Genomic DNA, 113,790 nt, shown 5'->3' on the forward strand with positions numbered 1-113,790 from the left:
CCCTTCCCTCGGCTCAGCTGAGGGAAGGGGGCCTTCACGCGCGATCAAAGACCGAGCCCGCCCGCCAGCACCGGCCAGGAGTTCCGCAGCGCCCGTTGCCAGTAGGGCCAGCTGTGCGTGCCGTCGCCGTAGTAGTCGACGGTCGCCGGAATCCCCTTGGCCTTCAACCGATCCGTGAAGCTCACCGAGGAAGCCAGCGCCTGCGGTTCGAAGATGTCGGACTGTCCCGGCGGGTCGAGCGGACCGGTCTTCCCGTTCCCGCAGGAGATGTAGAGCGCCGTGCCACGCAGGCCGTCGACGTTGTCGTATGGGTTGTTCGCCGTCCAGAGCGGCCGCATCCCCCAGGAGTCGCCCCAGAGTTCGAGGTAGTTGAAGATCCCCGCGCGGGCCAGGATCCCCTGGATGAACAGCGGAGCTCCCTGGTTGAGGGTGTTCGGCACCCCGCTGTAGGACGCGGCCGCGGCGAACATGCCCTTGTGCTTGTACGAGTACGCGAGCGCGCCATACCCGCCGATCGACAGTCCGGCGACGACCCGGCGCGTACCCGCCCGGTAGCCGCGTTCGACGATCTGCCGCACCTCCAGGGTGTGGAAGGTGTCCCAGTCGGGAGTGCTCTTGAGCCCGAAGTTCCACCATTTCGTGTACATCCCGGCGGGCCCGCCGGTCGGCATGACGACGAGGGCGTCCTTGTCCGCGGTGAACGCCTTGACGTCGGTGAACTGGTCCCACGAGCGGTAGTCGACCGGTTCGCAGCAGCCGTGCAGCAGGAACAGCGTCGGCCAGGTCCGTGTCGGTTGCGCGGCCCAGCCCGCCGGGACCAGCAGGCGGACCATGCCGGTGGTGCCGAGCGCGGGCGAACTGATCTTGAGGTCGACGGTGCGCGCGTCCAGCCAGGTCTCCTCGACGACCTTCGCGCCGTTGTCGGCGGTGACCGGCGCGGGCGCCGCGCTCGCGGGGACCGGGCTTCCGAGCAGGGCGACCATGGCCAGCGCCAGCAGACCCCACCGCCGGGTTCGCTTCATCGTTTCTCCTTGCTCACAACGGGATGTTTCCGTGCTTCTTGGCCGGGAGGATCTGCCGTTTGGTCCGCAGCGCGTGCAACGCCCTCGCCACCTGAAGGCGGGTCTGCGACGGCGCGATGACCTGATCGACGTAACCGCGTTCGGCCGCCGGGTAAGGGTTCGAATGCCGTTCGCGGTACGCCTCGGTGAGCCGTCGCTGTTCGGCGGACCGCTGTTCCGGGGGCAGCGCGGCCAGGTCGTGCCGGTGCAGCACCCGCACCGCGCCCTCGGCGCCCATCACCGCGATCTCCGCGGTGGGCCAGGCCAGGTTGATGTCCGCGCCGAGATGTTTCGACCCCATCACCGCGTAGCCGCCGCCGTAAGCCTTGCGGATCACCACGGTCACCTTCGGCACGGTCGCCTCGGCGTAGGCGTAGATCAGCTTGGCGCCGCGCCGGATGATCCCGTGCCGTTCCTGCGCCTCGCCGGGCAGGTAACCGGGCACGTCGGCCAGGGTGAGGATCGGGATGGAGAAGGCGTCGCAGAACCGGACGAACCGCGCGGCCTTCTCCGAGGCATCGATGTCGATCACGCCCGCACGATGGCGAGGCTGGTTCGCCACGACACCGACCGTGCGGCCCCGGATCCGGCCGAACGCGCAGATCATGTTCGGCGCGAAGCCGCTGTGCACCTCCATGAAGTCGCCGTCGTCGACGAGACGGACGATCACCTCGGCCATGTCGTACGCCTGGTTCAGCGAATCGGGCACCAGCCGGTCGAGTTCGAGGTCTGCGGCGGTGAGTTCGGGCGCGGTCTCATCGGCGTACTCCGGGACGGTGTCGAGGTTGTTGGACGGCAGATACCCGAGCAGGGTCCGTACCCAGTCGATGGCGTCGTGTTCGTCGGTGGCCCGGTGGTGGGCGTTCCCGGACACCTCGCTGTTCACCGCGGCGCCGCCGAGCCGCTGGGCGGTGACCCGTTCTCCGCTGACGGCGTGCACGACGTCCGGCCCGGTGACGAACATGTGCGCGGTCTCGTCGACCATCACGGTGAAGTCGGTGATCGCCGGCGAGTAGACCGCCCCGCCCGCGCAGGGTCCCATGATCAGCGAGATCTGCGGGATGACGCCGGACGCCAGCGTGTTGCGCCTGCCGAGTTCGGCGTAGTAGGCGAGCGAGACGACGCCTTCCTGGATCCGGGCGCCGCCGGAGTCGTTGATCCCGACCACGGGACAGCCCAGCGTCATCGCCAGGTCCATCACCTTGAGGACCTTCTCACCGAAGACCTCGCCCATGCTGCCGCCGAACACGGTGAAGTCCTGGGAGAACACGCAGATCCGCCTGCCGTCGACGGTGCCGTGCCCGGTCACCACTCCGTCGCCGTAGGGCCGGTTGGCGTCCATCCCGAACTCGGTGCACCGATGCCGGGCGAACTGGTCGAGTTCGACTAAGGAACCCGGGTCCAGCAACTCCTCGACGCGTTCGCGCGCGGTCAGCTTCCCCTTGGCGTGCTGCCGGTCGACGGCCCGCTTCTCGGCGGTCCGGAGCTCTTCCCGGCGGGCGGCGAGATCGGCGATCCGGAACTCCGTCGTGTCGGTCATGATCTCGCCGTCCTCGGAGCCCCGAGCCGGGCCGAGAGTGCCGAGGCGACCACCTCGACGTGCGGCGGGTCGATCATCGACAGGTGATCGCCCGGCACCCGCACGACCTCCAGATCCGGGCAGAAGGCGTCCCAGCCCAGGGTGTCGTCGGTGCGCAGGTACCGCGGATCGAGGGTGGTGGTCAGCGGATGCGGCTCCTGCGCGCGCAGCAACAGCACCGGCCCGGCATAGGGTTCCGGCTCGTACCGTTCGGCGACCCGTGCGTCCACATAGGACTCGTACTGGTGCCGCAGCACGCCGTGCCCCAGCTCGGGCACCTGTGCGGCCAACCTGCCGATCACCAGCCGGATCTGTTCGTCGTCGCCGAGCCGGGCGAGGTCTTCACGCGGGATGTCCAGCGGGACACCATAGGTCCGCTCGATGTGCTCCGCGAACCGGTCGAACCGGTCCAGCAGGATCTCCCCGGCCGGTTTCCCCGGCGCGGGCAGCGGCAGGATGCTGTCGATCATGAACACGAGATCGACCCGCTCCCCGGCCGCGGTCAGGCGCCGTGCGGTCTCGTAGGCGAGGCAGCCGCCGAACGACCACCCGCCCAGCCGGTACGGGCCCCGCGGCTGGATCTCCCGGATCAGCTCGACATAGCACTCGGCCTTGTCCTCGACGGTGTCTTCGTCGTCGATCCGTTCGAGCCCGTAGACGGATCTGCCCTCGGGCAGCAGGCGGACGAGCCCCTCGTAGACGCTCGTCGGACCGCCCGCCGGATGGAACAGGAACACCGGATCCGTGCCGCCTTCGCGCAGCGGCCGGACAGGGCAGCCTCCGCGCCCCTCGATCTCGTCGCGCAGCAGGTCGGCCATCGCGGCGATCGTCGGTGTGGCGAAGAGCCGTTCGGGAACGGCTCCCAGCTGCCCGGTGAACACGGCTCGCAGCCGCTCGGCCGCTTCGGCGTCGCCACCGGCGGCGAAGAAGTCCTCGTGGACGCCGGGCTCCGCGCCGCCGAGTTCCGCCTGCCAGTGCCGGGCGATCCAGCGTTCGGCCGGATCGCGTGGTCCGACGGCCGTGACCTGCCCGGCGGGCCGGGCTCCTCCCTCGCCGAATCCCGCCTGATCGGCGAGATGGCCGGCGACTTCGGTGAGGCCCGCGCCGCGCAACAGCAGCGGAATCGGCAGCGTCAAGCCGAAGTCGCGTTCCACGACTCCCCTGGCGCGCAAGGCGGAGAGCGAGTCCAGGCCGAGCCGGGTGAGCGGCGTCCGGCGGTCGATCTCGTCCGCGGCGAGGCCGAGCATCCCGGCGACGAGCCCGGCCAGGTAGTCGGCCAGCATCTCGCGGGCGGCCTCCGGGAGGACCGCCCGCAGCGTGTCCAGTCCGTCCCAAGTGGACGGTTCGGTGGCCTGCTCCTCCCCCGGTACCAGGATCTCGAAGAACGGCCGTCCGGCCAGCCGGGGGAACAGGGAGAGCACGGTCCCGGCGTCGATCCTGGCGATCCCGGTCAACGCACGGTCACGGCGCAGCACGGCCTCCATCGCCGCCAACGCCTCCTCCGTGCCGAGCGATTCGAGGACGGGATTCCGGCTGCCGACGGCCGCTCCCGCTTCACCCCAGGCTCCCCAGCCGATGGTCGCCGCCGGCAGTCCCGCGGCGCGGCGCCACGCGACGAGGGCGTCCACCCACGCGTTCGCGGTGGCGTAGGCGGTCTGCCCCGGTGATCCGAACAACGCCGCCGCCGACGAATACGTCAGCCACCAGTCGAGTTCGTGTCCGGTCGTCGCCTCGTGCACTCGCCATGCCCCCAGCGCTTTCGCGCGCCAGACAGCCTCGACGGCGTCGTGGTCGAGGGTGACGGCGGCGCCGTCGGACAGCACACCGGCCGCGTGCAGCACCCCACGCAACGGCAGGCCGCCTTCGGTCGCGGCCGCGACCAGCGCTTCGGCCGTCCCCGGCTCGGCGATGTCACCCGTCACCACGCGGACGTCGACGCCCTGCTCGCGCAGGTCTGCCAGAAGCGGCTCGGCCGCAGGGCTCGCGCCACGCCGGCCGGAAAGGACGAGCCTGGTCGCGCCGCGTGCCGCAAGCCAATCCGCGGCGACCAGGCCGAGGCCGCCGAGACCTCCGGTGATCACGTAAGCGCCGTCGCGGACCACGGTTTCGTGGCCGGGTTCGCCGAGCTTCGGGCGGGCGAGCAGCCGCGTGTACCGGACGCCCTCTCGCCAGGCGATCTCGTCGTCCGGCGCGTCCGCGCGGATCTCCGCCACCAGCCTGCCGACCCACAGCCGGGCCGGGTCCGGCTCGGCGTCGAAGTCGACCTGGCTCGCCCGCAGTTCGGGGTGCTCGAAGGCGAGGACCCGGACCAGTCCGCGCAGCCAGGCCTGGCCGGGGTCGCCGCGTTCGCCGGGTTCGATGGCCGAGGCACCCGCGCTGACGAGCCACAACCGCGGCGCTTCTTCGACCAGTTCGGCGAGGACGCCGGAGAACTCGGCGACCCTCCGCGCCGCGTTCATCGGATCGGGCCCGTCCGAAGTCCCGGCGCACGCGAGGACTCCCGCCACCTCGCGGGACCTCAGGACTTCCGCGAACGCCTTCCGGTCCCCGGGCCGAACCGTCACCAGCTCGTCCCCGGCTTCGGTGAGCCGGTCACGCAACGCCGCCAGCCACGGCGCGTCTTCGTGCAGGACGACCCAGCGGCGCGAGCCCGGCGCGGCCGACGGCAGGTCGGCCTGCCGCCAGACCGTCTCGAACAGCAGATCCGCCATCGGCACCGGCAGCGCCGAACGCTGGAACCGGCGGCAGTAGACCTCGCGGAACTCGACCAGGACGACGCCGTGCGCGTCGACCAGCTGGACACCGCCGACCAAGCCGTCACCCGCCGGATCGAGCGAGTCGAGCACGGCGTCGACCCGGACACCGCGGCGTGGGTCACCGGCGAGGACGATCTCGCCCAAGGTCAGCGGCAGGAACACGCCGTCGGCTTCGCGGAGCGCGTCCCCGGCCGCGGCGGCCAGCGCGTGCAGGCAGGCATCGGCGATCACCGGATGCAGGACGTACGCCGGATCGTCGGCGGGCAGGGTGATCGACGCCGAAGCCCGGCCCGGCGCGGCCAGGACGTCACGCAGCCCACGGAAAGCGGGACCATAGCTCTGCCCCACGCCGGCCAGCACCCGATACAGGTCGATCGGCCGGGCGTCGTCGCCGACCGCGCCGAACGGCACCACCGCGGTGTTCCCGTCGCGGACACGGGCGGTCGCGTGCCGCACCCAGCCGCCGTCCGCGGACCGCGCGTAGACGTCCACGCTTCCGGAGCTCAGGCTGGTCGTCACCTCGGTGTGCGCGGCGAGCGGGAGCACCCGGTGCAGTTCGAGACCGCCGATGCGCAACCTCCCGCCGGGCCGCATGACCGTTTTCGCCGCCGCGAGCGCGAGTTCCAGGAATCCGGCGGCGGGGAACAGCGGGACACCCATCGCCGCGTGGTCGGCCAGCCACGGCAGCGCCTCGGTCCCGATGTCCGCGTGCCACAGGTGCCCGCCACCGGTCGGTTGTTCGATGTGGACACCCAGCAACGGATGCGCGCCCCCGGCTCGGTTCGCCTTACGCCGCGGCCAGAACCGCCGGTGCCGCCAGCGCGGACCCGGCAATTCGACCGGAAGCGGACGGGGGCCACCGTCGTCGAGCAGGACGGGCAGTCCGAGGGTGTGGAGCCGGGCGAGCGTGGTCAGGAACGCCACCCGCTCGTCGACCTTGCGGCTCGCCGACGGCACCGCGAGCGCGCCGGTGCTCTGCTCGATCGCGGCCAGTGCGACCGGATGCGGCGAAATCTCGACGAACACGCCGTACCCGTCGGCGGTCGCCGCCACCAGCGCCTGGCTGAACCGCACCGGACGGCGCAGATTCGCCGCCCAGTAGTCGACGTCGAACACCGGCGACCACTGTGGATCGTCGAGAACGCTGCTGTAGCAGGGAATCTCCACCGGTCGCGGGCAAAGATCGCCGAGTTCGGCGCGGAACCGGCCGAGAACGGCGTCGACGGCTTCCGAATGGCCCGCACCCCCGACCGGCAGCCGCTTCGCCAGCCTGCCGAAGCTCTCGACGTGCGAAACCAGCGCCTCGACCTGTTCGGCGCCGCCGCCGACAGTGCACTGGACCGGCGAGGCGTAGACCGCGACGGTGATCCCGGGGAAGTCCGCTTCCAGATCGGCGAGTTCGGCCGGGGACAGTTCGACCACCGCCATCGCGCCGTCGCCGGACGCGTCGACCTCGGCCAGCAGCCGGGCGCGGGTGGCCATCACGCGCAGGCCGTCGGCGACGTCCAGCGCCCCCGCGACGACGGCGGCCGCGACCTCGCCCATCGAATGCCCGAGCACCGCGGACGGGACGACGCCGTGTGCGCGCCAGAGCCCCGCGAGGGCCAGCTGCATGCCGAACAACGCGAGTTGCGTCTCCGCGAGGTCCGGCAGGTCCCGCGCGCCGGAGAACACCTCGCTCAGAGTGAACCCCGCTTCGGCCAGGAACACCGGATCGAGTGCCTCCACCTCGGCCCGGAACGCGGGCTCGGTGCGCAGCAGGACGCGGCCCATCCCGGGCCACTGGGAGCCGTAGCCGGAGAAGACGAACACGACGCCTGGCGCGGGTCCGGCCTCGCCGAGGACGACGTCGCCGCTCTCGCGTCCGGCGGCCATTTCCCGCCATGCGGCGGCCACCCGGTCGCGTCCCTCCGCGATGACCGCGCCGCGGATGGGCAAGTGGTCGCGGCTCCGGGCCAGTGTCGCGGCGACCGTGTCCAGCGGGACCGACCGGTGGGCGGGGTCTTCGAGCCAGTCCGCCAGATCGGCGGCCCGCGCCCGGAGCACCTCGGCCGACCGCGCGGACAGCACGAAGATCCGCGGGCGCCCGGTCTCCGTCCCGCGAGCGGCGAACGACGCGGCAGGCCATTCTTCGAGGACGACGTGGGCGTTGGTGCCACCGAAGCCGAACGCCGAGACCCCGGCGCGCGCGACGTCGGAGTAGCGCGGCCACCCGGTCCCGGTGTCCACCACCCGGAGGCCGAGACCGGTGAAGTCGACATGCGGGCTGGGTTCGTGATGATGCGGCGTCGGCGGCAGCCGCCGGTGGACCATCGCGAGGACGACCTTGATCAGCCCGGCCATCCCCGCCGCGCCCTCCAGATGGCCCACGTTCCCCTTTACCGAGCCGATCAGGAGCGGGCGGCCGGGTTCGCGTCCGGCTCCGAGCACCTCTCCGAGCGCGCCCGCTTCGATCGGGTCGCCCACCTCGGTCCCGGTCCCGTGCGCCTCCACGTAGTCCACAGTGGACGGCTCGACGCCCGCCGCCGCGTACGCGTCCCGCAGCAAGTCCGCCTGCGCGCCGGGACTGGGCGCGACGAGACCGTTGGACCGCCCGTCGGAGTTGACCGCGCTGCCGCGGATCACCGCGAGCACCCGATCACCCGCGCGGCGAGCGGCCTTCAGCGGTCTGAGCACGATCACGCCACAACCCTCGCCGCGGGCGATGCCGTCGGCGGCGGCGTCGAACGGTTTGCAGTACCCGTCCGGGGCCAGCACCCCGGCCCGCTGGAAGGACGCCGTGACCGCCGGTGAGAGCAGCAGGTTCACCCCGGCGGCGAGCGCCGTCCCGCATTCGCCGCGGCGCAGGCTCTGCACCGCTTGGTGCACCGCGACCAGCGAGGACGAGCACGCGGTGTCGACGGTGAGACTGGGCCCGCGCAGGTCGAACAGGTACGACAGCCGGTTGGCGGCGATGCTCGTCGCGGCACCGGTGGCGGACCAGACGTCGACGGTGGCTGGATCGGCCATCGTCAGGTGGCCGTACTCGCCCGCCGAGAGCCCGACGAACACCCCGGTCCGGCTTCCCCGGAGCGTGGACGGCGGGATCCCGGCGTGCTCCAGTGCCGCCCACGTCACTTCGAGCAGTATTCGCTGCTGGGGATCCATCGTTTCGGCCTCGCCCGGAGTGATGCCGAAGAACTCGGCGTCGAAACCGGCGATGTCACCGAGGAACCCGCCACGCGCGGGGATATCCCAGCGATCCTCCGGAACCTCGCGGATGCCGTCGCGTCCGGCGTCCAGTAGCCGCCAGTAGCGCTCAGGAGAGTCCGCGCCGCCCGGCAGGCGACAGCCGACACCGACGATCGCGATCGGTTCCTCCTCGCGGCCTTCACCACCCACGGCCGCGAAGTCCTCCACTGTGGACAGACGGTCGGCGAGGGCGGTGATCGTCGGATACTGCCACACCAGGGTCGGCGGCAGCGGGCGGCCGAGGTACCGGCCCAGCTCCGCCGCCAGTTCCATCGACTCCCGCGAGGAAAGCCCGCTCTCGTGCAGAGGACGGTCCGGATCGACGTGGTCCGCCGGCGACCCGGTCCGCTCCGCAACCCGCGCGACGAGCCAGGCGCGGATCTCCGCGGTCACCCGAGCCGCCGCGCGGTCAGCGAACCGTCCAGATAGGACTGTCGGCACCGGGCACGGCTGATCTTGCCGCTGGAGGTGCGCGGTACCTCGCACGGGGCGAGGAAGACGACGTCGTGCGGCCGCAGACCGTGCGCGGCCGAGACGGCCCTCTTGATCTCCGTGGTCGCCACGGCGAGGTCGGCCCCGGTCTCCTTGGCACGCTCCACCAGCACGACCGCCGCTTCGCCGTCTTCGTGCTCGATCGCGAAAGCCGCCGCGGAATGCGGCCGGACCGCGGGATGTGTCTCCACGGTCTGTTCGATGTCCTGCGGGTAGTGGTTGCGGCCGTCGACGATGACGAGGTCCTTGAGCCTGCCGGTCATGAACAGCTCACCCTCGTACCGCACGCCGAGGTCCCCGGTCGCGAGCCAGCCCGCGCCGGAGTCCGGATCGATCGGGGGCAGGCCGAAGACACCGCTGGAAGCGGCGGGCCGTCCCCAGTAACCCACTCCGACGTTCGGGCCGTTGACCTGGATCTCCCCCACCCTGCCCGGTTCGACCAGCGCGCCGGTGACCGGATCGGCGATGCGGACCCGTTGCCCCACCGGGAATCCGCACGAGACGAGGGTGGTGGACGCCGCGCCGGGGAGCGCCGGCGCGGCGAGCCCGGTGGCGAGCCGCTCGCGGTCGAAGGCCACCTGCCGTGGCACCTTGCCCGCCTCGGTGACGGAGACGAGCACCGTGGCCTCGGCCAGCCCGTAGGAGGACCGGTGCACCTCCGGGCGCAGCCCGCATTCCTCGAAGGCGCCGTGAAACTTCGCGATGGTCGACGGAAGAACCGGCTCGCTGCCGTTGATCAGCGAGACGACCCGGCTCAGTTCGAGGTAGCTCTTCTCGTCCTCGGTGACCCGGGAAGCGGCGTAGGCGTAGGCGAAATTCGGTGCCGCGCTGATCGCGCCGGGGCTGGCCGAGAGCGCGCGCAGCCACCGTGCCGGACGTTCCAGGAAGGCGTGCGGGTCCATCAGGACAGACGCCGCCCCCGCCGCCAGCGGCGCGCCGATCCCGAGGATCAGGCCCATGTCGTGGAAGAGCGGCAGCCAGCTGACGGTGGAGGTCGTCCCGGTTTCGATCGCGTAGGCGTCGCAAGCCTGACGGGCGTTGGTGAGCGCGTTGCGGTGGGTCAGCATCACGCCGGCCGGCGTCCGCGTGGAACCGGACGTGTACTGCAGATACGCCACTCCGTCCGGTTCCGGTCGCGGCCAGGAGCGATCACCGGCCGCGACCGGAGCTGTGGTGTCGACGGCGAGCACGGCGGGCCGCTCGAAATCCGTCGAGGCGAGGAAACCGGCGGCGTCGTCGAGTCCGTCGGTGGTGGTGAGCACGACCCTCGGTGCGCAGTCGGCGAGCACGGCGGCCAGCCTGCCCGCGTGCCCGGGGAGGTCCGGGGAGAACAGCGGGACCGCCACCAGCCCGGCGCGGATCGCGCCGAGGAAGGCGACGACGTAGTCGACGGACTGCCGGGCCAGGATCGCGGCCCGGTCCCCCGGGCCGGTGAACCCGGTCAGGCGGGTGGCGAGGGCGTCGACCCGGTCGTCGAGCTCGCGCCAGGACAGGGTGATCGCCCGGCCGTCCGCCCCGGCACGATGGTCGAGGTAGGTCACCGCGACGTCGTCGCCGAGCCGCCACGCCCAGTACCTCAGCAGCGTCGCGAACGACTCCCCGCCGCGTGCGTCGTCCGGCCCGTGGGCGGCGACGACCGATTCCGAAATGGTTTCCATGGCCCCTCGTTGTGACGACTCGTACAGGAGCGGGTGAATTCGGAACGGCGCCGTTGCCGAAAGCGGATTCCATTCCGGAGACCGTTCTTTATCTGCCCGGAACTGTATGGACGTCCCGGGAAGAGTGTCAATGAAAGGATGATGGAACGCCGCCGAAAACGCGGACGTGCTCACGGGAATGTGAGAAAGGGGGCACTCCGCTTGTCACTTGGGGACGAAATGTCCGCGTGCTCAGGGGATTCGGCCGCCCGGGGCGCGCCGCAGCCTCGGTACCGGCGCCCTTAGCCCACGCGAGTACGTGAAGGCCTCCTTCCCTACCCTCAGAGTAGGTAAGGAGGCCTTCACGGACCGACCCGCGATCAACCCGTAGCCAGACGCCACGAACCCCTTGGCCCTGACCGGCCTTGACACTCACGAGAAGCTCAGAGCCAGCCCTGTCGTGACGCCTGCGCTCCCAGCTGGAACCGGGTCCGCGCGCCGAGCAGTTGCTGCAGCCGGCTGATCCGCCGCAGCACCGTGCGCTCACTGACCCCGAGCTCGCGCGCGATCGCCTCGTCGGTCAGGCCTCCGCTCAGCAACGCGAGCAGGCGGCGCGTGGCGACGGTCGGTTCCTGCGCCGCTTCCGCGTCGTCCGGACCGCCCGCCCGCACGGGCACGGCCATCCGCCAGAACGAGCCGAACAACTCGATCAGCGCGCTCAGCAGCATCGACGGATGGATCAGCAGGGCGAGGACGTCACCGGCGTCGGAATTCGGGACCGCGATCAGCGCCCGGTTGCCGTCGGCGATCACCAGCTTCAGCGGCAGCCCGGGGAACACCCTCGCCTGCTCCCCGAGGGCGATACTCGACTGCACCTGGGCGAATCCGTCGTCGTGCTGCAACACGGACGAGTCGTAGACGACGCGGTACGCGATGCCGCGCGCCATCGAACCGGGCTGCACCGTGCTCACTTCGGCCTTCGGGCTCATGTAAGACCCCGGGTCCAGCGCGACGATGTCGACGGCCGCCTGGGTCTGCATGGCTTCGAAGGTGGCGATCACCTCGTCCCGGCTGCGCAGTACCTCGACGAAGTCCGCGTCCCGGCCCGTCCGCAGCGAGTAAGCGGCGCCGAGCACCTCGGCCGCTTCCCGCGCGCGGATCGCCGCTGCCTCGTGCTGCGCCGCGAACGCCGACAGCGCCGCACGCGGCGGGCACACCTCGACCCCGGACGCGCCTGCCCGGACCAGGCCGAACCGCTCCAGCTCCGCCAGCTCGGCGCCGGGCGTGATCGGGCGTCCGTCCAGCAGGGCCCGGTATAGCTGCTCGGCCTCCATCGACAGGCCTCGCGACTCGGCGAGCATGACGCTTCTCCTCCCCCACCCCCGGGATCGATCGGCGTGACATCGATGTCACGCCTGGCGGACCGGCTGTTTCCGCTCACAGGTCTTGAGGGGGAAAGGCGCATGATCGTGCGCCTGAACCGATAACGAAAGCGTCACAGATCATGCCGAAGAGGCTCCCGCGAACCGGACCGGCCCGCGGGAGCCTCTCGTCAACGCCGTCCGATACTAGGCGTTGGCGGGCATGCCCTTCTCGTCCGCTTCCGGCGTCGCGGTGCCTTCCAGCAGCTCACGGACGATCTCGTTCGCCTTGCGCACCTGGGGCGTGATCATCTTGATCTTGATCTTCCCGTCGTGCCCGAGGTGGCCGCCGACCTCGACCGTCTTGTCCTCGCCCGGCAGCGGCAGGCCCTGGCAGCCGGTGAACTTCTTCTTCGGCGTGAGCCCGGTCTGGAAGTAGGCGACGATCGGGTCGTCGACGCAGTCGGTGTTGTACGGGAAGATCCCGTGGCTGCCCTCGTTGTCGACGCTGATCATCTTGGCGCCCGGCAGTCCGTTCGCGGTGGCGAGCGCGCCCTCGTACGGAGTGGCCGCGTCGAGTTCGGTCTGCGCGATCAGCAGCTTCGGGAACGTCTTGGCGTCCGGCGCCGGCTTGGCGTTGGTGGTCGGCCAGAACGCGCACAGCGGCGCGCCCGAGAGGGCCATGATCGGCGCGATGAACGGCGCGTTCACGGTCAGGTCGGCCTGCCAGTAGTTCCAGTAGTGCAGGTTCTGGTTCCACTGGCCGTCCTGGCAGCGGATCGCCTCGAACGCGGCGTCCCACGTCTCGACCTCGGCGCCGCCCTGGTAGGAGGCCTTGCGCTCGACCGAGTCCTTCTTCGCGATGGCCTCCAGCGCGTTGCCCTTGGCCTTGTTCAGGAACGCCTTGTTCGCGTCGGTCAGCCCAGGAGTGGCGAGCGCCTTCGCGACGACCTGCTCCAGCTTCTCCGCGTCGGTCCCGGCAGGCGCCGGTCCCTTCGCCAGCGCGGCCACCATCGAGGCCGCCGACGGGTACTGAGAGGTGTCGTACATCGCCGGGATGATGAACCACGCGGCGTAGAGCATGCCCGCGAATTCCCGGGTGCCGCCCGCCTTCTCCCAGTTGCGGCGGATCTCGAGCGGGTCGGTGCCCGCCTTGTACTTGGCGTCGTTGCGCGCGACGTAGGGCAGCAGCGCCTCCTGGAACTGGCGGTCACGGCTGCGCGGCTGGAGGTCCCAGGTCTTCTCCAGCGTCGAGCGGCTGGCGTCGGTCGACGAGTCGAGCAGGAACCGGTGCGCCTTCGACGGGAACGTGGTGGCGTACCAGGTGCCGAGCCACGTGCCGTACGAGTAGCCGATGTAGCTGGTCTTCTTCTCCCCGAGCAGCACCCGGATGAAGTCCATGTCGTACGCGGTCTGCTCGGTGGTGATGAACTTCGTCAGCGGGTTCTTCAGGCAGCCCTCGACCTTCGCCCGGCTGATCACGTTCTGATCCGTGCTGTCCGGGACGGTGTAGCTACAGGTCAGCGGGGTGCTCTGGCCGACACCGCGGGGGTCGAAGCCGACGAAGTCGTACTGCGAGGCCAGCACGGGGCTGCGCATCGCCATCGCGGCACCCCACGGGAGGCCTTCGCCGCCGGGTCCGCCGGGGTTGACCAGTGCGATGCCCTGCCTGCCGGTGCCGGGATAGGCGGTCGCCGTCTTGGAGACGCGGACGCCGATGGTGTTGCCGTCCTGCGGGTTGTGCCAGTCGCGCGGCACCTGGACGGTGGCGCAGGCGAGGCCCTTGACCTTCTTCAGCTCCGCTTCCGTCGCCGGCGCGACCGAGGGGAACGAGCACTCGCCCCAGGTCACGGCCTGGTCGGCCAGCGCGCCGGCGAGCGCCGCGGTGTCCGGCTCGGCCTTGGCGGCGGGTGCCGCACCCGCCGCCGGAGCCAGCACCAGGCCGGAGGCCAGGAACGCACCGGCGACCACGGCCACCGTGCCCCTCCGCGTCTTTCTCGTACTACTGATCACCATGATCCCTTTCGACAGGAGCCCCCGACGTCCGTACGTGAAGTAAAGACGGGTGATCAGCTTTCCCACACGGCCGGAAGATGGCGGATACCCGACATGGCAGGATCTCGACACCGCGCGGCTCCGGGGCGGTCTCGCGTGATCAGAGCCGTAACTCGCGAGATCGCCGTTCAATCACGCGAGTCACGTGTCTGATCACGCGAGTTACGGCTTCTCTTCACGAACATGACGTCACCCTTCGCGCAGGTGATCCCGCAGCGCCCGCGCCACGCGGGCCATCAGCACCTCGGCCTCCGGCTGGACCGCGGCGGGCACCCTGGACCCGGTCAGCGCCGCGATCGCGTACAGTCCGCCGTCGGCGTGTTCGACCACCCCGACCTCGTGCCGCAGGTTCAGCACGGTGCCGGTCTTCGACGACCATTTCGTGGCGTCGGAGACGAAATCGGGGCTCAGCCGCTGACGCAGCAGGTTCAGTCCCAAGAGTTCACGCACCCGCGCCGCCACCTCTTCGTCTACTTTGGATGGTTTCCACAGCGCTTCGAGCAGGTTCACGAACGCGCGAGCCGAACCGGAACTCGCGCGGGTGACGTCGAGCTGCGGAACAGGATGACCTTGCCCGGCGGTGCCCGCGTTGATCGCGAGCGCGTGCGCGAGGTGGACGTCTGCCGGGGCGAAACGTTCGGCGGGCGTGTCACTGAGGTCCGCGGCCGGATGCCGCGCGGTGATCCCGGGAACGCCCCATTCGCGCGTCATCCTGGTGACCTCGGCGGGAGGCGTCAGCGCGAAGAGCGCGTCCGCGGCGGTCTCGTCGCTGATGGCCATCGTCAGGTAGAGCAGGTCGTCGATCGCCATCCTGGCCGGATGCCGGAACCGCGTCAGCCCGGTCGGCCCGGGGGCGGTGGCCCGGCCCGGCTCGACGTCGATCGGCGTGGAGCCGTCCAGCTCGCCCCGGCGGATCCGCTCCAGGGTCGCGGCGACGAGCGGGATCTTCACCAGCGAGGCGCTCGGGAACTCCAGGTCCGGGTCGATGCCGATCTCGTATCCGGTCCGCAGATCGCGCACGAGGAACGAACCGCGCAAGCCGCCGTCGTCGAGTTCGGCGCGCAGTCCGAGGAGCAGGGTCTCGGTGTTCATGTCGTCTCCTCCGCGCCGAGACACCGGGCGATGTCCGGCCACAATCGTGCCCGGAGCCGCTGCGCGTCCTCGCCGGGCCCCGCCGTGATCTCGAACCCACGTGCGAGCCGGAGCTCGCCGATCGGCCGCCAGTTCAGGCCGAGTTCGGTCGCCTGGACCGTTGAGCACAGCAGCAGATCGTCCGAACCGAACACCGCCGCGGCGGCAGCGCTGAGCGCATCGGCGACGGATACCTGCGCGGGCCGCAAGCCCACCGAGTCACGGATCCGGAAGAGCCGATCCCGGATATGCGGCACGTCGTCCTCGGGCTGGATCCAGATCCGGCGAGGCGGCCTGCCGGACCGGCCGACCCGCAGCGTTTCCAGGTGGAGGGCGCCCGCCCGCGGACTTCCCCCGGCCGCCAGCCCGAGCGGCACCATCCAGGTGCCCTCTTCGGCGGGAACGGCCGTGACCGCCGCGCGGACCTCCTGTGTGCGCACGAGTTCCGCCCGCTCCCCCGGCGGCGCCTGCCGGAACTCCAGGAAGACGTCCAGCGCTCGCGCCGCCGCGTCGAGTTCGGCGAGCTCGCGGACGGTGCAGGTGTCCGGCATCGCCAGCCGCATCGGCCGCAGTTTGGCGCGCTGCGCGTCGTGCTCCATGGCGTCGGCCAGCTTCACCAGCCGTTTCGCCGACGGCAGCATGTCCCGGCCGAACGGCGTGAGCACGGCGCGGCGGGTGGAGCGATCGAACAGCCGCTCGCCGAAATGCCGCTCCAGTGCGGCGATCCGGCGGCTCGCCACCGGCTGGGGGATGCGCGCGATCGCGGCTCCCGCGGTGAAGGTCCCGGCCTCGCTCACGCTCACGAACGCCCGGCAGCTCCCGATCAGGTCCACGACCACATACTATGCGGATTACGCATGAAAGAGGTCGTTTGTGTCTTGGACAGCATGACCGGCGCTGGACAGACTGCGGACATCGAACGATCTTGAAAGGAACCACCGTGTCCGTCACTTCTCGCCGCTGGGCCGCCCTGCTGGCGCTCTCGGTCGCGTCACTCGCCGCCTGTTCCGCACCCGCTCCCGCACAGCCGCCGGCCGCCACCTCGCCGGTCGCGGCGACCGGACGAGCCGACTTCGAACAGCTCGAACGCACCTACCGTGCCAGGCTCGGGGTGTACGCGGTGGACACCGCGACCGGCCGCGAAGTCGCCTTCCGCGCCGACGAACGCTTCGCCTACGCCTCGACGCACAAGGTGTTCAGCGCCGGTGGTGTCCTGCAGCGGACGCCGGTCGCCGACCTGGACCGCACGGTGACTTACGAACGCAAGGACCTGGTCGTGAACTCGCCGGTCACGGAGAAACACGTGGCGACGGGGATGCCGCTGCGCGCCGTCATGGACGCGACCCTCCGGTACAGCGACAACACCGGCGGGAACCTGCTTTTCCGCGAACTCGGCGGCCCCGAGGGACTCAACGCGGTCCTGCGCGGGATCGGCGACACCACGAGCCACGCCGACCGGATCGAACCGGAACTCAACGACACCTTCCCCGGCGACACCCGGGACACCAGCACACCGCGCGCGCTCGCCGTGAGCCTGCGCGCCTTCGCCCTCGGCGACGCACTACCCGAGGACAAACGCAAGATCCTGGTCGACATGATGCGGGCCAGCACCACCGGCGACCAGAACATCCGCGCCGGGGTGCCCGGCTGGCCGGTCGCCGACAAGACCGGAACGGCGGCCTACGGCACGCGCAACGACATCGGGGTGGTGTGGCCGCCGAATCGGGCGCCGATCGTCATCTCGGTGCTGACCGACCGGTCGGAGAAGGACGCCGAGATCGACAACAAGCTCCTGGCCGACGCCACCGCGGCCGCGGTGAAAGCCCTCCCCTGAGCAAACCGCCGGGACGGACGAGGGTCCGTCCCGGCGGGGTTCAGCGGCTCAGCGACGGCAGGGGTTGCCCGCCGGATGCGCCGAGGTTCCGTGCACGTCGGCCTGGGATTCCGCGAGCACGATCTTCGCGAGCGCCGTGTCCAGTGCGACGGCCTGCTGCTTCACCACGCCGTTCGCCACGGTCTGGCCGTTGAGCTTCAACGAACCGATGGCCAGCGGGATGGTCATCGGCGCCGAGCCCACGGTGATCGACTCACCGTTGATCTTCAGCGAGGCGACGTTCGAACTGCCGGCCAGCACCGGGACTAGCCCGCCCGGCGACGGCTGACAGGTCGCGGTCGCCTGCGACTGGATCACGCCGAGTTCGACGGTCAGTCCGAGCGTGCTGATCACCGTCCTGTCGATCTTGGCCGACGCCAGCGCGCGATCGCCCGCGGCCGGAGCCGCCGACTGGTCGTCCGGCGTGAGATCGGTCGACGCGGTCAGCACCTTGGTGTCGACCTTGATCAGGCCGGCGTTGAGCGTCGCGGCGGCGACGGTACTGCTGTCGTCGGCGCAAGGCAGGTTCGCCGGGTTGGCCCGTGCCGCGGTCACCCCGAGGACGTTCGCCGCGGTGCCGGTGCAGGAGAAGACGCCGTCACGGTCGTCGTCGACGATCGTGCCGACACCGGTCGCGTCGATGAGGCCGGCACCCGACGGGGCCGAAAGAGTCACCGTGAACGTCTCGTCCGGCTCGTCGACGGTGTCCGGGTTGACCAAGACGGTCACCGGTCTGGCCGTCTGCCCAGGGGCGAACGTGACCGTCCCGCTCGCCGCCGTGTAGTCGGCGGGCGCGGACGCGGTGCCGTTGGCGGTCGCGTACTGGACCGTCACCGGATTCGGGCTGGGGCCGCCGAGCAGCGACACGGTGAACGTCGCCGGTACCTGCGCGCCACCGGAACCCTCGCCGACGGTCACGTCGTTGATGCTCAGGCCGAGTACACGCACGGTCGTGGTCTCGATGTATCCCCGCGAAGCCCCGTCGACCTGGTAATCGACGACGCACTGATAGGTGCCCGGAGCGGCATCGGCGGCGGCCTTGATCGTCTCGGTGAACGTGGCGACCCCGCCACTGGTCACCTTGACGCTGCCCGGGTCGTTGGTGACGGTGAGCTGCGGATCGCAGCTGGTCACCTTCGGGGTCACCGTGACCTCGATGGACTTGATGCCGTCCAAGATGGCCTGGGAGACCTGACCGGCCGGGACGTTGTTCAGCAGCACGCCGCCCGTGGCCGAGGTGATGGCGGAAGCCTGCCCTGTGGCGTCGAGCGCGCCGACGTTGACGGCGACCACGCGGATCTTCGCCGCCTGCAACGCCGCGATGGTCTGGGCCAGGGTGTGCCCGCCGCTCGGGTCGTGCGACGGCGCGTCGCCGAACCACGCGATGATGCGGGTGCCGTCCGGCCGGAACGCGACCGCGCCGGTGGCGAGCCGGTAGAGCGCGTTCAGGTTGGCCTCCGGCGTGTCCCCGCCACCCGAGGCCGCCCACTGGTCGATCCCCGCCTGGACGGCGGTCGTGTCCCCGGTGATGCCCTGATTGACCTTGAACGGCACCGAGTCGGTGAAGTCCTTGTACTCGGCGACACCGAACTGCGCGGTCGGCTGCGCGGCGAGGACGTCACCGGTGATGGCGCCGGCGTTCGTCCGCACGTTGCCGATCGGCCCGCCCATGCTGCCCGTGGTGTCCGCGAGCAGGACGAGGTCGGGATTCGGCGGCACGGCCGAGGTCGTCACGTTCTTGGTCACGGTCGTGCTCTGCCCCGCGTTCAGGGTGAGGTCGACCGTGGCCGGGTCCACTCCCGGTGGAGCCGCGGCGGCGACCGCGGTGGACGCGAGCATCGCCGAGACGGCGGTCAGGACGACGAGCAGTGGTCTTCGTGGCATGGACTTCCCTTTCGAGACCCGGCCGGGGCCGGAATTCCTGTGGGCTCGGTGGAGAAGACGGAATATTTCGCTTTTCGTTAGCGCGAGAGCCGGGCTTCACCCAGAGCGCCCTGTGTCAAGGCACCAACGGGCTGTTACCGCGAATCCGGGCTACGCGGACCAGGTCCGCATTGCGCCGTCCAGCCGAAGGACCCCCGGCATCTCTCACTCTTCAGCGTGAGCGATGCCGAAGGTTTCGGCTTTTTCCGTGATCACGCCACCGGACGGAAACCCGAATTCATCCGTGGACGTCTGCGAATATTCACCGAATGTCGCAACGTCTCCCGCCGGCCGATACCTCGGCGAGACCGCGGACTCGGTCAATAGACGCACTGGATGATCGCGTCGTCCAAGCGGATGTACTTCGCCGGTCCGCCGTTGTTGCCGTAGATCGGCTGGAGATAGACGGTACCCACGCCGTTCAGAGTGAGATCGGGCAGGGTGATGAGCTGATAGCCTGCCCCGTCGTCGACCCACTTCACCGTGTGGGAGATTTTCCGCCAGCCGTTGGGGTCCCAGATCTCGAGGCCGATGTTCGCTCCACCGCCGACCGGGTCGGCGTAAATCGCGGCGGCGCAATTCGATCGATTCGACGGGAAACTTCCGAGCGACTTCGCGGTCCTCATCGCCGACCAGCCGTTGTCGGCGAAGAGCCAGCCGTTGTTGTTGCCGGTCCGCGCCACTCCCATGCCGATGTCGAACCAGGAATGCCCGTCACCGCCCTGAATCCCGCGCTCCCATACGCCATGGGGATTCGATTCGTAACCGTCGGACCATTGCACGATCCCGGCGTGCGCGGTTCCCGCGACACCCACGAGTGCCGACGAGAACACCGACAGGACGGCGAATATTTTCTTGAACACGAGATCTCCCCCTCTTCGCGTGATGAACCCAGTCAGAGGACCAGAGTCCGGAACGCGAGCACAAGGTACCTTCGCGCGCACATCCGACTGCCTTGAAGTACCTAAGCGAGGTCGGCGGGCCGCGTCCGCAGCTTGGCGGCGATCCGGGCCAGCGCCTGCTGATCCTCCGCGGTCAAGGGGTCGAGGACGAGCTCCCGCACCGAACGGACGTGCGTGGGGGCGGCCGCGACGACCATGTCGTAGCCGTCGTCGGTGAGCACGGCGAGCGTGTACCGGCCGTCGCCCGGGTCCGGCGTCCGCTCCACCCAGCCCCGCCGTTCGAAGCGTTTGACCACATTGGACAGACGCGAGAGCGAGCCGTTGGCGAGGTAGGCCAGCTCGCTCATCCGCAGCCGCCGGTCCGGGGCCTCCGAAATATGACAGAGGGTCAGGTACTCGAACAGCGTCAGCCCGGCGTCGTGCCGCAGCGGCGACTCGAGTCGCCCCGGCAGGAGGAGGACCAGGGAGACCAGGCCGGTCCAGGCCTCTTTTTCGGCAGAGGTCAGCCACAGCGCTTCGTCGGGGTCCGGGGCGGCCATGGCGGAACCTTACCCAGAACCCGATGACTTCACACGTGAAGTTAAATCGTGCTACGTTGACTTCAAGCATGAAGTCAACGAGAGGATCCACCATGACCCAGCCGGAGTTCTTCGCCACGCCCGGATACGGCGACCGGCAACTGGCCGAGATGCGCTACAGCCAGGCGGTGCGCGTCGGCGATCGCGTCGAGATCTCCGGGCAGGGAGGCTGGGACGACGACTTGAACTTCCCCGAGTCGCTCGAGGAGGAGATCGTCAAGGCCTTCGAGAACGTCGAGCGGACCCTCGCCACGGCGGGCGCCACCTGGCGCGACGTCATCGCCGTGGACTCGTACCACGTCCCGGAGGCCCCCGGATTCATCGGCGAGGTCCACAACCGCGTGATGGTGGCGCAGTTCCGCGAGCACATGGGCGACCGGGCGCCGATCTGGACCGAGATCGGTGTCCCGGCCCTCGGCGCGCCGAGGATGCGGGTCGAGATCAGGGTCACCGCGATCGCCGGGAACGCCCACGTGTGAACCCCGCACTCCTTGGGTACTCCATGCCTGCGCCCATGCTCTTGGCCCAGCTGGGAAACCCGCTAAGGAGAACGCGTGGGTATCACGAGAACACGACAGGCTTACGAATTCCCCACCGGTATCGCCCCACCACTGGGAGAGGTCCGGGCCTGGCTGAGAGAGCAGCTGAGCGAGGTCGGACGCACCACCATCGCGGACACCGAGCTGCTGACCACGGAACTGGTCACCAACGCGCACGAACACGCGGACGGCGTCGCCGAGCTCAGGGTTTCCGTCCCCTCGGGCCGGGACGTCGTCCGCGTCGAAGTCGACGACCACCGTCCGCGCCTGTGGCCCCACCGCGGGATCAAGGACGACCCGACGAGTCCTCACGGTCGAGGGCTGGCGCTGGTCGAGGCGATCAGCACCGAATGGGGCGTGGACACCGGCGCCGGGTTCAAGACGGTGTGGGCGGAGATCCCGGTGCTCTGACACGATCATCGCGTGACCGCCCCGCACAGCACCCTGGTCGCGCCGATGCCACGGCCGGGTGACCACGTTCGCCTCATCTCCCCCGCCAGCTTTCCAAGCCGTGAGCTGGTCGCCGAGACCAAGGCGGTACTGGAAAGCTGGGGACTGGTGGTCGAAATCGGGGCGCACGCGTTCGACCAGCGAGGCTTCATGGCCGGCCGGGACGAAGACCGGCTGGCCGATCTCGACGACGCGTTCCGTGACCCGGCCGTCCGCGCCGTGATCGCCACTCGCGGCGGAGCGGGCGCGTACCGCATCGCCGATGATCTCGACTTCGACGCCGTCCGGGCAGATCCCAAGCCGTTGATCGGCTTCAGCGACATCACCGCCCTCCACCTCGCGCTCTGGCGGCACTGCGGGCTGGCGGGGATCCACGGTTCCCTGGCCGGTTCCCGCTCCGCTGCCGCGACTCGGCGGCTCCTGATGGGCGGCGAACCCGCCATCCTCCACCGCGACCCGAGGGCCATGACCGTCGAGGCCGAAGTGCCCGGCACCGCCACCGGCGCCCTCGTCGGCGGCAATCTCGGCACCGTCGCCCACGCGGTCGGCGTCGGCCTGCCTCCGCTGGCGGGCACTATCCTGTTCTTCGAAGCCGAGCGGACGATCGGCCTCGGGCAGGTCGACCGCCAGCTGACCCAGCTGATCCGGTCCGGCGCGCTCCACGGTGTACGGGGGATCGCGCTCGGCCGGTTCCCCGGCTTCGAGGACTACACCGATCGCGGCTGGACCCTCGTCGACGTCTTCAAGGACCGGCTGGGCGCGCTGGGCGTTCCGGTACTCGGCGGAATCGACGCCGGACACGGCGCGGACTCGCTTTCCCTTCCGCTCGGACCGCTTGCCGTACTGGACACGGCCGCGGGCACGCTCACCGTCGAACCGGCGGTCGGCTCAGGAGACGCGGATCCACGGCTCCCCCGAGCCAAGCGCGAAGGACTCCGTTGAACAGCTCGGGATCCTCCACATTCCAGATATGGTGCATCCCCGGCACGAGCCGGGACCGCGTCTGGGGGGCGGCCCGCGCGATTTCCGCGAGGGATCGGCGCACAGCCGGGGAATCCTTCTCCCCCGCCGTCGCGAGCAGCGGCCCGGTATAGCGGCGTACTTCCGCGGGCACACCGCCCGCGCACACCTCGGCGGCCATCGCGGACGCGGTTTCGCGGCGCACCGAGAGACCGTGCTCGACATAACGGGCGCGTGCCTCTCCGGGAAGCCCGAAGGCAGCGGCTTGGGCACGCCAGTACCAGCGGGCCCGCGAGAACGCCGACTGCAGCCCGCAGTACAAGCGCATCCCGGCGCCGGCGGGCATGAGCGGCGCGCTGGTCAGGAACGCCGAACTCACCCGGTCCGGGTGCCGCGCCAGCACACGCAACGCCGTGAGCGCGCCGAGGGACAGCCCGACGAGATCGAACCGGCCGTCGACGCCGTGCCCCGTCACTCTCGCGACGACGTCATCCGCCACCGCGTCCAGACCCGGCCAGCGCTCGCGGACCCGTTCGCCGAAGCCCGGCAGATCCGGCGTGAGCACCGTCCGATCGCCGAACGCGGACAGCTGCGGCTCCCACATCCAGTTCGCGACGTTGCCGCCGTGCAGCAACACCACCGGCCGCTCCACGGTGGCCGTCCCGGCGGAATGCACCTCGGGGAACGCGTTCACGCGAACTCCTCCTCGATCGCGTCGAGCCAGTCCAGTTCGACGCGCAGGTGCGCGATCCCGTTGTCCAGTGTGGACAGTCGCAGCCGGGCCGCCCGATCAGGCGCACCGGACTCCGCCCGCGTCCGCTCGAACCGCTCCAGCCGCGCCTGGGTCGCCTCTCGACGTACCGCCAGGAGGGCACGGAAGGCGTCATCGTCGAGATCCGCACCGAAGAACACCCGCGCCAGGAACGGATCGCGTTCGACGTGACGCTCGGGCTCACTCACCAGCCACTCGGCGAGCGCCGTCCGCCCCGCGGCGGTGATGCGGTGTTCCTGCCGGTCCGGCGCCCCGGAACCCGCCACTTTCTCGACCTCGGCGAGTCCGTCCGTGACGAGCCGGGCGAGGGTGCGATAGATCTGCGCCTTGTCTGCCGCCCAGAAGTGCCCGACGGTCGACTCGAAATGGCGCTTGAGGTCGTAGCCGGTCATGGGCGCGAGGGCGAGCAACCCCAGGATGAGGCGGGAGAGAACCATGCCACTAGTAGACAAGTCATCTATGGGACTTGTCTACTAGGGGGCTACTTCGATTCGACCCGCCCGAGCGGATCGGGCTCGACGGCCAGCGCGTCGGCGGCCTCCTGCCAAGCAGGGTCGCCCGGGTAGAGCTCGCTGCGAAGATAGGCCGCCGTCAGCCGCTGCACCGCGACCACTCGCGCCGGATTCTCGTCCGTCGTCTCGGCGACGTCGTAGCCGGAAATCCCGCCGAGACCGTGTTCCGCGCCGTACAGGGTGAGCAAGGTCTTGCGCCCCGGCGAAAGGAAGTACGGATCGGTGTGCCATTCCGGGCCCCGGACCGTCAGATGCGCCGAGGAGTCCTTGTCACCGGCGACCACGAGCGCGGGCGTCGTCATCGCGGAGAAATCGGTACTGACGAAGAAGGGATAGTTCTCCGCCACGAATTCCGTGACAGCGTCGCCGCCGCGACCGGGCGCGGCGAGCAGCACCCCGGCGGAGACACGGGACTCAGCCAGGTTCACCACCGTGCCGTCACCCGGCTCGGTGTACCGCGCGCCCAGCAGCAGGCTCGCAGTATGCCCGCCCATCGAGTGCCCGGCCACGGCGACCTTGCCCCGGTCCACTCGTCCGCGCAGACCCGGCACCGCGGCCTCGATCTCGTCGAGCCGGTCGAGAATGCCGATCATATCTTCGGCCCGGGACCGTTGATACAGCGGCGCTTCGGGGTGATCGGACCCCAGATCCAAAGTCCTGGAACTGAGATGGGTGGGCTGGAGAACGACGAATCCGTGCGCCGCCCAGTAGTTCACGAGCGGGGCATAGCCGTTCAGCGACGAGAGGTGATTCGAAGGACCCTGACCGTGCGACAGCAGGATGATCGGCAACCCGCCACCGGTCATCGGGGCGGAGACCCGAACCCGCAGATCCACGGCACGACCCGGGGTCGGCAATGTCACCGGGGCGATCGAGATTACTGGCGTACTCATGGCGATTCTTCCCTTGCGAGACGGCACCGCACTAAGCGGAGCACTGTTCCACAAACATACGGAGCGCTGTTCCGCTTTGTCAAACTCCCTTCGCCCGGTCCGCGAGAGCCCGCGCGAGCAAGGCCACCTCGGCCGAAAGTCCGGTCCAGTCATCGGAAGCCGCACCGAGGTAGCCCGCTCGCGCACGCTGGAGCAGCGCGCGGCCATCGCCATCAAGCGTCGGCGCGATGGCCGCCGCCGCGGCGTCCTTCGAGACGATCCCGCCCGTCTCGACGGTCACGACGATCCGCGCGAGCGTAAGCAGGACGTTGCGTTCGTCGCCTTCGATCTCGGACAACAGACCGGGGATGACGCCGAGCGCCGCGTCACGGAGCAGCTCCCGCGGCACCGGATCGAGGAGGTCGGCGAGCGCGGGGCCGCGCAGAACGCGATGCGCCGCATGGGCGGTGGCCACGAGGATCACGACGTCGGGATCCTCGACAGGCCAGGGAAGACGACCTCGCACGAGGTCTTCCCGAAGCCATTCCCCGTACTGGAAATCACGGTGCGACGGCTTGCCCCCGACCACGATCCCGGTCAGTTCGATCGGCCGACGGTCCGCCGCGTCGGGGAATCGGTCGGCGTGGCCACGCCATCCCGAAAGCCGCGACAGCAGGGACACCAGCGCGGCGCGTTCCGATTCGCCGAGCGAGCGGCGGGTGAGCAGCAGCAGATCGACGTCACTGTCCGGTTTGAGCCCACCCGCCGCGGCGGAACCGTAGAGGTACAACCCGAGGACGCCGCCGGGATCTTCCCGGTCGAGATGGTCCAGCAGAGGCTCGACGCGCATGCCTCAACGATCATGTACTACGCAAGGTATTTCCGCGCCCAGTCGGCGAATCCGGTCAGTGGGAGGCCGAGTTCACGCGCGTATTCCGGACGTCCGGGCTGGCCGACCACGTTCAGCCACTCGTGCGAGGCGCCCATCGGCGGCATCCCGGCTGCGACCGCCTGCTCGACGGTCATATCCGGTGCCGCCAGCCGCCTGCCCAGTACTCCGGACAGGACCTCGGCGATCTCCGTCATGGTCAGGAAGTCGCTCGCCAGCTCCAGTTCGACCCCGGTGAACCGCTCCGGTTCGGCGATGACCGCGGCGGCCGCGGCGCCGATGTCGTCGACGGCGGCCAGCGAAAGCGACGTCGACGGCTTGATGACGCTCACCAGACCGCCGTCCACTCCTCGCGGGAAGAGGAACTTCATGTCGGGCAGGAAGTTCTCCATGAAGAAGCCCGGCTTGAGCAGTGTCCACTGGGGAAATCCGGCTTCACGGAGACGGTCTTGGATCGCGGCCTTGGCACCCAGCGTGGGCTCCATCGACGTCCAGCGCCCTTCGGCCCATCCGTCCGCCTCGACGTGCTGGCCGGCACCCGAAACGGAGGTGTGCACGAACTGCGGCACCCCGGCCGCCTTCGCGCCCTCGATGAGGTTGACGCCTTGGGTCACCTCGCCGGCGAAGTCGAATCCGTCGGCGTTCATCCCCGGCATCTGTACCGAGAAGACGGCACGGGCGCCCTTGGCCGCCCGGATGACGGAATCGACGTCGTGGAGGTCACCGACGACGAGTTCGACGCCGAGCGCTTCGACGGCTTGCGCCCTGGCCGGGTCTCGCACCAGAGCTCGGACGGGAACACCGGCCGCGAGCAGGGCACGGGCGGTCGCACCGCCCTGCCTGCCGGTGGCGCCGGTGACCAAAACGGGTGCTGAGGACATGGTTACTCCTTCGGTCGACTAAGTGGCGGGGCCCGCCACTTATCGTCCGCTACAATATGGCGGGGCCCGCCACTTACGCAAACTCCGAGGTGAAGACATGTCCGACGGCCTGCGTGCCGACGCACGGCGCAACTACGCGCGCATCCTCGCGGTCGCCGAGGAGGAGGTCGCGGCCCACGGCTCCGGCGCCTCCCTGGAGCAGATCGCGCGGACCGCCAACGTCGGCTCGGCGACCGTCCGGCGCCACTTCCCCACCCGCCGGGCCCTGCTGGAGGCGGTCTCCGCGAAGCGGATCGCGGCGTTGTGCGCCCGCGCCGTCGAACTGACCGGCGAGGACGACAGCCGGAAGGCGCTCCTGACCTGGCTCGACGAGGTCGTCACCTACTGCGTCTCCGCCCGGGGTTTGGCGGCCGCGCTCGCCTACGACGGTCCCCCGGAGCACGAGAATTCCTGTTCCGCCGCCATCGAGGAAGCAGGGGATCCGCTCGTGCGGCAGGCCGCGCGGGATGGCGTGGTGTCTCCGGACGTCACCGTCGCCGACTTGATCACCCTGATCGTCGGCATCGTCCTGGCCACCGAGCGCTACCCGGATCCCGCCGCACAGGCGGACCGCCTGTTCCGGTTGGCCGTCGCGGGTCTGAGCCCCCGGACATGAAAGGGGCGGGCGGCCCGCCAGAAGGAAGAACACCGTGCCGTACAACGCCGCGGACAGCATGCCGTTGGCCATGNCTCTTCCGATCTGGGACTTCTGGCGACCTCGGCCTGTTTCGCGGCGCTGATCCCCGCGACCGAAGGAGCGGTCTCCCGCTCCGGCCCCGAAAACACCTCCGGTCTACCGCGAGCCGCGGCGGCTCGGCGAGACCACCACCGGCACCGGCCAGCCGTTGATCACGAACTGCGACCCCGGCTCACGGACGACGTCGCCGTTCGCGGAGTTCGTGATCGTCACGTTCGTCAAGGTCGCGCTGCCACGGGCGCCGCTCATAGCGAGGATGCCCGCGCCGTTGTTGGACTTGTCGATCTTGACGTCGGTGAGGGCCGCGGTCACGACGCCGCCGCCCGTCTTGAACTGGACACCGTCGTAGGTCGAATCGTGGATCTCCGTGTCCCGCAGGACGACCCCGGGAATGTCCTTGCCCTGCGCGAAGAACGTGATCGCGCCGAACTCCTGCTGCTCGCCCCAGAACACGCCGCCGCAGCGGTACAGGGCGTTGTTCGCGATGAGCGTCTCCCCGGAGAACGGCAGCGGATCGTGATCCGTCGCCAGCATGATGCCCGGATAGTTCATCGTGTCGTGGACGATGTTGTTCTCGATCTTGTTGCCGTAGCCGCCGTAGATCGCGATCCCGTTGGCACGCCACGGAAGCTGGATCGTGTTGTTGGCGAACACGTTGTCGTGCGCGATGTCCTGTGACGGATCCTTCACGTACTGGTTCGCCCACACCGCGAGCGAATCGTCGCCGGTGGTACGGAACGACGAGTTGAACACCTTCGAGTTGCGGGTGCCGTTGGTGAAGTTGATGCCGTCGGCGTAGGTGTTCCGGATCCGCATGCCGCTGAACTCGAGACCGTCGCCGGGGCCCCAGAGCGCCGGCAGGTTGCTGTAGTCCCGGCCGACCCACACGCCGACGTTGGCGTGCTCGATCCACACGTTGGAGATCTTCGTGCCGGTGCCGAAGCGACCGTTGAGGCCGACGCCGCCTTCCGCGCCGCCGTCGCCGCCGCGGATCCGGCCGGAACCGAAGATGGCGATGTCGGAGATCTGCGTGTTCTTGTCGATGTCGAACCCGAAATTGCCCTCGTGCGGATGGTTGATGCCGCCCGCGTTCTGCGGCTCGATCTGCGAATACAGCTGCGCATGCCACATGCCCGCGCCGCGGATCGTCACGTTGGAGATGCCGATCTGGTTGTACTGGCCACCGCCGTTGGGCACGTTCGGGTCGTCGGTCAGGATCTTCTTCTCCTGCCGCCACTGCCCCGCCGGGATCCAGACACAGCCGATCACGCCGTTCTGGTCGTCGGTCACCGCGCGCTGGATCGCCGCCGAGTCGTCGTTCCCGTCGTTCGGCACGGCGCCGTACTCCGTGATCGACACGCAGTTCGCGGGCTTCTCCGACGCGGGGGCGACCTGCTCCAGATCGATGAGGTCGACGATGTAGAACGCCGCGTTGTCACCGCTGTCCCGCTGCAGCTTGAACTTCGTGCCCGGCGGATACGACCGCGACAGCAGCGCGTGCGACTCGTCGAACAGCCGTCGCGCGTTGGCCTGCGGGGTATTGGTCAGGCCTTCGGGATCGTCGGTGCTGCCGTAGAGCCAGCTGTGCTTCGACGACAACGTCAGCTTCTGCGCGAAAGTCCCGTTGACGTAAAGGCTGAGCGTCGCGTCCTGCCCGCCACCACCGGGGCCGTCGGGAATGGAATTGCGCACGACGATCGAGTTCGCCTGGTTCGCCGACGTGAACTCCACGTACTGCCCCGGATTCGCCAGCCGCACGGACTTGCGGCCCGACGATTCCGTCGCGAAGTTCGTGTGGCCGAACGTGCGGAGCGGGTCGGCTTCCAGCAGTTGCCCTTGGTACTGCGCGGCTTCCGCCTCGTATTCGACGTACGGGACCGCCGCGCCGCGGCCCACGACGATCGCCCGCGAGAGGTTGTTGTTCGACTCGTTGGTCTCCGTGACCGTGCCGTTCGCGTCGGCCGTCGCGGTGAGGGTCGCGCCACCGTCGGCGGCGGTCCACGTGCCCGAGATCGCGACGTTCGCGGTGGCGCCCGCCTCGATCGCACCGGTGGCGCCGGTCAGTGTGGTGCCGCCGACGGCCAGCCGCGTCACCGAAGCGCCCGCGCCGCTCGTGCCGCGGTTGCGCACCGCGACGGTGAAGGACACCGCCGAACCGGCCGCCGGATTGGGCGGGTTCGAGGTGATGCCGGTGACCTCGAGGTCGGGCCCCGGCGATTGGGCGACGACCAGCGGCGTCGGCGAGGTGTAGGTGTTGTTCGTTTCGTCCTGCTCGGCCATCTTGCCCGCCGGATCGGCGGTGGCGGCCACGGTGTAGGTCCCTTGTGGACGCGTGCCCGCGTCGACGGTGACCGTGGCGGACTCACCGGCGGCGAGTGCGCCGACCGCCGCGTCACCGGCGACGGTGCCGCCGAGGCTGACGTTCACGGTGGTGGCGGCCGCGTTCGCGGTGCCGGTGTTCTTCACGGTCGCCGACACGGCGAGCCTGCTGGTCTCCGTCGGGTGCTCCGGCGTCCAGGTCGTGCCGGTGACGACGAGGTCCGGGTTCGGCGCGGGAGTGCCGAACACCTGGAATTCCGCGACCTGACCGCCGGGTGCACCGGAGTTGGCGAAGAACTGAAGACGTACCTCCGCGGCGCGTCCGCTGACCGGGATGACCACCGAATTCTGGTTGGTGGCCGGGTCGAAGCGGTGGTCGGCTCGCGCCGACAGGGTGGTGAACGCGGTGGAACCCTGCGGACGACCAAGGACCTCGAAATTCTGTGTCCGCGCACCCCAGATCGCGTCCGGGTTGAGTTTCACCACGACCGAGTCGACATCCGCGTCGACCCCGAGCTTCACCGTCAGCGCGTTCGGGTACCCCGCGGCGGATTCCCAGTACGTGGCGGTGTTGTTGTCGTTGGCGTTGGCCGCGACGAACGAATGGACCGTCGACGTGGCCTCGATCGGTTTGCCCGCCGCCAGGTTCGCGCCCGCGCTCGTCCCGGAGCGCACGACGTGGTCACTGTCGCCGGATTCGTTGCCCGCCGCGTCCTTGGCGCGCACGAAGTACTCGACCCGGGTCCCCGTGGGCCTGGATTCGGTGAACGTGGTGCCGGTGATCGTGGTGACCGGCGTCCCGTCGCGATAGACGGTGTAGCCGTCGACACCGACGTTGTCGGCCGAGGGCGACCAGGTCAGCCGGATCTGGCCGGCGACGGGCTCGGTCAGCGCGAGATTCGCCGGCGCGCTCGGCGCCTGCGTGTCGCCGGTGTCCGGCCCGTACAGCTCGAATTCCGCGAGCTGCGCGGCGGGCCATCGCGAGTTCGCGGTGACCTGCAACCGCACGTAGCGGGCCGACGCGGTCATCGGGATGGTGACGGTGTTGGTGCCGGGAGCGAACGCGTAGCCGGCCGGCGCGGCGAGGTCGGTGAACGCCGCGCCGTCGGTGCTTCCGCGCACGGCCAGTGTCTGGGTGCGGGATTCCCAGCCCGCGGGCAGTTTCAGCACGATCCGCGAAAGGGACTTCGCCGTGCCGAGGTCGGCCTGGATCCACTGCGGGAACGCGTTGTTGGCGGATTCCCAGTAGCTCTCCTGGTTCCCGTCGACGGCGTTCGCGACGGGATAACCGGGCAGCGCGCTGCTCGCCGACACTGTGCGGGTCAGCGGCACTTCGGCGAGCGCGGCCGGAACGGGTGTGGCGACGGGGTCGGGAGGTGGCCCGCTCGCGGCGGACGCGAGGGAGAGTCCGGCGACGGAAAGCCCCGAGACCAGGAGACCGGCGATGAGCCGGGACAGGCGCATACGTGTCATGGCGTCTTCTCTTCTTTGAGACGGCGGGGAGGGAGCCAGAGCCGTACGAGCATGCAACAACCCGGAGACAAGATGCAAGAAGTCGACATGTTTCAGAAATTTTTCGACTACTACCTGCGAGGACTACCCAAGTTGTCCGCTGCGCTTACGCGCGTTCTCTCGGTTTTGCCGCTTTCTTTGCCTGCAGCGGACTTTGAGATCAAGTATTCCGCCAATACGGAGTACAGCTGTACACTCAAATCCAGGGCTAGCCGCGTGGAGGTCGATCCTGATGGACGTGACGAAAACCTTGAGGTCCGCACTCACCGGGACGACGAACGAGTCGAGGTCCGCCGTCCGGGAGCTGCGGCGGGAGACCGAAGACCTCGTGGCGCGCCGTGCGGGCCGGACGGCGAACCGGCTGACCGAACTGGGCGAGCGGCTCGCCGATCTGGTCCTGGTCTCCGGAAGCAGGCTCGCGGGCCTCGCCGAGCGGCACAACATGCCCGCGGGCGAGGGCGTCCGCCGGGAGGCGGGCCGGATCGGCGAGTCGGTCGAGCGGTTGTCCGCCACGCTGTCGGAACGGACAATCCTGCTCGCCGAGGAACTGCTCGACGCCAGGCCGCCCGGGAAACGCCGTCGTCGATGATTACGGAGTAACTCGCGTGTCCGTGAAGGCCTCCTTGCCCACCCTGAAGGTCAGGGGCTCGGCAAAGTCGCATAGACGCTGGTCAGCGTCGCTGTTGGCGATTCGGACGGGGCGGGCGACAGGGGGCATGAACGGACGGTGTCCACAAAGGACGCCAGTTCACGACCAACCCGACCCACGACCAGGGCCGAAGGCGCCCTTCGTCACATCAGACGCAGCGAAGGGAGCCTTCGCCCCACCTGTCAACCTCGCCCAAGATCAACTTAAGCTACGTGACCTTGGGTTCTAATCCTCTTTGCCGCTCACGACCCCGCACAAACGCCCGGATCGAGCACAGTCGCCCCGAAAGTGGCCCCCGTGGACAGCCGAGAAGGCGCCCGGCCACTGTAACGAGCCCCAATCCGGCACCCACTTGACCAGCGGATAGCCGACTTTGCCGGGACCCTGACCCTGAAGGTAGTGAAGGAGGCCTTCACGGACCCCCGACGCCACGTCAGCCCCAGACGCACCAGCAATCACAGCGATCGCGCGCGAAGACTCCTCCCTCGGCTCAGCCAAGGAAACTCGACCTTCGCACCTTCCGAAGTACTTGAAGGCCCCTTCATGTACTTCAAGAGAGGCGGCGCGGTGAGCGCAGCCGCCCGTGTCGCGAAAGTGGCTTTCGCGACACGCCTGACGTCACCTCACGACTCCCCGCTGACACATCGGTGCCACCGGCACTCTCGTGCCGAAAGCCCAGGTCCAGCGCCGCCCGGTGCGGCCTTCTCCCGTCTTTAGTCGCTATCTACCGCCGTATCCGCCTGCCTAGCATGGGAAACCGATTTCGGATCCGGCCGGGCGATCCCTGGCGATCCGTCGCGGCCGCAAAACGGGTGACCCGTCGATTCCTTTCCCCGATTCCCCTGCATTGGAAGGCACCCATGCGCATCCGAGGTCTCATCACCGCCCTGCTGTGCGCGGCCGGGCTCACGACGGTCGCGCCCGCCGCCGTCGCGGCCCCCATCATCGACGGCGAATACGCCCAGTCCGGCCCGTGGGCCGCCATGATCGAACAGAACGGCAGCCAGTGGTGCTCCGGTTCGATCATCAGCGCCCGTTGGGTGCTCACGGCCCACCACTGCGTCGACGAACCCGGCGCCGACTACTCCGTCCGGGTGGGCGACGTCGATCATCGGGCCGGAACGTACGCCGTGGTGGCCGACATCCACACCCCCGCCGGCGGCGCCGACATCGCGCTGCTGAGGCTCGACCGCTCGGTGAGCACGACGTACGCGTCCCTCGGTACTTCCGTCGCCGTCGGTGACACCGAATACGTTTATGGCTGGGGCTACAACGAAGACGGTGACCTGCAGCGCTACCTCAAGGTCGCCAGGATGACGGTGACCAGTGTCGGGAGTGGACTGATCAAGGCCCGCCGGGGCAACGGGCTGACCAACGGCGGCGACTCCGGCGGTCCGGTCTTCGTCGGTGGCAAGCAGGTCGGCGTGCATATCGCCGGCAACAAGGTGGACACCTCGACGCACACCAGCATCTCGGCGAACCGCACCTGGATCCGCGACACCTCGGGCGTCTAGGTTCGGCGAACCGGTCCGGGAGCGGTGGCGCCACCACTCCCGGACCGCTGAGAGGCAGGTGGAAAGTGGCATCGACGACTCCCGCGGACGGTCTCGGCACGCAGCTGGCCAGGCTGGGACTCGGTGAGACCGCCTCCCGGGTCTACCGGCGGATGCTCGACAGCGCGCCCGTCACCGCCGAGGAGCTGGCCTGGCGGGAGGACGACGCGGAGACCGTCCAGCTCGCACTGAAAGAACTGGCCGACGCGGGCCTCGCGGTGTCGTCCGGAGTGGACGGGTCCGAATACGTCCCCGCGAACCCCAGCGAAGCGCTCACCGCACTGACCACGCGACGGCAGGCCGAACTGCACGACGCGCGGCTCGCGGTCCAGACCGCGTACCGCGCCTTCCGGCGGGCGCATTCGGGGATGCCGAACGCGCAGGACCTGCTCGAAGTGGTCACGGGCGACGCCATCATCCCCCGGCTTCAGCATCTCGCGACCACGGTGCGGCATCAGGTGCGCCGCCTCGACTCCCCGCCCTATTTCACCGGCGGCCGCCGGAATCTACTGGAGGAGGAGCAACTGCGGCGCGGGATCACCTACCGTTGTGTCTACAGTGGAGCGTCACTCGGCGATCCCGGCTATCTCGTCGCGAACATCCTGCCGTGCCTGCGGGCAGGCGAACAGGCCCGCCTGCTGCCCGAGCTGCCGGTGAAACTGACACTGTTCGACGACCGTGCGGCGACCATCGCGCTGACCATCCGCGAGGCCGATCGCAACCAGTCCATCGTCATCGTGCGGCCTTGCAGCCTTTTCTCCGCGCTGGAAGGCTTGTTCGAAACCTCCTGGGCGGCCGCGCTTCCACTCGACCGGCATGGACGGACGTCCGAACAGCCGATCCGGCCGGTCGAACGGGAACTGCTGCTCCTGCTCGCCGCCGGGCGCAAGGACGACGAGATCGCCGCCGAACTCGGCGTCAGCAGGCGCACCCTGTTCCGCTATCTCGAGAACCTGATGGACCGCGCGGGCGTGTCCAGCCGGTTCCAGCTGGGGATCTTCGCCGCGCACAACGACTGGCTCTGAGGCCCCCGCATTCAGTCCTCTGAATACGGGGGCCTCACCCGGACGGGGTCACCCGGGTGGCGGCGAGGGCGCCGGGAGCGGATGGTGATCTTGGAAGGAGGGCGGAATCATGGGGAATCACCGGCACCACACCGGCACCGCGTCGCTCCGGATCGCCACCGCGGGCCTGCGGGTGATCGCGGTCGTCGTCGCGGTCGCGGCCTGCGCCTGGCTCGCGCTCTGGCTCGCGTTCACCCTCTGAGTCCCGCCGGTCCCGGCTGGGCTTCCGGCGGGCTCTCGGGTTCCGGAATCGGGCGGTCCGGCCCCGGATCGGGGACCCGTTCGGGCACCCCGGGATCCGGGACCGGCTCCGGCCTGCCCGGGTCCGGCACCGGTTCGGGAATCCCGGGGTCGGGGACGCCGGGGTCCGGCGGCATGGGGTTCGGCGGCGCCGGAGGCGCGGTCATTCGAGCAGTCGTCATCGCACTACCTCCTGCTCACGCCACTACCCGGTCCGCCGCCGGACGAAACGGCCCGTTAGCCCGTCTGGGTGGCGATCCAGTCCGCGATGACGTCCGCGCGGGAGGTCGTCTCGATCCCGGCGTGCGGGCAGTCCGGCCCGGTGGCCTCCAGCGAGACCAAGGTGCCGCCCTTGCCTTCCGGGACGAAGTACGGCGCGCCCGAGTCGTACGTGCAGGCACTGGTCGTGATCGAGGGTGCCGCGCCGCGGACACCGATCGTCGTCGGGGCCACCGTCGCCACCTGGACCGTGCCTTGCTGCATCCGGGTGGCCGGAGCGGGGTTCTTGGCGGTCAGGCTGCCCCAGCCCGCCAGCGTCAGCTGCTGGCCGATCTTCGGGAGCACCCGGTTCACCGTCAGCGGAGTCACCGTCGTCACCGGGGTGTCCAGTTTGATGAGAGCGACGTCGTTTTCCTTCGCCTGCAGCACTTCGGTCGCCTTGCGGGCCACGCCTGATTCGATCGCCTCGTCGACGAGGCCCAACGTCACCGTCGTCGGATACGGCACCTTGCCCGCGACGCGCTTGCGGTGCGCGTCGTGGAAGCAGTGCCCCGTGGTGGCGACCCAGCCGGGCGCGACCAGCGCACCCGTGCAGTAACTGCTGTAGGTCGAGCCGTCCGGGCGGGGGATCTTCGTCATCGCGATCTTCGCGACGAACCCGAACTGCCCTGGTGGGACATCGGTGCCGTGGGCGACGTCCGGCGCGGCGAACGCGGCCGGAGCGGTGGTGATGGTCAGGACAGCAGCGGCCAGCAGGGCGCGCAGACGCAATTTCTTACCCTTCGTCGATGAGGTGATCCGAGGCTAAGACCCCTGCGCGACAAGGGGAATTCCCTGACCAGGTGTCACCCGATGGCACGCCGCCCGCCGGCCGGTTCACCGCGGCGGGCGAGCCAGTGGCGATAGGGATGGCTGCTTTCGGTGTCGGACCGGTAGGCCGCCTCGGCCGCGACGATCAAGACGTCGCTGTCCGCGCCGAAGGCACCTTCCGCACTCCAGGCGATCAGATACCGCATCCACAACGGATCCCCCGCCAGGGGCCGGATCGCGATCCCGGGTGAGGCGGGAAAGGTGACCTGGCAGGGGGAAATCGCCCGGCCGGCGGCGATCAGGCGTTGCAGAGGCCGCAGCTCGGTGCTCCGGTGCGCCACCTGCGGCCGGAATCCCGCCCGGGCACAGGCTTCCTCGAAGCACTCCGGCCAGCCGGCACCGTCGGAGGGCCCGAGCACCCACCGCTCCGCGGCCAGGTCGGCGAGGTCGATCTCGGCGCGGCAGGCGGCCGGATGGTCCGCGGCGATCGCCACGAACACCGGTTGCGTGGCCAAGGGCCGCGACGCCACCCCAGGGGCCGGCGGCAGGCTGTGCCCGGGATAGTCGGCGACCACGGCGGCGTCGAGTTGCCCGCCTGCCACGAGATCCAGCAACCGCAACGGCGAGAACTCGGTGGTCACCGAAACCGCTTGCCCCCGGCCGGAATCGCCGAGCCGGTCCGCCAGCTCGACGACCATCGAACCGCCGATCCCACCCAGCGCGACAGGGCGCTTCTCGCCTTCCGCCAGGAAACGCGCCGCGTCCCGGTGCATCGTGTCCGCCGCGGCGAGGACGGCGCGGGCCCGGACGAGCACGCATTCACCGAACGCCGTCGGGAATACCCCGTCCCGCCCTCGGACGAACAAGATTCCCCCGAACGCGCGCTCGATCCGCTGAACGGCGGCGGTCAACGCGGGCTGGGTGCTCCCGATCCCGATCGCCGCGCGCGTGATGCTGCCCGCGTCGGCGACGGCGCACACCACTCGCAGGTGACGTAACTCGACGTCCATCACGCGGACCTTATGGCCACTTGGGATGTGCCGGAAGCCGTCGAAAGTCGGGATCGTTTTTCGTACTCCCCCTCGTCCCCGCAAGGAGTACGCATGCGACGCGCCTGCCTGATGGTCGCGCTGACCGCCACCCTCGTCGCCGGGCTCGTTCCCGCGACGGCGTCGGCGGCGCCCGGATTCACGACGTCGATGGAAGCCTTCGAACCAGGAGGGACCATCACCCGGGTGGACGTCACCCGGCCCGCTTCGGACCGAACCGCCGCGCCTCAGCAGATCACGAGCGCCGCCGCGGTGACCCCGATCGAAACCAACGGCCCGAGTGAGACCACCTTCGACCTGGTCTTCGTCGGTGACGGCTACACCTCGACCCAGCTGGGCACGTACTCGCAGCACGTCCGCTCCAGCATCGCGGCGCTGTTCGCCATCGAGCCGTACAAGAGCTACCGCAAGCAGTTCAACCTCTGGCAGGTCGACGTGGTGTCACCGCAGTCCGGTATCACCAACGACCCGACCCAGGGCATACGGCGCAACACCGCGCTGGGCTCGTACTTCTGGTGCGGTGGGATCGAACGGCTGTTGTGTGTCAACGAAACCAAGGCGAACCAGTACGCCGCGGCCGCGCCGGACGTCGATCAGGTCATCATGCTGGCGAACACGACGAAGTACGGCGGCGCCGGTGGCGGGGTCGCGACCTCTTCGGGCGGCAACATCCAGGCCAGCCAGATCGTCGCCCACGAACTCGGGCACTCCATCGGCGAGCTCGCCGACGAATACGACTACGGCACCTGCGACGCCCGCGAACCCCGGGAGCCCAACGCTTCCGCGCTCACGGCCCAGCAGATGAAGGACCGCCGGGCCAAGTGGTACACCTGGCTCGGCAAGCCCTCCCCCGACGGCGGCACGGTCGGTGTCTTCGAGGGATCCCGCTACTGCAAGACCGGGATGTACCGCCCCAGCGTGAACTCACTCATGCGCACCCTCGGGCAGCCCTTCAACCCGCCGAGCACCGAAGCGATGATCGCGGGCTTCCACCGCGAAGCCGCTCATCGGCACTGATTCCTCGTCATGGCCTCTTGGCCGGGCCGCCGGCGTGATCGGCGAGCCCGGTCGCCATGTCGCGCATGAAGCGGCGAAGGTACCAACGGAAGATCCACGCGTTGCCCTTGCCGACGCGATACGTTCCGTGCCAGCGGATCCGGGTTCCGCCGCCGGGTGTTTCGCACAGATCGACCGAGGCCTGGTAATCGACCATCACCGGGACGTCCACGCCCTCGTAGGCGAACCGCCGTTCGGGGTCGAGGGCGGTGATCCGCTCCCTGGTGACCGTCTTGCCGGTGCGGAAGGCACGCACCGCGCCGACGCCGTCGCGTCCGTCGGCGGAAAGTCCTTGCGACGCGGCGACTTCCAGGGAACCCACCCGTGACCAGACCGGCCAGCTGCGGGCGTCCAGCAACAGTGCCCATACCGCGGCGGGTGGCGCCGGCGATTCGGCGGTGACGTCGTACGACTGCATTCCAGAACTACTCACACGCCTCACCCTAGGAACGGGCGGACGGGGTCACCATGCGCCGGATTGCGCGGCGACGATCAGGAATTGCGGTACTCCGACGGACGCGATCCGGTGTGCTTCAGGAAAGCGGCCGACAAGGCGCCAGGAGTGGCGAACCCGCATCTGCCGGCGATAGCGGCGATCGGGAGATCGGTGTCGCGCAGCAGCCTTCGCGCTTCCTCCATCCGCAGCCCGCCGAGAAAACGGTGCGGGGTCTGGCCGGTCTTTTCCTTGAAGACCCGGATGAAGTGGTAGACGCTCAAATGTACTTCCCCGGCGATTTCGGCGACGGTGAGCGGTTCGGCCAGCCGGCCGCGCATCATCGCCACCGCGGCGCGGACCCGGTCGTCCTCCCGTCCCGCGTTCGGCGGCTCCGGCTTCCGCGCGTGGCGGGTGAGCAGATGCACGGTGAGGAAGGCGGCCGCGGATTCGGCGTAGAGATCGTCCTGCTCCCTGGCGTTTCCGACCGCGCGGACCAGCTCGTCGAGCAGCGGATCTCCCCCGGCCACGGAGGCCGCCATCGCCTCGTGGTCCACCGCGCGGCCACCCAGCCTCGCGGCCACCGACTCCACCGTGGTGCCCGGGATGTGCACCTGCAGGCTTCGCATTGTTTCGTCACCGCGGTAGCGACGCTGCAGCGGCATGCCGGGAACGGCGAGTTCGAGCCGTCCCGGCCCCCACTGGTGCCGGTTCCACCGGCCTTCGCCGCGGGTCTCCATCACCGCCCGCCCCGAAAGCGGCAGGACCAGATGCAGATCCGCGACGCCGGGCAGCCGCATTTCCTCGGCGACGGGAACGTGGTCGAATCTCTGGACGAGCAGCGATTCCCAGCCGGAATCCTCCCAGCTGCAATACGTCCGCCGGACATAGCGGGACATGTCGAAACCGGTGTACGGCTGAAGGTCGAATCGCTCGGAATCGAACACCACGCCTTCGAGGCTAGCTGAGCAACTCCTTCACGCGCGGGACGACCTGCTCGCCGTAAAGCCGGATCGAGTTCAGGCGCTGCTGGTGCGGAAGCGCGCCGACGCTGTATTTGAGCTGGAATCGCGACAGGCCGAGGGTCCGCACCGCCCAGGCGATCTTCTGCGCGACGGTCTCGGGAGAGCCGACGAACAGCGCGCCGCGCGGTCCGGCCATGGCGTCGTAGTCGGCCCTGGACATCGGGCCCCAGCCTCGTTCGGCGCCGATCTTGGCGAAAGCGGCCTGGTGATGCGAGAAGTGCTGGGCGACGGCGAGTTCGTCGGTCTCGGCGACGTGGCCAGGACTGTGCATCGAGATCGGCAGCTCCTGGTGGCCCGCCTCCTTCACCGCGCGCCGGTACAGGTCCGCGAGCGGGGCGAACCGCTCCGGCGACCCGCCGATCACGGCCATCACCAGCGGCAGGCCGTACGCGGCCGCGCGGACCACCGACTGCGGGGTGCCGCCGACCCCGACCCACGCGGGCAGACTGCCCGATTCGGTGACCGGGAAGGCCTGCGCGCCTTCCAAGGCCGGGCGGACGGTCCCGGACCAGTCGACCGGCTTCTCCCCTTGCAGATGCGTGAACAGGTCGAGCTTCTCGGCGAAGAGCGCTTCGTAGTCCTCCAGTGAGTAGCCGAACAGCGGGAACGACTCGGTGAACGAACCCCGGCCGAGCGTGACCTCGGCGCGCCCCCGGGAAACGGCGTCCAACGTGGCGAACCGCTCGTACACGCGCACCGGGTCGTCCGAACTGAGCACCGTGACGGCCGTGCCCAGCCGGATCCGTTCGGTCTGCCCCGCGATCGCGGCCAGCACGACGTCCGGTGAGGACACCGCCATCTCGGCGCGGTGATGCTCGCCGACGCCGAAGTAGTCCACGCCCACCTGGTCGGCGAGGACGCCCTCGGCCACGACCTGGCGGATGGCTTCGGCCTGGCTCACCGGCTGGCCGTCGGCGCCGTTCTCGACGTCGCCGAACGTGTCCAGGCCGAAGGTCGGCGCTTGCGGGATGCCCAGGATCTCGTAACCCATGTCCAACTCCTCAAGTAGTTGAACGCTCAAACGTCGGGCCCGGTGATCGTATTCCGCGCTGGCCCGGGGACTGCCGCGGGCTCTTGAGCCACCGGTGCGCGAGTGGCGATTTCGCGTGTCTGGAGGGACGACACACGTGATTGGAGGGACGACACGCGTGATCAGGCGGCCAACTCGCGGCGACACCCGGGCCGCGCGCGTGTCGTCCCTCCAGTCACGCGAAACCGGCCGTTCGGTCCGACCACCCGCACCGCCAGGCTCAGGCGCCGGCGATGTCCCGCGCCAGCTGACGGGCATCGGACATGGTGAACTTGCCGGTGATCTGGGTTTCCCCGCCGGTGATGGCGGACTGGATCATCGGCGCGGTCAGCACCCGGCTCTTCAGCACCATCGCGACCTGCTTGCCGACGTTCGCCGCGGTCCAGTCGGCCCACGTCCGCGCGCCCGCGTCGGTGAAGCTGAGTCCGACGAGCGGGCCACCCGACCGCGAATCGAGCCGAGCGTTCGCCCGGCTGAGGTCGGCCCCGGTGAGGAAGGCCGGGCCGAGCAGGTATTTGGTGCCCTGCACGCGGTCACAACTGACCAGTGGGAGCGCCGGATCATCGCGGCCGTCGAGCGGATCCGTTCCCTCCGAGCAATCCAGTGCCGCCGCGGCGGCCTGCTGCTCCGCGGGATCGGTGCTCTGGCGGTTGGTCGCCGCGCCCGCGGCCGGACCAGGTGGCACCTCCGCGAGGACCGGGCGGAACCGCAGCCGCGACCCGTCCTTGATCGCGAAACTGTCGCCTTCGGGCTCGGCCTGGCCGGAAACCCCGCCCTGGCATCCGGTGACACCGAGCAGGACGAGGGCGACCGCTATGAGGATGTTCCGCACGGAGGCATTCTGCCGTGTTCACTGCCCGCGCGCGGGCGAAACGGCTCGACGCCGCACGGTCCGCTCGAGAATCCCCAGCGTGGCCCTGAGCGCGGACTCGGGAACCACGGGGAACGTGATGCGCTCCCTCCACTCCGCACCGACCTCCGACCAGTCGTAGTAGGACGTCACGAGCGTGCCGCCCTCGGCGGGCTCCAGCCGGTAGCCGTAGACATGCCGGGCATGCGGCCGGACCCGGCCTTCGACGGTCCAGGCGATCTCCTCGTCCGGAACGAGGGTCGTGATGACGACTTCGACGTCGTACTTGCCCAAAGGCACGTCCCCGAGCGCTTCCCGGTCCATGTGCACGACGAACCGGTCACCCGCCTGCTCGACCGGATCCCCTTCCGCGTCGAGGAGCATTCCGGACGCGTCGATGTCGACGTGGCCCTTCGGGTCACTCAAGACCGCGAACACGGCCTCGGCGGGAGCAGGGATGAGCCGGGAGACCTCAATGCGTTCGGGGCCAGGGGTTTCCGCCGTGGCGACCAGGACCGCGCGTCCGAGTACGTGCTGGGCGATGGTGAATCCGAGAAAGGCCGGCGTGCAGTCGGCCGGGACGCCGAGCGTCTCGACGTCGAGGGCGTGCACCACGACGTAGTAACGGTGCACGCCGTGCCCGGCAGGCGGCGCGGCACCGAGAAAACGGGCCACGCGGGCGTCGTTTGGGACCTGAAAAGCGCCTTCGGGAAGCCCGGAGCCGCCGTCGTCGCCGGCGCCTTCCGGCAGTTCGGTGACGGTCGCGGGGATGTCGGAGACCGCCCAGTGCCAGAAACCGGAACCCGTCGGGGCGTCGGGGTCGTAGACGGTGACGGCATAGCTCTTCGTGCCGCGCGGGGCGCCGCTCCAGCTCAGCTGCGGCGAGACGTCCTTACCGGCCAGCTGACCGGGCGACCAGGCGGCGCCGTCGGCGACAGAAGTACTGGTGACGGCGAACGAGGCCACTTCAGGCAGCCGGGCGAAGGGATCGTTGGCAGTGATCATAAATCGACCATAACACAGATAATCGATTATCTTTCGGTTCGTCTATGCTACCCGGATGGCTTCACCGGACAAGCAGATGCTCTCCGAGCAGGTGTACACCCGCCTGCGGGACGCGATCATGCGCGGCGACCACGCCCCCGGCGCCCCGCTCAAACCGCAGGACCTCGCCAAGGAACACGGCGTGAGCCTGGCGGTCGTCCGCGAGGCCCTCGTGCGCGTGGTCGGCGACGGTCTCGCCGACCGGCTTCCCAACCGCGGTTTCGCCGTCCCGGCCTTCTCCGACCGCCGTTGGCAGGAGATCACCGAGGCCCGCCGGACCATCGAACCGCTCGTGCTGCGCCTCTCCGTCGAACGCGGTGACCTCGACTGGGAGGCCCGCGTCCGCGCCGCCCACCACCGGCTGAGCCGCACGCCGCCGTTCGACCCCGAAGAAGGCGAACACTTCAGCGGCGCCTGGTCCGATGCCCATCGCGTCTTCCACCGGACCTTGCTGGACGGCTGCGGGAACCCCGTCCTGCTGGAGACCTTCGACCGGATGTGGACCGCGAGCGAACTCGCCCGCCGTTGGGCCGCGCAGCGCTCCCCCGGCCGCGATCATCTCGCCGAACATCGTCTGCTGGAGGAAACGGCGCTGGCCCGCGACGCCGACGCGGCGGCCGAGGCACTGACCCGGCATCTCAGCCTGACCGCGGAAGCGCTGACCGAGAAGTCGTAGATCCGGTCGGAAAATCACCCGGACCGACCTAGCCCGCATCATCCTCACAGAACGTCGTTGATCGACGATCTGGCGCCACCGATGTCCTTCCGACGGGTACTTCGGATCATTCCGCGGGTGTGGTCTCCGGATGGCCCGGCGCCGAAGATCGCGGAGGTCGTTCCGGTCAGTCCACCGCGACCGTGATGGCCGCCGTGTGCACCCGCCCGCCGTGGGAGAATTCGAGGAACAGCCGATATTCCCCGCGTTCCGAGAACAGCGAGTGGAAGGTCAGCTCGCCGTCGGCGAGCGCCGCGCCGAGCGGCTGCACCGGATGCAGATGCGTGGCCGACAACAGCATGGTGTGAAATCCGGTCATATGGCCGTTGGCGCCCAGGTGCGGGTCGACCGCGGTGACGAGCGCGCCGTCGGGGTCGCGGATGGCGAAGCGGAGGACCTGCGCCCGCATCGCCGGGATCCGGGCCTCCGCGTCCACACGCGCCACGCGGTATCCCGTGGACGTCACGGTGTCGCCCGCCGGAGCGGGCACCGGAACGAAGGTGGTGTCGCCCGGCACGGTGAACGGGACACCGAGCACCACCGGATGCTTCGGATCCTTCGTATCGAGAGGGACGAACTCGGCGAACATCCGGTAGGCGCCGCCGTCGGCCAGCGCGAGGCTCGTGCGCCAGGTGTCCCCGTCCAGCGTGGGATGCACGTGCTGGAAGACGTTCATGTCGTCGCGCACGGCGAAGAAGTGCATCTGTTTGGTCTGGTTGTCCAGGAAACGGGTGACCGGCCGCCCATCGGGCCCAATGATCCGGAACGCGACCGGTACCTCGGGGCCCCGGACGGTGGGCGTCGTCACCCTCTCGAACCGGTATCCGCTTTCCGCCTCCGACAGCCCGTCGCTGTGCGCGGCGGGAAGCAGATCCGCCGTCACGACGGGCTGTCGGTGGGCAGAGTGCGCGGAGCCGGGTGTCGGCCGGAGCGCGACGGACACCGCGGCCGCGCCGATCACCAGAGCCAGCGCGAGGAACAACCAATCCGTGAACCGGGGCTTGCGCACGCCTGCCCTCCGGTCACTTGCCGCCGAGGTTCGGCTTCACCACGACCAGGCCCTGTTCGATGCCGTTGACGATGACGATGCCGCTGGAGAAGTACGGGTAGTTGCTCCACGCGCCGTTGAAGCTCGCCGCGTTGCCCGCCGGGTAGATGTCGAAATAGCCGACCTCGGACAGCCGTGCCGAAGCGACGCCGCTGACGTCCAGGATGCGCAGACCGGCCTGGTAGTTCGCCTGGTAGGAGTACTGACCCTTGATGTACTGGTTGTGGTCGATCGCGGTGGCGGGCGAACTGTAGACGCCGGTGTGCACGGGGGCGGACAGCTTGGCCAGGTCCCAGACATAGGTCTTGGTGCGCTTGTCGGTGCCGCGCGACTCGTCCAGTTCGTCGTCGAGCAGGAAGTAGCGCTGGTCGCCGGTCAGCCAGCCCTGGTGCGAGTACTGCGCGCCCGAGTAGCCCTTGCGCGAGATCTGGACCGGCCTGGCCTTGTCGGTGACGTCGACGATGGTCAGCGTGTCCTCGTTGGCGTTGAAGCAGATCTCCCTGCCGCTGTACGCCGTGTCCGGTCCGCGGTAGACGACGCACTGCGTGTCGTGGGTGTAGCCGTCCTGCGACACGCAGCCCGCCTTGGCCGGCGCCTTCGGGTTCTGGATGTTGACCATATGCGGTCCGCCGCTGCACGTGTTGGAGCCGATCGCGTAGGCGAAACCGGTCTCCTCGTTGATCGCGATGTTGTGCGCGGGACCGAATTCCCGGTACAGCGCGTCGGCGGTGAAGGTCTGCGGTGTGGTGACGGTGCGCAGCCTGGTCAGGTCGAACACCTGCATCCCGTGCCCGGTGATGAAGTCGGCCACGATGAACGCGTGGTTCTTGTACACCTTCATGTCCCGCCACGAGCTGCTGCCGCCGTTCGAGGGCAGGTTGCCGAGGAACTTCGGCGAGGTCGGGACGCTCAGGTCGACGAACGCGGTGCCGTTGGTCCGCCCGACGATCGCGTATTCCTTGCCGGACGACGGGTCTGTCCAGCCCCAGATGTCGTTGCCGTTCCCGCCGCCGAGGCCGGACAACGGAAGCACGCTGAGCAGGTCGACGTTCTTGCACGGGTATTTGTCGGCCATGCCGTTGACGCACGGGACACCCGCCGCGGTGCCGGTGACGGCGTGCCGTTCCGCCGGGACATGGTCGGCGAGGAAGGTCCGGGCCGCGGCCTGCCCCTCCGCCGTCTCGGGATCGTGCGCGGACGCCGCCGTCATCGAAAACACCAACGCGGAGGCCGTCACCACGGCCAGCCCCATCATGCGCACGAGTTTCATAGAGGTGCTCCTCACCGGGTTTCGGTCGGCTTCCGACGGTAGGAGCACCCGCTCCCGATGTATCCCTCCGAACGTCGGGGATTTTTAACCGTTTACCGGGAGATCCCGAAATGCTTCCCTGATCTCGGAGACCAGCAGGTCCGGCTGTTCCAGTCCCGGGAAGTGCCCGCCGCGGTCGAGTTCGGTCCACCGGTGCAGGTTCCGGTAGCGGCGCTCCGCCCAGCGTCGCGCGGTCGGCCACGGGTCGGCGGGGAAGAGCGACACGGCGGTGGGCACGGTCACCGGCCGCGCGTTCTCCTCCTCCGCGCTGCGCGGCACCCACCGCATCGCCTCCCAGTACCAGCGAGCGCTCGAAGCACCGGTGCCGGTCAGCCAGTACAGCGCGATGTTGTCGACCTGCTCCGCCAAGCTCACCCCGCCGCCGTATTCCGGCCGGTCGTCGGCGTAGGCGGCGAACTTCTCGCCGAGCCACGCGGCGAGCCCCGACGGCGAATCGAGCAGGGAGTAGCCGAGCGTCTGCGGGCGCGTGCCCATGAGCATTCCGAAGCCGTATCCGTCGGACAGGTGCAGATCACGCCGATCCAGCATGCGTCGTTCGGGTGCGCTCGGCGCCGCCCGGTCCTCCGGCAACGGCGACGCCGAAGGCATCGTCAGATGCAGGCCCGCGACCCGTTCGGGAACCCGGCGCGCCAGTTCCGTGCTGACGACGGCGCCCCAATCCCCGCCGTGGGCCCCGAACCGCCGATAGCCGAGCGCGGTCATCAGGGTGGTCCAAGCCCGGGCGGTCCGGCCAGGGTGCCAGCCGCGCTCGCTGGGCCGTTCGCTGAAACCGAAGCCCGGCAACGAAGGCACGACCACGTCGAAGGCGTCGCTCGCGGAACCGCCGTGGGCAACCGGATCACTGAGCGGCCTGATCACCTTTTCGAATTCTAGGATCGAACCCGGCCAGCCGTGGGTCAGGATCAGCGGGAGTGCCGTGCGCTCGGGCGAACGGACATGCCAGAACCCGATGTCCAGACCGTCGATCCGGGTCCGGTAGTGGGGAATCGTGTTCCACCGGATCTCCCTTGCCCGCCAGTCGTGTTCCCGCCACGCCCGGAGCAACGCCGTCAACCGGGCCAGCTCGATCCCCTGGGTGGCGTCGGAAGCCGTCTCGGCTTCGGGAAGGCGCACCCGGGCCAGGCGAGCGTGGAGATCGGCCAGCTCGCGATCGGGCACGCGGATGGTGAAGGGTTCGATATCGGGCACAGCGCCGAAACTACGGGCGGGTCACGAGGTTTCCCATGCTCGGAATTGACGTTCGGCGGTCAGGGATTGCGCAGTTGCCGCAGCCGGGCATCGCGGGAGCCGCGTTGGCGGGTCTCAGATCGTCCCGTCGAGTGGCCAGTCTGATGGCCTGTCCTATGTCCTCAATGCCGCATCGGGGACACCGAGCGAACGATACTCGCACTCACGAGACCGATGTGACCGCTGCTGCGCGTGGGACGAGCGTGGCGGGCACAAAGGTAGTGAAGGCCTCCTTACCAACCCTCAGGGTAGGCAAGGAGGCCTTCACGGACCGGCCCGCGGCCAAGCTCAACCAGGAGCCGGTGAGCGCGGCCGGCTGGAGGCATGGCGAGGGGCGAGTCGCCGGCGTGGCTGGCGGACTCCTCGGGTCAGACGTGGTGCCGGATGTTACGGCGAGGTTGTCGGAGCGGATCTCGGTAAGGGTGATTCGACTACGGCGCTCCTTGCGCCCGGGTGACCGAAGCACGGCGCCGATCAGGGCTACGCCACTCACGACCCGACCGCGATGACCAGTACGTCGAGTAAGCGCTTACTCTCAACCCTGGCAACCCCTGCGACACCTATCACCGGAGCTCAGGGAATCTCCCCGATGCGCCCGGCAAGAACCGAAGCGAGAGTGAACCGAACGGTCCGGCAAGAAGGAGAACAGCACGCAGTGACTTCACCGGCAGCACAGCTCGAATCAGCCCTCGCCACGACCATCGAAGAGAAAACAGCACGAGGCTCGACCGACCAACTGCCGTCCGCCCAGGGATGGCATCCAGGCGCCAGGATCGGCGCCACGGCCGAACGCGGAGCGCTCCTCGCCCACAACGACGACGGATCCACCGGGATCTGCAATCTCGAAAACGGCAGCGGAACGTGGCTGAACCCGCACCTCGAAGGCCGAGAACCGGATTTCACCCATCGCCCGTACTCGGTATGGCGATGGATGGCCGCCTACAACGGCCGGCCCGCCTGCCTGATGGGACGCCTCGCCCCCGAAGCGGCCAGGCTGGAGTTGCGAGCGAACGACGGCACAGTCGCCGAAGCCGACATCGTCGACGGCACCTTCGCCGCCGAGATTGCGGTGGACATGGTCAGCCTGCGCCACGCGCGGGAAAGACTGGAAGCCCATGAAGCCGATTCACCGGAAGGCCGTGCGGAGTTCGAGCGGCTGCTGGCCGACTCACGAACGGAAATGACGAAGGTCAAGGTCCGGGTCTACGACAGCGCCGGAACCCTCCTCTACGACGGCGCGGCGATCGACGCCACTGACTAGAAGAAGCCGTTCGACGGGCTCCGCGGTCAGGAGCCCATCGAACGGACTACGAGACCAGCTGCCTGAGCAACGATCCGGCATCCTCGGCGAGACCGCTCTCCTCACCGGCGAGATGGCGCAGCAGCGCCTGCTGGAACAAGCCGTCGAAAGCGGCATAGGCGACTGGCCGCGTCACGACCGGCGACGCCTCGGCGAGTTCGGCATAGCGCTCCACGACCCGCCAGATCATCGCCTGCCGCTGAGCGTCGATCTCGAGCACGTCGGCGCGGAACGCGGCCTCGAACAGGCTCTGGTTCCGCAGGTCGTACCACAGCCGGTGCATCACGGCGTCCGCCCGCAGCGTGTCCGCCATCGCGGCACCGAAGCCCCGCTCCAGGTCCTCGGCCGTACGCGCCACGGCCACGGCCTCGTCGTAGCGGGTCACGCACACTTCCTCGAACTTGCGGACCGCGTAGGTCAGCAATTCCACCTTGTCGGTGAAGTAGTAATGCAGGACCCCGTGCGAGAAGTTCGACTTCTGCGCGATCTCACGGAGGCTCGTCCTCGCGTACCCCAGCTCGGACAACGCCTGCAGCGCGGACTCCGCCAGTTCCGCCCGCCGCTGGGCGAACTTGTCCACGCTCCGGCGTGCGATCCGCTCGCTCGTCTCGGTCACCACGAGTTCCTGTCCGGTCCGGGAGCCCGCGCCTGCCGCGGGTCCCACAGTCTAGCGTCGCCGAATTCTTGACGGCTGTCCAAGAAAATCTTGACGACTGTCCAAAACGGGCTCAGGATGTGACCCACACCGCAACGGCGGACCGTCTCAAGGAGGAGAAGTCCATGGGTTCGTACGACCTTTCGGGCCGGAAAGCCCTGGTCACGGGCGGCGCGCAGGGCCTGGGCGCCGGAATGGCCGAAGCGCTGGCGCTGGCGGGCGCCTCGGTGGTCATCGGCGACGTCCAGGAGGATCTCGGGCGCGCCACCGCCGACCAGATCAAACAGAAAGGCGCCAACGCGGGCTTCGTCCGGCTCGACGTCACCGACGAACAGAGCTGGGAGCAGGCCGTCGCCACGGTCATCGGCGAACTCGGCGGCCTGGACATCGTGGTGAACAACGCCGGGGTCGAGATCACCGGGCTCGTCGCCGACCTCGACCCCGCCGACGTGCGCAAGATGCTCGACGTCAACGTGCTCGGCACGGCCCTCGGCGTGAAGCACGCCTTCCGCGCGATGCGGCCCGGCGGCCCCGCGGGCACCGGCGGCGCCGTCGTGAACATCGCCTCGGTCGCCGCGACCATCGCCTTCCCCGGGATCGCGGGCTATTCGGCGACGAAGTCGGCCGTCGACCGGCTCACCAGGGTCGCCGCGATGGAGGCCGGGAAGCTCGGCTACGGCGTACGCGTCAACTGCGTCTACCCCGGCCTCGTGCCCACCCAGATGGGCAATCAGCTCGCGCGGGACGTCGTCGAGGTCGGCCTGTTCCCCAGCGTCGAAGAGGCCATCGGCGCCGTCATCGGGCAGACCCCGGCCGGACGGCTCGGCGAGGTCTCCGACATGGCCGACGCCGTCGTGTTCCTCGCCTCCGACGCCGCCCGCTTCATCACCGGCGCCGGGCTCCCTGTCGACGGCGGAATGGGCATGTGACCAGCACGAACCCGAAAGGAAACACCATGAGCAGCCCCAAGCCCGTCGTGGTCTACGGTGCCTCCGGCTACACCGGACGGCTGATCTGTGAATACCTGCGCGAGTACAACGTCCCGTTCGTCGCCGCCGGTCGGGACAAGGCCCGTATCCAAGAGGCGATCGACCACGTGCCCGGCCTCGACACCATCGACCACGAGGTCGTCGAGGTCTCACACGACGTCGAAGCGCTCACCGAACTCTTCCGCGACGCCAAGGTCGTGTGCAACACCGTCGGCCCGTTCAGCGAGTACGGCCACGAAGTCGTCGAAGCCTGCCTGCGCACCGGAACGCACTACCTCGACACCACCGGCGAACAGGACTGGCTGATCGCCGCCGAAGAGCGCTACGGCGCGCGGATGGCCGAGAAAGGCCTGCTGCTCTCCCCCGGCATCGCGCAGATGTACACCACCGGCGAGATCGCGGCGAACCTCTGCCTGGAGACACCCGGACTGGACACTTTGGACATCCTGGTGTTCTGGAAGGGTTATCCCACGGTCGCTTCGACGAAGACCATCCTGGTCAACGCCGCGCTGTCCGCCGCGTACTACCTCGAACAGAACGAGTACCGGCCCTGGCCCGCCGACGGCGGTCTCCAGGACGTCACCGTGCCCGGTCATCACGAAACCGGGCTGGCCCTGCCCTGGGGCGGCACCTCGCATCCGGTGTGGTTCAAGAACGACGCCCGGGTGGCCAACGTCAAGGCCGTCGGCGGAGTCTTCGACCGCGCGCTCATGCAGGGGGTGCCGCAGATCGTCGCGGCCGTGCTGGAACAGGTGAAAGACCTGCCGCTGGACGAGAAGATGCGCGTGCTGGCGGAGCAGGCCGCCGCGGTGCGCGACGAGATGCCGCCGCGCGAGAACCAGCGGCTCAACACCTCGCTGGATTCGGTGCACGCCTCGGGGCCGTTGGGCCGCGCGCACTGCGTCATCCACGGCACCTGCAACTACAAGCAGACCGGGTTGATGCAGGCCTACGGCGCCTACTCCCTGCTGCAACAGCCGCCGAAGCGCGTGGGGTTCGCCTCCGGGTGCCAGGCTTTCGGCCACCGCGAGCTGCTCGGCGTGCTACGAAGCTTCGGGCTGGTTTCGAATCCGGTCTTGACCGTCCACGACTGACCGGAAGGACGAGCGCGTGCGACTGACCGACTACCTCGACAAGGGCGCTTCACTCGATCCGGCGGCACCCTGCCTCACCATGGGCGACACCTCCCTCAGCTACGGCGAAGTGCGGGAGCTGTCGTGGCAGGTGGGGCGGGCGCTGGCCCGGTCCGGCGTCAGGCCGGGCGACAAGGTGGCGATCCTGTCCGGGAACGATCCCCTGTCGTTCGGCTGCGTCTTCGGGATCAGCCGGGCCGGTGCCGTGTGGTGCCCGGTCAACCCGCGCAACGAGGCCGCCGAGAACAGGGAACTGCTCGACCTGTTCGACTGCACCTGCCTTCTGGTGCAGGAGTCCTTCGCACCGCTCGTCTCCCGGATGCTTCCCGAGCTGCCGAAACTGACCACGGTGGTCTGTCTCGACGGCTCGATGCCCGGCGCCGTCCCGTTTTCCGACTGGCTCGACAGCGCCGAGCCCTGGGAGGAAACGCCGCCGGACGACATGGTCCTGCTCGTCGGCACCGGCGGAACCACCGGACACCCCAAGGCGGTGATGCTCAGCGGTACCAACGTGGAGACGATGTCGGCGCTCACGCTGATGAGTTACCCGTTCACCGGGCGCCCGCGCTATCTGGCGCTGGCGCCGCTGACACACGCGGCGGGCGTGCTCTGTTTCCCGGTCATGACCCTTGGCGGCGAGATCGTCGTCATGCCCTCGCCGGATCTCGGCGAGTTCCTCGCGCTGGTGGAACGCCGCCGCATCACGCACACCTTCCTGCCACCGACGCTGATCTACCTGCTGCTCGACAATCCGGCGCTCGACGACGCCGATCTGTCGTCACTGCAATGCCTTTGGTACGGCGCCGCGCCGATGTCGGCCGCCAAACTCGCCGAGGCGATCACCCGGATCGGCCCGGTCTTCGGGCAGCTGTTCGGGCAGAGCGAAGCCCCCATGATGGTCTCCACCCTCTCCCCCGCCGAGCACGTCCACCCCGATGGATCGCTTGCCCTGGAACGGTTCACGTCGGCGGGCAGGCCCACGCCGCTCACCCGGGTCGCGATCATGTCCGACACGGGCGAGTTGCTCCCGCCCGGCGAACGCGGCGAGATCGTCGTCCGCGGTTCGCTGGTGATGCTCGGCTATTACAAGAATCCGGAGGCGACGGCGGAAGCGAGCGCGCACGGCTGGCATCACACGGGCGACATCGGCTACCTCGACGAGGACCATTACCTCTACATCGTCGACCGCGCCAAGGACATGATCATCACCGGCGGCTTCAACGTCTACTCGGCCGAGGTCGAGCAGGCGCTCATGGCGCACGAAGCGGTGCAGGAATGCGCCGTGATCGGTCTGCCGCACGAGAAATGGGGCGAGCAGATCACCGCCGTGGTCCAGCTGCACTCCGGGAGGACGGCGGCGGCGCAAGAACTCCGCGCCGCCGTCAAGGAGCGGCTGGGCAGCATCAAGACGCCGAAGGAGATCCTGGTCTGGCCGGATCTCCCCCGGTCCAAGATCGGCAAGGTACTCAAGACCGAGATACGGAAAGCCTTGCTGGACAACGCTTAGCGCCGAGCGAGCTCCTCCGCGGTCGGCAGCGGCCACTCGTAGCGTTCCTTGGCGATGCGGAGGTGGACCCACGTCTCCGCGGTCACGACGTCGGGCCTGCCGCTGATCTCTTCGAGCGCCCGGTCGAGGGCACGGGCGGACCGCGCGGCGATGGTGGCGACGACGTCGAACCGGCCGATGGTCCTGGCGAGGAACTCGGTGTCGTCGCGAGCGGCGAGCGCCGCCGTCACCGCGTCCCCGGCGCCCCGCACGTTCAGGCCGATCCCGCAGACAAGGCCGGCGTCCGGCCGGGCACGGCTGAGCACCGGCGCGATGCGGATGACGTCGTGCTCGACGAGGAAGCGCACGCGGGTGCGCGTGGCCGACGGTGACAGCCCGACGTGCTCGGCGATGCTCGCGTAGCTTTCCCGCCCGTCGGCCTGCAACCGCAGCATGATCGCGAGATCGCGGTCGTCGAGCCGTAACCAGGGCGGCAGCGGGCGGCCCGGCATGAACAGGCCCTTGACCACGTCCACGTAGACGAGGGTGTTGACCTGTTCCACCTCCGGCAGGCCGCGGATGTCGGCCACCGTGCGATAGAGCTCGGGCGAGTCGGGCAGGCGCAGCTCGGCGACGGTCTGGTGATCCCCGCTCACCGCGGAGACGAACGCCGCGGCGGGCAGCGCCGCGATGGCGTCCGTCATCGCCCGCGAGCGGCCCGAAGTGCGGATCGCGAGATGCGCGTACGCGGTCAGGCCGAGGAACTCGGGATGGACCGCCGCGACCACGTTCAGCGAGCCGTCGGCCTTGAGTTGCTCCAGCCGGGCCGACACGGCCGACCTCGAAGCCCCGACACGCTTGGCCAGATCGGCGACGCTCATCCGGCCGTCCGTGCGCAAAGCCGCGACCAGCGCGTCGTCCACACGATTTCTCCTCTGCTGAATTTCCGACGGTGAGACACACCATATCACCGGCGCAAACAGCTCTAGAACAGCCGAGATAGCGCGTTGTGTTCATGATCGTGGGCAGATCGATCGTGAACACCATCAGTACACGACCGATCTGATTGCGCTCGGGGTTTTCGTCGCTTACCTTCGCCCCACTTCATCGTCGAAAACCCCAGGAGTCCGCCCGATGCGCCTGTTGCCCCTCGATCGTTCAGTCCTCGACGCGCGAGCGACGATCCTGCATCCCGACGAGCTGGTAACCGTCGACGAAGCCACCGAGGGTGCGGAAGCGGTCCTCGTGTTCGGCGAGGAGATCGCCGCGGTCGGTTCGCTGGACGAGTGCCGTGCCCGCGCGGCGAGCCTTGGCCGTCCCGATCCGGAGGTGCGGCGGCTGCCGGGCACGCTCCTGCCGGGATTCGTCGATCCGCACGCGCATCCCTTGATGTACGGGCAGATGATGACCTGGGTCGACTGCGGACCCGAGCGGGCCTCGTCCATTCCCGCCATCGTCGCGCTGCTACGTGAGGCGGCCGAAAACACCCCGGCGGGCAGGCCCGTCCGGGGTTACGGCTACGAGCACCGCAACCTCGCCGAGAAACGTCATCCCCGCAAGGAAGAACTCGACGCGGTCGCCGTCGATCGCGAGGTCTACCTCATGAACGCCAGCGGGCACGGCGGCGTGGTGAACAGTTTCACGTTGCGGCGCAACGGCGTCACCCGGGACACCCCGGATCCCGACGGCGGGGTGTTCTTCCGTGACGAGCACGGCGAACTCACCGGGGAGCTGTCGGACGCCGCGTGCAACATCCTCACCGGGGTCACCGGGGTCAAGGTCGGGCGGCACGGGCCGAACTTCCACCTCGAGGACGAGCCGGAGGAGCACGCGCGGCAGCTGGCCGCGGCGCAGGAGAAGTTCCTCGCCGCCGGGGTGACCGCGATCGGCGACGCCCAGGTCACGCGCCGCGAGTTCGACATGTACCTGCGGCTGGACGAGGCCGGGCAGCTCAAGACACGCGTCCACATGTACCTGCTGTCCCATCTGCTCGACCAGGCCCTGGAAATGGGACTGCACGGCGCTTTCGGCACCACTCGCCTCGCTTTCGCGGGGATCAAGTTCTACGCCGACGGCACGCTCGGCGGGTGGACCGCGTACTTCCCGGACGGCTACGTCGGCGATCCGTGCCGCACGGGGCAGCTCTACCACGACCCGAAGGACTACTCCGCGCTCATCGACAAGGCTCACGAGGCCGGGCTCCAGACCGCGACCCACGCCCAGTCCCCGGATGCGATCGCGATGGTGCTCGACGCCATCGAGGACGCGCAGCAGCGGAATCCCCGGCCCGACGCCCGACACCGCGTCGAGCATTGCGGGCTGCCATCCTCGGAACAGATCAAGCGGATGGCCGCGCTCGGGGTCCATCCGGTCAACCAGCCGCAGCACTACTACAACTGGGGCGAAGGCGTCACCGACGCCGTCGGTACCCCCGGCGAGCGGTTCAATCCCCTCGGCGAGTTCCAGGCCGCGGGCGTGCCGGTCACGTTGAGCTCGGACGCCCCGGTCGCGGACCCGAATCCGCTCGAAGCCATCCAGACCGCGGTGACCAGGACGACCCGGCGCGGCCACCGGCTCGGCGGGGACGACCTGCTGATCGACGTCCGCTCGGCCGTCGCCGCGCATACGATCGCCGGCGCCCGGGTGCTCGGCCGTGAGCGCGACCTCGGCTCGATCACCCCCGGAAAACGCGCCGATTTCGTGCTGCTCGGCGAGAATCCCCTCAGCTGCGACCCGGACCGGATCGCGGGCATCGGTGTGCTGGAAACCTGGATCGACGGCGAGGTGGCCCGATGACCGTCCGAACCGACACCCAGTCGCTCCGTCGAGCCCGCCGGGCCGGGCTCGCGGCCTTCGTCGGCACCACGATCGAGTGGTACGACTTCTACATCTACGCCACGGCCGCGAGCCTCGTCTTCGGAACCGTGTTCTTCCCCGCGACCGGCGACCGGCTGACCGGCGTCGCGGCGGCCTTCGCGACGTACGCCGTCGGGTTCTTCGCGCGGCCGCTCGGCGGCATCGTGTTCGGGCACGTCGGTGACCGGGTCGGCCGCAAGACCGCGCTCGTGGTCACGTTGACCATGATGGGCGTGGCGACCTTCCTGGTCGGCTGCCTGCCCGGCTACGGCCAGATCGGCACGTGGGCGCCGATTCTGCTCGTGGTGCTCAGGTTCATCCAAGGGCTCGCCGTCGGCGGCGAGTGGGGCGGCGCCGTGCTCATGGCCGTTGAACACGCGCCCCCGGACAAGAAGACGTTCTACGGCGCGTTCGCGCAGGCGGGCAACCCCGCGGGCGCGTTGCTGGCCACCGGTCTGTTCAGCCTGCTGAGCACCGGCGGCACGGAATGGCTCTCCACCTGGGGCTGGCGGATCCCCTTCTTCGCGTCCGCGTTGCTCATCGGTGTCGGTCTGCTCGTGCGGCTGAAGGTCGAGGAGTCACCGGTCTTCGAGGAAACCGTCGAAGAAACCGGCGTGCCGATCCTGTACGCGGTGCGGACCAACTGGAAGCCGATCCTGCTGGGCATCTGCGTGCTGCCCGTCGCGGTCGGCGGTTACTACCTCGTCACCACCTTCGCGACGGCGTACGCGACCGATCCGGCCGTCGGCGTCTCCGAATCGCTGGTGCTCAACGCGCTCACCATCGCGGCCTTCGTGGAACTTGCCGTGAGCTTCGGCGCCGCCTGGCTCGGCGATCGCTTCGGCCGGGTGCGGGTGGTCGTCATCGGGCTGGTCGGGGTCGCCGTGCTCGCGGCCCCACAGTTCCTGGTGCTCTCGACCAAGAACGCGGTACTGATCATCGCGGCGTTCGTGGCGATGCGCCTGGCGATGACGGCGACCTACAGCCCGATCGCCGCCATCCTGTCGCAGATGTTCCGCCCGCGGGCGCGCTACACCAGCATCTCGCTGTCCTATCAGCTCGCGGGCGCGCTGTTCGGCGGCCTCTCGCCGTTGGTGTCGACGCTGCTGTTCCAGGCGACCGGCAGTGTCTGGCCGGCGATCGGCCTGCTGATCGGGATGTGCGTGCTGAGCATCGCCTGTGTGCTGGCCGCGCCGCAGCACACCGACGAGGTTAGCGGATGCGCAAGCGCCGCATGAGTTTCAGCCCGGAGAGCATCCCTTCGACGTACTTCTCGTAGGTCTGGCCGCCGCGGGGACCCATGACCTGCTTCTTGAGCACCGCGACGTTCTTCACGTCGGTGTACTTGAGCAGGCCCTGGTCCCCGTGGCGGGCGCCGACGCCGGAGTTCTTGACTCCGCCGGACGGCGTCCCCTTCGAGGCATACGCGGTGGCCAGGATGTCGTTGATGTTGACGTTGCCGGACTCGATCCGCGCGGCCACCGCACGCGCGGCGCCGACGTCACGGCCCCAGACCGAGGCGTTGAGGCCGTACTCGGTGTCGTTGGCGAGCGCGACGGCTTCGTCGACCGTGCGGTACTTGTGCAGTGCGACAACGGGCCCGAAGGTTTCGGTGACGCCGCAGACCATGTCCTTCGTGACGCCTTCGAGGATCGTCGGCTCGAAGAACGCCGGGCCGAGATCGGGCCGCGGCTTTCCTCCACAAAGGACGGTCGCGCCCTTGGCGACGGCGTCGTCCACATGGGACTTGACCCGGCTCATGTGGTCGACGGAGACGAGCGAGCCCATGTCCGGCCCGAAGTCGTAAGCGGCGCGGACGTCGAGGGCCTTGGTCTTGGCCACGTACGCGTTCTTGAACTCCTCGTAGCGGGACTCGGGCAGGTAGATCCGCTCGATGTGCATGCAGATCTGCCCGGTGTTGCCGAAAGCGCCGAAGATCGCGCCCTGCACGGTCTCGTCCAGATCGGCGTCGTCGAGCACGATCATCGGATTCTTGCCGCCGAGTTCGAGGCAGCAGCCGATGAGGTTGCGGCCGGCCTGTTCGCCGATCACCCGGCCGGTGGCGGTGGAACCGGTGAACATCACGTAGTTCGCCTGGCCGATGAGCGTGGGGCCGACGTCCGGGCCCTCGCCGCACACCACCTGGAACAGTCCCTTCGGCAGCCCGGCCTGCTCCAGCAGCTCGACGCCGTAGAGCGGGGAGAGCGCGGTCTTGTTGTCGGGCTTCAGCACCACCGCGTTCCCGGCCATCAGCGCCGGGACGGCGTCGGAAATGCCGGTGGCGAACGGGAAGTTCCACGGCGCGATGATCCCGACCACGCCCTTGGGCTGCCTGATCTCGGTCGACGTCGTCAGGAACGGGACCGGTCCCCCGCGTTTCGCCGGCGCCAGCAGTTTGGCGGCCCGCGTGAGGTAATGGCTCATCACCATCGCCGGATCGCAGGTCTCCTCGATCGCCATCCGGCGGTTCTTGCCGCTCTCGACCTGGATGAGGTCGGTGACGGCCGGCGCGTTGTCGACGAAGAGCGTGTGCGCCCGTTTGAACACCTCCAGCCGCTGCTTGAGTGGGGTGGCGGCCCACTTCTCCTGCGCGGCGCGTGCCGTGGCGAACGCCTGCTCGATGTCGGCGGGGGTCGACTGGGGCAGCTCGACGAGCACGTCGCCGGTGTAGACCTCGGTGAGTTTCCAGGTCGCGCCGGACGAGCCCGGCACGCGGGCGGCGAGCCGTTGAAGGAACGCGTCGGTCACCGACGCCGGACGGGTGAGCGCGAGCGGTGTGACGGTCATGGCCCTCTTTCCGTCAGTTGTCCGAATATCTGGTGGTGAACCCGCGTCCGCGATCGACGTCGGCAGGGCGCTCGTCGGCGAAGCACGTACCGGTGTGCGTACGAGGCGCCCTGCCACCGCGATAGCGGGGCCTTCGGCCGGGCGGGTTCACGCGTCTGGTCCCTTCCCGGTCATCCCTCAGCTCCGCCACCCGTCCCCGACAAGACAAGCTGCGCGCCCATCTCGCCGATCATGATGGCGGGCGCGTTGGTGTTGCCACCGGTGATCGACGGCATGATCGAGGCATCGCAGACCCGCAGGCCCTCGACACCGCGGACCTTGAGGTCGGGACTCACGACCGCGAATTCGTCCACGCCCATCCGGCAGGTGCCGACGCCGTGGTAGACCGAGGTCGCGCGGTTCAGGATCGCGTCGCGCAGTTCCTGTCCCCGCAGTGCTTTGCCCGGGTGCAGCTCCTCCTTGATCGAGCCGTTGAACGCCTTCGACGCGAAGATCTCGCGGACCATCTCCGAGCCTTCGCCGAGCACTTCGAGATCGGCCGGGTCGGACAGGTACTGCGGGTCGATGAGCGGCGCCGCCGTGGGATCGGCCGAAGCGAGACGCAGCGTGCCGCGGCTCCTCGGGTAGATCAGCGTCGTGAGCACGGTGAGCGCGGGCCGTTTGTCGACGTCGTGCCGGATCGGCGCGTCCTGGTTCGGCGTCACGTACGCCCACGGCAGGAGATGCAACTGGAGGTCGGGCACCTCGGCGGCCTGGGAGGTCTTGAGGAAGGCGACCGCCTCGAAGACCGAGTTCGCCAGGAACGTGGTGCCGGGCCGCATCAGTTCGCTGACGAGGCCGCGCGCGAAGTACGGCGGGGTGCCCCTGTTCTTGCTCGACGACGCGCGGAAGGTCAGCGCGTGGAACATGTGGTCGTGCAGGTTGTCGCCGACCGGCAGGTCCGCGACGACGTCGATGCCGTGCTCCTTCAGGTGCTCGGCGTGGCCGATCCCGGACAGCATCAGCAGCTGCGCGGATCCGACGAAGCCCGCCGAAAGGATGACCTCCTTGCCCGCGCGCAGGATGCGCCGTCCCCCGTTCGCGTCGACGACCTCGACACCGACGGCACGGCCGTTCTCGATGACCACCTTCTTCGCCAGCACCCCGGACTGGACCTGCAGCGTGGCGGGCGCGAGATGGTGGATGTAGCCGCGCGAGGCGCTGTAGCGCAGGCCGTCGGCGGCGTTCTGCTGCATCCGGCTGACGCCCTCTTGGCACTCGGCGTTGTAGTCGTCGAGGACCTCGCAGCCGATCGCGTCGGCGGTCGCCTGGAGGAACTGGAGCGTGCCCTCCTGCGGGGTCTTGTTGCGGGTGACCCGGATCGGCCCGCCCGCACCGCGGAAATCGTTCTCTCCGTCCTCGAAGTCCTCCATCCGCTTGTACGCGGCGTTGACGCTGTCGGCGTCCCAGCCCTTGTTGCCTTCGGCGGCCCAGGAGTCGAAGTTGGCACGGTTGCCGCGCACGTAGACCATCCCGTTGATGGAGCTGGAGCCGCCGACCACCTTGCCGCGCGGCACCGGCATCCGGCGATCGAGAACGTGTTTCTGCGGCACCGAGTAGTAGCCCCAGTCGAAGGGCTTCTTGAGCTGGGGCACAGCGTGCATCGGGCCGACCAGCCCCGGCTTCTTGACGAGCATCTTCTCGTCGGTCTTGCCCGCCTCGAGCACGATCACGCTGGCCCCGGCCTCCGCCAACCTGCCCGCGATCGCGGCGCCCGAGCTGCCCGATCCGACGACCACGTAGTCGGCCTCGTCGCCGCGCGCAGCCCTGTTCGCCATGTCCGCTCCTCGGTCAGCCCACCGTGCAGAACTGTAACCTGTTCTAGTTCTGTCACCGTATAGCGAGACCGGCCGGTTCCGCAACGGGCCGTCGCTCCCGGCCGGCCTTCGAGACCTCAGCGCAGCGGTTCGAGTGCCTTCGCCAGCGGCTCCAGCACGGCGGGCGTGTGCGGCGGGGGCAGGTAGATGATCGCCAGGTCGAGGCCCGCCTCACCGAGTGCTTCGGCCTCCGCGGCGACCTTCGCGTAGTCACCGTCCGTACCGAGGCGCACGTGCGAGGACAAGGTGATCTCCTTCGGGTACCGGCCGATGTCCGCGCAGTGCCGGTGCAGCACCTCGCGCTTGTGGGCGAACTCCTCCGGCGTGCCACCGACGAAGTTCCAGTGCTGGGCGTACTTCGCGGCCGTGCGCAGGGTCCGCTTCTCGCCGCTGCCACCGATGCAGATCGGCGGATGCGGCTTCTGCACGCCCTTCGGTTCACAGCGGGCGTCGGTCAGCTGATAGTGCTTCCCCTGGAAGGTGGTGGTCTCCTGGGTCAGCAGGCCGACGAGGACCTCGCAGGCCTCCTCGAACCGGTCACTGCGCTCCTTGATGGTGCCCAGTTCCATGCCGTACGCGCCGGATTCCTCTTCGTTCCAGCCCGCGCCGACGCCGATCTCCAGCCGTCCACCGGAAACGATGTCCAGTGTCGCGGCCATGTTCGCGAGGAGCGCGGGGTGACGGTAGTGGATCCCGCTGACCAGCGTGCCCAGCCGGAGCCGTTTCGTGGCCTGCGCGAGCGCGGTGAGCGTCACCCACCCTTCCAGGCACGGACCGGTCGAATCCGAGAAAATGGGATAGAAGTGATCGAAGGTCCAGCCCGATTCGAAGAGTTCGATCTCGTCGGCGGCCTGCCAGACGGCGAGCATGTCGGACCAAACGGTGTCCTGCGGCGAAGTCTTGATGGCGAATCGCATGATCTTGATCGTAAACCTGGAGTTCCTCCAGTCGCTTTCGAAAATCAGCGGGCGATGCCGCGGCGAAGATAGTCTTCGGCGTCCACTCCGGACTCGACGAGCAACGCGTGCGTGTGCTCTCCCAAGGCAGGGACGTCGCCCATGCACGCCTCGAAATCGTCGAAGGTCACCGGCGGCAGCAGCGCGTCGACGTGAGCGAATTCGGTGCCGACCTCGCGCCAGCGATCGCGGGCCCGCAGCTGGGGATGATCGGCGACCTGGCCGACGTCCTTGAGCTGCGCGGCGGGGACCCCGGCAGCGGCGAGCCGTTCGTCGAGTTCGTTGTTGGTCCACAGCGATGTCCTTGCGGCGACAGCGGCGTCGCACTCCTCGCGGTGAGCCACCCGCCGCACGTTCGTGGTGAAGCGCGGGTCGTCGGCGAGTTCGGGCGCGTCGAGGACATCGGTGACGAGCTTTCGCCAGCCGGTGTCGTTCTGGACGCCGATGAGCATCTGACCGTCGCGCGTGGGAAAGGCGTCGTACGGCGCGATCGAGCTGTGGCTCAGGCCCATCCGCTCGGGCTCGGTTCCGGCGTACATCCTGGTGTTGAGCGCGTATCCCATCCATTCGACGGTGGCTTCCAGCATCGAGACCTCGATCGTCGCGCCCTCGCCCGTGCGCCAGCGGCGCAGCAACGCCGCCAGCACCGCCTGCGCGCAGTACATGCCCGAGGCGATGTCGGCGGTCGGGATCCCGGTCTTCGCCGGTGCGTCCGGGGCTCCCGTGATCGCGATGAGCCCGGCTTCGGCCTGGATCAGCATGTCGTAGGCCTTGCGCCGCTCCATCGGCCCGCCCGCGCCGAACCCGGACAGGTTCACCACGACCAACTCGGGGTGATCCGCCCGCAGATCGCCGAAACCGAGCCGCTCCGCCGCGCCGGGCGCGAGGTTCTGGACGAACACGTCGGCCTTCGCGACCAGCCGCCGGACGACGTCACGGCCCTCGTCGGTCTTGAGGTCGACGGCGAGTGATTCCTTGCCCCGGTTGAGCCAGACGAAATGCGCGCCGCTGCCGTGCACGGCGTGGTCGTAGGCGCGGGCGAAATCCCCGCCGTCGACGCGTTCGACCTTGATCACCCGCGCGCCGAGGTCGGCGAGGTTGCGGGTGGCCAGCGGTGCGGCCACGGCCTGTTCGACGGCGACGACGGTGACCCCGTCGAGCGGCCGCGTCATGCTTTCTTCTTCTCGGCCCGCACCAGCCCGCCGCCGATGATCAACCGCTGGATCTCGCTCGTGCCCTCGTACAGCCGCATCAACCGGACGTCACGGTAGATGCGTTCGACCGCGACCTCGCGCATGTATCCACTGCCTCCGTGAACCTGCACCGCGAGATCCGCGGCCTTGCCCGCCATCTCGGTGCAGAACAGCTTCGCCGCCGACGGCGCGATCCGCCGGTCCTCCCCCGTCACATACGCCCGCGCCGCCTCACGGGCGAGCGCGCGACCGGCGAGCACACCGGTCTGCTGATCGGCCAGCATCGCCTGCACCAGCTGGAAATCCCCGATCGGCGTGCCGCCCTGGGTCGCCGTCGCGGCGTACGCGACCGACTCGTCCAACGCCCGCTGCGCCGTACCGACGGCGAGGCCCGCCATGTGGATCCGGCCGCGCGCCAACGACGTCATCGCCGCCTTGTAGCCGGCATCGCCGTCGCCGCCGACCAACGCGTCGGGTCCGACACGGACCTGCGAGAACGTCACGTCCGCGGTCCGGGAACCCTCCTGCCCCATCTTCGCGTCCTTCGCCCCCACCTTGATACCCGGCGCGTCGGCCGGCACGAGGAACACCGCGATCCCGGTGTCCGTACGCGCGAAAACCACGAACAGGCCGGCCTCGGTGGCGTTGGTGATGAACTGCTTCCCGCCGTCGATCACCCAGCCGTTACCGTCCGGCTTCGCGCTGGTCCTCAACCCGGCCGGATTCGACCCCGCACCCGGCTCGGTCAGCGCGAACGACGCGACGACCTCACCTGACGCGATCCCCGGCAACCACCGGGCCTGTTGTTCCCGGGTGCCGAACCCGACCAGCACCTGCCCGGCGATCCCGTTGTTCGTCCCGAACATCGACCGCAACGCCAATGACGTGTACCCCAGCGCCATCGCGACCTCGACATCCTGGACCAGGTCGAGACCGAGCCCGCCCCACTCCTGGGGGATCGCGTACCCGAACAACCCCATCTCCGCGGCCTGCGCCCGCAGATCGGCCGGGATGGCGTCCGTGTTCATGATCTCCAGCTCGCGGGGCATCACCCGAGTGCGCACGAAATCCTTGATCTGGCCGAGAACGTCCGCGAACACGTCGTCGGGGACGTCGGGGTTGCCGGTGTACATGCCCCTCACTATCGATCACCGTCCGGGTTCGGTCCACACCCTCGGGTGGACCTCACCGCGAGGCCTACCGGAGATGTTGATCATCGTCCTAACGTCGAAGCATGCGTACACGTACCGCCTTCCTCGCCATGACCAGTGCCGTCGCCCTGTGCTTCACGATCCCCGCCGTGGCCTCCGCGGCCGAAGGCGAATTCACCTACCGCTATTACGACGAAGACGAAGAGCTCCAGGTCGGCACCCTCGTCGACCCGCCCAGCGGCGAATGCATCGAAATACCCGAAATAGCCGACTGGGACGTCGACGCGTTCCGTCCGCAGAACGACACCGACTCGACCGCGGTGGTGTTCCTGGACGACGATTGCAAGAGCGATTCCTACTTCTCGCTTCGCCCCAACGGCGGTCGAGGCTCGGACAGACTTCTCCTGCGCTCGGTCATCTTCAGTTAGGCCGAGCGGACCTCGACACCACACTCCGCGCGGCGAAAGATGAGGCGCGGGGGTGGTCGTCGTGGCACGACGTGGACTGGTTTTCCTGGCCCTGCTCACGATCTTTCTCGGGCTGGTGGTGCCCAGCGCCTCGGCCGACGGCGCGGTCACCAGGTACGAGGGCGAACTCGAAGGCGCACGCTATCTGGTGCTGGTGCCGGAAAACTGGAACGGCACACTCATGCTGTGGAGCCACGGGATGTACTCCCTGGCATATCCGGAACCCGATCGGATCGCGCTGACGTCGCAGCCCGCGACCGAGTCTTTCCTGCTGGCGCAGGGATACGCGCTGGCCGCGTCCCAGTACCGGACCGTGCGCGGCTGGTCGATCGAGGAGGCGCTCACTGACCAGACCCGGTTGCACGACTGGTTCACCCGCACGATCGGCCCGCCGCGACGAACCATCGCGGCGGGCGAATCGGTGGGCGCGATCACCGCGACCCTGCTCGCCGAGCGGAACCCGCGCCGATTCGACGGCCTGATGACCTTCTGCGGCAACCTCGCCGGCGGGGCCGCGCACTGGAACTCGTCGCTCGACCTCGGGTACGCCCTGAACACCCTGCTCGACGCACGGCTGCAACTGGTGCGGATCACCGATCCCGCGGCCAACGTGGGCAGATTCGTCGACGTGGTGCAGGCCGCCACCGCGAATCCGGGAGGCCGGGCCCGGCTCGCGCTGGCGAACGCGCTGGCCGAGATCCCCGGTTGGCTGGACGCCACCCAGTCCCGCCCGCCGGACGTCGTGGATCAGGTTTTCTGGCAGGGCGTATGGGATCGCTACTACCGCGCCGGCGCGTTCGGCGTCGACAGGGTCGCGCTGGAACAGCGGGCGAGCGGCAACCCGAGCTGGAACGTGGGCGTCGACTACCGGCGGATCCTGGCGAAGTCCAGCGAGCGGACGCTGGTGGAACGAGCCTATACGGAGGCGGGGCTCGACCTCGGCGCCGACCTCGACCGGTTGGCGAAGGCGCCCCGAGTCACTCCTGATCCGGCCGCGGTCACCCATCTGGCCCGATTCGGGCTGCCGCTGGGTCGCACGCCGGTCCCGGTGCTGACCATGCACACCGTCGCGGACGGCACCGCACCCGCGGCGCACGAACGCGCCTACGCCGAACGAGTCTCACGGCTAGGTGACGGGGACGAGCTCCGGCAGCTGTTCGTGAACCGGGCCGGTCACTGTGTGTTCACCGCATCCGAGGAAATCACCGCTCTGCGCACCCTGGAGCGGCGGCTGGACCGCGGACACTGGCCGTCGACCGCCCCTGCCACGCTGATCTACGAAGCAGGCAAGCTCGCGCCGGAACACCAGACGATCTTCGACATCGTCCGTGAAACCCGGGTGACGACCACGCCGGCGTTCGCGCGGCATTCTCCTCCCCCGTATCCGAGGGCGCTGCCGTTCTCTTGAGGTGTCGGGCGCGGTGGGCGGTCGCGCCCAGTCTGCGATACACGCCCCGACCATGGGCCTCGCCAAGGGCCACGTCGGAGGCGCGTGAAGGCCTCCTTCCCCACCTTCAGGGTCAGGGTCGCGGCAAAGTCGCATAAGCGCTGGTCGGTGTCGCTCTTGATGGGGTCGTGAGTGGCGTTTCGAGTTAGAACCCGAAAACGCCACTCACGACCCCAGGGCGAAACCACGCTCGCCGCCACAACCCGAATCACCACACTGCGGCTCACCTGACCCGCGGCTAGGCGACCCCGACGCTCAAGGTAGGCAAGGAGGCCTTCACCACCACCTGGGTCGATCACTTCAGCTGACGTTGCGAAAGTGGCTTTCGCAACACGCCACATTTGTCTTACCCCTCTAATTGGGCCCAGCGAGGATCGTCAGCCCGTAGGCCGACAGGACCCGGTTGATCGGGAAGAAGTAGCTGGAGCCGCCGCTCGAGCAGTTGCCGCTGCCACCGATCAGCACGCCCTGCGCCTGTGCCCCGCTGACGAACGGCCCGCCGTTGTCCCCCGGCTCCGCACAGACGGAAGTGCGGGTCAAACCCGTCAGCGTTCCCTCCGGGAAGGTGATCGACACGTTCTTCGCCTGGACGGTGCCGCACCGCCAGCCGGTGGTCGCGCCGTACTTGCACACCGACGCGCCGACCGGGGCCTCGACCGACCCGGTGATCGTGACCCGGCCGTCGGTGGGCGGGATCGAGCCCACCAGCCGCCAGTCGGTCGTGTTGGTCACCCGGATGACGATCGCGCCGGTCGGCGGTACCTGGGCCGCCGCGACCACCCCGACCACGCGGCCGGCGCTGCGGATGGTGTCGCCGGGCTTGCCGCATGCCGAACTCGCGATCAGGTAGCCGACCTTGCCCTGCACGGCGGCGAACCCGGCCGTGCACCTCGTCGCGGCGCTGCTCTGCAACACGCTCCCGCCGCCGAGTGGGGCGCGAGCGCTCGCTTGCGCGGTCGACGGCAGGGCCAGGCCGAGGGCCAGGACCAGGCAGGACAGGGATCGGGGCAGTCTCACGGGACCCTCCGATGGCCGGGGATGTCCCGATCGTAACGAGCGGGACGCCCCGGCCCATCCGCCGAATCGCGCATTCTCAGCGCCAGCCGAGCTCCGGCGCCACGTGGGTGAGGATGCTCTCCAGCACGTGCGCGTTGTACTCGACGCCGAGCTGGTTCGGGATGGTCAGCAGCAGGGTGTCCGCGGCCTCGATCGCCTCGTCCTCCTTGAGCGCCCGCACCAGCTCGTCCGGCTCGGCGGCGTACGACCGCCCGAAGATCGCCCTGGTCGTCTCGTCGATCATGCCGACCTGGTCCCGCGAGTCGCGGTCGCGGCCGAAGTACGCCCGGTCCAGGTCGTTGGTCAACGCGAAGATGCTGCGGCTGACCGACACCCGCGGCTCACGCGAGTGACCGGCCTCCCTCCAGGCTTCGCGGTAGGCCTCGATCTGCTTGCGCTGCTGGACGTGCAGCGGCTCCCCCGTCTCGTCGTCCTTGAGCGTGGAACTCTGCAGGTTCATGCCCTGCTCCGCCGCCCACACCGCGGTCGCGTTCGAGCTGGAACCCCACCAGATCCGCTCGCGCAACCCCTCCGAGTACGGCTCGAGCCGGAGCAACCCCGGCGGATTGGCGAACATGGGGCGCGGGTTCGGCTGCGCGAACCCCTCGCCGTCGAGCAGCTTGAGAAAGACCTCGGTGCGCTGCCGGGCCATGTCCGCGGCGGTCTGCCCCTCCGCGGGGCCGTACCCGAAGTACCGCCAGCCGTCGATGACCTGCTCCGGGGATCCCCGGCTGACCCCGAGCTGGAGCCTGCCGCGGGAGATGAGGTCGGCGGCGCCGGCTTCCTCGGCCATGTACATCGGGTTCTCGTAGCGCATGTCGATCACGCCGGTACCGATCTCGATCTTCGAAGTCCGGGCGCCGATCGCCGACAGCAACGGGAACGGACTGCCCGCCTGCCGCGCGAAGTGGTGCACCCGGAAGTACGCGCCGTCCACGCCGAGCTCCTCGGCCGCGACCGCCAGGTCGATCGACTGATGCAGGAAGTCGGCGGCGGACCGCGTCTCGGAGTGCGCGCTCGGCGACCAGTGGCCGAAGGACAGGAAACCAATCTTCTTCACAGCACGTGTAACCGCCCGATGACCGGGTTTGATTCCCCGCCGAGGGTGCTCGCACCGTCCGGGTCAGGAGCGTTCGGCACACCTGCCGAAGTGACTCACCGCGAACCGACGGGGCGAGGCAGAGGTGTCGTGACCGCCACCACCGCGGTGCTGTTCCGGTCCGTTGGTTTCGCTCGGCGTCCAGCATTTCCCTCGAGCCGCGCAAAAGCGATATTCGACAGCGCCGGCTACGCCGGACAAAAGAGACCATGCCCGAGTCGGCCCCCACCGAACAGAAGTGTCCATGGCAATTCCCGCGACCGGACACAACTGTATCGCAGCCATCCAGTGCGATGGGACGAACCGGGTTTCCGCAGTTCCAGCGCGGCAAACAACGCTGTCTCGACGCCTTTGGTCACCCCTGGGGCACAGCGGACATAATTGGGCCACCCCCAGCACGACCCAGTCAATAACGTCGAATTCGGCCACCCGGATTCGACCAATGCGGCCGAACGGGTGAAATCGATTCCAATGTCATATTCGAATACTTCTACCTGGGTAGTCTCCGTTCGTCCCCGAAAGGCCGACCGAGGACGACACCAATGCGATCAACGTTCGAAAGCCACCTCATGCCCACTCGCTCGTACGCCCGCCGTTCCGGGCGGACCGCGGGGTGGGCCGACCAGCCACGAAAGGGGGCCCGATGAAGACACCTTTTCGGCACCGGGGCTGCGTTTACGGCAGCGATGCGGAGTTCCTCACCATGGCCGTGCCTTTCGCCGAGGACGGGCTACGCCGGAGACAGCCGGTGCTGGCCGTCACGACCGCGGGCAACCTTGGCCTGCTGCGGGCCGCGCTCGGCGTCGACGCCGACCGGATCGAGTGCGCCGAGACGTCGGCCTTCGGCCGCCGGGCGTCGCACTGGGCCGAGGCACTCCGCGATCACTGGACACGCCACCGGTCCGACACGCCCCCAGGCCCGGTACGCATCATCGCCGAGCCGGCGTGGGCAGACCGGTCCCGACGAGAAGTAGCCGCGTGGCTACGGATGGAGGCAAATCTCACCATGTCACTGGCCGACACCGAGATCTGGATGATCTGCCCCTACGACACCAGGAGTGTCGAAGCGGGCATAGTCGAGGAAGCCCACCGGATCCATCCGGAATGCGTGGTGGGGCGCAGAGCGAAGCCGTCCGCGCAGTTCATGGTGCCGGAGGAGTTCACCCAGGCCGAGACGTCACCGGGCCGCACCGCCGACCTGTTCAGGTTCGCCGGGGATCTGGTGTCCGTGCGGCGGTACGTACTGGAAAAGGCCACCCCGATACTGAGCACGGAGAGCACCTCGGCGATGTTCGACGTCGCCGTCGGCGCGGTGCTCGCCAGCCTGCTCAACCACGGCATCGACCGGGCGACCGTGTGGGTACGTCCCGTCGCGGGCCGCGTGGTGTGCACGATGCGCTGTGACCGGCCGCTCGACCTCCAGCGATTTCCTGGCTCAGGGCACCTGGACACGAATCGGCTAGACAACAACCTGCGGATGGCCGAACAGGTGTGCGAGTGGCTCGACGTCAGCTCTGACCCCGGCGGCTGCACCATCGAACTGGCCATGCCGGGACAGGTACCGAAAAGCCAGGCCGGGGCCGGGAGCGAAGGCTGGAGCGTCCAAGGCTGACCATTCGTGTCCCGTTCGACGGACAGTTCTGTCCGGTGCCGCCCGGACCGGAGAGGACACCGTCTTCGCGACGGCGGTGAGGCACTCGGGTGAAGACGGCTGCGCCTTGACCGATCGGGGTGAACACTGATCCGCGTGGAAACGCGAACACGGCGTGCCGTGCGGATCGAAGGGATCGTGCAAGGGGTCGGTTTCCGGCCCTTCGTCCACGGTCTCGCCACCCGGCTCGGCCTGGCCGGCCACGTCGGCAACGACGTCGACGGAGTGTTCGTCGAGGTGGAGGGGCCGGTCGCGGACATCGAGGCGTTCCTGCTCGCCCTGCGCCGTGACGCTCCCCCGCTCGCCGCGGTCGAACGGGTGACCTCGGTGGAGACGACGTCGAACGACGGCCGTGGATTCAGCATCGTGCCCAGTGCCCCCGGTGGAGGCAAGCGGGCACTCGTCGCCGCGGACAGCGCCGTCTGCGACGACTGCCTCCGCGAACTGCGCGACGCCGGCGACCGCCGCTTCGGCTACCCCTTCATCAACTGCACCAACTGCGGCCCGCGCTTCACCATTGTGCGCGACGTGCCCTACGACCGGCCCCTGACCACGATGGCGGCTTTCGGACTGTGCACCGTTTGCGCCGCGGAGTATCACGACCCGGCGGATCGCCGCTTCCACGCGCAGCCGACCTGCTGCGCGGACTGCGGCCCGCGGTTGCGGCTGCGGGACACGGCCGGGCGCGAGGGCACCGGCGACCCGATCGCGGAGGCGGCCGCGCTCCTTCGGGAAGGCCGAGTGCTGGCGATCAAAGGGATCGGCGGCCATCACCTGGCCGTCCTCGCGGCGGACGAGCAGGCCACCGCCCTTCTGCGGAAGCGCAAACACCGTGAGGACAAGCCTTTCGCCGTGATGGTGTCCGATGTGGACACCGCGAGGATCTTGTGCGAGGTGGACTCCGCCGGGTGCGAGTCGCTCACGAGCAGGCGGCGCCCGATCGTGCTGCTTCCCCGGCTCGCGGACGCGCCGGTCGCGGCCGCGGTCGCGCCGGGGACCCGGCAGCTCGGTCTCCTTCTCCCCTATTCCCCGCTGCACCATCTCCTGCTCGCGGCGGTCGCCGCTCCGATCGTGCTCACCAGCGGCAACGTCTCCGACGAGCCGATCGCCTACACCGACGCCGACGCCTTCGACCGGCTCGGCGGGATCGCCGACGCGTTCCTGACCCACGACCGGCCGATCCATATCCGCACCGACGACTCCGTAGTGCGGCCATGGCGCGGCCGGGAATCGGTGCTGCGGCGCTCTCGTGGATTCGTGCCGGAACCCGTGACGTTGCCGTCGGCCGCGCCACGGCCCCTGCTCGCCTGCGGGGCGGAATTGAAGAACACCTTCTGCCTGGTCAAAGACCGGTACGCGGTCATCTCCCAGCACATCGGTGATCTGGAGAACTTCGAGACACTACGGTCGTTCACGGAAGGAATAGTCCACTTAAGACGGTTGTTCGACATCGATCCCGCACTGGTCGCGCACGACCTGCACCCGGAATACCTCTCCACCAAACACGCTTCGGAGCTGGCCGAGCGCTCCGGCGTCGAACTCGTCGGGGTGCAGCATCACCACGCGCACATCGCGTCGTGCCTCACCGACAACGGCGAAGAGGGGCCGGTTCTCGGCGTCGCCTTCGACGGCACCGGCTTCGGGGACGACGGCACGATCTGGGGCGGGGAATTCCTGCTCGCCGATCTGACGACCTACACCAGGGTCGGCCACCTGGCGCCGATGCCCATGCCCGGGGGTACGACGGCGATCAGGCAGCCGTGGCGGATGGCCGCGGCATACCTCGATCGGGCCTTCGACGGCTGCCCGCCGACGGACTTGGCCGTTTCGGTCCGCAACGCCACCGCGTGGGCCACCGTGACCGAACTCGCCAGACGCCGGGTGGCGTCGCCACTGACCTCCAGCGCGGGGAGGCTGTTCGACGCGGTATCGGCCGTGCTCGGTATCCGCGACACCGTCCACTACGAGGGGCAGGCCGCGATCGAACTGGAACAACTGGCAGACGGGGGCGAACGCGATGCCTACCCGGTGACCGTGTCCGGGGCGGGTCCGCTGGTGGTCGCGGGAGCGGACCTGGTCCGGGCGGTCGCCGAAGACGTGCTTCGGGGTGTTCCCCCGGAAGTGGTCGCCGCGCGATTCCACAACGGGATGGCCGAGGTCATCGCACGCTGCTGCGTGTCGCTGCGCGACCGGACAGGAGTGGGCACGGTGGCCATCTCGGGCGGCGTCTTCCAGAACCTGCTTCTGCTCGACCGGACGGTGGACCTGTTGCACGAAAACGGTTTCCGGGTCCTCACCCACAGCCGCGTGCCGGCGAACGACGGCGGTATCAGCCTCGGTCAGGCCGCCGTCGCCGCCGCGAGGGATCGCGCGGGGATCACATCTTCCTGATCGTCAGGTACCGCCGGATGTCCGGGAGGAAGAGCGCCAAGACGACGAGCGCCGCGACTACCGTCATCGCCACTATCGCCAGGAAGATGTAGCCGAGCAAAATCAGGTCCGGCGCCCGCTTCTCGCCTTCCGGCAGTCCGGTGAGCGTTCTCATGTCCCCTCCCGCGGTTCCTTGCGTCCGGCGGAGGCGGCGTCATCCAGCAATGCGGCCACCGTGCCGTCCCAGGTGGGCAGCGCGTGCCGCGATTTGTAGCGCTGCAAGGCCGCGAGTGTCTCCCTGTCGATACGCAGCCAAGCGCTGCCGGGGAAATGCAGGTCGACGGTCTCCCGCCAGACCTTCACCGGCAGGTCGTAGGACGCCTCCTTGCTCCACGGCACCTGCCGCACCGACAACCGGCCGTCACTGATAGCGAAGATGGTGCCGCTGAACAGCAACAGCAGCGGGATCACGCCGTCGGAGACCGAGTTGAAGTACTTGGTCGACGCGATCTCCAGGTCGTAGGTGACCGGCACCGGCAGGTCGACCGTCGTGTTCCCGGTGAATCGCGGAACCATGGCGGACACCGTGATGAACTGCATCGGCTTCACCGTCTCCGCCCACCGGGCGGTGTCCCCGAACAGGTCGCGCAACTGCTCGGCCTCCTCCGCCGAGTAGCGCCGCCGGTGCGGTTCGATCCGGATCTGGCAGCGCAGCGCGATCGCTTCCACCCGCTCGCCGCTGGTCTCGGTGATCCGCAGTCGCAGGGTCAGGCTCGGTACGACACCGTAGCGCTCGGGCTCGGCACCGATACAGTCGAAGACCAGCTCAGCCACGGCTCATCCCTCCCCGCCGAACCGCCGGGCGGCGGAGTGGACTCCCGCGAAGAATCCGTCGATGTGCTCGTGCGCCTCCTGGCCGCCGTCGAAGCCCTTCCAGTACATCCGCACCGTGCCGACCAGGCGATAGCAGACGTCCACCGGAACGAGGTAGGTCTCGACCTGATCCTCGGCGGCGCGGATCAGGATCGCCTCGACCTCGGGTTCGGCCGCGGCCAGCAAGGGATGTGCCGCCGCCAGCTCGGCCAGTGCCTCCAGGTTCAGCAGGCATTCGGTCGCGCCCGCCGGGCTGGGGTAGAACGCCGTCGTCCCACTGTCGCCGCGTAGCAGGAACGCCGCACCCACCGGGATCCCGAGGCCTTCCCATTCGGCTTTGGTCAACGGGCGTTCGTCGTCGCGCAGATAGCGGTCCGGCACCGCCCGATATCTGCCGCCACCTGCTTCCGGACTGGTGAAGAGGAGGAAACAGGCACGGCAGGTGCACAGGATCAAGCGATGCTCCGTGTCCACGACATGACCGTGCCACTCCCCGGCAGGCCGTGCGCACAACTCGCAACCATCCTGGGCCGGATGCGACGGACGCGGCGACGCCGGTGCGACCTCGGCGGGACCGACGAAGCGCCTCAGGCCGGCCCGCCGGGTCACGACGACACCGCCTTCGGCACCGCGACCCGTACTCCTTCGCTGTCCGAGAGCAGCGGCAACGGATCGAGACGCAACCCTCCGTCGTCGACTCCCTTGCCGGCGAGCCGCACGTCGAACCGCGCACCACAGCCCGCACAGCTGAGCACGTCTCCGTCTATTGTGGACTCGCCGAGGGAAGATCCACAGGCGGCGCAAGCATCTCGGTAGGCATAGAGGGTTCCACGCACCGAGCAGACCAGTACGGTGAGCCCCTCGACCGGCACGCTCACCGGACAGCCGGCCGGCGGCCCGAGGTCGGGCAGGGCGCTCCAGCCCGGGCTCACGGTGCCTCCGGACGGTTCGGGCGCGTGCCACCCGTCGGGCGGTCCCATGCCGACCTGGAGCACCGGGACAGGGTCCGGATCCGGTGTGGGGACGCCGTCGACCTCCACTCCGGTGACCTCGGGCGCGGCCTGCTCGATCGCCCCTTCGATCGCCATCTTGACCGTCAGTGACGAGGATGGGCAGCCCTGACAGTTGCCTTCCAGCCGGAGCCGGGCGACCCCGTCGCCGTCGACTCCGAGGTACTCGACCCCGCCCGCATGCGAGCCGAGATAAGGCCTGACCCGGTCCAGTGCCCGCTGGATCCTGGTGTCGACGTCGACCGGATGCAGGTCGTGCAGAAGCAGCAGGCTGCCGACCAGGTCGTCGTCGGCCAACCGGAGGAGGGTGTCGCGGTCGTGCTCGGCCAGCAGCCCGGCGACCCGCTCGAGCCCTTCGCCGTACATGCCGACCACCAGCCGGATCAGCTCTTCCGTGATCTGTTTGCCACGACCTTCCGGCAGCTTGCGAAGCAGGCTTTCCATCCGCTCACCGACGATGTCGGCCGTTTTCGACATCCGGTCTCACTCCTGGTATTCGGCGTTGAAGGCGTGGGGCGTGTGGTACTTCGTGATCTCCTTGCCGGTCCCGACCGACATGTGCACGCCACACGGCAGACACGGATCGAAGCTCCGCACCGCTCGCATGATGTCGATGCCCTTGAAATTCTCCGGCGGGTTCTCCTCGAAGATCGGGGTGTTCTGCACGGCGTCCTCGTACGGGCCCGGGGTGCCGTAGGTGTCCCGCACACTGCCGTTCCACGGTGTCGGCGGATACGGGTGGTAGTTGGCGATCTTGCCGCCCTTGATCACCATGTGGTGCGAGAGCGCGCCACGCACGGCTTCGGTGAACCCGCAGCTCGCCGCCTCGTCGGGAACGGTGAACTTCTCCCAGGTGCTGGTGTTCCCGCCACGGATCTCCGCCAGCGCCTTCTCCGCGAAATGCAGGGCGAGGCCCGCCGCGTAGGCTTGGAAGTAGCTCCGCGCGCGGTTGCGCTCCAGCGCGTTGCTCCACTGTGGAATCTTCCACTCGAAGCTCACCGCGGGTTTGAGCGACGTTCGCGGCAGATTGATCAGCACGCTGTGTCCGGTCGATTTGACATAGTCGGTGTCGACCAGTCCGGCGAGGGCGGTCACCCATAACCTCGCGAGCGGTCCGCCGCCGGTGTCCAGTGCCAGGTGATCGGTGCCGTCGAACCAGCGCGGCGACATGGTCCACGAATACTTGTCGTCGAAGTCGCGCTTGGCGGGCCGCGGGATGGTGTGCTGATTCCACGGATGGCGCCGGTCGACCGGATTGCCGAGCGGGTCGCGCCGGACGAACATCTCCTGGTCCTCCCAGTCCTCGTAGAACGAGTGACCGAGCAGGATGCGGATGCCGAGGTTGATGTCGACCAGGCTGGTGGTGACGAGCTTGCCGTCCACCACGACGCCCGGGGTGACGAACATCTTCCGGCCCCAGTTCTCCATGTTCTCGTAGGTGAAGTCGCAATGGGCGGGATCGTTGAGGCTGCCCCAGCAGCCGAGAAGGATGCGCCGCCTGCCGACCTCCTCGTAGCCGGGCAATGCCTCGTAGAAGAAGTCGAACAGGTCGTCGTGCATCGGCACGACCTTCTTCATGAACTCGACATAGCGCATCAGCCGGGTCAGGTAGTCGGTGAACAACTGCACCGTCGCCACCGTGCCGACCCCGCCGGGATACAGCGTGGACGGATGCACGTGCCGCCCCTCCATCAGGCAGAACATCTCCCTGGTGTACCGCGAGACGTGCAGCGCCTCCCGGTAGAACTCGCCTTGCAGCGGGTTCAACGACCGCATGATGTCGCCGATGGTGCGCATCCCGTGTTCCGAGGCGTGCGGCGCTTCGGTGCGGTTGGCCAGTTCCAGCACGCCGGGGTTGGTCTCGGCGACCATCCGCTCGCAGTAGTCCACCCCGACCAGGTTCTCCTGGAAGATGTTGTGGTCGAACATGTACTCGGCGGCCTCGCCGAGGTTGATGATCCATTCACCGAGAGGCGGCGGGCGTACGCCGTAGGCCATGTTCTGGGTGTAGACCGAGCAGGTGGCGTGGTTGTCGCCGCAGATCCCGCAGATCCGGCTGGTGATGAAATGTGCGTCGCGAGGATCCTTGCCCTTCATGAAGATGCTGTAGCCCCGGAAGATCGACGAGGTGCTGTGGCACTCGACGACCTTCTTCTCCGCGAAGTCGATCTTCGTGTAGATGCCGAGGCTGCCGACGATCCGGGTGATCGGATCCCACGCCATCTCCACCAAGCCGGGGTTCCGCGTGTCTGCCATAGATGGGTCCTCGCTCCGTTCACCAGTTGGACTTGTAGCCGCTCGTCAGTGAATCGCCCTTGTGCCGCCATTTCGGCTCCTCGTCGGCCGTCCGCTTCGTGAAGCCGCGCAGGGCACGGATCACCGTCCCGTAGGCGGTGGTCGCCGCGGCGGACACCTTCGCCCCGGGCGGTTCGTCCATGAACGGCATGAACTTGTCCGGGAAACCGGGCATGGTGCAGGCGATGCAGATGCCGCCGACGTTCGGGCAGCCGCCGACGCCGTTGATCCAGCCGCGTTTGGGCACGTTGCACTTGACCACCGGACCCCAGCAGCCGAGTTTCACGAGGCACTTCGACGAGCCGTAATCGGTGGCGAATTCGCCCTGCTCGTAGTAGCCCGCCCTGTCGCAGCCCTCGTGGACAGTGGCGCCGAATAGCCACTTCGGGCGCAAGGCCTCGTCGAGCGGGATCATCGGCGCCTGCCCGGCGGCCTGGAACAGCAGGTAGAGAATGGTCTCCGAGAGGTTGTCCGGATGAGTCGGGCAACCGGGAACGCAGACGATCGGGATCCCCGCCTTGGATCGCCACTCCCACCCGAGGTAGTCCGGCACACCCATCGCGCCGGTCGGGTTGCCCGCCATCGCATGGATGCCGCCATAGGTCGCGCAGGTGCCCGCCGCGAGGACCACCAAAGCCTTGGGGGCCAGCCGATCCAGCCATTCGCTCGTGGTCATCGGCTGGCCGGTCGCCGGGTTGTTGCCGAACCCGCACCAGTAGCCCTGGGTCTTGATCGCCTCGTTCGGGATCGATCCCTCGACGACCAGCACGAAGGGATCGAGTTCACCACGGTCGGCCTTGTGCCACCACTCGATGAACGTGTCGGCGCCCGTTTCCGGACCGGATTCGAAATCGAGCAGCGGCCAGTGCACCTCGACCCTGGGGAGACCGGGTAACGCGCCGAGCATGATGTCCTCGATGCTCGGCTGGGTCGCGGCGGTCAGCGCGACGGAGTCGCCGTCACAACCGAGACCGCCGTTCATCCAGAGGATGTGCACGACCGGTTCGTCGGCCGACTCCGGCTCCGGGACTCCCACTGCCGTGTCGGCCGTGGTCATGGATGATTACCTCCTTGCGAACGGTTCGACCACATTCGAATGGACGAACAACCGGCGGGCACGGTGAAAGACGGACATGCCGTCCCGACAAGCGGCAAGGAATAACGACCTTGAAAAGATCGACTTCCGCTTTCCGGCCGGTATCACCGTAGCCCCCGTCTTTATGCGGCAGCAAGGACACCCCAGGTACCCGGCCGGACATAACTGTCCGGCCCGGTTGCCCTGTCCACCTTTTGGCGGGTACCCGTGCCCCTGTACGCTGGCCGAACTCGGCAGACGGGCGGGGAACACGTGGAAGTTTCGGATTTCGCAGACCTGAGGACACCCATTGAGCTGCTTCCGGTCGTGGTGCTCTCCAAGATCTTCCCTGCCCGTCCGTCGTCGATTCCCGAGATCCGTGAATTCGTCCGTCATTCACTCGCGGAGTCGCCGCTCACCGACGAAGACAACCGCGAAGTGGGCCAGACGGTCTTCCGCGCACTGCTCGACGCCGCAGGCCCGACCGGCACGATCCAGATCTCGTTCCGGATCTTCCCGGAGCACGTCGAGGTCGACGTCCTGCATTCGCAATCCGGGCAGCCGGGCGAGCCCACTCTCGCCGAGGTGGCCGAACTGGAGGGCACAATACCGCCGCCACAGGCGAAAGCGGCATCTTTCGGACAGCCGGCGACCTTCTCCGAGTGGATGGCCGATGTGCTGCGCAGGGAAGGGCTCACGCAGGAGGCCGCGGCCCGGCAACTCGGCGTCTCGGTGAAGACCGTCGGACGATGGGTGGGCGGCGAGACCGAGCCGCGGATGCGTGACCTGCGCCGCCTGCGAGAACGTTTCGGCCAGCCACCGCTGAGCTGATCCGGCGACCGCGGCCGTTACAAGATCGACCGGCCGAGGAAGTGCCCGATCCGGTGAATCGTGTCACCGAGATGCACCATTGACGTATCACCGTGGGCAGCGAACACTAGTGCCTCGTTCCCGCTGGACAAAGGTGTCCGAGCGAATTGGCCGACGCCGGGATTGCGCGTATTTCCGAGGGCATGGATCATCGCGCGTCCGTATCGGCACCGCGACCGCGCGTTCAGCAGCATGGCGGACGGCGAAGGCGTATATCTGTCTCGAAAGAATGGATCTTCGGCGCGAAGTACATCTACCTCACCGGTGAGTTCGTCACCACATATACCGACTACCTGTCCTGAAACCACATAAGGAATTCGATCGTGACAGAATTGTCGCGTCCCGGCGGTGCCGATGTCCTCGACGCATTGGCCGATCGCCGAATCCGGCCCTTGAACGATCTCGCCGAACATGCCGAGGACATCGCGCGCACCTGCCGCGGCATGGCGACCCGCTTCCAGCGAGGCGGGAAGCTCCTGGTCTTCGGCAACGGTGGCCCGAGCACCGACGCGCAGCATGTCGCGGTCGAATTCGTGCACCCCGTCATAGTCGGCAAACGGGCCCTGCCCGCCCTTTCCCTGACGTCGGATGTCGCCACGCTCACCGGGATCGCCAACCGGGAAGGGCTGGCCGAAGTCTTCGCGCATCAGATCCGGTTCCTGGCGGAGCCTTTGGACATCGCGCTCGGCCTGTCCACCGACGGCGACTGCGTCAACGTGGTGCGCGGGCTCGAACAGGCCCGCGACCTGGGCCTGTTGACCGTGGCGCTGACCGGTGGCCGCGGTGGTGCCATCGCGGCCCGCCGAGCCGCCGACCACGTGCTGATCGCCGCGTCGGCGGACCCCAGGGTGGTCAAAGAAGTACACGTGACGATGTACCACATTCTATGGGAGTTGGTTCACGTCTTCTTCGAACATCCCGGCGTACTCGAGAAGGAGGCGACGGCGTGAACGTCCCCGAATGCCGTGACGACGTCTGCGTGACCTGTTCCGACTCCGCGGTCTCCGTCACCGTTCTCGGTCTGCTGGACGATCGCTACGCCATCGTCCGCACAGCCGCGGGCCGCGAAGAACAAGTGAGCGTCGCGCTGGTCGCCGCCGAGGTCGGTGACACCATCCTGGTGCATGCCGGCGAAGCGATCGCGGTCGTGGCGACGGGCACCCGGTGAAGCGGACCGACGATACGGCCTCCCCGCGACCCGCCGAGGACATGCGGTCGCTCTACCCTTTCCTGTACTCGGATTCGTCCGATGCCGACTCCGTGCTCGACCAGATCCGCCGGTCCACTGTGGACAAAGCGCGCGAGATCATCGCGCTGCGGGAGTCGATGTTCGCTCGCGACGGGAGCCGTCTGCTGGAGTGCGCCGGCGCGATGGCACGCCGATTCGCCGATGGCGGGCGCCTGCTGGCGTTCGGCAACGGTGGCAGTTCGACCGACGCACAGGACTTGGCCAGCCTCTTCCTCAGTCCGGCGAGCGGGCCGGCCGGCGCCCCTCCCCCGCTGCCCGCCTTCGGCCTCACCAACGACATCGCGGTCATCACCGCGCTGAGCAACGACATCGGCTTCGACGTGGTGTTCGCCCGGCAGATCGCCGCCTTCGCGAAGCCGTTCGACATCGCGGTCGGCCTGTCCACCAGCGGTAACTCCGCCAACCTGCTGCGTGGCTTGGAGGAGGCGAACGGGCGAGGTCTGCTCACGATCGGGATCACCGGCTACGACGGTGGCAAGATGGCCGAACTGGACGGCATCGACTACCTGTTCGTGGTCCCGTCTCCGTCGGTGCACCGCGTCCAAGAGGCACAGACCACGCTTTATCACGCATTGTGGGAACTGGTCGTCGAACACCTCGTGGAGCGGGTGGAACCGTGACGGATGCCCTGACCCGGGCCAAGGCCGTAGCCGACGCCGTCCTCTACGAGGGCTACCTGCTGTACCCCTATCGCGCGTCGGCGGCGAAGAACAAGGTGCGCTGGCAATGGGGCGTGCTCACTCCCGCCGCCTACGCGGCGGCGGGTACCGGCGAACATCACTGGTCGCAGGCGGAAGTGATCGCGGAGCCACCGGACGACGGGGTTCTCCAGGTACGGCTCCGCTTCCTCCAAGTGCAGAAACGTGTGGTCGAGGCGGCAGGCAGGGCGGTGCCGTCGCTGACCGTCGACGGAACCGAGTACACCACCTGGGAGGAGGCCGTCGAACGTGAGATCGCGGCCGCGATCCCCTTCTCGGCCCTGAGCAGGGGAACCTGCGTCCCGTTCCATCTGGAAGCCGGTGAGGACGTCGAGCCGGTCATCGGTGGCGACGACGCGCGGCTGGTGCGCAGACGTGCCTGCCTGCGCGGCGAACTGCGGCTCCGCGGGGATGCTTTGCCAGGGCCGTTCGGCGGCGTGAAACTGCGGGTGCGGGTGTACAACAAATCCGTCTGGGACGAGCCGGGAGCGACCAGGGACGAAGCACTGGCTCACTCGATGGTCGCCACGCACACGCTACTCTCCATCCCGGGTGGCGCTTTCCTCTCGCTGATCGACCCGCCCGAATGGGCGTCCGTGGCCACCGATGAATGCGTCAACGAACGCACCTGGCCGGTCCTGCTCGGAGAGCCCGGCCGGTGCGACACCGTCCTGTGCTCGCCGATCATCCTCTACGACCACCCGGAGATCGCCGAGGAGAGCCAAGGTCCCCTGTACGACGGCCTGGAGATCGACGAGATCCTGACCCTGCGCACGCTGACACTCACCGACGAGGAGAAACGGCAGGCACGCGCCACCGACACGCGGGCGGCCGAACTGATCGACCGGGTCGAAAGCATGCCACCGGAATTGCTGGACCGGCTCCACGGCACGATCCGCCATCTGCGCTCCGTCACCGGTGACGCGGAGGAACCGCCCGACGTGCCGTGGTGGGATCCCGAGGCTGACGCGTCGCTATCGCCGGAATCCGACACCGTGAACGTCGCCGGGGTCGCGATCGGCAAGGGCAGCCGCGTACGGCTGCGGCCCGCCAAGCGGGCCGACGCGCACGACATGTTCCTGACCGGCCGGGCCGCGGTCGTGCAGGCGGTGCTGCTCGACGTCGACGGCGTCTGGCATGTCGCGGTCACCCTCGAAGACGATCTCGGCTCGGAGCTCTATGCCCAGCACGGCCGGTACCGCTACTTCGGCGTCGACGAGATCGAGCCGATCGCCACGGAGACGCCATGACCCCACGGATACTGGTGGCCGGCATCGGCAACGTCTTCCTCGGCGACGACGGTTTCGGGGTCGAAGTCGTCCGCCGGATGTCCACGAAGGTCCTGCCGGATCGGGTGCGGGTGGCGGACTACGGCGTTCGGGGTATGCACCTGGCCTACGACCTGGTCGCCGGGCAGTACGACCTGACGGTGATGGTGGACGCCACCACCCGGGGTGATGCCCCGGGCACGGTGTACGTCGTCGAACTGGATCTCCCCGACGGGCCGCCCCTGCCGACGGCGGAGGCACTCGACGCGCACGGGATGCAGCCCGATGTCGTGCTGAACCTGGTCGCCCTCCTCGGCGGGGATCCCGGCCGGGTGCTGCTGGTCGGTTGCGAACCGGCGGTGCTCGACCATCGCATGGAGCTCAGCCCCGCGGTGGCGGCCGCGGTGGACACGGCCGCGGGCGCCGTCGCCGACCTCATCGGCGCGTGCCGGGCAGCTGACCAGACCGCCGAGATCGGAAGGAATCGGGTGCCGTCATGTGCCTTGGAATCCCCGGAGAAGTGATCGAAATTCTCGCGGACCGCCCTGATCTGGCGAAGGTCGACGTGGGCGGCGTCAAGCGGGCCATCAACATCGCGCTGGTCTCCGAAGAGGGCCTCGAGCCGGGCGACTGGGTTCTGATCCATGTCGGCTTCGCCCTGTCCAAGATCGACGAGGCCGAGGCGAAAGCGGCGATGGACTTCCTCGAGAGCATCGGCAAGGCCTATGACGACGAGATCGCGGCCCTGCGCGATTCGCAAATCATCTAGGAGCTGAGAAGCATGCGTTTCGTCGACGAGTTCCGCGACGCAGAGAAGGCCAAGGTGCTCTCCGCGAAGATCGCCGGCCTGTGCGAGCCCGGCCGCGAGTACAAGTTCATGGAGGTGTGCGGCGGCCATACGCACACGATCTACAAGCACGGGCTGGAGGATTACCTTCCCGAGTCCATCACCCTGGTACACGGTCCCGGCTGCCCGGTCTGTGTCATCCCGATGGGCCGCATCGACGACGCGATCCACATCGCCCGCCGACCCGAGGTGCTCATGACCTCGTTCGGCGACATGATGCGAGTGCCCGGCGGCGACGGGAACTTCTTCGACTCCAACGCCGAGGACACCGACATCCGGATGGTCTACTCGCCACTCGACTCGCTGAAGATCGCCAGGCAGAACCCGGACCGGCAGGTCGTGTTCATGGCGATCGGCTTCGAGACCACCACACCGTCGACCGCGATGACGATCCTGCGAGCGGCCGAAGAAGGCATCGAGAACTTCTCGGTCTTCTGCAACCACATCACCATCATCCCCGCCATCAAGGCCATCCTCGACTCTCCGGACCTGCGTCTCGACGGCTTCATCGGACCAGGGCACGTTTCGACGGTGATCGGTTGCCGCCCGTACGAATTCATCGCGAGGAGTTACGGAAAGCCCCTCGTGGTGGCCGGATTCGAGCCGCTCGACATCCTGCGGTCGATCCACATGCTGATGGTGCAGCTCAAGGAAGGCCGCTCGGAAGTGGAGAACCAGTACTCGCGGGTCGTGCCGTGGGAGGGCAACCTCAAGGCGTTGCGGGTGATCAACGAGACCATGGAGCTGCGCCCGTACTTCGAATGGCGCGGACTCGGTTTCATCTCCCACTCGGCACTGCGGTTACGCGAGAAATACGCGCCGTTCGACGCCGAGGTGAAGTACGACGTGCCGGGGGTGCGGGTCGCGGACCCGAAGGCGTGCCAATGCGGCGAGGTACTGAAAGGGGTGCTGAAACCCTGGGAATGCAAGGTCTTCGGCACCGCGTGCACCCCCGAGACCCCGATCGGAACCTGCATGGTGTCACCCGAGGGAGCCTGCGCGGCGTACTACAACTTCGGGCGGTTCACCCGGACCAGGGTGCTGGAGACGAGCATCGCCACGGCCGACGGCGCCATCCGATGAGCGCCGGTACCGGTACGCCGTCCGGCCGGGAACAGGCGGTGCTCGATCGGATCGACAGGGCCCGCAGACGCCGGGCCAAGGTACGCGAGGACCGGATCACGCTGGCCCACGGATCCGGCGGCAAGGCCACCCAAACCCTGATCGAAGGCGTCTTTCTCGAGGCGTTTCGCAATCCTCTGCTGGAGCCGCTCGAAGACGCGGCCGCGCTGACGATCCACGGCTCCCGGCTGGCGCTGACCACCGACTCGTTCGTGGTGTCACCGCTGTTCTTCCCCGGTGGCGACATCGGAGACCTCGCCGTCAACGGAACGGTCAACGATCTCGCCGTGTCCGGCGCCGAACCGCTGTACCTGACGGCGGGTTTCATCCTGGAGGAGGGATTCCCGGTCGCCGATCTGACGAGGATCGTGGAGTCGATGAGGTCCGCCGCCGACGCCGCCGGGGTGGCCATCGTGACCGGCGATACCAAGGTGGTGCAGCGCGGAAAGGTCGACGGCTGCTACGTCAACACGGCAGGTGTCGGTGTGATCGACCATCCGCACAGGCTCGGGGTCGCGACGGTCAGGCCCGGAGACGCCGTCATCGTGTCCGGCCCGATCGGCGACCACGGCATCACCGTGATGCTCGCCCGCGGCGAACTCGGCATCGAGGCGGACCTTCGATCGGACACCGCGCCGGTGCACGGGCTCGTCGCCGCGCTGTTGGCGGAAACCCCTGGTGTGCGGGCAATGCGCGACGCGACGCGAGGTGGCGTCGCGACCGTGCTCAACGAAATGGCCAGGGCGGCGGAGGTGGCCGTGGTGATCGACGAACAGCGGATCCCCGTCCGCGCTCAGGTACGCGGGGCGTCGGAGCTGCTCGGCATCGATCCGCTCTACGTGGCCTGCGAGGGCCGGATCGTGGTGGTCGTCGACGGCGCGCAGGCCGAGACCGCGCTGGCCGCGATGCGCGCGCACCCGCTCGGCTCGCAGGCCGCGATCATCGGCCGGATCAAGGCCGATCCGCCGGGCCTGGTGCTGTTGAACACCGCCTTCGGCGGGACCCGGATCTGCGATCTCCTGGTCGGGGATCCACTGCCGCGAATCTGCTGAAGACCGGCGAAGGGAGCGGGCGTGCACGAACTGTCCATCACCCAGGCGGCGGTCGAGACGATCATCGAACGGATGGGCGCAACCCCCATCCGCCGCGTCACGCTGGAGATCGGGGTCCTGTCCGGGGTGGTGGTGGACTCGGTGCGGTTCTGCTTCGAGGTGATCGTGGCCGGCACTCCCCTGCGGGACGCGGTCCTGGATGTGGTCGAAACACCGGGGCGCGCCGCCTGCCGCGACTGCACTTTGGAGTTCGTCGTCGAGGACCCGAGGATCCTGCTCTGCCCCGGCTGCGGCGACGCCGACGTGCGGGTACTCGCCGGGCGGGAACTGAGGATCAAATCCGTGGAGGTGGAGAACGTATGTGCGCGACCTGCGGTTGCTCGGACGAGGCCGGAACCCGGGTGATCGACCCGGAGGCCGGCGGGCACGGTCATGGACACGATCACGTGCATCCGGAAACGAAGCGGACCGTGCTGCTGGAGCAGGACATCCTCGCCGCGAATGACCTGCTGGCCGAGAACAACCGCGGCTGGCTGGCAGAACGGGCGATCCATGCCGTGAACCTGATGAGCTCACCCGGATCCGGCAAGACCACGCTGCTCGAACGCACCATCCGAGAGCTGGGCCGCGAGTTCCCGATGACCGTGATCGAAGGCGATCAGGAGACCGTGTTCGACGCCGACCGGATCAGGGCGACCGGATGCCGGGTGATCCAGGTCAACACCGGCGCGGGCTGTCATCTGGACGCGGACATGCTGGCCAAGGCACTGCGCACGCTCGATCCACCGAACCGGTCCACGGTATTCATCGAGAACGTCGGCAACCTGGTCTGCCCAGCGCTCTTCGACCTCGGCGAAGGCACCCGCACGGTGATCATGTCGGTCACCGAGGGCGCGGACAAACCGGGGAAATACCCGCATATGTTCCGCACGGCGGACGTGGTCCTGCTCAACAAAATCGACCTACTGCCCTACGTGGACTTCGACGTCGACATGTTTCTCACCGCGCTGACGCAGGTGAACCCGAGGTCTCGCGTACTCCAGATGTCGGCGACCGGCGGTGAGGGCATGGACGACTGGTACGGCTGGCTCCGTGAGCGAGTCGGTCTCGGGCCGACGGTCTGAGAACACCGGCCGAGCGCCGCGACGGCCCCGATCGGAGATTTCTTTCCGTCGCGGGTCGCCCGACCTCTTCGACAAGGCCGGATACCGCTTGGCTGCGACGCGCGAGTCCAGTGAACCGGGGCCTTTGTGCGACCGCCCAGCGTCCAGGCCGGCGACCTCGTACAGCCGCAGATCGGCGTGTCGAGTGCGGGACCGTCGCGGCGCCGGCCACGACATCGTTGGGCTCGGCCAGCTGAGCTCACGTGTGCCAGATCGGGACCGCCCCAGGCCGTCGTGCCTGAACGTTCGGCGGGCAGCTTCAGCTTGCGCAGGCCGTTCGCCTGTCCGGAGTGAAGGCATCCATCGGCAGGCTGGTCGATGTTGCCGCAGTCAGCGCTCGGGACAGCGCCGTCCGCCGGTGGTGGGGAGCGGGACCGCAGGTCATACCGGAGACATCACTGCTTTGCGCGAGCTCGCGCAGAGCACGGCCGAGAACCCGGATACGGAGCGTCACTGACTGGCCACAGGACGCGGCTGAGCGACCCGCGCAGTACCAGATCAGGTGCCGTAACTATGCGTCACTCAGCGTCACTCTTCGACTTTAGCGCCCTGGCCTGCGGTTTTGCGCGACAGGAACACTCGATCGTAGACTTGAACACCATCAGACGGTAACCGGACATCATCTCAATGTGAGTCTTCGTGACGATACGTACCCCCCTGATTGAGGCCTCCCAGGCGACGTATACTCTTCTCACATCAGCAAGTCCGAGTGGCGGAATGGCAGACGCGCTAGCTTGAGGTGCTAGTGTCCTTAACGGACGTGGGGGTTCAAGTCCCCCCTCGGACACAAATTCATGGTGGATCTCCCACAGCACAGAGTAATCGGCCCGCTTCGGCGGGTCTTTCTTGCGTTACCGGTACGACCTGGTCGTCTAGACTGATCCTGGTCGCGCCCTCCCCGTGTACGGCAGTCCGGGGAGGTGTGTCATGACCCGTCCGATCTCGTCGGTGTCCCTGCCCACCGCTGTCCCCGCGTCCGCGCGGGTGCGGTCGCCGTTGCCAGCCCCCGTTCCGCTGGAGCTTCCGTCCCTGCACACGCCAGGCGCGGCCGGAGGACCGCGGTTGTCGATCGCGGTCCTCGACGCCGGCGGGCGCCTGCAGGACCGGGGTGCGGTCGCGGCTCTGGGCTGGAGCGCGGGTGACCGGCTGCTGATCACGCTCGTCCAGACGTCGGTGGTGATCCACCGGGGCGCCGACGGCGTGTTCGTCATGCCCCGCAAGCCCTATGTCTGCCTCCCCGCCACGGTCCGCAGGGCCTGCGGCGTGGAGGCGGGAGCCCGCATGCTCCTGGTCGCCGACGCCGAGCACGACGTCCTCGTCGTCCACCCCGAACCCGCCGTGCAGGCGATGCTGCGCGCCTTCCACGCCTCGCTCGCCACCACCGAGGAGGCATCATGAGCACCTCCTCCAGCCCGCAGGACCTCGAAACCGCTCGTCTTCTCCTGGACCGTCTCGGCGTCGACCCCGCCGAACTCCTCACGACCACCGCACCGGAGGATGGCCAGTCGCGGCGCCGGCCCATGCCGACCATCCGGGAATGGATTCCCGTCGTCGCCGCGCTGCTGTCCCCCAGCACCGCCGCCTCCTACGGTTCGTACTGGGCGAAAGCCGAGGCGGTGTGGGGTGACCGGCCCATGGACACGATCACCGCCACCGAGATCAAAGCCCAATCCGAGATCGCGCGCGCCACGGCCGTGGTCCGCCGCAACTCCCGCGGCGGCCGCAACGCGGCCGAGAACTTCATCGCCGCCGTCCGCTGCCTCTACAAGCACCTGGAGAACGACGGCCGGCTCGACCAGCACCGCAACCCCGCCCGCAGGGTCACCAAACCACGGCGCAATCCCTCCACCCGCCGGGCCCTGCCCAACGGGCAACTGTCCGAGCTCAACGACGTCGTCGCCAGCACCGGAGACGACCCCGAACTCGACGCCCTCCTCTGCCGTCTCCACGAGGAAACCGCCTGCCGCCGCGGCGGAGCGCTCGCCCTGCGACCACGAGACCTCGATCGCCGGCAATGCACAGTCCTGCTTCGGGAGAAAGGCGAAACCGAACGCTGGCAACCCGTCTCCCCCACCCTGATGCGCCACCTCATCGCTCATGGGGAGGAGCGCGGCAACGGCGGCCGAGAGGAGCAGCTCCTGCGCTACGCCAACGGCAACCCCATCACCAAACGCCGCTACGACTACATCTTCCGGCGTGTCCACGCTGAGCTCGAGTGGGCCCGGGCACTACAGGTCACTGCCCACTGGCTCCGGCACACCACCCTGACCTGGGTCGAGCGCAACTTCGGCATCGGCGTTGCTCGCGCCTACGCCGGACACGCCGACACCGCCAGCGACCTCACCACCACCAGCTACGTCAAAGCCGACATCACCGAAGTCGCCGCCGCGCTCGCCGCACTCACCGGCGAACCACACCCGCTCGCCGCCTGACCCCAACACCCGAGCAGCCACGGATGCCGGAAGTGATGCTCGCGGTCTCCCATTCGGGACCGNCCCGGTGACGCCCTGCCCGCCGACGCTGACCGCCGCGCCCAGCCTGGTCTCCCATTCGGGACCGCGAGCATCACTTCCGGCACATGTCAGCCACCCTGCGGGTCACGGCTGTGAAGCAGCGATGCGTGAAACCCGGTGACCATCGCATGCAGAACATGCTGGGGATACACCACCAGCAGATCATGCTCGATCAACGACGCCAGCAACACCTGCTCCCCTACCCGCATGCGACACCTTGACCGTAGTCGCGCAGGCAGCACCACACCCATCTTCGACGGTATCCGCGCGGCCACGCGTTCACTCGTCCGCCCCGCCACCAGAAGACCGGCCGACACATCGAACCGAATCGACTGCCCCGCACACCAACCCAGCTGAGACAGAGCGACCTTGGCCGCCACAGTGCCGGTCTCATCGATCCGCACAAGACTGAAACCCACCGAACCACTCTCGCCCGACACACCGAGCTCAGCCAACGGCGGAGGAACCACGCCCCTGGTCACTGAACCTCGGACAGGCATCACCAACGACGCGACGATCCTGTCAGCCACCGGAAGGGTCTCAGCCCCTCGCCCGAGAGGAATCGACGAACGTCCGGCAGTAACACCGTCATCCCGCTGGCCACCGGAGTCGAATGAACACGTTGCAGTCATGGGCACCTCCCAGTTCCATCACACAGGGAGGGCGCGACTAACCCCACCAGACTGCCGAAACCTGACAGCGATCGCAATGACTGTCCTGGAACATCCGTACGCATCAGGCGTCGCGTTCTGCCAACACCACACGCCGGACCACTGTCACCACCACCGCGACTCGCAGCACAAACATTGCGGCGACCATGCCACCTCCGCTCAGTCCTTCGGAGTGACCGCAGATACCGAGCGCCACGACCACAGCATCAGCACGAAGCACCGTGCCGCCGGACCCGCCGTGCATGTGCGACTTGTCGAAAGGCTGAACCACGCAGATCACCCACGTCCACCCGGTACAGCTGCCCGCTGCCGATCGACTACGAGTGGTACGGCCGCTCCTTCGACGGCCTGGACTACCGGTTCATCGAACCGCTGCGCCGTCACGCACCCGAGGACTACGCCCGAGTCCTGGACTGGTTCCCCCTCGCCGAGATGGAGTTGCTGCGCCATGACCTCACCCGCTGACGACCCGAACGCCGCGCTGCTCGCGCAGCTCAAAATGTCGTCGTCCGTGTCCGGCATGAAGTCCAATGACGACGTGCTGGCCCTGCTCACGGCTGAGCCGGACCCCGATCCGCTCGCCGGCGTCGAGTACACGGGCGACGAAGAGGACGACGCGCGCGCCGAGCTCGACGCGCTGCACCGCGGCTTCCGCGAACGCACCGCCCGCGAGCTGGAACGGATGCAGCTCGCGACCGAAAGCGAGTACTGGTTCTGCGTCTGCTTCAAGAGCCAGGACGACAAGGGCGCCTTCCTCACTACCGCCGGTCTCGTCGTCATTGGGGACAAGTACCTCGACGGCTACGCCACCGCGGAACTGCTCGGCGTCACCATGCCCGAACCCGACGACACCGAGAGGGGGTGAACTGAATGCCTCCACGCAAGCGACAGACCGCCGCCGCAGCCAAGCGACGCGGTGCCGCCCGCAAGAAGGCCACCGCCGCCCCCAAGGCCAAGGGACGGGGCAAGGCATCCAGCGGCTCCAGTTAGTACCAGCGCTAGGCACCGTGAAAGCCGCACACAACTACGCGGTAGTCTCAGCTTGCTGTTTTGACGCTTAAGTGTCAAAACAGCAGCCCAGGTGAGGGCGACATTCGTCTAGGACGAACGCCGCCCCTGCCTAGCCCAGCAGCTTCCACACTTCGTGGGCTAGGGCAGCCAGCACCGTGAGGAGCTGGATCACCGTGATGAGGTTGCGTCTCCAGTCGGGATCTTTACCTCGGCTGGAGACGTGATCCAACGGTCGGTCACCAGTATTGTCTGGCGACGGGCCGCGAAACTTGTCCGGCGACGGGTCGCCGGAGTCGTCTCCATCGTTTCGGTGTTCACTCATCCGTGTTCTCCTTTCCGGGCGGCCTGCCGGTCTTCCGACCGCCCTCCCCGAGCGGTCGAGACCGAGCAGATCATGGAGTGAGTGACACCGCGCACGAGAATAGCCGGAGCTCATCGACGGGATGCCGTCGGGGTCATTTCTGGACACGCGAACCTGTTGTCGGACAACGGGGATGTCCATATCAGTTGACATGCCGACTTGAGTCAATAGTTCAATCTGTCCTTAACACTAGCGTTAAGGACAGATTTGATCAGTCTTTCGGCTATCTATCTCAATATCTATTCGAATGATTCTTTGTATAGGAATTGATTGGCCCATGGCTGGTGGTGATGCCTCGTGGGCAAATGTGGCCCCGCAGGGAAGCCGACTTCGTTGCGTGCCAGGTCGACACCCTTGTCACCTGGCACGTGGACCGGCTCACCCGAGAGGGTGTAAACGTCGCCGCCCTCATCCTCGACGCGGTCGGGGGCAAGGACCCGGTTACGGAAAGGTCATCCGGACACCCGCTCGGCTCCTCGACGCGAAGGGCCTGGACTCCGAAGGCGACGACACCTCGTTCCGCCTTCGCTCCGTTCTCCAGGCCGAGATCGCCCGCGCCGAACGCGCACGGATGAGCGACCGGAGTGCCGCACGCCATCGGCGAGTCCGCGCGGCCGGTCGCTGGTCCGGCGGGATGGTCCCCTACGGCTTCCGTCCGGTGAAGGCCGAGGACGGCAAGGGCTTCGTCCTGGAGCATCACCCCGAGGAAGCGCGAGTCGTGCGCGAGGCCGCAGACAGGGCACTCCAGGAGGATGTGTCGTGGGGCGCGGTCGCGCGTTGGCTCAACTCGCCGAGGGATACAGGCCCCGCCACGCGAAGGCGTGGTCAATCACCTGTGTGAAGGCGGTCCTCACCGGCGATGCGGTAGCGGGACGTCTCATGCGCACCGTGAACGGAGTTCGAGTTCCCGTCCTCAACGCGAAGGGCGAGCCGGTGACGATTCCCGAGATCATCACGCCGGACGAGTCCGTGACGCTCCACGGAAAGCTCCAGCCGACCCCGGAGAACGTCGCGCGCGGTAAGCAGACTGGAGGACGGAAGACCACGCGCTGGCTCGCCGGAGTGATCGAGTGCGGCTCGTGCGGGCGATACCTCGTTTTCAGTCAGGCGCACAATGCGGGTAAGGGGATGTACTTCTGTCGTCACGATGCCTCAGGAGGATGTCCTCGTCCGCCGTACATCTCTTCGGCGTTGCTGGAGGACCACGTCGAGCGCGCGTTCCTTGCCGCGTTCGGCGACCTTCCTGAGTACGTGAGGCGCCGCGAGGTCACGGGAGCGGCCGAGCTGGCTGACGCCGGGGCGGCCCTTACGGCGATGACGAACGAATTGACCCCGGAGGCCATCGCGAAGCTCCAGGAGGCCCAGGCTCGACGCGACGCGGCGAAGAACGCGCCGAGGAAGGTCACGGAGCGGATCACGGCGACTGGTCGCACGATGCGTGATACCTGGAAAGGAACGGCCGAGAACCCGGAAGCCAGGCGTGAGCTTCTCCGAGCCAACTACGCTTCCATCGTTGGTCTCCGGTTCTCGACAGGCAATAAGGGGTCGAAGAAGTGGGACCCGCGACGCGTGGTCATGGTCGCAAATCCGCCCACGGTTCTCGAACACGCCGAGTTGACCTACCGCCATGGCCTCGCCGTCGTGAAGGCTGCCTGAGCACGGCGGCGCCGCTTCGCAGATCTCCCGGACATGACGCCCTTTGTCCGTAACTCTGCCAAGCGGCTCGCCGCCCTCTGCCATACGATCGCTGACCGCCTCCTGGACGTCGGACTCACGAACTTCGAGCGCTACGGCTCGATGACCGAGTGGGCCTCATCGTCGTCCGGGGGGGCGTTCTGCTTTCTCGTCCTCGGCAACCGCATCGAGCGGGTGGGCCGATGATCCAGCGCAAGCACGTCCCGCTCACCCTGGTCCTCGCATACGCGTCGGAGTGGGCCGCCGAGCCGCTCCGGACACCTGGAGTGTTGGCCCGGCTGATCCACGACGGCTTTCCGCCGAAGGTGGCGCTCGCGAAGCTCCACCGCATGGCGGACCAGGATTACATCGAGTACGGCAGCTCGCCCGCCTTCGCCTGGCCGATGAAGAAGGGCCGTGCGTTCCTGGCCGCTGAGGAGGGAGCGGCTTGACCATCATGGAACTCGTCGGCGACATCGCCGACCCCATCGAGCAGGCCAACGCGGCGGCAGTGATCCGTCACGCCGTCGGTCGGCGACTCCGCGCCGCCGAGGCCGCTAGCGTCCCTCGGATCCTCCGGGAGTCGAAACGGTGCCCGGCCTGCCAGGTGGAGAAGCCGGTCGCCGAGTTCGGCCGGAACGCTGCTCGGCCGGACGGTCTCCAGTCCGTTTGCCGCGCCTGTCGGTGACAAAGGCCCCGTCTTCCTCCTCGGAAGGCGGGGCCTTTACCTTTGTGGCGAGGATCACAATCGCCAGAATGCCAGTAGGTTTGGCCGCGACATCGTCGCTACTTGTTGTAATCAGCGCTGCTCAGAGTCATAGGTGTCGCAAACAGTCGCCTTAGCGCGCTTTGCGTCGCACTTTCACAGCACAAACTCAGATAACTATTCAATAACGCCCTATTGGCACCTTGGGGCGTTTGAAGTTCCCGCCCCGCAACGGGCACGATCGGCGCCATGCCCCGGAAAGACATCACTCCGGCTTCGGCGCCGGAGCCCTCGCGAGAACCATCCAAAGTGGACGAGGTCATCCTTCGGCTCATCCATGAAGTCGGTCCAGGCTGGCTTCTGGCAGCCCTCGTCGTCGTTCTCGCCGCGATTCTCGTTCTCGCCGCCATCGTCTCCCCCCACCTCGCGGCGGCGGGGGCTTTCGGCATTGTCCTCACGGGTATTGCCGCAATCATCCGTGCCTGGAAGCACGGCGACTGAGTCACCGTGTTCGCCGATCTCCTAGGTAGAGAGCCCGGACCCTCTGGGTCCGCCGACGCGAGCCCTTGGGGGCGCCGCAGACCGGTCCGGAGGCTCTGCGATCGGCAGTGCGTGATCCCCGTAGCCGACCGCCGCCCCGCCGAGTGCGCTCCTCCGTCTGCTACCCGGAGTTGAAGCGCCCGGCGAGGCCTTCCTCTTCTCGTGACGCGCTAGGACGGTTTCCTACGCCGCACTCTGGTCGCCGTCTTCGCGGGAGAGGCATCGGCGCGATCGAGTGGAGCTACCTCGTCATCGTCTGCCCGCCTTGAACGGACCAGCCCTTCAAAGACGACCACTGCGCGGTCCCGTTGAGACTCACTAAGTTCGCAATTAAGCGTCTGTCTCGCCGCCTTGTTACGCAATCGCGTCGCCGAGACCGCCTCGTATGCGTCGGTGAAGCGGTGTAAGTTCATGATCAAAAGACCAAGGACGGCGGCCCCTGGGCCATAAGCCGCCAACTTGCCGAGCAAGATAAAAGTCTGAGGGTCCATTCCAACTCCCTGCCGAAGTTAAGCGGGAGCCGAAGGCAGCGCACTAGGTCCTGCCGCCTACATAAGCTCACCGCGGATGACGAATGACGCCGATCCGCGATTAGGCCGTGACCAGTGGATGGTTCGGGCTGCTTGCGAACTGCCGAATAGCCTGGTCGCGCAAGGGCAGCCGGAAACCCCGCGCCCTTGCAGGAAGTGATGCCTCACTCAGCCGAGGCACCATCGCGAGCACGATCGTCACGAGCATCGACAAGATGTGGACATCCCAAAGCCGAGACCTGCGGTGCTTTTTTGCACATCGGGCTCGACCGGGCGGACGCATACGAACAGTATGCACTGTGCTGCACCGCGCGTCACCAAGCAGGTCTTTCCCAGATAGCATCAGTTGGCAGAGCGGCGGGCCGTTAACCCGCATGTCCCAGCTTCGAGCCCTGGTCTGGGAGCACGGAGACAGGAACCGGCCTATCCCGCCACGCGCGGTGACGCCACCTCGCGCACCGGCCGGACGGTCGCGCGCCTCTCTGGTCCCGGAGAGCGGTCACAGCGGTGACGTCGGCCTGACGACGTAGGGCACGGACGGGCAAGGCCGATTGGTCGAGGCTCTGGTCTCCAAAACCAGCGAACGGGGTTCGATTCCCCGCGCCCGTGCTCCTCTATCCCGCGCTCACCGGAGCGAGCCGCTGGAGAAGCCAGCCGGCGACCCAGCGAGACTCGGAGTCTTTCGGATCGACCGCTTCCTTCGCGAGCTTCTTCGCGAGTGCGGCCGGTTCCGGTGCCGTCGTCGGATCGTCGGCGACGGCGAGCGACGTCGGCCAATCCCATTGCATGAGGCGCGAGACCTCCGAGGCGACACACAAGCGCCGCACCTTCGCATCGGTGTCCAACGCCTGGGCGACAACGTCCGCGTTCTCACGGCCTGGCAGGAAACCCACGATCGAGATGGAGTTGGCGCGCAAGGTCGAGGTCTTGCCCTCCAGCGCCCACCGTCGGAAGTGCCCGACGCCGGTCTCCGTGAGCTTCGGTGCCACCGCCGCGTCGATAGTGCTCGACGTCGGCCCCTTCGCGAAGACGTCCGGGTCGCTTGCCTGTGGAAGTTCTCGTGCTGGACCGCGACCCGCGGCGGGCGCCCCGGTTCCGGCCGGACGTGGTCGGTGAGACTTCCCAGCTGTGGCTCTGGCACGAGGACCCCACCGCCTACCCCGCGGCCGCCCGGCGTCACGGCGCCTGGCCCGACGAGGTCTGGCTGTTCCAGCACGACGCCGAGGGCGCCGAGGCCGTCGGCCAGGTCGTGATCGTGCCGGGCAGGGAGTTCGCGGCCCGTGCCCGCGCGGAAGACCAGGACACGGAACGCCGCGAGCGTGCGGCGTGAAGTCCGCCGCACTGGCGATCAAGTCACCAGGCTCGACGGCTGCACCATCGTCTGGCACCGCGAGACGGACACCGACGTCGAGGGATACCTCAAGTCGATCCTCGATCCCCGTTCCTCCGAGCCCGCGCGGCGCATGCGCGCCGACGGCACCCAGGAACGCCTCGACGGTGCACCCCTGGGACTGACGGTGTACGGGACCACCCAGTTCAACCGGCCGAGGTTCGCCGCGGCGGCGACTATGACCCCGCAGTACTCCTACCTGCTCGACGGCATCACGCAGTCTCGCGGCATCACGGTAGGCGACTGAACCCAAGAACCTCAGGTTGCTATTTGTGGCGGTCGCACTCGCAGCGCGTCGGTGGGGCGCGCATGGTCGATGATCGGCGGCCTTCGACGTGGTGGCCTGTCGATCTAGGCCACAGTGTGGTCGGTGCTGCGGCGTCCCGAGAACTCTCGCTGTTCTGGTCACCGCTGACGAGTTGTCGCGATGGCGTGCAGAACGGACCGGCCCTCAGGGCGGCCTCCGTATCGCCTATGCAAGATGTCCAACCCGGCCACTTCCCTGGCACAGCACGAGACCGAGCAGACTGGCCCGCTCGCCGTGGCGGCACGAGGTTCTCGACCAGGCTCCCCGAACGTCGCCAATTACGTTTAGGCGCCGACACCAACGGCACGGGTTTCTGCGGACCTGGTAGCGTCCGTGGCACGGGCATTTCCGAGGCCCAGCGATGACGTGCCACAGGTCGTTCCCGGCGGTGGCGCCGAGCCGAAGCCGGCCCACAGGGCAGCACAGGACCACCGACGATCATCGCGTGACGCAGCTTCGTTGCACGCCAGAGCCTGACGTCGGTCGCTGCCGGGACGACCGCACGGTCAGGAGCTTGCTGTGCCTACCGCGTTGCACCGCCGTGACCAGATCCGCCGCCGCCGCGCGCTCACCATGGAGAACCACCAGCGCGCCGCGGTCGAGTACCAGCAGCACGGCGTGCTGCCGGGTACCCGCCCGATCGTCATGGGGGCGCCGCAACGCAAGCTCGAGTACGACATCCTGTTGTGCTTGGGCCGGGGCAGCGTGGCCGCGGGCACGACGTGTCCGGCGGGCACGGTGGTGGGGATCAGGTCCGTCACCCCGCGCACCACGGAACTGCGGATCGACGTCCATCCCGACGCGATGATCGCCTTTCTGCACTCCGTCCTGCCAGTCATCCGGTATGCCGACGTCGGAACTCGCCAGGCTGTGGCACGCGACAACGGCGGCGATCGCCTTTCCCCTCTCCCATCGTGGATCGGGCGGGACGCGGCGGCCGCGCTCGGTGTCCCGTACCTGCGGGCGCGGATCGCCACGGACGGGTTGGAGCTGTACCGGCTGTACGACGATCCCGATGTCCCCGGCCGGATCGTGCTCCCCGGCATCACCGACGCCGCCTGGTCTCGGATTTGCGAGCGGCTGCGTGCGTTGTACGGGGAGAACGAGGATCCGGTCTGGTGGGATCTGCCCGAACCTGTCGGTCTTGAGATCCGCCGCTACGGATTCGGCGACGAGGCCAAGAACCGCACGCGCTTCAACACCCGGTCGAGCAATCTGCTTCGCCGGATCGGCTTGCTGCGCGAACATCACCCGCGCGCGATCGCGGTCGACACCGGTGACCTCGACGCCACCGGGCCAGTGTTCGACACACCAGGCTGGCCTGCTCGCCGTCCCGGTCTGCTCGCGGTGCGGCTGGCACCGGAGAACGCCCGCGCGGGCAGCGATCCCGGGCCAATCGCCTGGCTACCGGCGGCCGCGCTCAACGATCCGGCCCGGCCCGAGCTGGTCGCCCTCTGCTCGCGCTCCACTGTGGACCGCGAGTGCTCCGACGACGAATTGTTCGAGCGCTACATGCCCGAGCACTTCTCCCCGAACGTGTGAACCGGTCGTGACACCCCGTTCACACTGGCGGCGCCTGACAACGAGCCGACGCCTGGATGAAACATCCGCTCGCCCAGACGATCGAGGTGATCGTCTGCGGGTGGCGGAGCACCAGGGAGGGGCCGCTTCACCGGCACGGTGGGCGGCTTGCTGCTCGACGCGTACGACCCGGACAACGAGGAACTGCGGTACATCGGCGATGTGGGCACCGGGTTCAGCGACGCCGCACCGACGGTCCTGGCCGCAGCACCAGTTCGCGGTCGATCCGCCGCGGGCGGACGTCGACCGCGCGCAGTGGGTAGGTCCGGTCCTGGTCGGCGAGGTCGTGTTCCGGCAAGTTACCGCGCCAGCGGACGTCTGCCTCACCCCGCCTGGCGCGGACTGAGGGTACGTCGCCCGATCACGCGAAAAGAGGGATGCCCCGTCGAGGTCGGCGGCCGGAGCGGTGATTGCCCGCACGCGGGGGTGCGCTGAAATAGAGATCATGACGGCACACGAGGACCTGAAGGATCCCTCGGTCGAGCGGGACCAGCTGCGCCGGGCGCTGGAGACCCTGCCAGTGATCGAGCAGGCCAAGGGAATGTTCATGTTGCTGCGCGGCTGGTCGGCCGAGGAGGCATTTACCGCACTGAAGTCGATCTCCCAGCACACCACTGTCAAGCTGCACAACGTCGCGACGGTGATCGTCGCCGCGGGGAGACACGTCGAGCCGTCCTTGCCCGATCGCGAGGCAGTGCGGGCGGTGCTGACCGAAACTCGAAGATCGGTGCCGGCTCATCGTTCGGCGAGTAGCCCTGCGTCCCGCCGGACGCAGGGCTGCACCGGCGGGACCAGAGCGCCGCTCTTCCCTGAACAACACCCGGCACCACGAGTGCCCCTCCCCCGATCGGCTAAACGGACACGACGCCTCCGGGTCCATCTCCAACGCTTAACCGGGGATGTTGCGCGGGTCATGACCGTAGGTGTTCCGCTCGCCGATCTGGCCGTCCTGGTTCCGGATGAAGTGTTCGACCTTGCGTTCTCGCGCCATATCTCGGCCCTTCTCGACAGCGTCGGCCTTGGTGTCATGGACACTGGTCGCGCGTGTGCTGCCCTCGACCTTGTTCTTCCACTGGCCGTCTTCGAAGTAGGTCTCGATGTCACCCTGCACCGTGGCACTCCTCTCCCCGCATGATCTCTCCACTGATCGGTGGTTACCCAGTCACGTGGCGATCCGAACGTCGTCCGCACGGGGTCTCGCCGAGACGACCCGGACGGGTGCGTACTGAAGGCGCTGCCCCGGTCTGGTCCTCGACTCACGTGGCCGGGCCGCCGGGCATACCGCTCCATGCCCCTTATGGGCGGGTTGTGTTTCTGGCGATTCGTGACCGCGCACCCTGTCTCGCCTGAACGAGTGGTTTCGCACCCTGGGAAACGCGGGTAGATCTGCAGGGATCCCGGGATGGGATTACCTGTCTGCGGCGCGACCCTCCCCCTAGTGGGCGCCGCCAGGCCGCTGTGGCCGGTTTCCCGCATAGCGCGCACGCGGGAAACCGGCCACCTCCATTTCCCGCCGTCCACGGCCAAGTTCACGGGGATCACCCGGTCGATGTCCCGAGTGGACAGTGCGGCCCGATGCGCCGGACTCTGATGTACGTGGACAAGGCCACCTGGCCCGTAACTCCGGCCACCCGCACGGTCGACCTCGGCGACGAAGTCTGGCTCAGCCCGTCTCAGCCCCGGTTCGACGGCGAGACGGTCACCTTCCACGTCCACCGGATCTACCGCGGCGGGGTCGAGATCAGCGGGATCGACTACCAGGTCTGCCACGCCTGCAAGACAGCCCTGCTCGGCGAGCTCGAACTCGTCGACGACGCGCAGCGACACGGCATCGGCAGCCGCGTCCTGGACCGGCTCCGCCGCGACCTGCCCGGCTACCGCTGGGCGATCACCCCGGAAAAGGCAACCGCCCAACCTTTCTGGGACGCGATCCGTAGGGCTTATCCCGGCGAATACGACCTCGGGGCCCGTCCGCTGGGCTGCACTCACCTGCTCTTCTGACCCATCACCATCACCACCAGAAGCGACGTCGGCCACGATGTGGACGGCGTTCCGACTACCAGACCGCAGGTTCCGGACGCCGAGACTGAGGATGGTGGGGGCTGCGCTATGTCCCCGTCACGGCAGCGCTGTCGGGTGTCGTCGGCTTAGGTTAGCGGGCAGGCTGTTCGGGGACGAAGACGTCGGCCGGGTCTTTGTCTGGGCGCCATCCGCGCCAGGCGGTGTGGCGGAGGCGATGCTCGCCTGGGGTGAACTGCCGGTACACGACTTCGCCGACCAGGTCCGGGGTGACCCAGCGGGCACCGCGGGCGCGGTCGCGTGGAACGTCACCGGCGAAGGGGCTCGTCTTTCGATCCCGCGGGGCGAGTGTCTGCAGGTTCCCGTCCGGGTCGTGGGCGCCGAGCAGCAGCCCGCCGACGGTGCCTGCGCGGTTGCCCTGGCCCGGGCGCCAGCCACCCACCACGACCTCGAGGGTTTGGATCAGCGGGTGTTTGACCCACTCCGGTGAGCGCCGCCCCGGGTAGTACCTCGAGCCGCTCTTCTTCGCGACGAGACCCTCAAGCCCGCTCGGCGGCAACGTCGAGCAGGTCGGCCGGGCTCATGCCGGTCGCGGACAGATCAGCGTGGCTGTAGGACGGGGTGATCGCAACGAGGTTCTTGTCCGGCGGCTCGATCTCCTCGAGGACCGCCCGCCGCTGCTCGTACGGCTCGCCGGTGAGGTCGTCGTCGCCGAGCAGAAGGACGTCGAACACGAAGTAGGCCACCGCCACGTCGCCGCCCGCGTAGTTCTGCAGGAGCCCGAAGTCCGGGCGCCCGTGCTCATCAAGGGCGACGATCTCGCCGTCCAGCACCCCTGCCCGGCCGCCGAGCGCGTCGCCCAGGGCGCCGTCCAGTTCCGGATAGCGGGCGGTGAAGTCGTTGCCGTTGCGGCTGGTCAACCGCGTTGTCCCGTCCGGCGCGACCTGCAGGACGCTCCGATAGCCGTCCCACTTCCATTCGTACACGTAGCGTGGATCGTCGGGCAGCGTGTTCTTCGACGACGTCGCGAGCATCGGCTCGATGAACGCCGGCACCCTCGACCGTCCGTCGTGTGCCATCGGCCCTCCCGCGAGCCACGCAACGCCAGCCTGGAACCGGCCGGACACGTCTTCCGCTCGCCAGGCCACGGTAACCCGGACGGCCTAACCGCGCCCGATTTCGTACCACCCGACCAGGTGCCGCCACGCTTTCCGCCCCGGTCGGCGGGCTCAACCCTTGTTACACGCACACGCCCGGATACGACATAACCCAGACGACGAGCACGGGAGGTGTGGTGGGATGCGGCCTGACCGAGTTGTCCAGCTGCGCTGGGCGAGCAAGACCGTGGCGATCGGCGACGTCGACGACCAGCCGGAGACACTCTCCTATTCCGGCATCTCGCTGGTCCGCCGCCACGGTGACCACGTTGTCGACGAGGTCTGGCTGCCCGTGGGCGAGGAACCCACCTTCGCCGACGACGAAGCGCTCATCACCGCGCTGCGCACGGCCTGGTCCTGGAGCAGCGCGGCAGCGTGAGCCCAGTGATCTCCTGGGCGGGGTGTGAGCCCGGTCGCGGCGGTCGTGTTTCTGCACGGTGTTGTCGGTGGGCCGATCGATGATCCGCGACGTGGAGACCGAGAACGACGACACCCCCGCTGCGGCTGCGTTTCAAGTATGGGACGAAGCCGATCGAGAATCCTCACGTGCTGTGCGATGGCTGCTTGACACTGTTGGGGCAGGGCGGGGCGGCGTATTGGCAGGCACACGAACAGCGCGGCGCCACCGTCGTCAAAGTCGGGACGTAGTCACGGCCGTTACACCCGAAACACGCCGGCTTTTCGAACACGATTCGCCCGCTCGGCCGCTGGTTTCGGCCGAGCGGGACTGCGACCGTGGAGATCATGAATCGTATCGACGGAAACGTCGAGTCCGAGTTCGACTGACCGGGCCGATGAGTAGCCGCTACTGGAATCGCTACGCCTCGCGCACGGCTAGGGCCGAAGACAGCCTGGCAACCACCGACACGTTCGGCTGGACCCAGTATCCCGCTCACGGCCCGGGACCGGAGTTGCTCGGCCAGCCGCGCACAGCACTCGATCTCGGGTGCTGTCACGGTGACGCGGTCGCGGCCCTGGCCATGCGCGGCGTCGACGCGACCGGGGTCGACCTCTCTGGCGTTCAGTACGAGCGGGCCTGCCGGCAGTGGGGCCGTGTCCCGGGCGCCCGTTTCGAACACGTTGACGTGCTGGAGTTCCTGGCCGGGTCGGACCGGGCCTGGGAGGCGATCTACTCGATCTGGGGCGCGCTCTGGTTTCTTGATCCAGCCGTGGTGCTTCCACTCGTACGAGAACGCCTAACACCAGGCGGAAAGCTGGTGTTTTCCCACGCACCCCCGGTGCCGGGAGCCTACGGAATCCAGGGAACGTACGGAGCTCTGTTCAGCGCCGAGCCCCAGTGGGTGTACCGGTGGTCCTACGAGCCCGAGATGTGGGCAGAGATGTTGCGCGCCAGAGGCTTCAGATCCGTTCACGCACGCGTCGAGGCCGCACCGGACCCCGCGCAGCTGGGAACCTTGATCGTCGAAGCACAACTGCGGGCCTCGGAGAAGAGTGTGCCGGATGGGTGATGGCGACGAGCCCGGTGACCTGGAGACTCTGGGGCAGGGACTACTGCAGCGCGCCGAGTTCGACCGCGCGGTGCGTGCGCAGCTGGACCCCGGCTATCCCGCACAGCAGCAGTGGCGACAGGTGAACGAGGTCGACTCCCGCAACACGGCGTTCTTGGCATCGGTGGTCGACCGCGTCGGTTGGCCGGGCGCGCGATTGGTGGGTTCGGAGGCCGCGCACGCGGCGTGGCTGCTCGCCCAGCACGCGCCCGCTGAGGAGCGGGCGCGCTGGCTTCCGCTGCTCGCCGCGGCCGTCGACCCCGACGACGATGTCGCGGTACGCGATCACGCCTACCTTGCCGACAGGGTCGCCACCGACGCACGGCGACCGCAGCGCTGGGGCACCCAGTCCCTGTGCTTCCCCGGCAGAGGATGCCGGCTGTACCCGCTCGAAGACCCGGCCGGGGTGAACGCCCGGAGCCGGTCGATCGGGCTGGAACCACTCACGGACGCGACCCTGGCGGCCGCATATCCCAGCTACGCCGACATCGACACCGCATAAGGGGCGGCCAGCCCGTCATCCCCGACTCCCCCATCTCCCGGGAGTCGTACCAGCGACGCGGCGGGCTAGCGGTACATGAACGTGCCCGGTCAGCGGGTGCGTGCCACCCCGGCCAGGCCACGCGACCGGGCAGCGTCCTTACCAGTGTCCCCGGTGTCGGGGTGCCATTGCGGCAGCCACACCAGACCGGGCTCGACCAATTCCAGGTCTCCGAAGAACTCGGCGATCTGTTCGCGCGACCGCATGATCGCGGTGTGGTTGGTGCGGCGCCCGTACTCCTGCGCCACCCGCTTGCCCGCGTTCTGTGTGTCGACGTCCTCGGGCGCGACATGGATGTGCGAGACCGCCAGGAAACTGCCCGGCGGCAGCATCGCGCGGTGGAAACCGAGTGCGGCGTGCGGTTTCTGCTCGTCGGGCATGAAATGCAGCAGGGCGACCAGCAGCAGTCCGATCGGCTGGGTCCGGTCGATCAGGCCCGTGTCGAGCACGCGGTCCCACAGCAGGCGCCGGTCGAAGAAATCGGCGTCCAGCGCCGCGTGCCGGTTCGGGTCCGCGGTCTGCTCGAGCAGGATCTGCGCGTGCACCCGGGCGATCGGTTCGTTGTCGATGTAGACCACCCGGCATTCACCCGGCGCCACCTCGTCGGCGACCTCGTGCACGTTGCCCTGCGTCGGCAATCCGGAGCCGATGTCCACGAACTGCCGGATCCCCTGCCCGACCATGAAACGGACGGCCCGGCCCAGGAAGGCGCGGTTCGCGCGGGCGAAGTCCCGGATCTCCGGCAGCACCGCGAGCTGCTGTTCGGCGAAGGCCTGATCGACGGCGTAGTTGTGCGTCCCGCCGAGCAGATAGTCATACACCCGCCCCACCGAGACCTTGTCCACCGAGGTGGCCACACGGGCGGCGTCATCCATGCTCATCGTGTTCCCCCATGGTCTTCAGGTGGCGCGACGGGTATCGGCACCCTATCTGCTCCCGGAGCAACGCGACGTCCGGATCGCTGTGACGAGCCGATGTGGCCGGGCGGCGGCCGAACCGGTAGATCCGGACACCGGCGGTCGTCACCGGCAACGTCGGAGGGACATCTGTCGATGCCCCTCCGAGCGTCAACGCTAGTTCCTCTTGTGGTACGCCTCGACAACCTCGGATGGGATCCGTCCACGATCGGACACGTCGTACCCGTTCTTGCGAGCCCAGGCGCGAATGGCCTGGTTCTGCTCGCGGTCGGCCGCCGTCGGTGCCTTGGACACCACCGACAACGCAGCCGTAGCCGGGGCCGCTACGGCCTTACGCTTGCGTCCACCAGCCCGCCGACCGTGTTCGACATACTGTTCGAAGATGTCACGAAGTTCTTCCGCATTCTCCGTGGACAGATCAATGTGGTACATCACGCCATCGAGACCGAACTCCACGGTCTCGTCCGCTTCCGTGCCATCAAGGTCGTCGATAACACTTACCGAAACTTTCCGAGCCACGCCACGTCCCTCCAGAATGAGATATCGAACCACAGAATAGTACCCACAAACCAGCCCCGGCTATCCCATGCCCGCGAATCGGCGACAGAAACAAGCTTGTCCCGTCACGATCCCGCGGTCCTGGCCACAGGGAAACCTGACTGCGGGGCGGTGCTCGTCAAGAGCGTTCCACTCAGGACTGTTCATTCCGGTCTTCGTCTATCGCGAAACCGGAGTTTCGTGGGGCTCAGTCGGTGTCCTGCTCTACGTGGCGCTGCAGGATCGTGAGGATCTCGATACCCTGGATCCGCGAGTCGTCCGAAACTCCGTCTGCGTGCGCGAGTTCCTCCGCGTTGAACCACTGCACGGCGGACTCTGCGTCGCCGGAATAGTCGCCGTCCGGTTCGGCAACGTACACGTGATCACGATGGACGTGGGGTACACCGGTGTGGTTATCGGGCCCGGCCGGGACTTCGGCGATCCACCACGGGGCCGCGATCGTGTGGTGAGGAAACGAGGCCGGCAGTGGCAGCGGCAGGAGCCTGCACCGTACTCCCGCCTCTTCGCGCACTTCGCGCACCGCCGTCTCGCCGATGCTCTCCCCCGGTTCCTGATGGCCACCGGCCGGCAAGGTGATGTGCAGGCGGTGGTGCCAGATAAGCCCGATCATCCACCGCATCTGCCTGCATTGCACCAGGAAAGTAGACGCTGTCTGCTCTGTGATCGTCACGAGCCACAATTCCCGTCTGCCAGATCGTCCATACAACCCTGTCATACCCTCTAACAACAGGCCTGCGTGAGCCAGCGGCACCTACGCCGATGCCCGCGCGCCCACAGCCGCGCCTCCCCATCCAACCCTTGCCGGGTCCATAGTGGACGGTATCCCGCCGATGCCCGACGTAGTGTGAGTGGCGCTCAACCGCCATCGGTGCTTGTGGAAGAATCCCGCGCGGAAGCTGGCGTTCACGCCGGATCACGGTCACCCCTTCCCGGCAGGGCGAGAAACAGCAGGTTTTGACGATGACCAAGCACAACGCCGCGCAGGCCGGCACCGAGCACGATCAGCAGCAGCAGGCGTTCCGGTTGCTGGTCACGGGCGGCGGGACGGGCGGGCACACCTATCCCGCGCTGACCACTATCCGCACGCTGCAGGCCCGGTTGGCTGATCAGGGCAGAACCGTCGAGGTGTTGTGGGTGGGAAACGCGGCCGGTTTGGAAGCGCGCGTCACCGCCGATCAAGGGATCCCGTTTCAGGCGGTCGCCACCGGGAAGATCCGTCGTGCGCGCAACCCGCTGAAGATGCTGTCGCGGGCCAATCTGACCGATATGGCCCGGGTCCCGCTCGGCGTTGTGCAGGCGCGGTCGGCCGTGGCGCGTTTCCGGCCTGATGTCGTGCTGGCGACCGGTGGCTACGTCGCCGTGCCGGTCGGGGTGGCAGCGCGGGTGTGTGGCCGTCCGCTGGTCATTCACGAGCAGACGTTGCGGCTGGGCTTGGCGAACCGGGTACTGGCCCAGGTGGCGGCTCGGGTGGCGGTGTCGTCGGAATCGACCCTGCCGCTCCTGTCGGCCGCCACGCGGAAGCGTGCTGTCGCGACGGGGAATCCGGTGCGTGCCGAGGTGTTGACGGGGGACGCTGACCGGGCAGTGAAGGCGCTCGGCGTGCAGGGTTTCGATCGGGCGCTGCCCACGGTGTATGTCACCGGCGGCGCGCAGGGCGCCAGGCAGATCAACGAGCTGGTCTCGTCGATCCTGCCGTGGCTGCTGGAGCGGGCCAACGTCGTGCACCAGTGCGGCACAGCGGCCGTGGAGGGCCAGCGGGAGTGTGCGGCCGGGTTGCCGGCGGATCTCGCTGCCCGGTATCTGCCGGTCGATTTCATCGGCGCGGAGCTGCCTGATGTGTTCGCACTGGCTGACGTGATCATTTCGCGCAGCGGGGCGGGGACGATCGCCGAGGTGACCGCGCTGGGCATGGCGGCGGTGTTCATTCCGTTGGCGTCCTCGGCGGGTGGCGAGCAGGCCCACAACGCGCGGCATCTCGCCGAACAGGGCGCCGCGGCCGCGCTGCTGGGCGCCGACGTCACGGCGGCGGACCTTCAGGACGCGGTGGCGCCGCTGCTGGCAGATCCGCAGCGGCGCCACGCCATGGCCGACCTCGCCCGCGCGCAGGGCAGGCCCGACGCCGCGGATCGGCTCGTCGACGTCGTCTTGGACGCGGCGCGGGAGCGTCGGTGATCGTGGGCGTTGGCCGATGTTGTCAGCGGCGGGATTGTGTCGTGGCCCGCGTCCAGCCGTCGCGGTCGCCGAGCAGGTGGTTGTCTCGCCGGTAGTGCGTGGTCGCCCTGGTCTCGTCTTGGGGTTTGGGGGTGATGGCGTCGAGTCGGGGCAGGGTGTCGGTGATGAGGCGGCGCCCGTGGTCCATGGCGCGGGACCAGACGTCGGCGACCTCGTCGACGTCCGGCCAGATGGAGAACAGGGCTTCGGCGAGGACGGGGCCGGAGTCGATGCCGGAGTCGATGACGTGGATCGTGATGCCGGCGAGGGTGTCGCGGTTGTGCAGTGCCCAGTTGACCGGGCGGGCGCCGCGGTAGGCGGGTAGGCGTCCGGGGTGGCAGTTGAGGATGTGTGGGGTGCTGTCGATCAGGCTGGCTCCGATGATTTTGTCGTAGAGCACGCTGAACACGAGATCGCACCGTCCGGGTTCGAGGTCGCGCCAGTCTCCGGAGCGCAGCACGCGTGTGTGCGGCCAGTTCTGTTCGACGGCTCGGGACAGGCTGATGTCCCAGTCGGGCTCGGGCGTGTTGGGGATGACAGTGTCCAGGACGGTGCCGGGCAGTGCGCTGATGACCTCGCAGGCGTGTACGGCGAGGCTGCCTTTCCCGAGCACGGCGGCACGGCGCAGAGTCACCGTGGTGCCTTCAGGTGATCCAGATCCTGATCGGGTGCGGTCGCCTCGGCGTAGGTCGTGCTGGTGGTGAGGCGGAGTGTTCTGCGCAGGGCCGCCGCGACGGTGTGCACGTCGTTCGCGGTCATGGCGGGATGGAACGGCAGGGTGAGGATCTGCCGCCACAGCGACTCCGACCGTGGAAGCGGGCTGGCCCACGAGCGGAACGCGGGCTGGAGATGGTTGAGCGGGTAGTGCACACCCACGGCGATCTCGGCGGCGCGCAGCCGCGTGTGGACCTCGTCCCGCAGCGGCGCGGGAACGAGGACCGTGCAGGTGAACGGCACGGTGTTGGCGACGTCGAGGTCGACCACGGTGACGTTCTCGATCTCGCGCAGTGCGGTCTCGTAGGTGATCCAGAGGCTCCTACGGCGAGTTTCCATCTCGGGAAAGCGGGCGAGCTGGACCCGGCCGATCGCGGCGTGCAGAGTCGAGAGGTGGTAGCGGAACCCGGCACCCTCCACGGTGTAGGACACCGCGGCGCCCCGTTCGGCCCGGGTCTGGGGGATGCCCAGTGCCCGAGCCCGGCGCAAGATCGCGGCCTCACGTGCGGTGCGGGGGACGACTGCCCCGCCGTCGCCGCAGGTGAGTGCTTTGATCGCGTCGAAGCTGAAGCAGGTCAGGTCGCCGGTGGCGCCGACGCGCCGCAGACCGTTGACGGAGCCGAAGGCGTGTGCCGCGTCCTCGACGATCGCGATGTCCCGGGCGGCGAGGTGCTCGCGCACGTCGGCGAGGTCGATCGCGCGGCCGCCGTAGAGGACCGGCATGACCGCGCGGGTGGCCGGGGTGAGGGCGGCGCGGAGGTGGTCGGCGGTGGTGCACAAGGTCGCTGGGTCGACGTCGACGAACCGGGGCCGGGCACCGGTCGCGGCGATGGCCTGGACGCTGGCGCAGAAGGTCAGCGACGGGACGACCACCTCATCCCCCGGCCTGACCCCGGCGGCTAGGAGCGCCAGGTGCAGCGCGGCGGTGCCGGTCGCGACCGCCACCACGTCCGGCACGTCGAGGTAGGCGGCCAGCTCGCGTTCGAAGGCCTCGGTTTCCGCGCCGTGCCCGTACTGGCCGCTCTCGAGCGCGCGAGCAAGGGCGGTGATCTCGTCGCCGTAGAGGAACGGCCGGGCGTTTGCTCGGGGCCCGCCTGGTGCTGTCACGACGGTCATCCGCCGACCGCCGTCAGCTCGATGGCGTCGGCATGTTGTGCCGCGGATTCGGTCGTTGGCCAGCGATCGGCGTGTCCTCGATACCACTGGACGGTCTCGGCCAGACCCGACGCCAGGTCCCGCCGGGGCCGGAACCCGAGTTCGGCGATCTTGCTCCAGTCCATCGCATAGCGGATGTCGTTCGCGGTGCGATCCGCCACGGTGGTGACCGCGTCCCAACCGGCGCCGACGATTCGCAGCAGGCGCCCGGTGAGTTCCAGGGTGGTGAGGTCGGTTCCGCCGGCGATGTTGTAGATCTGGCCGGGGACGCCGCGGCGCAGGACCAGCTCAATCGCCCGGCAGTTGTCCTCGACGTGCAGCCAGTTCCGCAGGTGCTGCCCGTGACCGTGCACGGTGACGGGTTCGCCGGTAAGGAGCTTGCGCAGGAACAGAGGGATCAGCTTCTCCGGGTGCTGGCGGGGACCGTAGTTGTTGGAGCTGCGGGTGATGCAGACCGGCACGCCGAAGCTGACGAAGTACGAGATGGCCATCAGGTCGCTGGCCGCCTTGCTGGCCGCGTACGGAACCGTGGGCCGCAGTGGGGCGTCTTCACGGGCGGAGCCGGTCGGCATCGGCCCGTAGACCTCGTCGGTGGACACGTGCACGAATTTCTGGACACCGCAGCGCATCGCGGCGTCGAGCAGGGTTTGTGTGCCCATCACGTTCGTGCTGACACTGTTGCCGACGTCGCGCAGAGAACGGTCCACATGGGACTCGGCAGCCAGATGCACGACCGCCGAGTGGCCGGGCAGGAGATCACCGACCAGGCCTGTGTCGCGGATGTCGCCTTCGACGAACGTCAATTTCGTGGAGTCCATGGCGGCGGCGAGATTCCGCCGGTCGCCGGCATAGGTGAGACTGTCCAGGACGGTCACCTGGTCGACCTGGTCTGCCTGGATGAGACGGTCGACCAGGTGTGAGCCAATGAATCCGGCGCCGCCCGTCACGAGCACTCTGTGCATGGTCAGTCCAATCTGTCTCGACACGGTTGATGGGACAAATGCTGGTGCTGAACTGATTTCTGGTTTCTCAAAGCGTGTATGCGGGGAGCAGCCCGGCCCGTTCGGCTGCGGCGACGGAGAGTGCGGCACGATCCTTCGCCGACTGGTGCACGGTGACCTCGGGCGGCCAGGTGATCCCGAGGTCCGGGTCGAGCGCCTGGACACGGAGTTCGCGGCCGGGGTCGTGCGGTTGGGACAGCAGGTACAGCAGCATCGAGTTCTCGGCGAGGGACAGGAACGCGTGCCCGAGGCCCTCACCGAGGTACAGCGACAGGTGGTGGTCCTCGTCGAGGCGCTCCAGGTGCCAGCGGCCGAACGTCGGCGACCCTGTCCGCACGTCGACCACGACGTCCAGCACCGCGCCTCGCGCGCACGTGACGTATTTGGACTGCCCGGGCGCCCCGGTGACCACGCTGATCCCGCGCAGCACTCCCCTGAGAGACACCGACATGTTGGCCTGTCGCGGGTGCCAGCTTCCGCCGGTAGCGGCGTGCACGGTGTCGTCTCGATACCACTCGTGGAAACTCCCCCGTCCGTCCTCATGGCGAGGGGTCTCGATCTTCCACGCGCCGGGGATCGGTAGCGGGGTGACGTGGGTCCCCATGTCCGGTGGGCCTCCTCCGTGAGTCCGAGTTCGGCTGGGTCAGGCGGCGACGGTGACGCTCGTGTCCGGTTCCAAGCGCTCACGCTCTGGGCGCGGGTGGTGTCCTGACAGGTCCAGCGTTCCGCGTATCGCCACGATCTCGGTGTCGACGAGGACCTCGTGCGGCTGATTCCGCAACCAGCTCGCACACGATTCGCAGACCTCGAAACGGTTCCCGAGGTCACGGAAGCTCGTCTTGCCGATCAGTTCAGCCAGGTGGGCGAGGCGGTAGCCGAACACCAGGTTGCACACCGGATGGATCTGGGAGTAACCCTCGTGCGCCAGGTCGATGGCCAGATAGGTGTGACGCCGGCCGTCCCCGGCGTAGACGCGGAACACCACCCGCACTCGCTTCCCGCTGCCCGTCATCGCGTCCCCCGTTCCGTCGTGTCACAGCCGAAAGGACACCGCGGCGGGCGGGTGTGCCTCTAGGCTGAGCAGCGACTCACGGTGCGTTCACGCACACTCACGGTCCCCAGACGGTGGAGGCGACGATGACGACGGGCACGACCAGCGGCGGCAATCCGGATGCCGAGGTGAACGTGTTCGCCGTCGAACTCGAACGCTGGCGCGACGTCCGCGGGTTCTCCCGCGCCGCGCTGGCCAAGGCCATGGGCTATGACCGCTCCTACGTCTCCAAGGTGCTCTCCGGCACCGAACGCCCCTCGGAAGCGTTCGCCGGACACGCCGAGGCCGCACTCCGCGCCGGCGGCGCCCTGCACACCGCATACCGTGACTACGAGGCCCAGCGCCCCGCCCGAACCCGACCCGCCCTCCCGCCCGTCACCGAGACCGCGGCCGGGACCGGGAGCCTGGTGGTCGACCACGACGACGCCACCCTCCGCTACGACGACGGCGTCTACCGGCTCACCCAGCGCCGCCACCTGGTCAACCACGGCACCGAACCGATCACCCGCTACCTGATCCGCATCTCCGTCGACCGCTTCCCCGGCGACCCTGAACGCTCCAACCAGCTCTACTCCGAGAATCCCCTGACCTGGGACGAGATCGACCTGCACGCCTGGCACGGCCGAGGCCGTGCGAACCCGATGCACTGGACCGCCCACCACGACCGCGACGCGTTCAAGGAAGTGTGGCTGCTCTTCGCCGGACAACACGGGCACTTCCCCCTGTATCCCGGCGAATCCTGCTGGATCGAGTACGAATACACCGTCAGCGAAGAACACTGGGGCAACTGGTTCCAACGAGCCGTACGGCTACCCACCCGCACCCTGTCGGTCTGCCTGGACTTCCCCGCCGACCTCGCCGCCTCGGTCTGGGGCCTGCACACCTCAATGACCGCACAGGCCATGCCCTTCGCCACCGCCATCGGCCGCGACGACACCGGCGACCGGCACATCTTCTCCTGGTCCTGCGAAGACCCGCCACTGCACGCCCGCTACCGGCTCGAATGGGACTTCCGCGGCCACACCACACACACCGACGGCCCACCGCCGAAACCAAGCGCGGTCATGGCATCCCTCGGCATCGTGCAAGAAACCGACCCCGCACTGCGCCGCATCGCCCGCCGCTTCGACCTCCCGGCCGAGGCCGAGGACGCCCGCCGCGTGGTGACCGCGCTCAACTCCGCCTGCGAACGCGTCGCCCAAGCCCACACCTTCGGCAAAGGCATGGGCATCGCAGCACCGCAGATCGGCATCGACCGCGCCGCCGCCATCATCCGCACACCCGACGGCGAGGCGATCACCTTGTTCAACCCCACCATCATCGAATCCAGCGGCGACGTCGACGAACAATACGAAGGCTGCCTGTCCTTCTTCGACGTCCGCGGCCAGGTCCCACGCCCGCACGTCATCCACGTCGAGCACACCACCATCGACGGCCAGACGAGAATCACCGAGTTCGAACGCGGCGTCGCCCGCCTCATCGCCCACGAGATCGACCACCTGCACGGCACCCTCTACACCGACCACATGCGACACGGAGTCGCTCCCATCCCCGTCGAGCAATACCGCGGCACCGGCACCACCTGGAAATACTGACGACCACATCGCCCGACCTAGTGATAAGCAGGGCTGCAGCACAAACCGGATCAACGCTCATGGACATGCCGAAGATCACCACCACGATCGGCAGGACCACGCGGCCACCGATGGCGTCGGCGCAGCGGATGTGCCAAACGAACGGCACCTGCACCCATCCCACCTACACGACGAAGACCAGATCTTCATACATATGCTCATTAGGCATGAATTGCCCCTTTGTGCTGCTTCTCGTTGCACCTTGACTAATTTTTACTGGACGCTCGATCTGTTCGCATTTCGCAAGGGCAGGTGACCGCACATGTTGATCACCTGTCATGATCAATGTCGATCAGTTTTGACCGCATTACGGCGTTCCTCGCGATCAAGCGTGACCGCCCCTCGACGCCCCTCCTGGTCGTTCGTCCTCCGCTTCGCTCCGGGCGCCCCACCTGTGTCGCCTGCCCGTTGGGGACCGTCACGTTGCCAGTCGTGGGCCATCGACAGCGGCGCAGAGTGGAACGGGTTATCGCGTTGCGGCGATTGACGAACGCTGCGTTCCCGAACGACCGATCAGCGGCATGAGAGTGCATTCGGCATTCGGCGTGGAGCCGGGGCTGGCCGTCCCTGGAGTCCGGGGTCAGCGACCGTCGCGTCGCAGGGTGCGGTAGGGCGGGCAGCCGTAGGTGGTGCGGTAGTGGTGGGCGAAGCGGCCGGGGTGGAAGAAGCCCCAGCGGGCGCCGATCTCGGTGACCGTGACCCCGGTGCCGGGGTCGGCGGCCAGGAGTTCTTGGTGGGCTTGCTGGAGGCGGGCTTGGCGGAGGTAGCCCATCGGGGTGGTGCCGCGGTGTCTGCGGAAGGCGTATTGCAGTGCGCGGATGGTCACATGCGCCGTGGTGGCGATGTCGGCGACCGAGATGTCCTCGTGGGCGTGGTCGTCGATGTACGCGATCGCGCGCTGGAGGGTGGCCGGGTGGGAGTCGTGGCGGTCTTCGATGGTGGGCTCGGTAAGTGCGGTGTTGGGGAAGGTGGTCAACGCGGTGGTGGCCAGCAGTCGTCCGGCCGTGCTCGCCACGAGTGGTTCCCGCATGGCGTGCGGTTGGTCGCGCAAGCCGGTGGCGAGGTAGTCGATGGTCGCGGTCAGATGCTGCGCGGCGGTCCGAGTGGCGGGGCGCAGGTCGGTGAACCGGACCGGGGTGTCGCGGCGAGTCGTCTCGGTGGCGGCGACCTGATCCAGCGTCGCGAAGGGAAGGGTGGCGACCAGGACGGTGCCGTCACACCACCGCACGCGGTACGGCGGGCCCTGCTCGTCCCGGGAGGCGAGGAGCACCTCGCCGGGCCCGAACCGGTGCTCGACACTTCGGGACCAGTAGTCCATCGTCATGGCGCGAGGGAAGGCGATGAGCAACATCGGGAGCGGTTCCACATTGACCGTGAGATTGTGGGTTTGCGAGCCGCTGTCGATGGTGAACGCGTCGGTGGCCATCCGGGTATGCCGGTAGCGGTAGCCCTTCTTGCTGCCGGTGAGCCTGATGTCGGCGCCGTAGACACCGGTGATGAATTCGCCCGCCTGGTCGCTGTCGGTGGTCTCGAACAGCAGATCCCGGGGCGGTGTAGATGCGGCCATCGTCAGAACTCCTTGACGCGACAAGACACTGGCGACGTGGGGTCCGGCCGCCGCCATCAGGACGGCGAGCAGCCTCCTCCCCTCGGCCCGGGAATGGGAGTTCCAGAAAGCCACCGTCACGCGGTTGGAGCAGAAAACCAGGGCGAAATCACTCTGATAGGTCCAGCAGGCCCCATCGTCCGCTCGTCGGCATGAGCGTGCGCTTGGCCCGCCAGGGCCAAGTCACGATCGATCAGCCCGACGTTCGCCGGTTATGGAAGACTGAGCTTCGTGGAGGGGCAGGTCTGGCCAGAGGTCGGTGATCGCGGACGCGGTCGTCGGTGTAGTTCACGAATCGATTCTGGTCATGAGAGCGATGGCCCATCGACGTGAAAGCATGTGCGACGAGTTCTTTCCAGGTTGCGACTACCAACAGCAGATCCGCGAGCTGGCGGACTTGTGCGACAACCTCGTGCCTGGGTTGCGGCCGACCGGTCCACGACGCGCGCAAGACGCGTTGCAGTTCACCTGGGACAACCGAAGTCGGCACCAACAGGACTGGATCCGTCATTGCCTCGCCAGACGTGGGCTCCGTGTCGAAGATTTAATTTCGACGGCGCCTCGTCGGCGTCGGGTCATGCCCAACTGACTATTCGGCGCAAATCGCAGCGGACTGCATCAATCGTAACCATGTCGGCTTCTGCTCATCGGCATTTCCGGAGGTTCGATTGCCGTCGCCATGATCGGTCCGCGAGGTGGATCTGGAACATGTTCTCTCGGTGGATCACCTGCTGCTGGTGGTCCACCGACTGGCAAATGTGGTGGTCCAGCAACGGGTGGCGAACGACACCACCTGGATCCGCGCCTCCGCAACAGCCAAGGGGTAAGGACCGAGGAAAGGCAGAGTGTGCCCGCCTCGCGAGCCGCGGATCAGGCACGGTCTGACCTCACGAACAAAAGTCTCCCCTACCGAACCCGGCGCGGTCGGTTGTCACGGAGAAACGCGGTCGCACCTGACGAACAAAACAGGCAGGCGGTAGAAGCAGTGCGGCCGTGCCGATCCCGCCACGAAGCCACCGAAGAGGATACGAATAGATGCCCGCCGATCCCATCCCATGTCGCGAAAGTCGATATCGGTGATAACGAGCTTTTACCTGCCAGTTCGTTGGCGCGCCAGCACAGCTGTTGCACCTCTGATAGCTTTGCCAACAGGCTCGCAGGGCCCTTGCCTGCGTCGTAGGCACGCATACGTAAGCTTTCTGCCCTATTCCCGATCGGCCCGCAGGTCAGCCAACCGGTCAGCGGCGAACGGGTCGCCGTTGTCGGCGCGCTTTCGCAGTTGCTCGATGTCTCCCCGCTCGGCTAGCAGGTCCGCCAGCCAGAATGCAGCGCTCCTGTCTCCGTTGTCGGCGCGCTCGCGCAACTGCTCGACGTCTCCCCCTGCGGCCAGCAGCCTTCCCAGCTGGAATCGGGCTTCTCCGTGTCCATTGTTGGCGCGCTCGCGCAGCTGCTCGACGTCGCCCTGCTTGAACAGCAGGTCAACCATTTTGTCGGCGGCGTACGTGTCACCGTTGTCGGTGCGCTCACGCAGCTGCTCGAAGTCGCCCCGCTCGGCCAGCAGGCCGGCAAACCGCAAGGCGGCGGAGTAGTCGCCGTTGTCGGCGCGCTCGCGCAGCTGCGCGAGGTCTGCCCGTTCAGCCAGCAGGTCAGCAAAATGGAGAGCGGCGTTCGGGTCGCCCTTGTCGGCGCGCTCACGCAACTGGTCGAGGTCTTCCCGCGCGGCCAGCAGGCTAGCCAACTGCGAAGAGACGAACGGGGCACCGTTGTCGGCGAGCTGTCGGTACAGGGCAATGGCTTCATGGTCTCGGCCGCGGCGTTTGGCGCTGTCGGCCAAATGGTAGGCGTCGTCGGGATGGTAGTGGCGGGTCAGGGCGCGCCAGGCTGTGTCGGGGAGGTGTTCGGCGTGGCGGACACGGAGGGCGTGCTGGTAAAGGTAGTCGGCGACCTGGTAGCCGGTGATGGTTCCCATACCGGAGGCGACCGGGCAGAGGGTGCAGGTGGCGCCGTGCAACAGTTCGGTGGCGTAGTCCAGGGCGTCGTCGAGCCAGCGTGGCGGCGGTGTGGCCTGCTGCCGACTGGTGAGGTAGCCGGGGGCTG

109 protein-coding genes and 3 tRNA genes (1 of these 112 running past the window's edge) are annotated in these 113,790 nt (G+C 68.3%); 51 read left to right on the top strand and 61 right to left on the bottom strand.

Features of this window, described 5'->3' with window-relative positions:
- Nucleotides 1-44 precede the first annotated feature (44 nt).
- The 8 genes from LCL61_RS27620 to LCL61_RS27655 all read right to left on the bottom strand — a co-directional run bounded on the left by LCL61_RS27620 (nt 45) and on the right by LCL61_RS27655 (nt 16,142).
- Entirely contained in the window at nt 45-1,022 is a 978-nt protein-coding gene (locus tag LCL61_RS27620; protein WP_340682428.1) for an alpha/beta hydrolase family protein, read from the bottom strand.
- Nucleotides 1,023-1,035: 13 nt separating this feature from the next.
- The gene (locus LCL61_RS27625) at nt 1,036-2,601 is read right to left on the bottom strand and encodes an acyl-CoA carboxylase subunit beta (RefSeq protein WP_340682429.1); all 1,566 of its coding nucleotides are present in this window, start codon (nt 2,599-2,601) and stop codon (nt 1,036-1,038) included.
- Complete coding sequence (locus LCL61_RS27630; protein ID WP_340682430.1) at nt 2,598-9,020, bottom strand: SDR family NAD(P)-dependent oxidoreductase; 6,423 nt, start codon at nt 9,018-9,020, stop codon at nt 2,598-2,600. Before LCL61_RS27630 ends, LCL61_RS27625 begins: the two co-directional genes overlap by 4 nt.
- On the bottom strand, nt 9,017-10,777 hold the full coding sequence (locus LCL61_RS27635; RefSeq protein WP_340682431.1) for a fatty acyl-AMP ligase: 1,761 nt from the start codon (nt 10,775-10,777) through the stop codon (nt 9,017-9,019). The genes LCL61_RS27630 and LCL61_RS27635 overlap by 4 nt, the downstream gene beginning before the upstream one ends.
- Before the next feature lie 422 nt (nt 10,778-11,199).
- Nucleotides 11,200-12,117: a helix-turn-helix transcriptional regulator gene (locus LCL61_RS27640; protein WP_340682432.1), complete on the bottom strand. Its 918-nt coding sequence runs from the start codon at nt 12,115-12,117 to the stop codon at nt 11,200-11,202.
- Nucleotides 12,118-12,324: 207 nt separating this feature from the next.
- Nucleotides 12,325-14,094, bottom strand: coding sequence for an alpha/beta hydrolase (locus tag LCL61_RS27645; RefSeq protein WP_340682433.1), 1,770 nt, complete (start codon nt 14,092-14,094; stop codon nt 12,325-12,327).
- A 267-nt stretch (nt 14,095-14,361) separates the two neighbouring features.
- Complete coding sequence (locus LCL61_RS27650; protein WP_340682434.1) at nt 14,362-15,264, bottom strand: serine hydrolase; 903 nt, start codon at nt 15,262-15,264, stop codon at nt 14,362-14,364.
- Nucleotides 15,261-16,142 (bottom strand): LysR family transcriptional regulator, encoded by an 882-nt coding sequence (locus LCL61_RS27655; RefSeq protein WP_340682435.1) that lies wholly within the window; start codon nt 16,140-16,142, stop codon nt 15,261-15,263. The genes LCL61_RS27650 and LCL61_RS27655 overlap by 4 nt, the downstream gene beginning before the upstream one ends.
- Nucleotides 16,143-16,243: 101 nt before the next feature.
- Here LCL61_RS27655 and bla point away from each other — a divergent pair, with 101 nt between their 5' ends.
- Complete coding sequence (gene bla / locus LCL61_RS27660; RefSeq protein ID WP_340682436.1) at nt 16,244-17,137, top strand: class A beta-lactamase; 894 nt, start codon at nt 16,244-16,246, stop codon at nt 17,135-17,137.
- A gap of 48 nt (nt 17,138-17,185) precedes the next feature.
- On the opposite strand, the gene LCL61_RS27665 is transcribed toward bla, so the two are convergent.
- The 3 genes from LCL61_RS27665 to LCL61_RS27675 all read right to left on the bottom strand — a co-directional run bounded on the left by LCL61_RS27665 (nt 17,186) and on the right by LCL61_RS27675 (nt 20,540).
- Complete coding sequence (locus tag LCL61_RS27665) at nt 17,186-19,060, bottom strand: Calx-beta domain-containing protein (RefSeq protein ID WP_340682437.1); 1,875 nt, start codon at nt 19,058-19,060, stop codon at nt 17,186-17,188.
- Nucleotides 19,061-19,419: 359 nt separating this feature from the next.
- A complete protein-coding gene (locus tag LCL61_RS27670; RefSeq protein ID WP_340682438.1) occupies nt 19,420-19,962 on the bottom strand; it encodes a hypothetical protein in 543 nt (180 codons plus the stop codon).
- 101 nt (nt 19,963-20,063) lie between these two features.
- Nucleotides 20,064-20,540 carry a MarR family winged helix-turn-helix transcriptional regulator gene (locus LCL61_RS27675; protein WP_340682439.1) on the bottom strand — a complete coding sequence of 159 codons (477 nt, stop codon included), beginning with the start codon at nt 20,538-20,540 and terminating at the stop codon, nt 20,064-20,066.
- 92 nt (nt 20,541-20,632) lie between these two features.
- On the opposite strand from LCL61_RS27675, the gene LCL61_RS27680 reads away from it, so the two are divergent.
- The 3 genes from LCL61_RS27680 (at nt 20,633) to LCL61_RS27690 (ending at nt 22,510) form a co-directional block, all read left to right on the top strand.
- On the top strand, nt 20,633-21,058 hold the full coding sequence (locus LCL61_RS27680) for a Rid family hydrolase (RefSeq protein ID WP_340682440.1): 426 nt from the start codon (nt 20,633-20,635) through the stop codon (nt 21,056-21,058).
- Nucleotides 21,059-21,133: 75 nt separating this feature from the next.
- Nucleotides 21,134-21,529 (top strand): ATP-binding protein, encoded by a 396-nt coding sequence (locus LCL61_RS27685; protein ID WP_340682441.1) that lies wholly within the window; start codon nt 21,134-21,136, stop codon nt 21,527-21,529.
- A gap of 12 nt (nt 21,530-21,541) precedes the next feature.
- Nucleotides 21,542-22,510 (top strand): LD-carboxypeptidase, encoded by a 969-nt coding sequence (locus LCL61_RS27690; RefSeq protein ID WP_340682442.1) that lies wholly within the window; start codon nt 21,542-21,544, stop codon nt 22,508-22,510.
- Here the strand turns inward: LCL61_RS27690 and LCL61_RS27695 are convergent.
- The 5 genes from LCL61_RS27695 to LCL61_RS27715 form a co-directional block, all read right to left on the bottom strand.
- Entirely contained in the window at nt 22,434-23,222 is a 789-nt protein-coding gene (locus LCL61_RS27695) for an alpha/beta hydrolase (protein WP_340682443.1), read from the bottom strand. The two genes, LCL61_RS27690 and LCL61_RS27695, sit on opposite strands and share 77 nt — an antisense overlap.
- Nucleotides 23,219-23,737, bottom strand: a complete 519-nt coding sequence (locus tag LCL61_RS27700; RefSeq protein ID WP_340682444.1) for a PadR family transcriptional regulator — start codon at nt 23,735-23,737, stop codon at nt 23,219-23,221. The genes LCL61_RS27695 and LCL61_RS27700 overlap by 4 nt, the downstream gene beginning before the upstream one ends.
- Before the next feature lie 44 nt (nt 23,738-23,781).
- The gene (locus LCL61_RS27705; RefSeq protein WP_340682445.1) at nt 23,782-24,705 is read right to left on the bottom strand and encodes an alpha/beta hydrolase family protein; all 924 of its coding nucleotides are present in this window, start codon (nt 24,703-24,705) and stop codon (nt 23,782-23,784) included.
- A gap of 79 nt (nt 24,706-24,784) precedes the next feature.
- Nucleotides 24,785-25,534: an aminoglycoside adenylyltransferase domain-containing protein gene (locus LCL61_RS27710; RefSeq protein ID WP_340682446.1), complete on the bottom strand. Its 750-nt coding sequence runs from the start codon at nt 25,532-25,534 to the stop codon at nt 24,785-24,787.
- A 17-nt stretch (nt 25,535-25,551) separates the two neighbouring features.
- Complete coding sequence (locus LCL61_RS27715; RefSeq protein ID WP_340682447.1) at nt 25,552-26,454, bottom strand: NmrA family NAD(P)-binding protein; 903 nt, start codon at nt 26,452-26,454, stop codon at nt 25,552-25,554.
- 97 nt (nt 26,455-26,551) lie between these two features.
- On the opposite strand from LCL61_RS27715, the gene LCL61_RS27720 reads away from it, so the two are divergent.
- Nucleotides 26,552-27,109: a helix-turn-helix domain-containing protein gene (locus tag LCL61_RS27720; protein WP_340682448.1), complete on the top strand. Its 558-nt coding sequence runs from the start codon at nt 26,552-26,554 to the stop codon at nt 27,107-27,109.
- Between the two features lie 177 nt (nt 27,110-27,286).
- Here LCL61_RS27720 and LCL61_RS27725 read toward each other — a convergent pair whose 3' ends face one another.
- The gene (locus tag LCL61_RS27725; RefSeq protein ID WP_340682449.1) at nt 27,287-30,982 is read right to left on the bottom strand and encodes a CARDB domain-containing protein; all 3,696 of its coding nucleotides are present in this window, start codon (nt 30,980-30,982) and stop codon (nt 27,287-27,289) included.
- Nucleotides 30,983-31,253: 271 nt separating this feature from the next.
- Between LCL61_RS27725 and LCL61_RS27730 the strand changes: the two genes are divergently transcribed.
- From LCL61_RS27730 to LCL61_RS27745, 4 genes are all read left to right on the top strand, one after another.
- Complete coding sequence (locus tag LCL61_RS27730) at nt 31,254-31,610, top strand: hypothetical protein (protein ID WP_340682450.1); 357 nt, start codon at nt 31,254-31,256, stop codon at nt 31,608-31,610.
- Nucleotides 31,611-32,530: 920 nt separating this feature from the next.
- Complete coding sequence (locus LCL61_RS27735; RefSeq protein WP_340682451.1) at nt 32,531-33,184, top strand: S1 family peptidase; 654 nt, start codon at nt 32,531-32,533, stop codon at nt 33,182-33,184.
- A 65-nt stretch (nt 33,185-33,249) separates the two neighbouring features.
- Nucleotides 33,250-34,248, top strand: coding sequence for a LuxR C-terminal-related transcriptional regulator (locus tag LCL61_RS27740; RefSeq protein ID WP_340682452.1), 999 nt, complete (start codon nt 33,250-33,252; stop codon nt 34,246-34,248).
- A gap of 109 nt (nt 34,249-34,357) precedes the next feature.
- Nucleotides 34,358-34,489, top strand: coding sequence for a hypothetical protein (locus LCL61_RS27745; RefSeq protein ID WP_255432080.1), 132 nt, complete (start codon nt 34,358-34,360; stop codon nt 34,487-34,489).
- On the opposite strand, the gene LCL61_RS27750 is transcribed toward LCL61_RS27745, so the two are convergent.
- From LCL61_RS27750 to LCL61_RS27760, 3 genes are all read right to left on the bottom strand, one after another.
- A complete protein-coding gene (locus tag LCL61_RS27750; RefSeq protein WP_340682453.1) occupies nt 34,479-34,709 on the bottom strand; it encodes a hypothetical protein in 231 nt (76 codons plus the stop codon). The two genes, LCL61_RS27745 and LCL61_RS27750, sit on opposite strands and share 11 nt — an antisense overlap.
- Before the next feature lie 55 nt (nt 34,710-34,764).
- Complete coding sequence (locus LCL61_RS27755) at nt 34,765-35,517, bottom strand: trypsin-like serine protease (RefSeq protein ID WP_340682454.1); 753 nt, start codon at nt 35,515-35,517, stop codon at nt 34,765-34,767.
- A gap of 74 nt (nt 35,518-35,591) precedes the next feature.
- Nucleotides 35,592-36,566, bottom strand: coding sequence for a LysR family transcriptional regulator (locus LCL61_RS27760; RefSeq protein ID WP_340682455.1), 975 nt, complete (start codon nt 36,564-36,566; stop codon nt 35,592-35,594).
- A 93-nt stretch (nt 36,567-36,659) separates the two neighbouring features.
- Here LCL61_RS27760 and LCL61_RS27765 point away from each other — a divergent pair, with 93 nt between their 5' ends.
- A complete protein-coding gene (locus tag LCL61_RS27765) occupies nt 36,660-37,622 on the top strand; it encodes a M64 family metallopeptidase (protein ID WP_340682456.1) in 963 nt (320 codons plus the stop codon).
- A 7-nt stretch (nt 37,623-37,629) separates the two neighbouring features.
- Here the strand turns inward: LCL61_RS27765 and LCL61_RS27770 are convergent, their stop codons facing one another.
- From LCL61_RS27770 to LCL61_RS27790, 5 genes are all read right to left on the bottom strand, one after another.
- Nucleotides 37,630-38,079, bottom strand: coding sequence for an SRPBCC family protein (locus LCL61_RS27770; protein WP_340688691.1), 450 nt, complete (start codon nt 38,077-38,079; stop codon nt 37,630-37,632).
- Nucleotides 38,080-38,153: 74 nt separating this feature from the next.
- Nucleotides 38,154-39,044: an AraC family transcriptional regulator gene (locus LCL61_RS27775; RefSeq protein WP_340682457.1), complete on the bottom strand. Its 891-nt coding sequence runs from the start codon at nt 39,042-39,044 to the stop codon at nt 38,154-38,156.
- A 10-nt stretch (nt 39,045-39,054) separates the two neighbouring features.
- Nucleotides 39,055-40,110: an LLM class flavin-dependent oxidoreductase gene (locus LCL61_RS27780; protein WP_340682458.1), complete on the bottom strand. Its 1,056-nt coding sequence runs from the start codon at nt 40,108-40,110 to the stop codon at nt 39,055-39,057.
- 259 nt (nt 40,111-40,369) lie between these two features.
- Nucleotides 40,370-40,981 (bottom strand): SecDF P1 head subdomain-containing protein, encoded by a 612-nt coding sequence (locus LCL61_RS27785; protein WP_340682459.1) that lies wholly within the window; start codon nt 40,979-40,981, stop codon nt 40,370-40,372.
- 18 nt (nt 40,982-40,999) lie between these two features.
- Nucleotides 41,000-42,004: a YbhB/YbcL family Raf kinase inhibitor-like protein gene (locus LCL61_RS27790; protein ID WP_340682460.1), complete on the bottom strand. Its 1,005-nt coding sequence runs from the start codon at nt 42,002-42,004 to the stop codon at nt 41,000-41,002.
- A 76-nt stretch (nt 42,005-42,080) separates the two neighbouring features.
- Here LCL61_RS27790 and LCL61_RS27795 point away from each other — a divergent pair, with 76 nt between their 5' ends.
- Nucleotides 42,081-42,719, top strand: coding sequence for a GntR family transcriptional regulator (locus LCL61_RS27795; RefSeq protein ID WP_340688692.1), 639 nt, complete (start codon nt 42,081-42,083; stop codon nt 42,717-42,719).
- A 166-nt stretch (nt 42,720-42,885) separates the two neighbouring features.
- Here LCL61_RS27795 and LCL61_RS27800 read toward each other — a convergent pair whose 3' ends face one another.
- The 3 genes from LCL61_RS27800 to LCL61_RS27810 form a co-directional block, all read right to left on the bottom strand.
- On the bottom strand, nt 42,886-43,767 hold the full coding sequence (locus LCL61_RS27800; RefSeq protein WP_340682461.1) for a hypothetical protein: 882 nt from the start codon (nt 43,765-43,767) through the stop codon (nt 42,886-42,888).
- 13 nt (nt 43,768-43,780) lie between these two features.
- Nucleotides 43,781-45,076, bottom strand: coding sequence for a choice-of-anchor B family protein (locus LCL61_RS27805; RefSeq protein WP_340682462.1), 1,296 nt, complete (start codon nt 45,074-45,076; stop codon nt 43,781-43,783).
- An 84-nt stretch (nt 45,077-45,160) separates the two neighbouring features.
- Nucleotides 45,161-46,324, bottom strand: a complete 1,164-nt coding sequence (locus LCL61_RS27810; RefSeq protein ID WP_340682463.1) for an epoxide hydrolase family protein — start codon at nt 46,322-46,324, stop codon at nt 45,161-45,163.
- A 694-nt stretch (nt 46,325-47,018) separates the two neighbouring features.
- On the opposite strand from LCL61_RS27810, the gene LCL61_RS27815 reads away from it, so the two are divergent.
- The gene (locus tag LCL61_RS27815) at nt 47,019-47,624 is read left to right on the top strand and encodes a hypothetical protein (protein ID WP_340682464.1); all 606 of its coding nucleotides are present in this window, start codon (nt 47,019-47,021) and stop codon (nt 47,622-47,624) included.
- Between the two features lie 46 nt (nt 47,625-47,670).
- Here LCL61_RS27815 and LCL61_RS27820 read toward each other — a convergent pair whose 3' ends face one another.
- Nucleotides 47,671-48,279, bottom strand: a complete 609-nt coding sequence (locus LCL61_RS27820; RefSeq protein ID WP_340682465.1) for a TetR/AcrR family transcriptional regulator — start codon at nt 48,277-48,279, stop codon at nt 47,671-47,673.
- A 164-nt stretch (nt 48,280-48,443) separates the two neighbouring features.
- On the opposite strand from LCL61_RS27820, the gene LCL61_RS27825 reads away from it, so the two are divergent.
- The 3 genes from LCL61_RS27825 to LCL61_RS27835 are packed head-to-tail and all read left to right on the top strand — an operon-like array spanning nt 48,444 to nt 51,947.
- Nucleotides 48,444-49,247 carry an SDR family NAD(P)-dependent oxidoreductase gene (locus LCL61_RS27825; protein WP_340682466.1) on the top strand — a complete coding sequence of 268 codons (804 nt, stop codon included), beginning with the start codon at nt 48,444-48,446 and terminating at the stop codon, nt 49,245-49,247.
- Between the two features lie 26 nt (nt 49,248-49,273).
- Complete coding sequence (locus LCL61_RS27830; protein ID WP_340682467.1) at nt 49,274-50,401, top strand: DUF5938 domain-containing protein; 1,128 nt, start codon at nt 49,274-49,276, stop codon at nt 50,399-50,401.
- Between the two features lie 16 nt (nt 50,402-50,417).
- Entirely contained in the window at nt 50,418-51,947 is a 1,530-nt protein-coding gene (locus LCL61_RS27835; protein ID WP_340682468.1) for a long-chain fatty acid--CoA ligase, read from the top strand.
- Here the strand turns inward: LCL61_RS27835 and LCL61_RS27840 are convergent.
- A complete protein-coding gene (locus LCL61_RS27840; RefSeq protein ID WP_340682469.1) occupies nt 51,944-52,849 on the bottom strand; it encodes an Lrp/AsnC family transcriptional regulator in 906 nt (301 codons plus the stop codon). The genes LCL61_RS27835 and LCL61_RS27840 overlap by 4 nt on opposite strands.
- A gap of 211 nt (nt 52,850-53,060) precedes the next feature.
- Between LCL61_RS27840 and LCL61_RS27845 the strand changes: the two genes are divergently transcribed.
- The gene (locus LCL61_RS27845; RefSeq protein WP_340682470.1) at nt 53,061-54,722 is read left to right on the top strand and encodes an amidohydrolase; all 1,662 of its coding nucleotides are present in this window, start codon (nt 53,061-53,063) and stop codon (nt 54,720-54,722) included.
- Nucleotides 54,719-56,020: an MFS transporter gene (locus LCL61_RS27850; protein WP_340682471.1), complete on the top strand. Its 1,302-nt coding sequence runs from the start codon at nt 54,719-54,721 to the stop codon at nt 56,018-56,020. The genes LCL61_RS27845 and LCL61_RS27850 overlap by 4 nt, the downstream gene beginning before the upstream one ends.
- Here the strand turns inward: LCL61_RS27850 and LCL61_RS27855 are convergent.
- The 5 genes from LCL61_RS27855 to LCL61_RS27875 form a co-directional block, all read right to left on the bottom strand.
- Nucleotides 55,995-57,569 carry a succinic semialdehyde dehydrogenase gene (locus LCL61_RS27855; protein WP_340682472.1) on the bottom strand — a complete coding sequence of 525 codons (1,575 nt, stop codon included), beginning with the start codon at nt 57,567-57,569 and terminating at the stop codon, nt 55,995-55,997. The two genes, LCL61_RS27850 and LCL61_RS27855, sit on opposite strands and share 26 nt — an antisense overlap.
- A gap of 170 nt (nt 57,570-57,739) precedes the next feature.
- The gene (locus LCL61_RS27860; RefSeq protein WP_340682473.1) at nt 57,740-59,386 is read right to left on the bottom strand and encodes a GMC family oxidoreductase; all 1,647 of its coding nucleotides are present in this window, start codon (nt 59,384-59,386) and stop codon (nt 57,740-57,742) included.
- A 116-nt stretch (nt 59,387-59,502) separates the two neighbouring features.
- Nucleotides 59,503-60,342, bottom strand: a complete 840-nt coding sequence (locus LCL61_RS27865; RefSeq protein ID WP_340682474.1) for an LLM class F420-dependent oxidoreductase — start codon at nt 60,340-60,342, stop codon at nt 59,503-59,505.
- 44 nt (nt 60,343-60,386) lie between these two features.
- Nucleotides 60,387-61,553 (bottom strand): CaiB/BaiF CoA-transferase family protein, encoded by a 1,167-nt coding sequence (locus LCL61_RS27870; RefSeq protein ID WP_340682475.1) that lies wholly within the window; start codon nt 61,551-61,553, stop codon nt 60,387-60,389.
- Complete coding sequence (locus tag LCL61_RS27875) at nt 61,550-62,707, bottom strand: acyl-CoA dehydrogenase family protein (RefSeq protein WP_340682476.1); 1,158 nt, start codon at nt 62,705-62,707, stop codon at nt 61,550-61,552. The genes LCL61_RS27870 and LCL61_RS27875 overlap by 4 nt, the downstream gene beginning before the upstream one ends.
- A gap of 101 nt (nt 62,708-62,808) precedes the next feature.
- Between LCL61_RS27875 and LCL61_RS27880 the strand changes: the two genes are divergently transcribed.
- Together LCL61_RS27880 and LCL61_RS27885 are read left to right on the top strand one after the other, a co-directional pair.
- The gene (locus LCL61_RS27880; protein WP_340682477.1) at nt 62,809-63,153 is read left to right on the top strand and encodes a hypothetical protein; all 345 of its coding nucleotides are present in this window, start codon (nt 62,809-62,811) and stop codon (nt 63,151-63,153) included.
- Between the two features lie 61 nt (nt 63,154-63,214).
- Entirely contained in the window at nt 63,215-64,600 is a 1,386-nt protein-coding gene (locus LCL61_RS27885) for a DUF6351 family protein (RefSeq protein ID WP_340682478.1), read from the top strand.
- 393 nt (nt 64,601-64,993) lie between these two features.
- On the opposite strand, the gene LCL61_RS27890 is transcribed toward LCL61_RS27885, so the two are convergent.
- Nucleotides 64,994-65,656: a S1 family peptidase gene (locus LCL61_RS27890; protein WP_340682479.1), complete on the bottom strand. Its 663-nt coding sequence runs from the start codon at nt 65,654-65,656 to the stop codon at nt 64,994-64,996.
- A 76-nt stretch (nt 65,657-65,732) separates the two neighbouring features.
- Nucleotides 65,733-66,755 carry an LLM class flavin-dependent oxidoreductase gene (locus LCL61_RS27895; protein ID WP_340682480.1) on the bottom strand — a complete coding sequence of 341 codons (1,023 nt, stop codon included), beginning with the start codon at nt 66,753-66,755 and terminating at the stop codon, nt 65,733-65,735.
- A 682-nt stretch (nt 66,756-67,437) separates the two neighbouring features.
- Between LCL61_RS27895 and LCL61_RS27900 the strand changes: the two genes are divergently transcribed.
- Entirely contained in the window at nt 67,438-68,406 is a 969-nt protein-coding gene (locus tag LCL61_RS27900) for an MEDS domain-containing protein (RefSeq protein WP_340682481.1), read from the top strand.
- A 135-nt stretch (nt 68,407-68,541) separates the two neighbouring features.
- On the top strand, nt 68,542-70,836 hold the full coding sequence (hypF, locus tag LCL61_RS27905; RefSeq protein WP_340682482.1) for a carbamoyltransferase HypF: 2,295 nt from the start codon (nt 68,542-68,544) through the stop codon (nt 70,834-70,836).
- On the opposite strand, the gene LCL61_RS27910 is transcribed toward hypF, so the two are convergent.
- From LCL61_RS27910 to LCL61_RS27935, 6 genes are all read right to left on the bottom strand, one after another.
- Nucleotides 70,823-70,990: a DUF6893 family small protein gene (locus LCL61_RS27910; RefSeq protein WP_340682483.1), complete on the bottom strand. Its 168-nt coding sequence runs from the start codon at nt 70,988-70,990 to the stop codon at nt 70,823-70,825. The genes hypF and LCL61_RS27910 overlap by 14 nt on opposite strands.
- Nucleotides 70,987-71,649, bottom strand: coding sequence for a DUF6084 family protein (locus LCL61_RS27915; protein WP_340682484.1), 663 nt, complete (start codon nt 71,647-71,649; stop codon nt 70,987-70,989). The genes LCL61_RS27910 and LCL61_RS27915 overlap by 4 nt, the downstream gene beginning before the upstream one ends.
- Nucleotides 71,650-71,652: 3 nt before the next feature.
- On the bottom strand, nt 71,653-72,162 hold the full coding sequence (locus tag LCL61_RS27920) for a DUF5947 family protein (protein WP_340682485.1): 510 nt from the start codon (nt 72,160-72,162) through the stop codon (nt 71,653-71,655).
- 131 nt (nt 72,163-72,293) lie between these two features.
- Nucleotides 72,294-73,175, bottom strand: a complete 882-nt coding sequence (locus LCL61_RS27925; protein WP_340682486.1) for a NifU family protein — start codon at nt 73,173-73,175, stop codon at nt 72,294-72,296.
- A 6-nt stretch (nt 73,176-73,181) separates the two neighbouring features.
- Nucleotides 73,182-74,954 carry a nickel-dependent hydrogenase large subunit gene (locus tag LCL61_RS27930; protein WP_340682487.1) on the bottom strand — a complete coding sequence of 591 codons (1,773 nt, stop codon included), beginning with the start codon at nt 74,952-74,954 and terminating at the stop codon, nt 73,182-73,184.
- Between the two features lie 19 nt (nt 74,955-74,973).
- Nucleotides 74,974-76,050: a hydrogenase expression protein HypE gene (locus tag LCL61_RS27935; RefSeq protein WP_340682488.1), complete on the bottom strand. Its 1,077-nt coding sequence runs from the start codon at nt 76,048-76,050 to the stop codon at nt 74,974-74,976.
- A gap of 291 nt (nt 76,051-76,341) precedes the next feature.
- Between LCL61_RS27935 and LCL61_RS27940 the strand changes: the two genes are divergently transcribed.
- The 14 genes from LCL61_RS27940 (at nt 76,342) to LCL61_RS28005 (ending at nt 86,769) form a co-directional block, all read left to right on the top strand.
- Nucleotides 76,342-76,899: a helix-turn-helix domain-containing protein gene (locus tag LCL61_RS27940; RefSeq protein WP_340682489.1), complete on the top strand. Its 558-nt coding sequence runs from the start codon at nt 76,342-76,344 to the stop codon at nt 76,897-76,899.
- 371 nt (nt 76,900-77,270) lie between these two features.
- Nucleotides 77,271-77,888, top strand: a complete 618-nt coding sequence (locus LCL61_RS27945; RefSeq protein WP_340688693.1) for an SIS domain-containing protein — start codon at nt 77,271-77,273, stop codon at nt 77,886-77,888.
- On the top strand, nt 77,885-78,106 hold the full coding sequence (locus LCL61_RS27950; protein WP_340682490.1) for a HypC/HybG/HupF family hydrogenase formation chaperone: 222 nt from the start codon (nt 77,885-77,887) through the stop codon (nt 78,104-78,106). The genes LCL61_RS27945 and LCL61_RS27950 overlap by 4 nt, the downstream gene beginning before the upstream one ends.
- Before the next feature lie 41 nt (nt 78,107-78,147).
- Nucleotides 78,148-78,807, top strand: coding sequence for an SIS domain-containing protein (locus LCL61_RS27955; RefSeq protein ID WP_340682491.1), 660 nt, complete (start codon nt 78,148-78,150; stop codon nt 78,805-78,807).
- The gene (locus tag LCL61_RS27960) at nt 78,804-80,135 is read left to right on the top strand and encodes a hypothetical protein (protein ID WP_340682492.1); all 1,332 of its coding nucleotides are present in this window, start codon (nt 78,804-78,806) and stop codon (nt 80,133-80,135) included. Before LCL61_RS27955 ends, LCL61_RS27960 begins: the two co-directional genes overlap by 4 nt.
- Entirely contained in the window at nt 80,132-80,677 is a 546-nt protein-coding gene (locus LCL61_RS27965; protein ID WP_340682493.1) for a hydrogenase maturation protease, read from the top strand. Before LCL61_RS27960 ends, LCL61_RS27965 begins: the two co-directional genes overlap by 4 nt.
- Nucleotides 80,650-80,922, top strand: a complete 273-nt coding sequence (locus LCL61_RS27970) for a HypC/HybG/HupF family hydrogenase formation chaperone (protein ID WP_340682494.1) — start codon at nt 80,650-80,652, stop codon at nt 80,920-80,922. Before LCL61_RS27965 ends, LCL61_RS27970 begins: the two co-directional genes overlap by 28 nt.
- Nucleotides 80,923-80,934: 12 nt before the next feature.
- Nucleotides 80,935-82,083 (top strand): hydrogenase formation protein HypD, encoded by a 1,149-nt coding sequence (hypD, locus tag LCL61_RS27975; protein ID WP_340682495.1) that lies wholly within the window; start codon nt 80,935-80,937, stop codon nt 82,081-82,083.
- Nucleotides 82,080-83,174 carry a hydrogenase expression/formation protein HypE gene (hypE, locus tag LCL61_RS27980; protein ID WP_340682496.1) on the top strand — a complete coding sequence of 365 codons (1,095 nt, stop codon included), beginning with the start codon at nt 82,080-82,082 and terminating at the stop codon, nt 83,172-83,174. The genes hypD and hypE overlap by 4 nt, the downstream gene beginning before the upstream one ends.
- Nucleotides 83,175-83,195: 21 nt before the next feature.
- Nucleotides 83,196-83,579, top strand: a complete 384-nt coding sequence (locus tag LCL61_RS27985) for a hydrogenase maturation nickel metallochaperone HypA (RefSeq protein ID WP_340682497.1) — start codon at nt 83,196-83,198, stop codon at nt 83,577-83,579.
- A complete protein-coding gene (hypB, locus tag LCL61_RS27990) occupies nt 83,534-84,298 on the top strand; it encodes a hydrogenase nickel incorporation protein HypB (RefSeq protein ID WP_425341940.1) in 765 nt (254 codons plus the stop codon). The genes LCL61_RS27985 and hypB overlap by 46 nt, the downstream gene beginning before the upstream one ends.
- A 742-nt stretch (nt 84,299-85,040) precedes the next feature.
- A tRNA-Leu gene (locus LCL61_RS27995) sits at nt 85,041-85,124 on the top strand.
- A gap of 140 nt (nt 85,125-85,264) precedes the next feature.
- Nucleotides 85,265-85,735, top strand: a complete 471-nt coding sequence (locus LCL61_RS28000; protein WP_340682499.1) for a hypothetical protein — start codon at nt 85,265-85,267, stop codon at nt 85,733-85,735.
- Nucleotides 85,732-86,769, top strand: coding sequence for a site-specific integrase (locus LCL61_RS28005; RefSeq protein ID WP_340682500.1), 1,038 nt, complete (start codon nt 85,732-85,734; stop codon nt 86,767-86,769). The genes LCL61_RS28000 and LCL61_RS28005 overlap by 4 nt, the downstream gene beginning before the upstream one ends.
- 149 nt (nt 86,770-86,918) lie before the next feature.
- On the opposite strand, the gene LCL61_RS28010 is transcribed toward LCL61_RS28005, so the two are convergent.
- Together LCL61_RS28010 and LCL61_RS28015 are read right to left on the bottom strand one after the other, a co-directional pair.
- Complete coding sequence (locus tag LCL61_RS28010; RefSeq protein WP_340682501.1) at nt 86,919-87,305, bottom strand: hypothetical protein; 387 nt, start codon at nt 87,303-87,305, stop codon at nt 86,919-86,921.
- Nucleotides 87,306-87,585: 280 nt separating this feature from the next.
- Nucleotides 87,586-87,792 (bottom strand): hypothetical protein, encoded by a 207-nt coding sequence (locus tag LCL61_RS28015; RefSeq protein WP_340682502.1) that lies wholly within the window; start codon nt 87,790-87,792, stop codon nt 87,586-87,588.
- Nucleotides 87,793-87,969: 177 nt separating this feature from the next.
- On the opposite strand from LCL61_RS28015, the gene LCL61_RS28020 reads away from it, so the two are divergent.
- Nucleotides 87,970-88,386, top strand: a complete 417-nt coding sequence (locus LCL61_RS28020) for a hypothetical protein (RefSeq protein ID WP_340682503.1) — start codon at nt 87,970-87,972, stop codon at nt 88,384-88,386.
- A 255-nt stretch (nt 88,387-88,641) separates the two neighbouring features.
- Here the strand turns inward: LCL61_RS28020 and LCL61_RS28025 are convergent, their stop codons facing one another.
- A complete protein-coding gene (locus LCL61_RS28025; protein WP_340682504.1) occupies nt 88,642-88,854 on the bottom strand; it encodes a hypothetical protein in 213 nt (70 codons plus the stop codon).
- A gap of 918 nt (nt 88,855-89,772) precedes the next feature.
- Here LCL61_RS28025 and LCL61_RS28030 point away from each other — a divergent pair.
- The 6 genes from LCL61_RS28030 to LCL61_RS28055 all read left to right on the top strand — a co-directional run bounded on the left by LCL61_RS28030 (nt 89,773) and on the right by LCL61_RS28055 (nt 92,952).
- The gene (locus tag LCL61_RS28030; RefSeq protein ID WP_340682505.1) at nt 89,773-90,549 is read left to right on the top strand and encodes a zinc ribbon domain-containing protein; all 777 of its coding nucleotides are present in this window, start codon (nt 89,773-89,775) and stop codon (nt 90,547-90,549) included.
- A 221-nt stretch (nt 90,550-90,770) separates the two neighbouring features.
- Nucleotides 90,771-91,019: a hypothetical protein gene (locus LCL61_RS28035; protein WP_340682506.1), complete on the top strand. Its 249-nt coding sequence runs from the start codon at nt 90,771-90,773 to the stop codon at nt 91,017-91,019.
- A complete protein-coding gene (locus tag LCL61_RS28040; RefSeq protein WP_340682507.1) occupies nt 91,016-91,255 on the top strand; it encodes a hypothetical protein in 240 nt (79 codons plus the stop codon). Before LCL61_RS28035 ends, LCL61_RS28040 begins: the two co-directional genes overlap by 4 nt.
- Before the next feature lie 327 nt (nt 91,256-91,582).
- Nucleotides 91,583-91,774: a hypothetical protein gene (locus LCL61_RS28045; RefSeq protein ID WP_340682508.1), complete on the top strand. Its 192-nt coding sequence runs from the start codon at nt 91,583-91,585 to the stop codon at nt 91,772-91,774.
- A gap of 899 nt (nt 91,775-92,673) precedes the next feature.
- Nucleotides 92,674-92,747: transfer RNA gene (locus LCL61_RS28050), tRNA-Asn, on the top strand.
- 133 nt (nt 92,748-92,880) lie between these two features.
- A tRNA-Trp gene (locus tag LCL61_RS28055) sits at nt 92,881-92,952 on the top strand.
- A gap of 5 nt (nt 92,953-92,957) precedes the next feature.
- Here the strand turns inward: LCL61_RS28055 and LCL61_RS28060 are convergent.
- Nucleotides 92,958-93,332, bottom strand: a complete 375-nt coding sequence (locus tag LCL61_RS28060; protein ID WP_340682509.1) for a hypothetical protein — start codon at nt 93,330-93,332, stop codon at nt 92,958-92,960.
- 71 nt (nt 93,333-93,403) lie between these two features.
- On the opposite strand from LCL61_RS28060, the gene LCL61_RS28065 reads away from it, so the two are divergent.
- The 3 genes from LCL61_RS28065 to LCL61_RS28075 all read left to right on the top strand — a co-directional run bounded on the left by LCL61_RS28065 (nt 93,404) and on the right by LCL61_RS28075 (nt 95,582).
- Nucleotides 93,404-93,673 (top strand): hypothetical protein, encoded by a 270-nt coding sequence (locus LCL61_RS28065; protein ID WP_340682510.1) that lies wholly within the window; start codon nt 93,404-93,406, stop codon nt 93,671-93,673.
- Nucleotides 93,624-93,980, top strand: coding sequence for a hypothetical protein (locus LCL61_RS28070; protein ID WP_340682511.1), 357 nt, complete (start codon nt 93,624-93,626; stop codon nt 93,978-93,980). The genes LCL61_RS28065 and LCL61_RS28070 overlap by 50 nt, the downstream gene beginning before the upstream one ends.
- Before the next feature lie 579 nt (nt 93,981-94,559).
- Complete coding sequence (locus LCL61_RS28075; protein WP_340682512.1) at nt 94,560-95,582, top strand: hypothetical protein; 1,023 nt, start codon at nt 94,560-94,562, stop codon at nt 95,580-95,582.
- Nucleotides 95,583-95,796: 214 nt separating this feature from the next.
- On the opposite strand, the gene LCL61_RS28080 is transcribed toward LCL61_RS28075, so the two are convergent.
- Nucleotides 95,797-95,919 carry a hypothetical protein gene (locus tag LCL61_RS28080; RefSeq protein ID WP_340682513.1) on the bottom strand — a complete coding sequence of 41 codons (123 nt, stop codon included), beginning with the start codon at nt 95,917-95,919 and terminating at the stop codon, nt 95,797-95,799.
- Between the two features lie 591 nt (nt 95,920-96,510).
- A complete protein-coding gene (locus tag LCL61_RS28085; protein ID WP_340688694.1) occupies nt 96,511-96,765 on the bottom strand; it encodes a DUF2188 domain-containing protein in 255 nt (84 codons plus the stop codon).
- Between the two features lie 431 nt (nt 96,766-97,196).
- Between LCL61_RS28085 and LCL61_RS28090 the strand changes: the two genes are divergently transcribed.
- Nucleotides 97,197-97,622, top strand: a complete 426-nt coding sequence (locus LCL61_RS28090; RefSeq protein WP_340682514.1) for a hypothetical protein — start codon at nt 97,197-97,199, stop codon at nt 97,620-97,622.
- Between the two features lie 151 nt (nt 97,623-97,773).
- On the opposite strand, the gene LCL61_RS28095 is transcribed toward LCL61_RS28090, so the two are convergent.
- A complete protein-coding gene (locus LCL61_RS28095) occupies nt 97,774-98,085 on the bottom strand; it encodes a hypothetical protein (RefSeq protein WP_340682515.1) in 312 nt (103 codons plus the stop codon).
- A 94-nt stretch (nt 98,086-98,179) separates the two neighbouring features.
- Entirely contained in the window at nt 98,180-98,719 is a 540-nt protein-coding gene (locus LCL61_RS28100; protein WP_340682516.1) for a hypothetical protein, read from the bottom strand.
- A 220-nt stretch (nt 98,720-98,939) separates the two neighbouring features.
- On the opposite strand from LCL61_RS28100, the gene LCL61_RS28105 reads away from it, so the two are divergent.
- The 3 genes from LCL61_RS28105 (at nt 98,940) to LCL61_RS28115 (ending at nt 100,807) form a co-directional block, all read left to right on the top strand.
- Nucleotides 98,940-99,176: a hypothetical protein gene (locus LCL61_RS28105; RefSeq protein WP_340682517.1), complete on the top strand. Its 237-nt coding sequence runs from the start codon at nt 98,940-98,942 to the stop codon at nt 99,174-99,176.
- A gap of 415 nt (nt 99,177-99,591) precedes the next feature.
- On the top strand, nt 99,592-100,266 hold the full coding sequence (locus LCL61_RS28110) for a class I SAM-dependent methyltransferase (protein WP_340682518.1): 675 nt from the start codon (nt 99,592-99,594) through the stop codon (nt 100,264-100,266).
- The gene (locus LCL61_RS28115) at nt 100,259-100,807 is read left to right on the top strand and encodes a DUF6624 domain-containing protein (RefSeq protein ID WP_340682519.1); all 549 of its coding nucleotides are present in this window, start codon (nt 100,259-100,261) and stop codon (nt 100,805-100,807) included. Before LCL61_RS28110 ends, LCL61_RS28115 begins: the two co-directional genes overlap by 8 nt.
- Nucleotides 100,808-100,896: 89 nt before the next feature.
- On the opposite strand, the gene LCL61_RS28120 is transcribed toward LCL61_RS28115, so the two are convergent.
- The 3 genes from LCL61_RS28120 to LCL61_RS28130 all read right to left on the bottom strand — a co-directional run bounded on the left by LCL61_RS28120 (nt 100,897) and on the right by LCL61_RS28130 (nt 102,931).
- On the bottom strand, nt 100,897-101,721 hold the full coding sequence (locus tag LCL61_RS28120) for an SAM-dependent methyltransferase (RefSeq protein WP_340688695.1): 825 nt from the start codon (nt 101,719-101,721) through the stop codon (nt 100,897-100,899).
- A 198-nt stretch (nt 101,722-101,919) separates the two neighbouring features.
- Nucleotides 101,920-102,282, bottom strand: coding sequence for an Lsr2 family protein (locus LCL61_RS28125; protein ID WP_340682520.1), 363 nt, complete (start codon nt 102,280-102,282; stop codon nt 101,920-101,922).
- A 226-nt stretch (nt 102,283-102,508) separates the two neighbouring features.
- Complete coding sequence (locus LCL61_RS28130; RefSeq protein WP_340682521.1) at nt 102,509-102,931, bottom strand: NUDIX domain-containing protein; 423 nt, start codon at nt 102,929-102,931, stop codon at nt 102,509-102,511.
- Nucleotides 102,932-103,281: 350 nt separating this feature from the next.
- Here LCL61_RS28130 and LCL61_RS28135 point away from each other — a divergent pair, with 350 nt between their 5' ends.
- Nucleotides 103,282-104,493, top strand: a complete 1,212-nt coding sequence (locus tag LCL61_RS28135; protein ID WP_340682522.1) for a UDP-N-acetylglucosamine--N-acetylmuramyl-(pentapeptide) pyrophosphoryl-undecaprenol N-acetylglucosamine transferase — start codon at nt 103,282-103,284, stop codon at nt 104,491-104,493.
- 22 nt (nt 104,494-104,515) lie between these two features.
- Here LCL61_RS28135 and LCL61_RS28140 read toward each other — a convergent pair whose 3' ends face one another.
- The 5 genes from LCL61_RS28140 to LCL61_RS28160 all read right to left on the bottom strand — a co-directional run bounded on the left by LCL61_RS28140 (nt 104,516) and on the right by LCL61_RS28160 (nt 108,414).
- The gene (locus LCL61_RS28140; protein WP_340682523.1) at nt 104,516-105,166 is read right to left on the bottom strand and encodes a formyltransferase family protein; all 651 of its coding nucleotides are present in this window, start codon (nt 105,164-105,166) and stop codon (nt 104,516-104,518) included.
- The gene (locus LCL61_RS28145) at nt 105,163-106,362 is read right to left on the bottom strand and encodes a DegT/DnrJ/EryC1/StrS family aminotransferase (RefSeq protein ID WP_340682524.1); all 1,200 of its coding nucleotides are present in this window, start codon (nt 106,360-106,362) and stop codon (nt 105,163-105,165) included. The genes LCL61_RS28140 and LCL61_RS28145 overlap by 4 nt, the downstream gene beginning before the upstream one ends.
- Nucleotides 106,359-107,363, bottom strand: coding sequence for a dTDP-glucose 4,6-dehydratase (locus tag LCL61_RS28150; protein ID WP_340682525.1), 1,005 nt, complete (start codon nt 107,361-107,363; stop codon nt 106,359-106,361). The genes LCL61_RS28145 and LCL61_RS28150 overlap by 4 nt, the downstream gene beginning before the upstream one ends.
- A 67-nt stretch (nt 107,364-107,430) precedes the next feature.
- The gene (locus LCL61_RS28155; RefSeq protein ID WP_340682526.1) at nt 107,431-108,006 is read right to left on the bottom strand and encodes a dTDP-4-dehydrorhamnose 3,5-epimerase family protein; all 576 of its coding nucleotides are present in this window, start codon (nt 108,004-108,006) and stop codon (nt 107,431-107,433) included.
- Between the two features lie 39 nt (nt 108,007-108,045).
- Nucleotides 108,046-108,414: a hypothetical protein gene (locus LCL61_RS28160; protein ID WP_340682527.1), complete on the bottom strand. Its 369-nt coding sequence runs from the start codon at nt 108,412-108,414 to the stop codon at nt 108,046-108,048.
- 125 nt (nt 108,415-108,539) lie between these two features.
- Between LCL61_RS28160 and LCL61_RS28165 the strand changes: the two genes are divergently transcribed.
- A complete protein-coding gene (locus LCL61_RS28165; protein ID WP_340682528.1) occupies nt 108,540-110,048 on the top strand; it encodes a peptide deformylase in 1,509 nt (502 codons plus the stop codon).
- 619 nt (nt 110,049-110,667) lie between these two features.
- Here the strand turns inward: LCL61_RS28165 and LCL61_RS28170 are convergent.
- Together LCL61_RS28170 and LCL61_RS28175 are read right to left on the bottom strand one after the other, a co-directional pair.
- Nucleotides 110,668-111,654 carry a helix-turn-helix transcriptional regulator gene (locus LCL61_RS28170; RefSeq protein ID WP_340682529.1) on the bottom strand — a complete coding sequence of 329 codons (987 nt, stop codon included), beginning with the start codon at nt 111,652-111,654 and terminating at the stop codon, nt 110,668-110,670.
- 1,243 nt (nt 111,655-112,897) lie between these two features.
- A protein-coding gene (locus LCL61_RS28175; protein WP_340682530.1) for a hypothetical protein crosses the window boundary here: on the bottom strand, nt 112,898-113,790 show its final stretch. The gene runs 1,087 nt beyond the window's last position; the window shows 893 of its 1,980 coding nt (coding positions 1,088-1,980); its start codon lies off the right edge, out of view; its stop codon occupies nt 112,898-112,900.

The sequence above is a fragment of the Amycolatopsis coloradensis genome (assembly GCF_037997115.1).
Classification (GTDB): domain Bacteria; phylum Actinomycetota; class Actinomycetes; order Mycobacteriales; family Pseudonocardiaceae; genus Amycolatopsis; species Amycolatopsis coloradensis_A.

Bases quoted from the DNA above. Each gene is read 5' to 3' on its own strand.
- LCL61_RS27620 (WP_340682428.1), bottom strand. From the start codon at position 1,022: ATGAAGCGAACCCGGCGGTGGGGTCTGCTGGCGCTGGCCATGGTCGCC.
- LCL61_RS27625 (WP_340682429.1), bottom strand. From the start codon at position 2,601: ATGACCGACACGACGGAGTTCCGGATCGCCGATCTCGCCGCCCGCCGG.
- LCL61_RS27635 (WP_340682431.1), bottom strand. From the start codon at position 10,777: ATGGAAACCATTTCGGAATCGGTCGTCGCCGCCCACGGGCCGGACGAC.
- LCL61_RS27640 (WP_340682432.1), bottom strand. From the start codon at position 12,117: ATGCTCGCCGAGTCGCGAGGCCTGTCGATGGAGGCCGAGCAGCTATAC.
- LCL61_RS27650 (WP_340682434.1), bottom strand. From the start codon at position 15,264: ATGAACACCGAGACCCTGCTCCTCGGACTGCGCGCCGAACTCGACGAC.
- LCL61_RS27665 (WP_340682437.1), bottom strand. From the start codon at position 19,060: ATGCCACGAAGACCACTGCTCGTCGTCCTGACCGCCGTCTCGGCGATG.
- LCL61_RS27675 (WP_340682439.1), bottom strand. From the start codon at position 20,540: ATGGCCGCCCCGGACCCCGACGAAGCGCTGTGGCTGACCTCTGCCGAA.
- LCL61_RS27680 (WP_340682440.1), top strand. From the start codon at position 20,633: ATGACCCAGCCGGAGTTCTTCGCCACGCCCGGATACGGCGACCGGCAA.
- LCL61_RS27700 (WP_340682444.1), bottom strand. From the start codon at position 23,737: ATGGTTCTCTCCCGCCTCATCCTGGGGTTGCTCGCCCTCGCGCCCATG.
- LCL61_RS27705 (WP_340682445.1), bottom strand. From the start codon at position 24,705: ATGAGTACGCCAGTAATCTCGATCGCCCCGGTGACATTGCCGACCCCG.
- LCL61_RS27710 (WP_340682446.1), bottom strand. From the start codon at position 25,534: ATGCGCGTCGAGCCTCTGCTGGACCATCTCGACCGGGAAGATCCCGGC.
- LCL61_RS27715 (WP_340682447.1), bottom strand. From the start codon at position 26,454: ATGTCCTCAGCACCCGTTTTGGTCACCGGCGCCACCGGCAGGCAGGGC.
- LCL61_RS27720 (WP_340682448.1), top strand. From the start codon at position 26,552: ATGTCCGACGGCCTGCGTGCCGACGCACGGCGCAACTACGCGCGCATC.
- LCL61_RS27725 (WP_340682449.1), bottom strand. From the start codon at position 30,982: ATGACACGTATGCGCCTGTCCCGGCTCATCGCCGGTCTCCTGGTCTCG.
- LCL61_RS27730 (WP_340682450.1), top strand. From the start codon at position 31,254: ATGGACGTGACGAAAACCTTGAGGTCCGCACTCACCGGGACGACGAAC.
- LCL61_RS27735 (WP_340682451.1), top strand. From the start codon at position 32,531: ATGCGCATCCGAGGTCTCATCACCGCCCTGCTGTGCGCGGCCGGGCTC.
- LCL61_RS27745 (WP_255432080.1), top strand. From the start codon at position 34,358: ATGGGGAATCACCGGCACCACACCGGCACCGCGTCGCTCCGGATCGCC.
- LCL61_RS27750 (WP_340682453.1), bottom strand. From the start codon at position 34,709: ATGACGACTGCTCGAATGACCGCGCCTCCGGCGCCGCCGAACCCCATG.
- LCL61_RS27760 (WP_340682455.1), bottom strand. From the start codon at position 36,566: ATGGACGTCGAGTTACGTCACCTGCGAGTGGTGTGCGCCGTCGCCGAC.
- LCL61_RS27765 (WP_340682456.1), top strand. From the start codon at position 36,660: ATGCGACGCGCCTGCCTGATGGTCGCGCTGACCGCCACCCTCGTCGCC.
- LCL61_RS27770 (WP_340688691.1), bottom strand. From the start codon at position 38,079: ATGCAGTCGTACGACGTCACCGCCGAATCGCCGGCGCCACCCGCCGCG.
- LCL61_RS27780 (WP_340682458.1), bottom strand. From the start codon at position 40,110: ATGGGTTACGAGATCCTGGGCATCCCGCAAGCGCCGACCTTCGGCCTG.
- LCL61_RS27790 (WP_340682460.1), bottom strand. From the start codon at position 42,004: ATGATCACTGCCAACGATCCCTTCGCCCGGCTGCCTGAAGTGGCCTCG.
- LCL61_RS27795 (WP_340688692.1), top strand. From the start codon at position 42,081: ATGCTCTCCGAGCAGGTGTACACCCGCCTGCGGGACGCGATCATGCGC.
- LCL61_RS27805 (WP_340682462.1), bottom strand. From the start codon at position 45,076: ATGAAACTCGTGCGCATGATGGGGCTGGCCGTGGTGACGGCCTCCGCG.
- LCL61_RS27825 (WP_340682466.1), top strand. From the start codon at position 48,444: ATGGGTTCGTACGACCTTTCGGGCCGGAAAGCCCTGGTCACGGGCGGC.
- LCL61_RS27830 (WP_340682467.1), top strand. From the start codon at position 49,274: ATGAGCAGCCCCAAGCCCGTCGTGGTCTACGGTGCCTCCGGCTACACC.
- LCL61_RS27845 (WP_340682470.1), top strand. From the start codon at position 53,061: ATGCGCCTGTTGCCCCTCGATCGTTCAGTCCTCGACGCGCGAGCGACG.
- LCL61_RS27850 (WP_340682471.1), top strand. From the start codon at position 54,719: ATGACCGTCCGAACCGACACCCAGTCGCTCCGTCGAGCCCGCCGGGCC.
- LCL61_RS27855 (WP_340682472.1), bottom strand. From the start codon at position 57,569: ATGACCGTCACACCGCTCGCGCTCACCCGTCCGGCGTCGGTGACCGAC.
- LCL61_RS27860 (WP_340682473.1), bottom strand. From the start codon at position 59,386: ATGGCGAACAGGGCTGCGCGCGGCGACGAGGCCGACTACGTGGTCGTC.
- LCL61_RS27865 (WP_340682474.1), bottom strand. From the start codon at position 60,342: ATGCGATTCGCCATCAAGACTTCGCCGCAGGACACCGTTTGGTCCGAC.
- LCL61_RS27870 (WP_340682475.1), bottom strand. From the start codon at position 61,553: ATGACGCGGCCGCTCGACGGGGTCACCGTCGTCGCCGTCGAACAGGCC.
- LCL61_RS27875 (WP_340682476.1), bottom strand. From the start codon at position 62,707: ATGTACACCGGCAACCCCGACGTCCCCGACGACGTGTTCGCGGACGTT.
- LCL61_RS27880 (WP_340682477.1), top strand. From the start codon at position 62,809: ATGCGTACACGTACCGCCTTCCTCGCCATGACCAGTGCCGTCGCCCTG.
- LCL61_RS27900 (WP_340682481.1), top strand. From the start codon at position 67,438: ATGAAGACACCTTTTCGGCACCGGGGCTGCGTTTACGGCAGCGATGCG.
- LCL61_RS27910 (WP_340682483.1), bottom strand. From the start codon at position 70,990: ATGAGAACGCTCACCGGACTGCCGGAAGGCGAGAAGCGGGCGCCGGAC.
- LCL61_RS27925 (WP_340682486.1), bottom strand. From the start codon at position 73,175: ATGTCGAAAACGGCCGACATCGTCGGTGAGCGGATGGAAAGCCTGCTT.
- LCL61_RS27930 (WP_340682487.1), bottom strand. From the start codon at position 74,954: ATGGCAGACACGCGGAACCCCGGCTTGGTGGAGATGGCGTGGGATCCG.
- LCL61_RS27935 (WP_340682488.1), bottom strand. From the start codon at position 76,050: ATGACCACGGCCGACACGGCAGTGGGAGTCCCGGAGCCGGAGTCGGCC.
- LCL61_RS27955 (WP_340682491.1), top strand. From the start codon at position 78,148: ATGCGGTCGCTCTACCCTTTCCTGTACTCGGATTCGTCCGATGCCGAC.
- LCL61_RS27965 (WP_340682493.1), top strand. From the start codon at position 80,132: ATGACCCCACGGATACTGGTGGCCGGCATCGGCAACGTCTTCCTCGGC.
- LCL61_RS27970 (WP_340682494.1), top strand. From the start codon at position 80,650: ATGTGCCTTGGAATCCCCGGAGAAGTGATCGAAATTCTCGCGGACCGC.
- hypD (WP_340682495.1), top strand. From the start codon at position 80,935: ATGCGTTTCGTCGACGAGTTCCGCGACGCAGAGAAGGCCAAGGTGCTC.
- hypE (WP_340682496.1), top strand. From the start codon at position 82,080: ATGAGCGCCGGTACCGGTACGCCGTCCGGCCGGGAACAGGCGGTGCTC.
- hypB (WP_425341940.1), top strand. From the start codon at position 83,534: ATGTGCGCGACCTGCGGTTGCTCGGACGAGGCCGGAACCCGGGTGATC.
- LCL61_RS28000 (WP_340682499.1), top strand. From the start codon at position 85,265: ATGACCCGTCCGATCTCGTCGGTGTCCCTGCCCACCGCTGTCCCCGCG.
- LCL61_RS28005 (WP_340682500.1), top strand. From the start codon at position 85,732: ATGAGCACCTCCTCCAGCCCGCAGGACCTCGAAACCGCTCGTCTTCTC.
- LCL61_RS28020 (WP_340682503.1), top strand. From the start codon at position 87,970: ATGACCTCACCCGCTGACGACCCGAACGCCGCGCTGCTCGCGCAGCTC.
- LCL61_RS28025 (WP_340682504.1), bottom strand. From the start codon at position 88,854: ATGAGTGAACACCGAAACGATGGAGACGACTCCGGCGACCCGTCGCCG.
- LCL61_RS28030 (WP_340682505.1), top strand. From the start codon at position 89,773: ATGCGCACCGTGAACGGAGTTCGAGTTCCCGTCCTCAACGCGAAGGGC.
- LCL61_RS28035 (WP_340682506.1), top strand. From the start codon at position 90,771: ATGATCCAGCGCAAGCACGTCCCGCTCACCCTGGTCCTCGCATACGCG.
- LCL61_RS28090 (WP_340682514.1), top strand. From the start codon at position 97,197: ATGCGCCGGACTCTGATGTACGTGGACAAGGCCACCTGGCCCGTAACT.
- LCL61_RS28100 (WP_340682516.1), bottom strand. From the start codon at position 98,719: ATGGCACACGACGGACGGTCGAGGGTGCCGGCGTTCATCGAGCCGATG.
- LCL61_RS28105 (WP_340682517.1), top strand. From the start codon at position 98,940: ATGCGGCCTGACCGAGTTGTCCAGCTGCGCTGGGCGAGCAAGACCGTG.
- LCL61_RS28110 (WP_340682518.1), top strand. From the start codon at position 99,592: ATGAGTAGCCGCTACTGGAATCGCTACGCCTCGCGCACGGCTAGGGCC.
- LCL61_RS28115 (WP_340682519.1), top strand. From the start codon at position 100,259: ATGGGTGATGGCGACGAGCCCGGTGACCTGGAGACTCTGGGGCAGGGA.
- LCL61_RS28120 (WP_340688695.1), bottom strand. From the start codon at position 101,721: ATGGATGACGCCGCCCGTGTGGCCACCTCGGTGGACAAGGTCTCGGTG.
- LCL61_RS28130 (WP_340682521.1), bottom strand. From the start codon at position 102,931: ATGATCGGGCTTATCTGGCACCACCGCCTGCACATCACCTTGCCGGCC.
- LCL61_RS28135 (WP_340682522.1), top strand. From the start codon at position 103,282: ATGACCAAGCACAACGCCGCGCAGGCCGGCACCGAGCACGATCAGCAG.
- LCL61_RS28145 (WP_340682524.1), bottom strand. From the start codon at position 106,362: ATGACCGTCGTGACAGCACCAGGCGGGCCCCGAGCAAACGCCCGGCCG.
- LCL61_RS28150 (WP_340682525.1), bottom strand. From the start codon at position 107,363: ATGCACAGAGTGCTCGTGACGGGCGGCGCCGGATTCATTGGCTCACAC.
- LCL61_RS28155 (WP_340682526.1), bottom strand. From the start codon at position 108,006: ATGGGGACCCACGTCACCCCGCTACCGATCCCCGGCGCGTGGAAGATC.
- LCL61_RS28160 (WP_340682527.1), bottom strand. From the start codon at position 108,414: ATGACGGGCAGCGGGAAGCGAGTGCGGGTGGTGTTCCGCGTCTACGCC.
- LCL61_RS28165 (WP_340682528.1), top strand. From the start codon at position 108,540: ATGACGACGGGCACGACCAGCGGCGGCAATCCGGATGCCGAGGTGAAC.
- LCL61_RS28170 (WP_340682529.1), bottom strand. From the start codon at position 111,654: ATGGCCGCATCTACACCGCCCCGGGATCTGCTGTTCGAGACCACCGAC.